The organism is Bacillus sp. ISL-57 (genome assembly GCF_018613135.1).
Classification (GTDB): Bacteria; Bacillota; Bacilli; order Bacillales; family DSM-1321; genus Peribacillus; species Peribacillus frigoritolerans.
On sequence record NZ_JAGGQV010000008.1, the window covers coordinates 1 to 115,343 of the forward strand.

102 protein-coding genes and 5 pseudogenes (1 of these 107 running past the window's edge) are annotated in these 115,343 nt (G+C 37.8%); 27 read left to right on the top strand and 80 right to left on the bottom strand.

Features of this window, described 5'->3' with window-relative positions; translation table 11 throughout:
- The 9 genes from J7I90_RS13145 to J7I90_RS13185 form a co-directional block, all read right to left on the bottom strand.
- The coding region (locus J7I90_RS13145; RefSeq protein ID WP_214772188.1) for a DUF669 domain-containing protein at positions 1-411 on the bottom strand (411 nt) is incomplete at its 3' end.
- A complete protein-coding gene (locus tag J7I90_RS13150; RefSeq protein WP_214772190.1) occupies positions 411-1,103 on the bottom strand; it encodes an AAA family ATPase in 693 nt (230 codons plus the stop codon). The genes J7I90_RS13145 and J7I90_RS13150, both read right to left, overlap by 1 nt.
- A 2-nt stretch (positions 1,104-1,105) precedes the next feature.
- Entirely contained in the window at positions 1,106-1,774 is a 669-nt protein-coding gene (locus tag J7I90_RS13155; RefSeq protein WP_214772192.1) for a hypothetical protein, read from the bottom strand.
- 1 nt (position 1,775) lies between these two features.
- Positions 1,776-2,327 (bottom strand): host-nuclease inhibitor Gam family protein, encoded by a 552-nt coding sequence (locus J7I90_RS13160; protein ID WP_214772194.1) that lies wholly within the window; start codon positions 2,325-2,327, stop codon positions 1,776-1,778.
- The gene (locus J7I90_RS13165; RefSeq protein ID WP_214772196.1) at positions 2,324-2,497 is read right to left on the bottom strand and encodes a hypothetical protein; all 174 of its coding nucleotides are present in this window, start codon (positions 2,495-2,497) and stop codon (positions 2,324-2,326) included. The genes J7I90_RS13160 and J7I90_RS13165 overlap by 4 nt, the downstream gene beginning before the upstream one ends.
- Before the next feature lie 99 nt (positions 2,498-2,596).
- Complete coding sequence (locus tag J7I90_RS13170) at positions 2,597-2,818, bottom strand: hypothetical protein (protein ID WP_214772198.1); 222 nt, start codon at positions 2,816-2,818, stop codon at positions 2,597-2,599.
- A gap of 68 nt (positions 2,819-2,886) precedes the next feature.
- Complete coding sequence (locus J7I90_RS13175) at positions 2,887-3,030, bottom strand: hypothetical protein (RefSeq protein ID WP_214772200.1); 144 nt, start codon at positions 3,028-3,030, stop codon at positions 2,887-2,889.
- A gap of 13 nt (positions 3,031-3,043) precedes the next feature.
- Entirely contained in the window at positions 3,044-3,295 is a 252-nt protein-coding gene (locus tag J7I90_RS13180) for a hypothetical protein (RefSeq protein WP_214772202.1), read from the bottom strand.
- A gap of 19 nt (positions 3,296-3,314) precedes the next feature.
- A complete protein-coding gene (locus J7I90_RS13185) occupies positions 3,315-3,548 on the bottom strand; it encodes a helix-turn-helix domain-containing protein (protein WP_214772204.1) in 234 nt (77 codons plus the stop codon).
- 208 nt (positions 3,549-3,756) lie between these two features.
- On the opposite strand from J7I90_RS13185, the gene J7I90_RS13190 reads away from it, so the two are divergent.
- Positions 3,757-4,416, top strand: coding sequence for a LexA family protein (locus tag J7I90_RS13190; RefSeq protein ID WP_214772206.1), 660 nt, complete (start codon positions 3,757-3,759; stop codon positions 4,414-4,416).
- Positions 4,417-4,433: 17 nt separating this feature from the next.
- Positions 4,434-5,786 carry a recombinase family protein gene (locus tag J7I90_RS13195; protein WP_214772208.1) on the top strand — a complete coding sequence of 451 codons (1,353 nt, stop codon included), beginning with the start codon at positions 4,434-4,436 and terminating at the stop codon, positions 5,784-5,786.
- A gap of 34 nt (positions 5,787-5,820) precedes the next feature.
- On the opposite strand, the gene J7I90_RS13200 is transcribed toward J7I90_RS13195, so the two are convergent.
- Complete coding sequence (locus J7I90_RS13200; RefSeq protein ID WP_214772210.1) at positions 5,821-6,270, bottom strand: hypothetical protein; 450 nt, start codon at positions 6,268-6,270, stop codon at positions 5,821-5,823.
- 137 nt (positions 6,271-6,407) lie between these two features.
- Between J7I90_RS13200 and J7I90_RS27385 the strand changes: the two genes are divergently transcribed.
- From J7I90_RS27385 to J7I90_RS13225, 5 genes are all read left to right on the top strand, one after another.
- Positions 6,408-6,599 (top strand): helix-turn-helix domain-containing protein, encoded by a 192-nt coding sequence (locus J7I90_RS27385; protein WP_251025271.1) that lies wholly within the window; start codon positions 6,408-6,410, stop codon positions 6,597-6,599.
- A gap of 729 nt (positions 6,600-7,328) precedes the next feature.
- Complete coding sequence (locus tag J7I90_RS13210) at positions 7,329-7,526, top strand: hypothetical protein (protein WP_214772212.1); 198 nt, start codon at positions 7,329-7,331, stop codon at positions 7,524-7,526.
- 152 nt (positions 7,527-7,678) lie between these two features.
- Positions 7,679-8,308 (top strand): hypothetical protein, encoded by a 630-nt coding sequence (locus tag J7I90_RS27390; RefSeq protein WP_251025272.1) that lies wholly within the window; start codon positions 7,679-7,681, stop codon positions 8,306-8,308.
- Between the two features lie 189 nt (positions 8,309-8,497).
- Positions 8,498-9,328, top strand: a complete 831-nt coding sequence (locus J7I90_RS13220) for a S8 family peptidase (RefSeq protein WP_396020436.1) — start codon at positions 8,498-8,500, stop codon at positions 9,326-9,328.
- 161 nt (positions 9,329-9,489) lie between these two features.
- Positions 9,490-9,843, top strand: coding sequence for a DUF4064 domain-containing protein (locus tag J7I90_RS13225; protein WP_214772214.1), 354 nt, complete (start codon positions 9,490-9,492; stop codon positions 9,841-9,843).
- Positions 9,844-10,050: 207 nt separating this feature from the next.
- Here the strand turns inward: J7I90_RS13225 and J7I90_RS27795 are convergent.
- From J7I90_RS27795 to J7I90_RS13285, 12 genes and pseudogenes are all read right to left on the bottom strand, one after another.
- Positions 10,051-10,164 (bottom strand): annotated as a pseudogene (locus tag J7I90_RS27795) (peptidoglycan-binding domain-containing protein); the annotation flags it as partial.
- 397 nt (positions 10,165-10,561) lie between these two features.
- Positions 10,562-10,918, bottom strand: a complete 357-nt coding sequence (locus J7I90_RS13235) for a hypothetical protein (RefSeq protein ID WP_214772216.1) — start codon at positions 10,916-10,918, stop codon at positions 10,562-10,564.
- 98 nt (positions 10,919-11,016) lie between these two features.
- Positions 11,017-11,808, bottom strand: coding sequence for a glycerophosphodiester phosphodiesterase family protein (locus tag J7I90_RS13240; RefSeq protein WP_214772218.1), 792 nt, complete (start codon positions 11,806-11,808; stop codon positions 11,017-11,019).
- Positions 11,809-11,820: 12 nt separating this feature from the next.
- Positions 11,821-12,498, bottom strand: coding sequence for a hypothetical protein (locus J7I90_RS13245; protein WP_214772220.1), 678 nt, complete (start codon positions 12,496-12,498; stop codon positions 11,821-11,823).
- A 125-nt stretch (positions 12,499-12,623) separates the two neighbouring features.
- Complete coding sequence (locus J7I90_RS13250; protein ID WP_214772222.1) at positions 12,624-13,058, bottom strand: hypothetical protein; 435 nt, start codon at positions 13,056-13,058, stop codon at positions 12,624-12,626.
- Positions 13,059-13,186: 128 nt separating this feature from the next.
- Positions 13,187-13,564, bottom strand: a pseudogene (locus J7I90_RS13255) (transposase); the annotation flags it as partial.
- Between the two features lie 204 nt (positions 13,565-13,768).
- A pseudogene (locus J7I90_RS13260) lies at positions 13,769-13,867 on the bottom strand (DegV family protein); the annotation flags it as partial.
- A 422-nt stretch (positions 13,868-14,289) separates the two neighbouring features.
- Positions 14,290-14,712, bottom strand: coding sequence for a DUF4944 domain-containing protein (locus J7I90_RS13265; RefSeq protein ID WP_214772225.1), 423 nt, complete (start codon positions 14,710-14,712; stop codon positions 14,290-14,292).
- A 15-nt stretch (positions 14,713-14,727) separates the two neighbouring features.
- Positions 14,728-16,887, bottom strand: coding sequence for an amidase domain-containing protein (locus J7I90_RS13270; RefSeq protein ID WP_214772226.1), 2,160 nt, complete (start codon positions 16,885-16,887; stop codon positions 14,728-14,730).
- A 1,243-nt stretch (positions 16,888-18,130) separates the two neighbouring features.
- Positions 18,131-18,973 carry a DegV family protein gene (locus tag J7I90_RS13275; protein WP_214772227.1) on the bottom strand — a complete coding sequence of 281 codons (843 nt, stop codon included), beginning with the start codon at positions 18,971-18,973 and terminating at the stop codon, positions 18,131-18,133.
- Positions 18,974-19,157: 184 nt separating this feature from the next.
- Positions 19,158-19,841 (bottom strand): response regulator, encoded by a 684-nt coding sequence (locus J7I90_RS13280; RefSeq protein ID WP_048687855.1) that lies wholly within the window; start codon positions 19,839-19,841, stop codon positions 19,158-19,160.
- 33 nt (positions 19,842-19,874) lie between these two features.
- On the bottom strand, positions 19,875-21,029 hold the full coding sequence (locus J7I90_RS13285; protein ID WP_214772229.1) for a sensor histidine kinase: 1,155 nt from the start codon (positions 21,027-21,029) through the stop codon (positions 19,875-19,877).
- Between the two features lie 616 nt (positions 21,030-21,645).
- Between J7I90_RS13285 and J7I90_RS13290 the strand changes: the two genes are divergently transcribed.
- Together J7I90_RS13290 and J7I90_RS13295 are read left to right on the top strand one after the other, a co-directional pair.
- The gene (locus tag J7I90_RS13290) at positions 21,646-22,281 is read left to right on the top strand and encodes a YigZ family protein (protein ID WP_214772231.1); all 636 of its coding nucleotides are present in this window, start codon (positions 21,646-21,648) and stop codon (positions 22,279-22,281) included.
- Between the two features lie 178 nt (positions 22,282-22,459).
- The gene (locus tag J7I90_RS13295) at positions 22,460-23,482 is read left to right on the top strand and encodes an LCP family protein (protein ID WP_214772233.1); all 1,023 of its coding nucleotides are present in this window, start codon (positions 22,460-22,462) and stop codon (positions 23,480-23,482) included.
- 170 nt (positions 23,483-23,652) lie between these two features.
- Here the strand turns inward: J7I90_RS13295 and J7I90_RS13300 are convergent, their stop codons facing one another.
- The 3 genes from J7I90_RS13300 to J7I90_RS13310 form a co-directional block, all read right to left on the bottom strand.
- Positions 23,653-24,702 (bottom strand): glycosyltransferase family 4 protein, encoded by a 1,050-nt coding sequence (locus tag J7I90_RS13300; protein WP_214772234.1) that lies wholly within the window; start codon positions 24,700-24,702, stop codon positions 23,653-23,655.
- Between the two features lie 76 nt (positions 24,703-24,778).
- A complete protein-coding gene (locus tag J7I90_RS13305; RefSeq protein WP_214772235.1) occupies positions 24,779-25,882 on the bottom strand; it encodes a glycosyltransferase family 4 protein in 1,104 nt (367 codons plus the stop codon).
- 18 nt (positions 25,883-25,900) lie between these two features.
- The gene (locus J7I90_RS13310) at positions 25,901-26,644 is read right to left on the bottom strand and encodes a WecB/TagA/CpsF family glycosyltransferase (protein ID WP_053536849.1); all 744 of its coding nucleotides are present in this window, start codon (positions 26,642-26,644) and stop codon (positions 25,901-25,903) included.
- A 111-nt stretch (positions 26,645-26,755) separates the two neighbouring features.
- Between J7I90_RS13310 and J7I90_RS13315 the strand changes: the two genes are divergently transcribed.
- The 3 genes from J7I90_RS13315 to J7I90_RS13325 are packed head-to-tail and all read left to right on the top strand — an operon-like array spanning position 26,756 to position 30,908.
- Positions 26,756-28,186, top strand: a complete 1,431-nt coding sequence (locus J7I90_RS13315; protein ID WP_214772236.1) for an O-antigen ligase family protein — start codon at positions 26,756-26,758, stop codon at positions 28,184-28,186.
- A 4-nt stretch (positions 28,187-28,190) separates the two neighbouring features.
- A complete protein-coding gene (gene murJ, locus J7I90_RS13320) occupies positions 28,191-29,717 on the top strand; it encodes a murein biosynthesis integral membrane protein MurJ (protein WP_214772237.1) in 1,527 nt (508 codons plus the stop codon).
- 24 nt (positions 29,718-29,741) lie between these two features.
- The gene (locus tag J7I90_RS13325) at positions 29,742-30,908 is read left to right on the top strand and encodes a glycosyltransferase family 4 protein (RefSeq protein WP_214772238.1); all 1,167 of its coding nucleotides are present in this window, start codon (positions 29,742-29,744) and stop codon (positions 30,906-30,908) included.
- A gap of 38 nt (positions 30,909-30,946) precedes the next feature.
- On the opposite strand, the gene tagH is transcribed toward J7I90_RS13325, so the two are convergent.
- The 4 genes and pseudogenes from tagH to J7I90_RS13345 all read right to left on the bottom strand — a co-directional run bounded on the left by tagH (position 30,947) and on the right by J7I90_RS13345 (position 35,965).
- Complete coding sequence (gene tagH, locus J7I90_RS13330; protein WP_214772239.1) at positions 30,947-31,744, bottom strand: teichoic acids export ABC transporter ATP-binding subunit TagH; 798 nt, start codon at positions 31,742-31,744, stop codon at positions 30,947-30,949.
- A 17-nt stretch (positions 31,745-31,761) separates the two neighbouring features.
- Positions 31,762-32,559, bottom strand: a complete 798-nt coding sequence (locus J7I90_RS13335) for an ABC transporter permease (protein ID WP_214772241.1) — start codon at positions 32,557-32,559, stop codon at positions 31,762-31,764.
- Between the two features lie 3 nt (positions 32,560-32,562).
- A pseudogene (locus J7I90_RS13340) lies at positions 32,563-33,771 on the bottom strand (CDP-glycerol glycerophosphotransferase family protein); the annotation flags it as partial.
- 52 nt (positions 33,772-33,823) lie between these two features.
- Complete coding sequence (locus J7I90_RS13345; RefSeq protein WP_214772245.1) at positions 33,824-35,965, bottom strand: CDP-glycerol glycerophosphotransferase family protein; 2,142 nt, start codon at positions 35,963-35,965, stop codon at positions 33,824-33,826.
- 550 nt (positions 35,966-36,515) lie between these two features.
- Here J7I90_RS13345 and tagD point away from each other — a divergent pair.
- Entirely contained in the window at positions 36,516-36,914 is a 399-nt protein-coding gene (gene tagD, locus J7I90_RS13350; RefSeq protein ID WP_214772247.1) for a glycerol-3-phosphate cytidylyltransferase, read from the top strand.
- Entirely contained in the window at positions 36,907-38,070 is a 1,164-nt protein-coding gene (locus J7I90_RS13355) for a CDP-glycerol glycerophosphotransferase family protein (RefSeq protein ID WP_214772249.1), read from the top strand. Before tagD ends, J7I90_RS13355 begins: the two co-directional genes overlap by 8 nt.
- 180 nt (positions 38,071-38,250) lie before the next feature.
- On the opposite strand, the gene J7I90_RS13360 is transcribed toward J7I90_RS13355, so the two are convergent.
- A complete protein-coding gene (locus tag J7I90_RS13360; RefSeq protein WP_214772251.1) occupies positions 38,251-39,816 on the bottom strand; it encodes a glycosyltransferase in 1,566 nt (521 codons plus the stop codon).
- A gap of 1,278 nt (positions 39,817-41,094) precedes the next feature.
- Here J7I90_RS13360 and J7I90_RS13365 point away from each other — a divergent pair.
- Together J7I90_RS13365 and J7I90_RS13370 are read left to right on the top strand one after the other, a co-directional pair.
- Entirely contained in the window at positions 41,095-42,135 is a 1,041-nt protein-coding gene (locus J7I90_RS13365; protein WP_214772253.1) for a C40 family peptidase, read from the top strand.
- A 277-nt stretch (positions 42,136-42,412) separates the two neighbouring features.
- Positions 42,413-43,339 carry an LCP family glycopolymer transferase gene (locus J7I90_RS13370; protein WP_214772255.1) on the top strand — a complete coding sequence of 309 codons (927 nt, stop codon included), beginning with the start codon at positions 42,413-42,415 and terminating at the stop codon, positions 43,337-43,339.
- Positions 43,340-43,359: 20 nt separating this feature from the next.
- On the opposite strand, the gene J7I90_RS13375 is transcribed toward J7I90_RS13370, so the two are convergent.
- The 4 genes from J7I90_RS13375 to secA form a co-directional block, all read right to left on the bottom strand.
- The gene (locus J7I90_RS13375) at positions 43,360-45,147 is read right to left on the bottom strand and encodes an LTA synthase family protein (RefSeq protein ID WP_214772257.1); all 1,788 of its coding nucleotides are present in this window, start codon (positions 45,145-45,147) and stop codon (positions 43,360-43,362) included.
- Between the two features lie 76 nt (positions 45,148-45,223).
- Entirely contained in the window at positions 45,224-45,406 is a 183-nt protein-coding gene (locus J7I90_RS13380) for a hypothetical protein (RefSeq protein ID WP_214772259.1), read from the bottom strand.
- A complete protein-coding gene (locus tag J7I90_RS13385) occupies positions 45,391-45,852 on the bottom strand; it encodes an SLAP domain-containing protein (RefSeq protein WP_214772261.1) in 462 nt (153 codons plus the stop codon). The genes J7I90_RS13380 and J7I90_RS13385 overlap by 16 nt, the downstream gene beginning before the upstream one ends.
- The gene (gene secA, locus J7I90_RS13390) at positions 45,849-48,227 is read right to left on the bottom strand and encodes a preprotein translocase subunit SecA (RefSeq protein ID WP_214772263.1); all 2,379 of its coding nucleotides are present in this window, start codon (positions 48,225-48,227) and stop codon (positions 45,849-45,851) included. Before secA ends, J7I90_RS13385 begins: the two co-directional genes overlap by 4 nt.
- 257 nt (positions 48,228-48,484) lie before the next feature.
- Here secA and J7I90_RS13395 point away from each other — a divergent pair, with 257 nt between their 5' ends.
- Positions 48,485-49,909, top strand: a complete 1,425-nt coding sequence (locus J7I90_RS13395; protein WP_214772265.1) for an alkaline phosphatase — start codon at positions 48,485-48,487, stop codon at positions 49,907-49,909.
- A 302-nt stretch (positions 49,910-50,211) separates the two neighbouring features.
- On the opposite strand, the gene J7I90_RS13400 is transcribed toward J7I90_RS13395, so the two are convergent.
- The 3 genes from J7I90_RS13400 to J7I90_RS13410 form a co-directional block, all read right to left on the bottom strand.
- On the bottom strand, positions 50,212-52,281 hold the full coding sequence (locus J7I90_RS13400; RefSeq protein WP_214772267.1) for a SpoIID/LytB domain-containing protein: 2,070 nt from the start codon (positions 52,279-52,281) through the stop codon (positions 50,212-50,214).
- Positions 52,282-52,597: 316 nt separating this feature from the next.
- The gene (locus J7I90_RS13405) at positions 52,598-54,604 is read right to left on the bottom strand and encodes a penicillin-binding transpeptidase domain-containing protein (RefSeq protein WP_214772269.1); all 2,007 of its coding nucleotides are present in this window, start codon (positions 54,602-54,604) and stop codon (positions 52,598-52,600) included.
- A 149-nt stretch (positions 54,605-54,753) separates the two neighbouring features.
- Complete coding sequence (locus tag J7I90_RS13410) at positions 54,754-56,190, bottom strand: hypothetical protein (RefSeq protein ID WP_214772271.1); 1,437 nt, start codon at positions 56,188-56,190, stop codon at positions 54,754-54,756.
- Between the two features lie 466 nt (positions 56,191-56,656).
- Between J7I90_RS13410 and J7I90_RS13415 the strand changes: the two genes are divergently transcribed.
- Complete coding sequence (locus J7I90_RS13415; RefSeq protein WP_214772273.1) at positions 56,657-56,800, top strand: hypothetical protein; 144 nt, start codon at positions 56,657-56,659, stop codon at positions 56,798-56,800.
- A 28-nt stretch (positions 56,801-56,828) separates the two neighbouring features.
- Here the strand turns inward: J7I90_RS13415 and J7I90_RS13420 are convergent, their stop codons facing one another.
- Positions 56,829-57,146 carry a hypothetical protein gene (locus tag J7I90_RS13420; protein WP_214772275.1) on the bottom strand — a complete coding sequence of 106 codons (318 nt, stop codon included), beginning with the start codon at positions 57,144-57,146 and terminating at the stop codon, positions 56,829-56,831.
- 548 nt (positions 57,147-57,694) lie between these two features.
- Here J7I90_RS13420 and J7I90_RS13425 point away from each other — a divergent pair.
- Complete coding sequence (locus J7I90_RS13425) at positions 57,695-58,588, top strand: helix-turn-helix domain-containing protein (protein WP_214772278.1); 894 nt, start codon at positions 57,695-57,697, stop codon at positions 58,586-58,588.
- Between the two features lie 241 nt (positions 58,589-58,829).
- Here the strand turns inward: J7I90_RS13425 and J7I90_RS13430 are convergent, their stop codons facing one another.
- Positions 58,830-58,970, bottom strand: a complete 141-nt coding sequence (locus J7I90_RS13430; RefSeq protein WP_214772280.1) for a hypothetical protein — start codon at positions 58,968-58,970, stop codon at positions 58,830-58,832.
- 108 nt (positions 58,971-59,078) lie between these two features.
- Between J7I90_RS13430 and J7I90_RS13435 the strand changes: the two genes are divergently transcribed.
- Positions 59,079-60,704 (top strand): hypothetical protein, encoded by a 1,626-nt coding sequence (locus J7I90_RS13435; RefSeq protein WP_214772282.1) that lies wholly within the window; start codon positions 59,079-59,081, stop codon positions 60,702-60,704.
- Positions 60,697-63,669, top strand: a complete 2,973-nt coding sequence (locus J7I90_RS27395; protein WP_251025275.1) for a DEAD/DEAH box helicase — start codon at positions 60,697-60,699, stop codon at positions 63,667-63,669. The genes J7I90_RS13435 and J7I90_RS27395 overlap by 8 nt, the downstream gene beginning before the upstream one ends.
- A 124-nt stretch (positions 63,670-63,793) precedes the next feature.
- Here J7I90_RS27395 and J7I90_RS13445 read toward each other — a convergent pair whose 3' ends face one another.
- Complete coding sequence (locus tag J7I90_RS13445) at positions 63,794-64,402, bottom strand: LysE/ArgO family amino acid transporter (protein WP_214772283.1); 609 nt, start codon at positions 64,400-64,402, stop codon at positions 63,794-63,796.
- Positions 64,403-64,433: 31 nt separating this feature from the next.
- Between J7I90_RS13445 and J7I90_RS13450 the strand changes: the two genes are divergently transcribed.
- Complete coding sequence (locus J7I90_RS13450) at positions 64,434-65,972, top strand: aminotransferase-like domain-containing protein (RefSeq protein ID WP_311381006.1); 1,539 nt, start codon at positions 64,434-64,436, stop codon at positions 65,970-65,972.
- 70 nt (positions 65,973-66,042) lie between these two features.
- On the opposite strand, the gene J7I90_RS13455 is transcribed toward J7I90_RS13450, so the two are convergent.
- The 9 genes from J7I90_RS13455 to ssb form a co-directional block, all read right to left on the bottom strand.
- Positions 66,043-66,459: a hypothetical protein gene (locus tag J7I90_RS13455; protein ID WP_214772285.1), complete on the bottom strand. Its 417-nt coding sequence runs from the start codon at positions 66,457-66,459 to the stop codon at positions 66,043-66,045.
- 312 nt (positions 66,460-66,771) lie between these two features.
- On the bottom strand, positions 66,772-66,927 hold the full coding sequence (locus tag J7I90_RS13460) for a hypothetical protein (RefSeq protein ID WP_214772287.1): 156 nt from the start codon (positions 66,925-66,927) through the stop codon (positions 66,772-66,774).
- Positions 66,928-67,021: 94 nt separating this feature from the next.
- Positions 67,022-70,759 carry a S8 family serine peptidase gene (locus J7I90_RS13465; protein ID WP_251025276.1) on the bottom strand — a complete coding sequence of 1,246 codons (3,738 nt, stop codon included), beginning with the start codon at positions 70,757-70,759 and terminating at the stop codon, positions 67,022-67,024.
- Positions 70,760-70,966: 207 nt separating this feature from the next.
- Positions 70,967-71,869 (bottom strand): ABC transporter permease, encoded by a 903-nt coding sequence (locus J7I90_RS13470; protein WP_057278168.1) that lies wholly within the window; start codon positions 71,867-71,869, stop codon positions 70,967-70,969.
- 12 nt (positions 71,870-71,881) lie between these two features.
- Positions 71,882-72,886, bottom strand: coding sequence for an ABC transporter permease (locus tag J7I90_RS13475; protein ID WP_214772289.1), 1,005 nt, complete (start codon positions 72,884-72,886; stop codon positions 71,882-71,884).
- Positions 72,887-73,001: 115 nt separating this feature from the next.
- Entirely contained in the window at positions 73,002-74,618 is a 1,617-nt protein-coding gene (locus J7I90_RS13480; RefSeq protein ID WP_214772292.1) for an ABC transporter substrate-binding protein, read from the bottom strand.
- Positions 74,619-74,660: 42 nt separating this feature from the next.
- The gene (locus J7I90_RS13485) at positions 74,661-75,629 is read right to left on the bottom strand and encodes an ABC transporter ATP-binding protein (RefSeq protein WP_214772293.1); all 969 of its coding nucleotides are present in this window, start codon (positions 75,627-75,629) and stop codon (positions 74,661-74,663) included.
- A complete protein-coding gene (locus J7I90_RS13490) occupies positions 75,610-76,614 on the bottom strand; it encodes an ABC transporter ATP-binding protein (RefSeq protein WP_214772294.1) in 1,005 nt (334 codons plus the stop codon). Before J7I90_RS13490 ends, J7I90_RS13485 begins: the two co-directional genes overlap by 20 nt.
- Before the next feature lie 444 nt (positions 76,615-77,058).
- Positions 77,059-77,376: a single-stranded DNA-binding protein gene (gene ssb / locus J7I90_RS13495; RefSeq protein ID WP_214772295.1), complete on the bottom strand. Its 318-nt coding sequence runs from the start codon at positions 77,374-77,376 to the stop codon at positions 77,059-77,061.
- Between the two features lie 226 nt (positions 77,377-77,602).
- Between ssb and J7I90_RS13500 the strand changes: the two genes are divergently transcribed.
- Positions 77,603-79,003 (top strand): TniQ family protein, encoded by a 1,401-nt coding sequence (locus tag J7I90_RS13500; RefSeq protein WP_214772296.1) that lies wholly within the window; start codon positions 77,603-77,605, stop codon positions 79,001-79,003.
- Between the two features lie 161 nt (positions 79,004-79,164).
- On the opposite strand, the gene J7I90_RS13505 is transcribed toward J7I90_RS13500, so the two are convergent.
- The 7 genes from J7I90_RS13505 to J7I90_RS13535 all read right to left on the bottom strand — a co-directional run bounded on the left by J7I90_RS13505 (position 79,165) and on the right by J7I90_RS13535 (position 87,387).
- Positions 79,165-81,234 (bottom strand): TniQ family protein, encoded by a 2,070-nt coding sequence (locus J7I90_RS13505; RefSeq protein WP_214772297.1) that lies wholly within the window; start codon positions 81,232-81,234, stop codon positions 79,165-79,167.
- Between the two features lie 19 nt (positions 81,235-81,253).
- Positions 81,254-82,189 (bottom strand): TniB family NTP-binding protein, encoded by a 936-nt coding sequence (locus J7I90_RS13510; RefSeq protein WP_214772298.1) that lies wholly within the window; start codon positions 82,187-82,189, stop codon positions 81,254-81,256.
- Positions 82,179-84,281, bottom strand: a complete 2,103-nt coding sequence (locus tag J7I90_RS13515) for a Mu transposase C-terminal domain-containing protein (RefSeq protein ID WP_214772300.1) — start codon at positions 84,279-84,281, stop codon at positions 82,179-82,181. Before J7I90_RS13515 ends, J7I90_RS13510 begins: the two co-directional genes overlap by 11 nt.
- Position 84,282: 1 nt before the next feature.
- The gene (locus tag J7I90_RS13520) at positions 84,283-85,026 is read right to left on the bottom strand and encodes a TnsA endonuclease N-terminal domain-containing protein (RefSeq protein WP_214772302.1); all 744 of its coding nucleotides are present in this window, start codon (positions 85,024-85,026) and stop codon (positions 84,283-84,285) included.
- 480 nt (positions 85,027-85,506) lie between these two features.
- Positions 85,507-86,322, bottom strand: a complete 816-nt coding sequence (locus tag J7I90_RS13525; protein WP_214772304.1) for a lipid II flippase Amj family protein — start codon at positions 86,320-86,322, stop codon at positions 85,507-85,509.
- Between the two features lie 162 nt (positions 86,323-86,484).
- Positions 86,485-86,892, bottom strand: a complete 408-nt coding sequence (locus J7I90_RS13530; RefSeq protein ID WP_214772306.1) for a GNAT family N-acetyltransferase — start codon at positions 86,890-86,892, stop codon at positions 86,485-86,487.
- 213 nt (positions 86,893-87,105) lie between these two features.
- Positions 87,106-87,387, bottom strand: coding sequence for a hypothetical protein (locus tag J7I90_RS13535; protein WP_214772308.1), 282 nt, complete (start codon positions 87,385-87,387; stop codon positions 87,106-87,108).
- Between the two features lie 202 nt (positions 87,388-87,589).
- Between J7I90_RS13535 and J7I90_RS13540 the strand changes: the two genes are divergently transcribed.
- On the top strand, positions 87,590-88,087 hold the full coding sequence (locus J7I90_RS13540) for a hypothetical protein (RefSeq protein ID WP_214772309.1): 498 nt from the start codon (positions 87,590-87,592) through the stop codon (positions 88,085-88,087).
- 86 nt (positions 88,088-88,173) lie between these two features.
- On the opposite strand, the gene J7I90_RS13545 is transcribed toward J7I90_RS13540, so the two are convergent.
- The 12 genes from J7I90_RS13545 to J7I90_RS13600 form a co-directional block, all read right to left on the bottom strand.
- On the bottom strand, positions 88,174-88,791 hold the full coding sequence (locus J7I90_RS13545; RefSeq protein WP_214772310.1) for an NUDIX hydrolase: 618 nt from the start codon (positions 88,789-88,791) through the stop codon (positions 88,174-88,176).
- 188 nt (positions 88,792-88,979) lie between these two features.
- A complete protein-coding gene (locus J7I90_RS13550; RefSeq protein ID WP_214772311.1) occupies positions 88,980-89,570 on the bottom strand; it encodes a hypothetical protein in 591 nt (196 codons plus the stop codon).
- Positions 89,571-89,707: 137 nt separating this feature from the next.
- Entirely contained in the window at positions 89,708-90,157 is a 450-nt protein-coding gene (locus J7I90_RS13555; protein ID WP_214772312.1) for a hypothetical protein, read from the bottom strand.
- A gap of 114 nt (positions 90,158-90,271) precedes the next feature.
- Positions 90,272-90,469: a hypothetical protein gene (locus tag J7I90_RS13560; protein WP_214772313.1), complete on the bottom strand. Its 198-nt coding sequence runs from the start codon at positions 90,467-90,469 to the stop codon at positions 90,272-90,274.
- Between the two features lie 205 nt (positions 90,470-90,674).
- Positions 90,675-91,214 carry a hypothetical protein gene (locus J7I90_RS13565; protein WP_214772314.1) on the bottom strand — a complete coding sequence of 180 codons (540 nt, stop codon included), beginning with the start codon at positions 91,212-91,214 and terminating at the stop codon, positions 90,675-90,677.
- 615 nt (positions 91,215-91,829) lie between these two features.
- A complete protein-coding gene (locus J7I90_RS13570) occupies positions 91,830-93,326 on the bottom strand; it encodes an ATP-binding protein (protein WP_214772316.1) in 1,497 nt (498 codons plus the stop codon).
- 548 nt (positions 93,327-93,874) lie between these two features.
- Positions 93,875-94,432: a hypothetical protein gene (locus J7I90_RS13575; RefSeq protein ID WP_214772318.1), complete on the bottom strand. Its 558-nt coding sequence runs from the start codon at positions 94,430-94,432 to the stop codon at positions 93,875-93,877.
- Positions 94,433-94,456: 24 nt separating this feature from the next.
- Positions 94,457-94,669, bottom strand: coding sequence for a hypothetical protein (locus tag J7I90_RS13580; RefSeq protein WP_214772320.1), 213 nt, complete (start codon positions 94,667-94,669; stop codon positions 94,457-94,459).
- A gap of 439 nt (positions 94,670-95,108) precedes the next feature.
- Entirely contained in the window at positions 95,109-98,450 is a 3,342-nt protein-coding gene (locus tag J7I90_RS13585; protein WP_311381009.1) for a DEAD/DEAH box helicase family protein, read from the bottom strand.
- A gap of 38 nt (positions 98,451-98,488) precedes the next feature.
- The gene (locus J7I90_RS13590) at positions 98,489-99,658 is read right to left on the bottom strand and encodes a restriction endonuclease subunit S (RefSeq protein ID WP_214772322.1); all 1,170 of its coding nucleotides are present in this window, start codon (positions 99,656-99,658) and stop codon (positions 98,489-98,491) included.
- The gene (locus J7I90_RS13595) at positions 99,648-101,141 is read right to left on the bottom strand and encodes a type I restriction-modification system subunit M (RefSeq protein ID WP_214772324.1); all 1,494 of its coding nucleotides are present in this window, start codon (positions 101,139-101,141) and stop codon (positions 99,648-99,650) included. The genes J7I90_RS13590 and J7I90_RS13595 overlap by 11 nt, the downstream gene beginning before the upstream one ends.
- Before the next feature lie 33 nt (positions 101,142-101,174).
- Positions 101,175-103,037 (bottom strand): N-6 DNA methylase, encoded by a 1,863-nt coding sequence (locus J7I90_RS13600; protein ID WP_214772326.1) that lies wholly within the window; start codon positions 103,035-103,037, stop codon positions 101,175-101,177.
- 662 nt (positions 103,038-103,699) lie between these two features.
- On the opposite strand from J7I90_RS13600, the gene J7I90_RS13605 reads away from it, so the two are divergent.
- A complete protein-coding gene (locus J7I90_RS13605) occupies positions 103,700-103,840 on the top strand; it encodes a hypothetical protein (protein WP_214772328.1) in 141 nt (46 codons plus the stop codon).
- Positions 103,841-104,634: 794 nt separating this feature from the next.
- Here the strand turns inward: J7I90_RS13605 and J7I90_RS13610 are convergent.
- Positions 104,635-104,706: pseudogene (locus J7I90_RS13610) on the bottom strand (single-stranded DNA-binding protein); the annotation flags it as partial.
- Positions 104,707-105,061: 355 nt separating this feature from the next.
- On the opposite strand from J7I90_RS13610, the gene J7I90_RS13615 reads away from it, so the two are divergent.
- A complete protein-coding gene (locus J7I90_RS13615) occupies positions 105,062-105,496 on the top strand; it encodes a YwpF family protein (RefSeq protein ID WP_034315749.1) in 435 nt (144 codons plus the stop codon).
- A 107-nt stretch (positions 105,497-105,603) separates the two neighbouring features.
- Here the strand turns inward: J7I90_RS13615 and J7I90_RS13620 are convergent, their stop codons facing one another.
- From J7I90_RS13620 to spoIIQ, 8 genes are all read right to left on the bottom strand, one after another.
- Positions 105,604-105,906: a hypothetical protein gene (locus J7I90_RS13620; RefSeq protein ID WP_214772330.1), complete on the bottom strand. Its 303-nt coding sequence runs from the start codon at positions 105,904-105,906 to the stop codon at positions 105,604-105,606.
- A 277-nt stretch (positions 105,907-106,183) separates the two neighbouring features.
- Positions 106,184-106,612 carry a 3-hydroxyacyl-ACP dehydratase FabZ gene (gene fabZ, locus J7I90_RS13625; RefSeq protein WP_034315755.1) on the bottom strand — a complete coding sequence of 143 codons (429 nt, stop codon included), beginning with the start codon at positions 106,610-106,612 and terminating at the stop codon, positions 106,184-106,186.
- A 128-nt stretch (positions 106,613-106,740) separates the two neighbouring features.
- Positions 106,741-106,995 carry a DNA-directed RNA polymerase subunit beta gene (locus tag J7I90_RS13630; protein WP_053087418.1) on the bottom strand — a complete coding sequence of 85 codons (255 nt, stop codon included), beginning with the start codon at positions 106,993-106,995 and terminating at the stop codon, positions 106,741-106,743.
- A 114-nt stretch (positions 106,996-107,109) separates the two neighbouring features.
- Positions 107,110-107,952, bottom strand: coding sequence for a flagellar hook-basal body protein (locus J7I90_RS13635; RefSeq protein WP_214772332.1), 843 nt, complete (start codon positions 107,950-107,952; stop codon positions 107,110-107,112).
- Positions 107,953-108,000: 48 nt separating this feature from the next.
- Positions 108,001-108,840: a flagellar hook-basal body protein gene (locus tag J7I90_RS13640; RefSeq protein ID WP_214772334.1), complete on the bottom strand. Its 840-nt coding sequence runs from the start codon at positions 108,838-108,840 to the stop codon at positions 108,001-108,003.
- Between the two features lie 277 nt (positions 108,841-109,117).
- The gene (gene mreB, locus J7I90_RS13645) at positions 109,118-110,119 is read right to left on the bottom strand and encodes a rod shape-determining protein (protein WP_034315765.1); all 1,002 of its coding nucleotides are present in this window, start codon (positions 110,117-110,119) and stop codon (positions 109,118-109,120) included.
- Between the two features lie 306 nt (positions 110,120-110,425).
- Entirely contained in the window at positions 110,426-110,698 is a 273-nt protein-coding gene (gene spoIIID / locus J7I90_RS13650) for a sporulation transcriptional regulator SpoIIID (RefSeq protein WP_034315767.1), read from the bottom strand.
- 434 nt (positions 110,699-111,132) lie between these two features.
- Positions 111,133-112,068 (bottom strand): stage II sporulation protein SpoIIQ, encoded by a 936-nt coding sequence (spoIIQ, locus tag J7I90_RS13655; protein ID WP_251025278.1) that lies wholly within the window; start codon positions 112,066-112,068, stop codon positions 111,133-111,135.
- A gap of 131 nt (positions 112,069-112,199) precedes the next feature.
- Between spoIIQ and J7I90_RS13660 the strand changes: the two genes are divergently transcribed.
- On the top strand, positions 112,200-112,625 hold the full coding sequence (locus tag J7I90_RS13660) for a VanZ family protein (protein ID WP_214772336.1): 426 nt from the start codon (positions 112,200-112,202) through the stop codon (positions 112,623-112,625).
- A 20-nt stretch (positions 112,626-112,645) separates the two neighbouring features.
- Here J7I90_RS13660 and spoIID read toward each other — a convergent pair whose 3' ends face one another.
- From spoIID to J7I90_RS13675, 3 genes are all read right to left on the bottom strand, one after another.
- Complete coding sequence (gene spoIID / locus J7I90_RS13665) at positions 112,646-113,683, bottom strand: stage II sporulation protein D (RefSeq protein ID WP_251025279.1); 1,038 nt, start codon at positions 113,681-113,683, stop codon at positions 112,646-112,648.
- 200 nt (positions 113,684-113,883) lie between these two features.
- Positions 113,884-115,185, bottom strand: coding sequence for a UDP-N-acetylglucosamine 1-carboxyvinyltransferase (murA, locus tag J7I90_RS13670; RefSeq protein WP_034315774.1), 1,302 nt, complete (start codon positions 115,183-115,185; stop codon positions 113,884-113,886).
- A gap of 32 nt (positions 115,186-115,217) precedes the next feature.
- On the bottom strand, positions 115,218-115,343 hold the final stretch of the coding sequence (locus J7I90_RS13675; RefSeq protein WP_214772338.1) for a YwmB family TATA-box binding protein. The gene runs 624 nt beyond the window's last position; the window shows 126 of its 750 coding nt (coding positions 625-750); its start codon lies off the right edge, out of view; its stop codon occupies positions 115,218-115,220.

A 115,343-nucleotide genomic window follows, 5' to 3' on the forward strand; every position in this document is an offset into this window, starting at 1 on the left:
TGCATCAAAGAATCTAGCTTTTGCATATTTTTTTGATTTATCTTTTTTATCTTCTTGATGCTTAACGGTAATAACCAAATTTTTATTAAAAAGCTGTTTTGCCATATCATCAGCATCTTTAAATATAAATCCATTTGGGAAGCCGCATGCTTTGATAAGACTGTTGATACGTTTAATATTGTTTTCTTTATATTCAGGATCATCATTGTGGAAATATAACGTGTTGTACAAAATTTTCGCACCCTGATGGGCTTGTGGAACATCTGAACGAACCTCAAAGTCTAGATTTAATGTTGGGTGGCCCTGGAAATCTTGTGCATTTGCATTAATAATAATTGCCTCGTATTTCCCTTCTGCTACTAACTCAAATCCTGTGCTTACGTTTTCCTCATCAAATTTAAAGAATGACATTATTTATTTCCCCCTGTTTTCTCATTTGTGGTTGATACTAATAATTCTTCTTGTACGCAGCCTTTACGATCATCTAAATGATTCTTGGCAAAGATGCTTTGATTACCTTCCAAAATAAATCCGCGGGCACCGTCTGCTTTTCTAATTAATCGAGCAACAACATGCACGATTCCCATAACGTGATTGACTATTTTATCGCGAATATCTGGAATGAATTGGTTATATTGTTGCCCATCATCATGGATAATGCTGCGTGTAGTTTCCCAGGCAGTGTAGATGACGTTTGCATCTAATCCATTGAAGGTTTCAATAACCTTCAGCAAGTGGTTGTCGAATAAAGCGTAATCTTTTAATTCCGGCATTCCACTTTTCGTTTTTTCTCCCTTACTCATCAACCAAAGCTTTTGATAATGGGTAAGATTGTCCACAAAAATGTTATCGTAATTAGCGATATTCGCTTTTGCATGCGCATAAAAGTCTAAAATGCTTTGGTGAGGATCGTTCGAATCGATCTTGGCGACATCCACATTTGAGTAACCTTGTAATACTTGGCTTGTACCATCAATATCGAGCACCAATGTTTTGCCTGGTAGCAATCCAGCAACTGTTGTTTTACCGTCACCAGGCTTAGAGTAGGTGATGACTTTTGCCTTTTCGCTTTTCTTAATTTCAGAGCCGTTTGTAGTTTCCACTTTTACACCTCATTACTATTTTTGTAATCACAGAACTTTTGAGCGATTTCCTTGGTTTCAAATAAAGTTTTGTATGCATACCCTATATCTTTAAATTGTTTTTCATCTGTGATTAGTTCATTGCCATGAATACTATCTTCATAGTAATTTAAGTATTCATCGTCATCGCCTCTGTACTTAACTGAATACCAGGCATGGCCCTCTCCGCGTCTAATGCTGAATGTACTTAATAGAATTGGAATTGGCTCAAATACGGGAATTGAATTAGAGCACTCACATGATTCATAAGTTTTTCTACCAGAAGGTGTTGTATAATAAAGCCTTCTGTTTTCATCACATTTATCACATTTCGGTTTATATTTGCTTCGTGAAGCTACCGTGTAATATTCAACTTCGAAATCATTCAACAGACTAGATAAACGCTCACGTCTTACTTTACGTTCCAAGTCTTGGCGCTCGTATTCTAATTTTCTTGATTTTTGATCATATTCTGATTTAATTGTTTTGAAATTAGTTTTGATTTCTTGCAGCTCAGCATTTTCTTTTTTAAGACGATCCATCTCAGAAACGAATTCTTCTTTAACGGCTTTTAATAAACTTTCCCTGAACTCATCAACTTGCATTTCGAATTCACTCGGTTCATTATAAAAATCCTCTTCGTAATAGCTCATCTTAAACCTCCACACTATAAGAAATAGATTCTGGCTTTACGACCACACCAGGAACAATCTGTCCGTTTTCATCCACAACTACTTTTTCACCACTGATTTCCACAATCTTTAATGACTTTTTCAAGTCCGCCCACTTCACACTGTTCTTAATGAATTCATCCATTTCGTTTTCGATAACGTATTGAAGAATTACCTCTTCATTGCCCTTTTCTGGAGCCTCTTTCGATGCTCGAGTTTTTGATTTCCCGTAAGGAGTAGACAACATTTTATTTTTCTTAGGATTTTCTTCAAATAATTGTTGGTGATATTTTTGGATATGTGCTTTGAAGAAACTTGCACTATTTTCAATTGTGGAAAGCTCACCTTTTTCCCATGTATCAATACGGTCACGCTCAACAGTTGCCGATTGTTTAATTTCTTTTTCTTTCAATTGCAAAGCATGCAATTTACGGAATGCCCAATTTAGGCTATTGATGTCCGTAATCTCAAAATTAGTTTCCTGTGATTGGATTTCTTCAACTTCCATAAGCTCGATTTGCTGTAAAGAATTCATTGTTTTTCCTCCTTCAATTCGTTTTCAAGAGATTCATATATTTCAATTAAGTCATCATAGGAATGACTTCCGCCAAGAGTAGACTCATGTTTTTCAAGCCAGTTATAAAGACTTTCTAACTGAGGATTAGCAGGACTAAAAACAGTACTTTTCTTTGTATCGAAATACATTTATTAATCCTCCTGTTGCATATTTGTTTTAAAAATGATTAGAATAGCTATAAGCGTTGTACAATTTTTAGGACTCCTGTCTGCAAACAGGGGTCTATTTTAATTGATTGAGGCTGAAGGATATTCATACTTCACACCAACAACAGGTAAACTAATTTCTGTGATAAGCTCGTCCTTGCGATTAAACAATTTGAAAACCCCATCATGTTCGATAATGTCATCCACAGCTTGTCCACCGAATTCCTTACCAACCTCAAAGGTATAAATAAAAGGATTAGTTGCTTCAGCGATTACCTCAAAAGACTTAATCGTTCTTTCCAATAGGTTCACCCCCTTATAATTTTTGGCTTCTGACATAAGCCCGATAAATTTCCATGTAACGGTCCGCCTCATTCATTGCTAACCATTCCCGGGTTTTGATTTTCAACTTTCTCACCTCCCTTCAATCGCCCTGCAGTCAATGAGCTACCACACAAACAGCCACCTAAAAACACCAGTAATGCGAAGAATCCTGAAACCATGATTTCGCCCAATGAGTTATCCCCCTTAAGAAACCTTCTTATTTTCTTCACTTTTTTCTAATGGCTTTTTATAGGTCAAATATGTTCGGAAATGCCCGTTTTCCTTAACAACTGTTCGATCATAATTTTCTAAGGGGTTTTCCTTTTGGGTTGAGCCAGGTGCTGTATACTTCCAAGCACCGGCTCTATTAAGTAGTTCAGACAGCCCTTTAGGAACAGGAACTTCAAATCCCCCTAGAGATATACTAGTTACAATTAAGTCCTCCTTAATCCTCATATAAGTACCTCCTTCTACTTTAAAAAGTAGAGCTTTTTTCGAATTCTCTACTTAAAGTAGAGTCGACATTAAAAAAAATAAAATCATAGCTTAAATCTAAAATTTCACATATTTTCTTAGCTTCCCTGATTGTTACTTCATCAGGCTGTTTCTCCATCTTACTGTACGTTTGAACATGAACACCAAGCTTTGTAGCTATATCGCGTTGTGTAAAACCTTTTAATAATCTGGCTTGTTTCAGTGTGAGAATCATGGTTATCACCTCGCTTTTTAACCTTCACAATCACATGTTATTCTACTTTTGGTAGAATGTCAACGATATTCTAGTAATTTTTATCTACTAAATCTACTTAATTATCACTTTGTATACTAAAAGTAGATTTTTTTCGTTATTATATTGAATTAATTCTACTTTTAGGGTAATATAAATCCTATACATAGACCGACCGGAGGGAATTAAATTGAGTATTGGTAAAAACATTAAAAAGTTGAGAGAAATACATAATCTTTCCCAAAAAGACTTAGCTGAAATTGCTGGAGTATCGGATAAAGCTGTATCTACTTGGGAGAACGGAATAAAAGACCCTCGAATGGGTGCTATTCAAAAAATAGCTGATCACTTTGGTATATTGAAAAGCGATATTATCGAAGATAAGGAAACAAAGGTTAATCCCATTAATCCTTCAATACAGCCTAAAGTTGAAGGCTTCTCAAAACCAATGCCATTATTAGGCTCGATAGCAGCTGGTGTTCCACTTGAAATGGTTCAAGTTCAAGAATGGGTTAATGTTCCCTCAGAAGTCGCTGATAAATATCCTCACGCATTCTTAGTAAAAGTAAATGGAGACAGCATGAATAAAATTGTTCCACCTGATGCTTTAGCATTAATTGATCCTACTTTAGAAGTGAACAATGGAGATGTTGCTGCTGTTGCTGTTAATGGTTATGACGCAACATTAAAAAGGTTTTTCAAATTTCAAAATGGAATTACCTTAGAGCCGGAAAGCTTCAATGAAAAACACCTAACACAATATTATGATCATAAAGAACAAGAATTTAATCCTATTCATATCAAGGGGAAGTTAGTTTGGTACATGGCCCCATTGAATATAAAATTTTAATTTGAAAGGTGATTATCATGACTAAGGCGGCCTTATATATTCGCGTTAGCACACGGGAGCAGGTCGAAAATTACAGTATTGAAGTTCAAAAAGAACGCTTAGAAGCATTCTGCAAAGCTAAAGGCTGGGATATTTACAATATTTATGTTGATGGTGGATTTTCAGGTTCAACATTAGACCGACCAGACTTGCAAAGAATGATAAAGGATTTAAAAAATATAGATGTTGTTCTCGTTTATAAATTAGACAGGTTATCTAGATCACAAAAGAACACACTTGAATTAATTGAGGAACATTTTTTAAAAAACAATGTGGATTTTGTATCAATTACAGAAACTCTTGATACCTCTACTCCTTTCGGAAAAGCCATGATTGGTATACTATCTGTATTTGCACAATTAGAACGTGAAACGATTGCTGAAAGAATGAGGATGGGACACATCAAGCGCGCTGAAAATGGATTGGGTTCAATGGGTGGAGATTATGACCCAGCAGGATACTCAAGGGAAAATGGGTTATTGATAATTAAGGATGAAGAGGCCAAGCATATTCAAAGAGCCTTTGATTTATATGAGCAGTATCATTCAATCACAAAGATACAACAAAGTTTGAAAGAGGAAGGTCATGCAGTATGGAGATTCAGAAGATATAGGGACATCTTAGCTAATCCTTTATACATAGGCATGGTTAGCTTCGCTGGTAAGCTTTATAAAGGACAACACCAACCTATTATTACTCCTGAACAATTCGAACGCGTGCAGATACTATTACAGCGTCACAAAGGGAACAACGCTCATAAGGCTAAAATGAGCTTATTATCCGGGCTATTACGTTGTCAATGTTGTAATGAATCTTTTGTATCGTATTCATCGAGCGTTTCGAAGAAAAACCCAAAAAGTTATTATTACTATATTTGCAAAGCAAGAAGATTTCCTTCCGAGTACGATGAGAAGTGTTACAACAAGATTTGGAATAAATCTAAGTTAGAATCTATAGTGATTAGTGAATTAAAAAATATTTCAATTAAAAAGTCAAAGGCTCAAAAGAAAGAAAAAACGATTAACTACGAAAAACTAATAAAAGATACAGATAAAAAAATGGAAAGATTAATCGAATTATACACAAATGAATTAATCAATAATGACTTACTGGAAAAACAAATGAGCAAGTTGAATGCTGAAAAAGAAAAATTAATTCAGAATCAAAGGTCTACTTTCGAGGATACACAAATAATCACTGATGAAATTTTAGAGAATATCCAAAGTGATTTTGAGGATTTAGAATTTAAGGATAAACAAGCAATAGTACAAACATATATAAAAGAAGTTCACATAGATGGTGACAACGTCATAATTGATTGGCGTTTTTAATTAGTCATTTTTTTATGTATTCATTCCCGGCTATTCATACAGCCCATACCAGGAATTCATCTTTTCCGTTTACGGCTTCAACGACAAAGTCGGACGCATTCTGTTGACCTGCCGATAAAGTGCCCGTCCACCTCATCACATTGTCAGGAATCGTATATTGAATGCCGGGGCCTGTCCACCTATAAAGCTTTGCACATTCACTGACCCGTCCCATCATGATGCATGACCGGCAGTAAGTGCAATCTTGATTGCAAATCTTGCAAGGGAAAGTATAAAACAAGGTTTGATCTTTGTTACCGCAGCGTACACAGTGATAACTGCCGTTCCCGGATTGCACGCCGCAAGTTTCCGAGACATACCCATTCTTGTGGTGCTCTGTGAGGATTTCTTGGGAGAAGGGAATTTCGAAGGCCAAAAGGTGTTTTCCGGTGAGATGGTTCTGAAGTTCAATGGAATAAGGCGGGGAAATGCTCATTTTTTTCAAACTGCAGCCTCCATTTCTTGATAAATTACACTCCCCCTTATCATTCGCTTTTAACTCCCGGATTCCTTTTTGTTCATAAAAAAACGCCTTTCACTTAGTGAAGGCGTCACAGCTGCAAGCAAATTGGTGTGAGCTACATGTGTAATAACACAATTGCATCCAAACTTGAGGTATCTTATAAATCAGTTCAACGTTTAATGAAGAAACTTGAAGACCTCGGCATGATCCGCCAGGTACCAATGAAGGGAAGACAAGATATGATGCAAACAGCCAACGCAATCATCATTCAGCCTGTAAAAGATGAAATGACCGCCCCCCCCCCCCTGTGAAAGAGTCCAAGCAGTGTCCGGCCATTAAAACAACTACTTCTTTCTTAAAACAAAATATTAAAAACAAGAAAAGTAAAGCCGTTCCTCAATTCTCTCAAGGGGATAATTCTCTAGAAAATTCTTTAAAACAAGCAAATTTTGTAGCCCATTGGGTGCCAGGCGTATTCAGGAGTTTTGGAAGGTAATTAAACAGTGTAATAGAGTGGTTGATTATTCTACTAACAAAAGAGCATTCACTAGGGACAAGAAATAGCGACCGGTACCAAAGCAGGAATTTGCTATGAAGGTTAAGAGTGGAGTTAACATGCATAAAGGTCCATTTGCTTACTTCAATGGGATTGTAAATAAACTAATGAATAAGCTTTTTTTTTGATGATGACTTTTTGACTTTATATACTTATAAAATTTGAAATTATAAAAAATAAAATAAAGCCTATCCTCAATAAATTAGTTAGGCTTTACTTTATAATGATTTCAATTTAATTCTAATTATTTTTTTTTACCATAATTGAGTAAATCCTTTTTGATGAAAAATACACAACATGAAGCAATAAATATAGAAGTAATAAAAAGGCAGAAACATAAATATAACCATTACCTTTTAATAGAATGTCATTAGATATACTAGAATATACAAGAACATATAAATAGAAAAATGCAAACATTAAAAGTGTTTCAGAAACGTAACTCAGAATTCCTTTTTTTAATATTAATATCTTTGAGAATAGAATGTCTACAATGCCAGTAACTACAACAGTTGTAATGAAAAATTTAAAAATAATTTTTATAGATGAAGTTGTGTTCTCAGAATTTATATATACATCTGATGTTAATGAAGCTATGTATATTACTAGGAAAAAGCATAAAAAAGGTACAGATAAAATTGCTGCACACATTAAAGTTACAGTTGAAATTGCAAAAATATGATCTCCACGTGAATAGCTTTTTGAATTTTTTTTACCCATAATTGGTATAGACTTCCCCTTTTGGATTTTTTTATAAAAAAACATACAAAAATATGTAATCCATGGTAATATAGTACTGGTTTAAAAATACTACATATTTTTGGAGGTTTCAAGATGAAAAGAAAAAACTTTATTAAAGGCGTAGCTTTAACCACCTCAATAGCAGTACTTGGTAGCACTTTTGCCCCATTGTCCACTGCTTTTGCCGAGGAAACTAATCATCCTATTGAAAACATAAGTAAGGACGTTCAAGTTACTGTAGAAACACCTGATTCTTTAATTGAGTATATCGAAGAAGAAAAGGAGCTTCAAGAAGAGGCTCTTGGAGAAGAACTTACAACTAAAGAGTTTTTAAGTGATGAAGTTTCTATGGAGGCCCAAGATACAAGAGACTTTATTCAATATGCAACGACTACAGATGAATTTAAAGCTTTTGTTGGAGAAGATGTAAGTTCAAGTCAAGTAGATACTGCTGAAGCATCTGGAATTGTCGGTGGGATTTTAAAAGGAATCAAGGCCTTTGGATGGATTTGCAGAGTAGGAGGCAAATCATTAAAATATGCTATTAAACCCCTTTCCCCTTCTAAGGCAAAATTAGTTGATCAATATGCTAGAAAGATAGCATATGCTACTGAAAAACTAGACAAAGGAACTAAAGGCGCTTTAACTGCGGCATTAAAAAAAGCTGGTGTTCCAGGTAAGTCAGCTGAATCTTTAACTGAAATTATTTTTTGGCTAATATAAATAACAAATAAGAAGAGAAAGATGACTTTGAGTAGACTATGCTTAAAGTCATCTTTTTCGAATTCGAGGTGAATTCCTATTTCTTCAAAGTTTAATAAATTTTTATTCTTTTTAATTCTAATATCATCTTTAATATTTATTTTTAATATAATTCCGAAAAATAATGCAAAAGAGAAAGCAAATAATCACATTAATTCAGATAATTCACTAGTAAGCAAAAAAGAGAATTGGGGATATAAGGATACAATAGTTAAACGAACTTTATCAAACAATAAAATTAAAATAGCTATTTTGGATAGTGGGATTAATAAAGAACATCCTGATTTAAAAGGACAAATTCACAAAGAGTTTAATGCTATTAGTCCTGAAGAACCAGTGAAAGATAAATTTAATCACGGTACACCGATAGCTGGCATCATTGCCGCAAAAGATGATTCTAATGGTATTAAAGGTATTTCCCCAAAATCAGAAATTTATTCTGTTAAAGTACTCAATGATAAAGGAGAAGGATCTGTAGATCATATTATTAAGGGTATAGAATGGGCCATTAATGAAAAAGTTGAAATTATAAATATTAGTTTTGGTTTTAAAAATCACAATAAAAAATTAAAAAAAATCGTTAATAAAGCTACTTCCAACGGAATAATTATAGTAGCTTCTAGTGGAAATAATTATATAAATGACGTTGATTATCCAGCTAAATATAATAATGTAATTTCTGTTGGCTCAATTGATCAAGAACATGAGCGAGTCAAATTTTCACCGAGAGGAAAAATCGATGTTGTAGGTCCAGGAAGAGACATTCTTTCTACTAATAACCTTAATGACTTTTCAATATTTGAAGGTACCTCATTTTCTACTGCTTATGTTACAGGTTTAATTTCTTTATATCTATCTGAAAAACCTACTATAAAATTTGACCAAAAAGCTATTATTAAGTTATTAAAGAATCAATCTCTAGACTTAGGTATAAAGGGTAAAGATAATACTTATGGATATGGACTATTACAATATAAATAAATTATTACTTAACAAGGGATATATTGTTAATCGTGATACCTTTATAAATACTTCACTATTAGATATGAAGGCCTATGATTTATATGATGAGGAAGAGGGATGAAGAGGTGACCTATATTTGGTCTACAGTATAATTAAATAAAAAAGGGGGATTCATTTTTATGAGTCGTTCAACAGAATTTACTTTGTCTCTTATTGCAACAATATTTTTAACCATTGGTTGGATTATCGTTGGCCTTATTACTATCTATGCTGGTTTTGCGCCTGTTGATGAAATGGATTATACCTTGTTTACATACCTAGTTATATACTCAGTTCTAACTATCCCTTTACTTGTATTAATTTGGGTAGGTACTTTTAAAATCAAAAGGGATAGTCGTGGGTGGGGTATATTCATTCTAGTAATGGGTGTCCTTTATACTTTCTCTGTTTATTTCATTCCTGGTACCCTGCTTCTTATTTCAGGTATCATGATGGTTGCTAAAAAAGATAAAAGCCAGAACATTGCAGTTTAAGTAATTTTGCAAGCACCGATATAGTTGTTGGTTTAATTAGAAGTGAATACATTACTGATAAATCAATTATAGATAAAATTAAAGTCCTTGTTGATAAAGATGAGGAAGAATTAAAAATCTATTATAAAATACTTATGGACTTTTTAAATGAACAATAACTTTCTGTTTCTTATACTAAAAAGCCCCTCTCACTAAGAGAAGGGCTTTTTAGTATAAGAACAATTTAGAAAATGTATCTCTTCCTGCAATTCCATCATCAGTCAAATGATTGGCCTCTTGGAATGCTTTCACAGCCTTTTCGGTGACAGTTCCAAAGATGCCAACAACGGTTAACTTAAAGTCAGGGTTTTCTGAATGGACCTGACAGTTGTATCGCCACTGTTTGAAGGTTTGGTATCCTCTTTTTTATCAGTACAATCACGACTTTAGCATTTCCAAAATTGATTTTCTGACCTATTTTTAATTTTGTTGGATTGATGCCAGGATTCGCTTTAATTAGATCCAGCAAATGCACCGGCCCATAACCTTAAAACAATATCCATATCTGTGAATGGAAAAGCAACTGAACCTACTCCTAGCCCGACTACCAAGCTTAAGATTGGTAGTAATGTTCGCCAAGGTAACTGTCTGTTTTACCACCTAAACCATTGCTGCCACGATCGGTGCCAATATAGTGGTAAATATTAATACCTGTTGCATGACTTCGTTATCCATATGATCAACCTCCGAATGATTTTGTAATTTCTCCCCAAAAAGCAATTATGGCAGTGAGGATACCTACAAATCCCCCACCACCAAGTAATCCTAATATGATTTCCTTACGTGAACTAGTTTTTAATTTAGAAACTTCTCCTTTAGTCTCTTCCTGCTTAACAGTAATCCCAAGGCTGTGCTCAATTAATTTATTTAGCAAGTCTTTCTGATCGCCTGAGGATTTAAGGACAACATTTTGAATTTCCAATTGACCCTTTTCCATGCTATTAATCTTATCGATAACCTCACCATAATTGGTTTCCAACTTCGATATTCGTTGCTCATGGTTCTCTAACCGTTGTGGCATGTCCACCTCCTCCAATGTCCATAACCCCCTTTAACATAAAATTCTATCTACCTCTGTATGTCTAGGTTGTTTTTACATAATAAAAAGCCGCCCTTTTGGGACGACTTGAATTTTTATTGGTACTTATTAGCATTGACTAAGTAATCTGTAAAGACTCCGTCAACACCATAAGAAACCACTTCTTCAATTTGCTTTTTCTCATTATTTTTATCGAAGAAGGTGTGTACTACTAAATTAGCCTCATGCACCCTTTCTACAAATGTCTCATCTACCAGTTTGCCATTTAAACCAATTCCTATAGCATATTTCCTAATTTCGTTCTCCTTTAAATAAGGAACTTCCGAATCTTTACATAGTTGAACAAGAGGAATATCCTTATTTAATTTATGAATTAATTTCAAGCTTTCTGATGAAAAAGACTGTATAACCACCTTATCTAATAGTTGACGATCCGAGAGTATTTTAAGTAATTTCTCCTCCATCACATTTAGATTATCGACAGTCTTTGTCTCGATATAATAATTTGTATCAGTCTTAAATCTATCCAATATTTCTTGCAAGGTAAGTATTTCTTCACCCTTGTATTCCTCATTAAACCAACTACCAGCATCCAAAGCCTTAAGTTCATCTAATGTGTAATCAGATACTTTGCCCAAGCCGTTTGTGGTTCGATCAACTGTCTCGTCATGCATGGCAATTAACTGATTATCCTTTGTCATCCTTAAATCAATTTCAATAAAGTCAGCTCTCGAGTTAATTGCTTTCTCATATGACGGCATAGTATGTTCTGGTGCTTCTGATGAGTCTCCTCGGTGGGCAATGATTAATAACTCATCTGTTTCTGATGCTTGAGCGGAACATCCGGTTAATAATAGTGTAATAATAATTATTAGTAGTTTTTTCATATGATAAATTTTTTATAGTATCAATTCTGTTTTTTCATCTTGAACTTTAAGGTCGATACCATTAGCTCCAGAATCATTAATTAGTTTTTGTTGGAAATCATTCAGTTTTTTAGACTCAGTTTTATTTTTCTTAAGTTCTTGATAAAAAAGAAGTGTATTTGTTTTGAAGCTTTCTTCACTTACGTGTTTTTTTGCTTTTTCATTCAAAGTCTTGTACAACTCACTAATTACCTTTCCATTTGATGAATAATCTTTAAGTAAAATTGCGGGCTGTAATTCATCTTTGATAAATTCACCTTTACTAATGTCTACCATTTTATCGAATTTGTATTCCTCGGCGAACAATTTATGTTTTTCATCAAGTTCCTTTTGGGAAAGTCCTACATATTTCACAAGTTCATTTTGAAGAATATATCTTCTTACGACTGATTCTTTATCGAATTTTTTGGATTCGCCAAGTTGAGACATATTTGTATCAGCAAATTCCTTCAATTCCTTTCCGTTAACATCTTTACCTTCGTAATTAAAAACCACTTCACTATCTTTTAATTGAATCACTTGATCTTTTATATCAACTTTAGCAGATTGAGTTTGAGTAGCCGGTTTAACACCTACCTCTTCCCCTGAACTACAAGCAGCCAAACCTAATACAGATAATAATAATGCAATGGCTAGTAAGATTTTTCTCATGGTAAAATTCTCCCCTTTTCTTCATACATTTTAATATTCTAACATAAAGAAAGGGAAATAGTACCTACTTATCCACAATAAACAAGGAGTATAATTAACTACAAAAAACTCATGTTCTTTATCTATTAGTCTATTTCCTTATTTCCCAGCATCTTCTCTATTTCTAGTGCATAATAAATATCCGCCTTTTCGTCGGTTGTCATACTTACACTTTCAGTGGATGGGAAAACCCCGTTCGGTGTAATCATCGTTAAAATCGGCGTATCTGGTGCAGTGGTTCCGGAATCAATAGTTACTAATTCTCCTTCAGTCCAATCCTCATATAAAATGACATTGGAAGGTACGGATCCGCCACCACTACCACCACTTTCAATAATGTTTGCAATTTCTGCTAACTTATTAATATCGATATCTTTGAGTAATTCACCAGTTTCCAGTGCTTTACTAAGCACTGGAAACTCATTTGTACTTTGTAATGATTCCCCACTTAAAATGCATGTTTGGGTGAAGTACTTAAACTTATTCGAATCTGTTACCTTATCACTTCCTGCATAAACCATTACTTCTACTTCATGACTACCTGATACAATATAAGCTTATGAATCTAGTATAAACGTACATTCACCAGTTAAAGCATCAGTAATTAAACCCTCTTGAAAAACGGTTTTCCGATCAGGCTTTTTAACAGCTAGCGAACCGAAGTTGCCTCAGTTAAATCAACAGGAATACCACCTTTATTAATAATAATTGACAATTTTAATGTGTTTAGATCATTTGCATTCACGGTAAATACTGGGTTTTTAACAGTCTCTAATGCATCAACAACAATTGAAAACTCTTTAAGCATCTTGCACTCTTTCATGGCAATAAAAAAAGCCCTGTTCGTCCCTTCATTTTCCCATGTCGTCTGGTAATCCTTTTTCGATGTGAAGCAAATTATTTGCCTTGATGTCGCTAGTACACACTCTACAGCCATCGTTTTAAAAGTTTTGTTACCTTGTGGGGTTTTACTCGTTTTTTTACCAGCACTTTCATAATTTCCAGGACTCACACCAGCCCAAGAGGCAGAATGTTTAGTTGATTAAATACGGACATATTGTTATCACCCATTATTGTCAAGGGTTTAATGGGTTATTGTTGAACCACCGCTTATAACAAGTTTTAGTACATACCCCTTTTTTACAGTTTTACTTTCAGGATACCGCTTTTAACTCCCGGATTCCTTTTTGTTCATAAAAAAACGCCTTTCACTTAGTGAAGGCATCACAGCTTAAATTTTATACCAGCCCATCCCCATCGAGCCTTCGCCCAGATGCGTTCTAATTACTGGACCGAATTAGCTGATGTCGAATTCGACATTCGGGAACCGATTCTTATAACCATTAATTTTTTTTCGATTAGGGTGGACAGTCTATAAATTAGACGACATCCTGTGAAATAATGGAAGACCTGCTCCATCACTTGAATGCTTGAAAAACAAGAGGAAGGGGATATTCTGCTTAAGGCGTTCACTTACCCCTCTGTAGATTGTTGGGGGAAATCTTTTTGGAAGAAATTCAATTTTTTAACCGTCAATTAAGTAGTGAAAGGCATCAACTTTATCAACGATGATGATTTTGAAAACGATCTCAGCTCGAGTTGTTGCCAAACAAACTATAAAGAATCATTAACAACCTATCTTCTTTCACGGAAATCATTAAAACATTTTTCGCTAGGCTTGAAAGTGAATGAAGGTCAATGAAAATAAAACTATAAAAAGAGCAGGAATTAGCCTGCTCTTTCTTTTTAAAACTAATCGAGAGTAAATGTATCCGTGTGTTGTTTGTTATTTTTTTCCCATGTTACGGAAATTTTATAGGTTAATCCTTTTTTAGGAGCATCTGCTTGGTAAAAGTCAGGATAGTCTAAAGGGTTAATCTTGCGGACTATACCATCCTCGCTTTTACCAGGAGCAAATTCGGTTACCTCAACTAAGACTTTATCATCTTCCTGGAAAATAATTTTTTTAACTACTGCATCTTTATTCTTGTTACTCTGCTTAATAGAAGCTACCCATCCATAACCTTCACTAGGATCTCTATTTTTCTTGTAGGTTGCTTTCCACATATTATTTTCAGACTTCCCCGATATTTTTCCTGAAGAACTATACCAATAAAGCCCTACCAATATCACAAAAAATAATAATACGACAATAAAGATAATTTTTTTCTTCAAACATTTCACCTCCTTTTAAAATTTTATAACGCGATACTTAATCCACTCAGGACTAATGTTTTTGAAGTTCCTTTTAAGATAATTATCTGTGTGGCCTGATAAATATAGGGTATTATTAGATTTTTCATAAACAAACATAGAATGAGAGTATCTTGTTTTATTCTTTTTCTTAAACTGAATTACATCCCCTACATCTGCATAACTAATTAGCGTAGATTTACTAGTACTACTTTTTGTAGACTGAGTTTTACTCCAGAAGGCATAAAAATCACTTACGTTAACCCATGAAGAAGATCTTTTAAAATAAGGAACTTTAGCACCATCGTACTTATAACTATACCAATATTTCGTAGTCCCGTATATTCCCCCTGGGATTGTTGATGGTTTCTTTTTGCTTTTTCCACCTGCGTATATAATTTGTGATACGAAGTTTGTACAATCATTACCTTCAGATTGATATGAGAAATTATTTCTAGAATTATACCATTTCTTAGCATAATCTTTTGCTTTGCTTACACTGTATGCAGATAATATTGTGGCACCCGTTTCGATTGTAGAATCTGCTTCTTCAGCAGAAATGCTCTTTTCAACCTCGCCAATCGTTTTAGATCTGAGCCTTTCCAATGTATTTATAAACTCCAAGTTAATTTCAGTTGAAGTGTTTTCTAAATCATCAGTTGATGAAGTGGTTTCATAGGCGTATTCATATTCAGAAAGATAGGCTGCTATCACTGAATATAGAGAATGCTGAAGTAAATCTTCGTCAGCTTGTCCATATTCTTGATCTAGTACATAATTAGTAAACTCGCTTGAACCAATTGGATAGTCTAGTTTTTTTTCATTTAAATAGGAAACAAAAAGATCTTCCGCTTCCTTAAAAGTGTAGTTTTCGCGTGCTTTTTCATTCATAGCTTGACGAACAAAATTAGAGTATTCAGTCTCACCATGTGAGTTATATGCTGTAACTTTAAAATAGTAATTTTTAGAATTACAATAATTCCCATTCGAATTACAATAAACTTTAGACGGGGAATTGGCTAATTCCACTCCCTTTTTATCGTGATGCAATTTATATATTCCTGCGTTTTCTTCTTGTGTTGTTGGCCAGATTTTTTGCTCTCTAGTTGTAAAGGTATTTACATTTCCAACATCAAAAGATTCATATGATTCACCGTTAAATATCCAAACATTATAACCGGTTGCATTTTCAATAGGTTCCCATTTTAAATCAGCAAAACCAGTTCCGTGTTCGTCTCCATTACTGTATAAGTTCCCATATAAATCAGGGATTTCTAAGTCAGGTATAGATGGCTTATACATACTTTTGGTAGAGGTGACTGTTTCCCCCAACTCGTTATAAGCACTAATTCTAAACCAGTAATTATTAGAACTAGCATATTGAGTCCCTGCATTTGAGTATACCTGAGAAGGATCGACTACTAATTCTTGACCCGATTTATCATATAAATGTAAGTTATATTTCCCACCATTGATTTCAGTGTCTGTTGGCCAAATATTTTTATTTTTTGAAGACCAAGTTGTTGCATTTCCTGCATCAAAAGATTCATATTCTTTTCCGTTGAATACCCAAACTTTGTAGCCAGCAGCCCCATCAACGCTATTCCAAGATAAGTTTACATAGCCACTGCTATCTCCATTACTAAATGCTTTTCCTGTAATATCAGGAATTTTTAAATTTGGAATGGTAGGTTTATAGATTGTAGAAAACTCGGTTTCAGTGCTGCCAATAACGGCAGAAATTTTAAACCAATAGTTCTTATTTGTAGTGTAATTACCTTTTGAATTTCTGTATACATCCGATGGATCTACGGATAATTCAGATCCTTTACTATCATGGTGAAGTGCATATCTCCCTGTGTTTATCTCTTCGACTGTAGGCCATAATTTTTTGTTTTTTGTAGACCAAGTTGTTGTATTTCCAACATCAAAAGTTTCATATTCTTTTCCATTATATAACCAAACCTTATAACTTGTTGCTCCTGGTACTTGTTCCCAAGATAAATCAACATACCCCGTCCCATCCCCATTACTAAATGTAGCACCTGTAGGCTTTAGTGGTACTGGTAAGGTTTCACCATTAACATTCTGGTGAGTGCTAAAAAAGAAAATACTACAAAATACAATTAATAAAGGGATAAATGGTTTAAGCTTCATACGATCTCTCCTTTTAAATTTTTCCAAAATAGTTCATATTGATTATAATTGGAAAAATCTAAGAAGCAATAGGTCCAAGGAACCACCCCTTTAGTTACTCCTGCTGGCATTGATTTTATTTTTGTGACTTATCCTATATTAATTATGGATATGGGATATAGGGATATTTTATTTTTAAGGCGTGAATCCTCTTAAAGTTTCAAGCCCTATTATATTTTTATATCCGATGGTATATCTTATGCCAAATTCCTTTATAACAACGAAGTTTACCAAAACGCTTCCTCAAACTTGAATAATAAAGACATACGAGTTTTTCACAGAAAAAATGTGACTTATGACATATTGGTTGTTCCAACCGCCATTACTTCACCAATATCTTTTCTAACCGCTTGTTACCATATATTATCCATATAATCCTCCTCTAAGTATGTCCATTCTCACTTTTAACCTAAGATTCCCTCTGTGTGTCTAGGTGTGGTTTCCATAATAAAAAGCCGCCCTTTTGGGACGACTTTGAATTATTTTGCTATTTAGTTTCAGCTACCCCATGTTGGACATAAGCAAGACACGCTATTCACTATATCGAGTGTAATATGAATCTGGCTGCCCTTCTGGATGCCACGGAACTTTATCCTGAAACCACGCATGAATAAATGAACCTGCCAGGTTCAAGCTTGAGATAATACCACTTTCTAATATATTAGAGTTAATAGAGGTAAACAAGTTGTTTCACCAAATATAGTGACCGCTTCCCGTTCGGGAGGGACTCTATACTTAATGATCCATTGAATATCCAAGTGTAACCTTCCCATTCGTAATTGGGGGACCGTAATAATACCGATTGTTTCTAACCCTTAGCATTTTCTATGCGAAAGAACTCCACAGTGATGTCCTGAAAGCAGCTATTTGCTCGTAATGTTGTCTCCAGAAGCCAATAGTAACTATAATTTTTTCTCTAATTCTTGTCTGTTGATCAGCGGCAAAAACGTGTATTAATATAAAATTAAAGTGGAGATGGAAAGGTCAACATCACCAGTTGGTCTAGGTAACGGAATCATCATTCGCTATACCGTAAAGTACATACCCTTTTTTACAGTTTTACTTCCAGGATATGCTTGTACACAATCCAAATTGAACCTCCATTTCTTGATGAATCACACTCCCCCTTATCATTCGCTTTTAACTCCCGGATTCCTTTTTGTTCATAAAAAAACGCCTTTCACTAAGTGAAAGGCGTCACAGCTTAAATTTTATACCAGCCCATCCCCATCGAGCCTTCGCCCAGATGCGTTCCGATTACTGGACCGAAGTAGCTGATGTCGAATTCGACATTCGGAAACCGGGCTTCAAGTTCCGCCTTCCAGTCTTTAGCTTCACTTTCCCGTTTCGCATGAATGATGACGGCTTTATATTTCTCGCCGCTCGCCGCGTCTGCTCCAAGTAAATCGGCAATCCGTTTCATCGCTTTTTTCCTTGTACGGATTTTTTCGAATGGGACGATGACTTTATCAACAAAGTGGAGCACCGGCTTCACTTGAAGCAGACTGCCAATCAAAGCTTGGGCACTGCTTAAGCGGCCGCCGCGCTGGAGATGGGATAGGTCATCTGCCATGAAGTATGCCTTGACCGATGGTTTCATTTCTTCAAGCCTGTCCATGATTTCTTCTGCACCTTTACCATCAAGTGCCATCTTTGCCGCCTCGATCACGTAAAACCCCTGTACCATGCAGCTGATTTCCGAATCAAAGGCATGAACCCTGATTCCCTCGACCATTTCACCTGCAGATACCGCTCCTTGATACGTTCCGCTGATGCCGCTCGATAAATGGATGGAAATAACATCATCATATTCTTTTTGCAGTTCCTCGAACTTCTCGACAAACTTCCCGATTGGAGGCTGTGAAGTGGTCGGCAATTTCTCCTGCCTCTTTACTTCCTCATAAAACTCATCCGCAGTAATATCAATTTCCTCCCGGTAAGCTTCATTGGAAAAAATGACATTAAGCGGCATCATATGTATATGTAAACGATCACGCATTTCCTTTGGTATATATGCAGTGCTATCTGTTACGACTGCGGTTTTCATAATAGTACCATCCTTATAAAAATTTACTTCGTATATATTCACCATTCTATCTGAAAATGCCTTTATTTGCATTAAACAGCTTTTTAATTGCCGAAAATTTGAATATAATCACATCCAATAAAAAAATCCAGCCCTTCAGCACGCATTGCGGAATCTGAAGAGCCGGACTTATCGAATGCTTTAATTACTTCACTTCTACCCAGCCGTTTTTAATGGCTAGGACAACCGCTTGTGTACGGTCATTCACATTCATCTTCTGAAGAATGTTACTCACATGGTTCTTGACTGTTTTTTCACTGATATATAGAGTTTCGCCGATGGCCCGGTTGCTTTTCCCGTCAGCTAAAAGCTGAAGCACTTCACATTCGCGTCGTGTCAATAGGTGAAGCGGCCTCCTGATTTCTATCGTATGTACGGAATCACGATCAGCACCCTCTTCAGCTGCTAAGCGGCGATATTCTTTAACTAAGTTATGGGTGACCTTCGGATGAAGGTATGAGCCGCCTTCAGCGACTACACGCACAGCATCGATCAACGCGTCTGCGTCCATTTCTTTCAGCAGATAACCTTGTGCTCCTGTTTTCAATGCGTGCTGCACGTAGTTTTCATCATCATGAATGGAAAGGATGATGACTTTTGTTTCAGGGTAACGGCTCACGAGCATTTTTGTAGCTTCGACCCCATTCATGTTCGGCATGTTGATATCCATGATAACAACATCAGGTTTATGTGTTTCAACGAGATCCATAGCTTCGCTTCCGTCATCACCCTCGGCAACAACATCAAAGGATGATTCAAAATCTAATATGCGCTTTACGCCTTCACGGAAAAGCTGATGGTCATCGATTATGACGATACTAGTCTTCAACGGCTTCTTCCTCCTAGTTTCTATTTAATATGTCTATTCTCCATTATCTAAATGGTAGGGAATTTGGATAAATACCAAAGTGCCTGCCCCCGGTTGTGAATCGATCGTCATTTCACCTTCCAGCAGCTCGACTCTTTCTCTCATTCCAACCAAGCCAAATGAACCTTCTTTTTGAATCGAAGAATCAAACCCCTTTCCATCATCTTTGACGACGACGGTCACCATCTCCTTGGAAATGGACAGTTTAACTTGAATCTGTTTTGGGTCAGCGTGCTTTAATGAATTCTGTACAGCCTCTTGAACCAGCCTGAATAATGCGACCTCCATATCGGAAGGGAGCCTTTTGACCTGCCCAAGGTTGACGAAATTCAGATTCACGCCATTATTATAGTCTTCGGTCGTTTGCAGGTACTTTCTGAGGGTAGGAACAAGTCCTAAATCATCAAGCGCCATAGGACGAAGGTCATAGATGATTCTTCGCACTTCATATAAAGCATTCCTTACCATGACCTTTAAACTGCGGATTTCCACTAACGCTTCATCAGGACCTCTCTCCCGCTGTACTCGTTCTATCAGGTCTGAGCGCATCATGACGTTTGCCAGCATTTGCGCCGGACCATCATGAATTTCTCGCGAGAGTTTTTTACGTTCCTGCTCCTGGGCTTCGATTATTTTCAAACCGAAGTCCTGTTTGCGTTTCGCTTCTTGAAGGGCTTCCCCCACAAATTTAAGATCTTGTGTCAAATAATTCTGCACTACCGATATTTGCGAGACGAGATGCACCGCTTTATCGATCGTCTGCTGCAAACCCCTTAACCTTAACTCAAGCTCATCCCGGCGATTACGGAGCTCTTTCTCCAATTGCCGGTTAATTTGTAAATCGACTTGCAGCTTATGTGCCCTTTCATAAGCATCGCGCACCTGTTCTTCAGAAAAATGGTTGAAGTGCATACTGACTTCTGAAAGCCTTTTTCGAGCAAACCTGGCTTTTGAATCCAGTGCATCGCTGTCGGTTATCACAATGGCAACCCTGATTTTCACATCATCAAGCTCTTTTGATAATGTCTCGAAATCCTTTCGGCATTGTTCGCCGATATCAAAGACTTCATCCTTACTTTCACTAACAGTGTTCACCATTGTTTCTAAGATCTTGTCCAATGCTTTAGCATCAACCTTTTTAATGGACATTAAGATCCCTCCACTTAAATCAAAAGACTTAAACAAATTTATTGTCTTATAGACTATGTATATGGAAAATAGTTCTTTCCCTTTTTCATGAATGGTTAAATTTCAGGAAACTTTTGTATGAAGTACCCTTCATGAACATATTGTACCAAAAAAAGATTAAAAATACGTTAATTTCCTTTTGCGCTTTCCATAAAATGTACATATTTACTATACATCTCATAATCCGGCATTAAGTCTGCCTATTAAAGGCAGAAAGCCATATCTATTATCCTAATACAAAATATCCTTTTCAATCAAATGGGATATTCCGCTTCATTGATTATCATATGAAACAGATGCATTTATTAAATGGCAAAATCCTTGAAATGAGAGGACACATTAAGGTAAAACCAAGATAATGGCACAGAACTCATGTTTTTCCTACAATGTTATTCTTTTACGCATATATGACCAGCTAATAACAATAACAGGCAATGAAATTAATTATAACACGTACAGCTTTATCTTATATTAAAGTTTCTTTACACATGCAATATGTAAATGAATCGTCATTGCCACTTTTTCCGCAAAGCCTTATAATAAATCAACTAATAGGAAGCACGAAGGTGGAATAATAATGCTCACTCAATATTTAACGGTGGCAGGTCGCGGCGACCATGAAATCGTCATTGAAAAATCCCGTTTTATTTCCCACATCGCCCGGGTCGAAACCGAAGATGCCGCACAGGCCTTTATCCAGGAAATCAAGAAAAAGCACAAAGATGCTACACATAATTGTTCAGCTTATATGATAGGGGAACAAAATCAAATCCAAAAAGCCCTCGACGACGGGGAACCGAGCGGAACGGCAGGCGTCCCTATCCTGGAAGTGCTTAAGAAAAAAGAACTGAAAGACACCGCTGTTGTGGTCACACGGTATTTTGGAGGCATCAAACTTGGTGCTGGCGGTCTCATTCGCGCTTACAGCAAAGCGACTTCAGAAGGGATAAATACCACCGGTGTCGTCATCAGGAAACTGATGCGGGTCATTTCGACAACCGTCGACTATACCTGGCTTGGAAAACTGGAAAACGAATTGCGCTCTTCCATTTATCAAATAAAGGAAATTCAATACCTTGATCAGGTCAATATCCTTGTATATGTGGAGGAAACACAAAAAGAGACATATACCGCTTGGATTACAGAGCTGACAAATGGTCAAGGCCGCATCACTGAGGAAGAAATGCTTTATTTGGAAGAGGAATTCTCCTGATGTACTCCTGCATATTTTTCCTTTTTTATGCTGTAATATAATTGAAAAGAAATATTTATTTTACGAAATTATTAAATCATTGTAAAATTAGGTGTAATATATGACGAAATATAAACTGCAGGATTCGAAAAATAGCGATATATGTCTGATGTTCGTTATTTAAAAGGAGAAGAAAAAGATGTCTACTACTAGGCGTGTTTATAAAATTAAAAAAACAAAGAAAAAAAGGCGAAAGAGGCTTTGGTTATTGCTTGTTCCCCTGCTGGTACTTGGTCTGGGGGCTTCTACGTATGCTGCAACCCTGTATATGAAAGCCCAGAATGTATTCAATGATTCCTATGACCCTGTCGAAGCTTCAGCAAAGCGAAATGCAGCAATCGACCCGCTCGAAGATAATTTCTCGATCCTTTTCATAGGAATCGATGATAGCAAGGACCGTGACTTAAAAGGAAATTCCCGGTCTGATGCTTTAATGCTGGCCACATTCAATAAAGATCAAAAGTCTATAAAACTATTAAGCATTCCGCGTGATTCATATGTGTACGTGCCAGCCAAAGGCGTAACAACGAAAATCAACGCGGCCCATGCAGCCGGCGGACCTAAAGCGACGATGGACACCGTCGAGGAGTTACTCGATGTCCCTGTCGATTATTATGTTCGCATGAACTTCAATGCTTTCATCGATGTCGTAGATTCATTGGATGGCATCGAAGTCGACGTCCCTTATGAAATGTATGAAATCGATTCACATGACAAAAAGAATGCCATCCACCTCGAAGAAGGATTACAGACCGTTGATGGTGAAGAAGCATTAGCATTTGCACGGACACGTAAAAAGGACAGTGATATCCAACGCGGCGAGCGTCAGCAGGAAGTCCTGAAAGCCATCATTGCCAAAGCAACCTCTGCTGGATCACTAACGAAATATACAGACGTAATGGAAGCTGTCGGCGATAATATGACAACGAACCTTAAATTCTCGCAAATGAGAGGTTTCATAAAATATGTGACTACCGATAAAGGAATCAATCTTGAAACCATCAAACTTGAAGGTCAGGATTCCACCATTAACGGAACCTATTATTATCAGCTGAACGATACATCATTAGCGAACACCAAGCTGTTGCTTCAATCCCACTTGAACTTGGGACCAGCTGAAGGCAATCAAACGGAAGCAGTACAATCACAAATACAAGAATAAAGCGAACCCCCCACTCGTCTTGAGCGGGGGGTTTTTGATGCATTATATGAAATCACAAAGAATAACCTAAAAAGATCAAGCCCGTATACAAAAAAGCCACCAACCGTTACTTCAAACGACTGGTGGCTTTCCGATAAAACTAGCGAATCTAGTAATCTATTCCAAAATGATCATGGCTTATTTTTAAAGTTGAGCATCTTGAGCAACGGCTGGTAGTTTGAATTGACCAAACCAATTTTCTCCACGAAAATCTCTATGATCAGCAGAAGTCCCGTTACAAGGATCAAAGCCCCCCACATCGTTGCAAATGAAAAGATTATGGCCGCTAAACCAAAGCAAGCAGCTAAAGCATAAATGAGCAAGACAGTCTGCTTATGGGTGAATCCCAAGTTTATCAAGCAGTGATGTAAATGTGATTTATCAGCAGCCGAAATCGGCTGTTTATTGACGACCCTGCGGATAATCGCGAAAAATGTATCCGAAATGGGAACACCCAAAATGATGATCGGTACGATCAATGAAATCATCGTTACGTTTTTAAACCCTAGCAGGGACAGAACGGCAATGATGTAACCTAAGAATAATGCGCCTGTATCTCCCATGAAAATCTTTGCCGGATGAAAGTTATATTTCAAAAAGCCAAGGGTGCTTCCAATCACGATCAATGCGACCATGGCAACAAATAGGTCCCCTTTAATGAGGGCCATGGTTGCAATTGTCACCAATGCGATCGTTGAGACACCGCCTGCAAGGCCATCCAGTCCATCTATCAGGTTGATTGCATTAATGATGCTGACAATCCACAAAATGGTGATCGGTATACTAAAAACACCAAATTCTAGTGTATCCGTAAAGAACGGCAAATTGATGAATTCCACTTCAAGACCGCCCCATAATACGATAATGAGGGCAGCCAAAACCTGGCCCAGGAATTTGGGTGCAGCTTTTAATTCAAAAATATCATCAGCCATCCCGATCAAAATGATGACAAGGGCTCCCACAAGAAGGGGCAGCTGCTCCCCAAAATCATCCATAAAAAGCAAGTAGGTAATGAAAAAACTCAAAAATATAGCTAAACCGCCCATGCGCGGCATAATTTTACTATGCACTTTTCGCTCATTCGGTTTATCGGTAGCTCCTAATTTAAAGGCCAGCTTTCCGACAAAAGGAGTCAAAAAAATGGATAATAAAAAGGCTACCAACAAGGCCCCTATTAACATCAAGAACCACCTCAATTCAACTAAAAATCTAATACCCGTTACGCTCTATAAGAAAACCTATATATAAATGCTTATTTTAATTTTTCATCCTCAAATAAACATTATATACGTTATTGGCTAAAGTTTCTATAGAAAAGTTGTTTTTTGCAAATTTTTGTAAATCCGACCCTATCTTTGTCAAGTCCCCTGACTTTTTTAATTCCAAAGCATTGCAGATGGCCAGTTTCAGCTGTTCGACATTGCCGATATCCGTTATCCAGCCCTTGCTCCGATCGGGAATCAATTCCTGTACACCTCCGACATCACTGGTGATTGCCGGAAGACCGGATCTTGCTCCTTCAAGTAAAACGAGTGGGAAACTTTCGCTTAAGGAAGTCAATAATGTGATGTCCCCCAACGGGTAGATTCGATCTAAATCTTCACGATACCCTAAAAAGTGCACGTTATCGGATAATCCCTTTTCCGAGACCATCTCCTCCAGAGCGGATCTCCTGCTCCCGTCCCCTGCAAGGATCAGCTTCACATGGGGGAATTCCGATACCACTTCACTTAGGGCCGCTAAAGCAAATTCATGACCCTTCACCGGTTCAAGCCTTGCAGGCATGATGATGATGAAATCATCTTTCCCGAACCCGAAATCTTCTCTATGAAACGGGAAAGGCAGTTCCTTTTCAAAGTCAATCCCGTTCAGGATCTTCGTTATTTTGGCCGAATGGATTCCTTGGTCAATCAAGTCCTGCTTAAAGCGGTCGGAAACCGCCAGTATATGATCGGCATATTGAAATGACCTTACATGAAGGCCCGTAAACAACTTTCCTTTTACGCCCTGCCCTAAAAAATCATGATGAGGCGAACTGTGAACAGTAAGGAGCCATGGGCATTTAATGAGGCGCTTTATAAAAGCACCATATATATTCGCCCGCGGACCATGTGTATGGATGATGTCTATATTATTTAGACGGATAAAATCCCTTAAAGGTTTCAAAATTGAAAGGTCATATTTGGAATGTTGCTTGAAAAGTTCAGTTTGTATCCCGGAGGACATGGCCCGCCGGTATAGTTCACCCTTTTCAAATACACCAAGCAAACACTCCTCTTTATTCAATTGGTTCAGTAAGGACATAATATGAAACATACCGCCGCCGGTTTCATTACCAGCGTTTAAGTGCAAGATCCTCATCCAGTCCACTCCTTATGTTCAGGAACGCTGCACCGTTTTCCTTAACCGCCGAACCTTTAATACGAATCTTGGCAGCGCAAGCATCCGTTTCCACCGTGAAGGTTGCTGGATCAGTCGGTACAACCATTCAAGACGCATTTTTTGCCAGAAAACCGGGGCGCGGTTCACCTTTCCCGCAAGGACATCAAAGCTTCCCCCTACCCCCATGAATAACCCTTTATTGAATAACGCATAGTGTCTGGAAACCCATTTCTCCTGCCTAGGGAACCCTAATGCAGTCAATATGATGTCAGGTTCAAGTTCAGCTATCGACTTCGGCAGGGTATCATCCTTGATATCAATGTAACCATGGTTGTATCCCACCAACTCGAGACCCGGATATAATTCTTTCACTTTCAGGGCCGCTGCCTCAATCACGCTTTCCTCCGCTCCAAGCAGATATACCTTCAACGCTTTTTCATCAGCGACCCGAAATAATTCATTCATCAAGTCGAATCCTGTAATCCGCTCTTGTAAAGGTTGATTTAGCCATTTAGAGGCCATAATAATACCAACGCCATCCGGTGTGATGTAATCAGCCGATATAATGATGTCTTTATAATCCTGATGTTCATTTGCATACTCGACTATTTCTGGATTTGCCGTAACGACAAACGTTTTTTCCTGATTCATCAATCTCGGATAAATCATTCCATTCATGAACTCATCCATATTGCTATCAATGAATGGAATGGTAAGTATCTCAACAAACTTCTCTGTCATTTCACTTCAGCCTTTCATATGTACTATACATCTAAAGGGTGGGGTATTATTCAAGAAATTTTTTCATACACATCATAGAACATGATTTTTGATTCAAAGGTGGTTAATCATTTGAAGTTTATAGAAAAACAATCGTTACCCATTCTATTTCTGTGCCTGCTCATCCCATCGGCAGTGCCTCACCCTATCGCCGGTTATATGGCTACGGCGTTGATGCTCGTTTTTATCGGTATAAATAAAAAAAACCTGTTACTAATTCTATTCATTTATTTCCCTGCCCGTCCCATATTGATGGAACTGAATAGCGGCTTAACTTATACAGGTGACCTGATCATCCTCACCTTATTCATTTCTTTGTTTATTGAAAAATCCAAAAAGAAAGAATGGCCATTTTCGAAATATCACTTTACTGCGCCATTTTGGTTGTTTTGTTTAATTGGTGCCGGTGCTGCACTCATAAACGGGGTGGCAATCCTCCCCATCTTGTTTGAACTCCGTGCATTGCTTATTACATTCTTGCTTCTTTACATTATCGGTGAATTAAATCTAGAAAGAAAGGATATCTTTCGCTTTTTGAAGGTAATCCTAATATTTACTATCTTACTTTGCCTGCATGGCATAGTGGAGAAAATCTTTTCACGTACGATCCTGCTTCCCCGCGCATGGGAATTGTGGAATCTTTCTCCAACAAACCGCATGAGGATTTATGGAGCACCAGCCAATCCTAATGTATTTGCTTTATTCTTAAGCATCCAGTTATTCCTTGGTTTCTTTTTATTTCAGTCGCTGAAAAAATACAAATGGATCGTCTTTCTGGCAGCCATCCTGATTTCCGGAACGTTATTGCTTACCTATTCGCGGGGCACGATGATTGCATTCGGGTTCGCTGCGCTTGTCTTTATAATCTGGACTAGAAATAAACCATTTCTCAAATATGCTGTAGGAGCATTTTGTCTTGGCCTGCTTCTTATTTATTACCCAGTTTTATTTGCATCAAGTAAAGTGGAGGTATCCGCATCGATTCCCATGGAAAATGTGGTAATCGGCAGCACCCCCTCTTCCGAACACGAACATGCCCTCTCCAATCGCTTTTCAGGAATGTTCTCTGATAAGACCCTGCACCAAAGTACGGAATGGGGCCGGTTATATGTCCTGATCAAGGGAATTGAAATTTTCAAAGATCACCCGATAATCGGTACCGGGCTGGCCACCTTCGGGGATTCTGCCACACTTTCCTTTTCCTCACCAATCTATAAGGAATACCAAATTGGTGAAAGGATGTATACCGATAATCAATATATCCAGATTCTGGTCCAAACTGGTGCGCTCGGCTTACTTGCGGTTCTTACATTCATCCTTTTCACCTGCCGGAAAATCCTGAAATCGGGAAAAGGCACATTTGCGGCGTTCACCATCTGCCTGATGTTGGCCGCACTATTAGCAGGACTTTTCTACAATATTCTCGAAGATAAAACGTTTACGCTGATATTTTATAGTTGTTTGGGATTCTGTTTACAGAAGGACAACATTTTAAAGGATTGAAAATATGCCTACTCTTTCAAATGTCATTAAATCGGTCGGGCTCGTCACCATTATTGCAGCCATTGGAAAAGTCCTCGGATTCGGGCGGGAATCGATCATAGCCGCCTATTTCGGGGCATCATCCATGGCGGATGTTTTTTTCGTGGCAAGCCTCATACCAACCATTCTATTTACGGCTCTCGGCAGCGGTCTTCAGGCCGGCGTTATTCCTATTTACTTGGAAAAGAAAGCGGATAACCCAAAGAAAGCTGATGAATTTATCAGTGTTTTAGGTTCTTTCTTCATGCTTGTTGCCGGAGTCCTGACCATTGCCTGCATGATTTTCATAAAGCCGCTCGTCATGATGACAGCTCCGGGTTTCTCCGATTCAGAGCTTGCCCTGACGGAATCACTGACCCGGATCATGCTGCCCAGTTTACTATTTTTCACGCTTTCATACATGGCAACGGGAGTCCTGAATGCGAATAAGCGCTTTATTCTGCCGTCACTCACTTCAACTGCACAAAACACGGTCATTATAGCAGCCACCGTATTGTTCGCTGCTCCCTTTGGGATTGAAGGACTGGCTTGGGGGTTTGTGTTCGGTGCAGCAAGCCAGTTCCTCATTCAATACCCATCATTGAAGAAATACGGAATCCGTCCCATCGTCTCTTTCTTGCCTCATAAAAGGCAGATCGCACAAACACTGTTCACCTTTTATCCAATCATTATCGCCGCTTTGGCGATCCAGTTGAATAGTGTCGTCGATCGGATTATTGCGACTTCGCTCGAAACCGGAAGCGTATCGGCCCTGAACTATGCGAATCGCCTGCTATGGCTGCCATTGAGCATTGTCCTCACGCCGCTGATTACCGTATTGTACCCTTCAATCGTCGAGCGCGCGCTTATAGGCTATCAATCTTTCCTTAATTTGACCTTAAAAGGGTTGAAATCACTGTTATTTTTAGCGATTCCGTTCATGGTCGTCATGTTAATCAGCGGAAACAGCTTAATCACTCTGGCTTTCCAACGCGGGGCTTTCGATGCTACAGCAACTGACATGACTTATAGGGCATTCTTGTTTTATTCAGCTTGCCTCCCGTTCTTTGCACTGAGGGATTATTTGATGAACGCCTTTTATGCCTTGAAGAAAACGAAAGTGGCCATGTATTCCTGCTTGATTGCCGTTATGCTTAACGTGCTGCTCAGCTGGGTTCTATCACGTTATCTCGGCGTCGGTGGAATTGCTTTAGCATCGGGGATTTCCATGCTCCTGCAATCTCTCTACCTTTTCGGCTACCTGTGGCTGAAGACAGGAAGAACGGACAAGACCGCTTTCAGGGATGTTTTTCAGGAAATCGGCAAGCTTACCATCATCGGAGCCATCATTTACGGAATCGCTCTCTGGATCCATCCGCTCACCCTTTCGTTACCCATCGTCATCGAATTGGTGATCATCTCGCTGCTGGTATTCGGATTATATCTCGCACTATCCATTCTTTTTAAAGTAAGCAGCCTGCAAGGGATGAAAAGGATCAGATCATCACAGTAATACATTAGAAGAAGGAGTGCCATTATGAACATTTTAATCACAACGATTTTCAACTACCCTCATGAAGGAGGGCTATCGAGCCATATCACTACGTTAAAAAAAGGTTTAATGTCACGGGGCCATATTGTGGACGTATTATCTTTCTCTCAGTTACCACCTTTCAAGAGGAAGATGCTCGCCCAGGCTCCAGGATTTTTATTAAATAAAGTAAAACAGGGGAGCGGCCAGCTTTTCAATGATCGGCAACGTCAAAAATTATTGGCTTCATCCATTAATGCCTTGAAAAAGAATTATGATGTCATCAATGCCCAAGACATTTTCGCAACGCTTGCCTCCATCGAATCCGGGATACCAACGGTGCAAACCGTCCATGGGTATTATTCATTCGAGGCAGTCAGCAGGGGCGCCCTTCTTCCGGACAGTGAAGAAGATTTGATCATTCGCGAGCTAGAAAGAAAAGCATATCAGTCCGCTGCAAAAGTTGTGACGGTCGATCAAAGGATCAAAGACTATATAAATCATTTGGCGCATATAGAGGCGGATACGATCAAGAACTTCATTGACGTGACTGCTTTTAAACCGGAGATGGCCAAGCGGGAGCAAACTCGCCGGGACTTTCAAATACCGCTACATAAAAAGATGCTTTTCGTTCCGAGAAGAATGACGGAAAAGAACGGTGTCATCTACCCGCTCCTCGCTTTGCCGGAGGTGCTGGAAAACCATCCTGAAACGGTTTTGGTCTATGCAGGTACAGGGGAACAGCGAAGCCGGCTTGAGGAAACCGCAGCCAGTCTCAATATATCCGCTTCCGTACTTTTCCTGGGTTCTGTGCCGTTCGAGAAAATGCATAACCTCTATGAAGCATCTGACATCGTACTCATCCCTAGCGTTCATTCCCACGGGGTGGAAGAAGCGACTTCCATTTCCGCTTTAGAAGCGATGAGTTGCCGCTCACCCGTCATTGCAAGCGCAATCGGAGGTTTAAAGGAGATTCTCATTGATGGCGAAGATGGCCTTTTAGTAGAGGAAAAAAATAAAGGAGCACTTGCACAAGCCATCTCCCTTTTGCTTAAAGACCCTGAATATGCAGCAAAGTTAGCTTCGAAAGCAAGGTATAAAATGGAAAGCGAATACTCCCACCTTTCAGCAGCTGAGCGGTTTGAGAAAGCTTATGTTGAAGTGCTTAACTAAAAAAAAGCAGACCCGGAGCCCGGGTCTGCTTTTCACTTTCATACCAGTGCGGAACTACGCCTTTTCATTTGCTCTTCACGGTATTTTTTCTGTTCTTGTTTAGACATGGCGTTATATTCTTTTAAGAATGCCTCGTATTGCGGCATTACTTCATTCATGGCACCGTATGCCTTTAGCTCTCCATATTCAAGCCATAAAGCCTTTTGGCAAAATTTCTTCATCTGTCCGATTGAATGGCTGACAAAGAACATCGTTTTGCCCTTTTCCTTAAATTCGTTCATTTTCTCTAAACACTTCTCGGCAAAGTTTTTATCCCCGACTGATAAGGCTTCATCAATAATCAGGATATCTGGATCGATATGCACGGAAATGGAAAAACCAAGCCTGGACTTCATGCCGCTTGAGTATGATTTCACCGGTTGGTCAATGAACTTACCCAGTTCAGAAAACTCAATGATTTCAGGTTCAAGTTCTTTGATGCGATTTTTATCGAATCCGAGCATCAGCATTTTCAGTTCGATGTTTTCCCTGCCCGTCAACTGATTATTCAGGCCCGAAGAAACGGCAATCAAGGCCGTTTTCCCATTAGTTTGGACATTTCCGTCCGTAGGCGGGACAATGCCTGCAATAATATTGGACAATGTGGATTTACCTGATCCATTGACCCCGACAAATCCTATTACATCGCCCTTTTCTGCTTCAAAACTAACATTCCTCAGTGCGAAGTACTCTTCACCATAGCTTTTAGGCAAAAGGAGATCCAATAATTTTTCCGAGTTTTTATTATATAATTTATATTTCTTCGTTATATCTTTGACTATTACCGATTTTTCCAAATTTTCTCACTTCCAGTTTACTTAAAGTCAACAAAGCGATCTCTGAACCTGACATGCAGCGTGGAACCTATCATAAACAAGATGATAACGACTGCCCAGAAATAAAGCGTATACTCCCAATGCACTATCAGATACCATGATTCCCCCAACAACGAAGCTCGATACCCTTCCACAATATAATATAGTGGATTCAGCTTCATGATGTTGACTATGGTAGGATGTTCCTTAGCATCCATCACCCAAAGGATTGGTGTTAAATAAAACATGACTTTCATTAAGGACACGATGATATTATGAACGTCACGAATGATGGTTGATAATGTTGAAGTGATTAAACCCAATGAAAATAACAGCAAGACCGTCGCTGCAACATAATACGGCAGTTGCAAGATGAAGAGTGTAGGGAGGTAACCTGTAAACCCTAATAGGATGATGATGACTCCCAGCAGCATGAGATGCTGATACAACTTAGCAAAGATGACATACGATGGAATCACACTCATCGGAAAGCTCATCTTGGACACCATATTCATTCGGGAATAGACGGATTTTGACGTTTGGGTTATGGCCGGGTTCACAAAGAACCAGACAACGATCCCCGCCATCAGCCATGGAAGGAAATCATCCCCGCGATTTAAGATGATAAATCCAAATACAAACCAATAAATCGCAATCTGTATCATCGGATTGATGATTTCCCATAGGACTCCCAGGTAGTTACTGCTGTTGGCACTTTTCACCTCATAAACAGATAAACGCCTTACCAAATAAAAATGTTTGATTTGTTCTTTTAAAACGGTCAAAGCTGAACTCATAAATTACACAGACCTTCCTAAAAACACTTTTTCTACGACACGGCGTGAAGCCTGGCCATCCTCGAGTGCACAAAACCGCTCGTGAAAATGATTGATATCAGTGGTATTTTCATATTTCATCGTCTTGATACTATCAATGACCGCATCAGATGTTTCGACTAACAAACCTGGTGCATTCTTTTCGAAATCAAAGTAAAATCCGCGAAGCTTGTCCCTGTAATTTTCAATATCATATACATAGAAAAGCATCGGACGCTGTAAATTTGCGTAATCAAAGAATACGGATGAATAATCGGTTATCAATAAATCCGAAATAAGATACAAATGACTAATATCTTCGTAACTGGATAAATCATAGGCGAATCCTTCACACGCCGATAAATCCAAGTTCTCAGAAACCAAATAATGAAGACGGAGCAAAATGACATACTCCTCCCCCAATTCCCGTTTCATTCGATCCAGATCCAGTTTTATTTCGAACTTATATTTTCCCTTGCTATAAAACTCATCATCCCTCCAAGTCGGGGCATATAAAACGATCTTTTTCTCTATTGGTATACCCAACTTCTGTTTCAATGAGTCGATTGTATCACGATTATTCCCGTTGTAAAGGATATCATTACGTGGATAACCGGTTTCCAGAATTTTAGAGGCATCGACATTGAAGGCCCAGGCAAAGATTTCACTTGAATAAGCGTTCGGTGAAATTAAGTAATCCCATTTACTTGATTCGGCATGGAAATTTTCTTTATATTTATCCGTCGTCGTCCCAGGCATATGAACCTCATTCATATCCGCCGCAAGTTTCTTTAGTGGAGTACCATGCCACGTTTGCAAATAGATCGTGTGCTTCGGCTTCGGAATCCAAAGCGGGAGCCTGCTGTTCGTCACCCAATAACGGGCCCTTGTCATTTTGAGCAGCCAACTTAATGAAAAACGATCGAGATATGGAATGCCTGCCTCTTTGAAAAGAGCTGCATATCTTTTATCCACGCTCCAATACATTTTATATTCAGGATGGTTACTCTGCAAGTATTCATAAATCGCCCTGGGATTACAGCTATACTGCTTGCCCAAAAAGCTTTCAAAAATGACAAGCTTTTGATCTGCAGGCAACACTTTACCTGCAACGGCGAAAGCCATTTTATAGGCGCTCGTTAACATAGCTTTCCCTTTCGTCACTATTGATGCCATATGCTCCCCTTTCAAAAAAAGAACCGACTGTTAAACAGCCGGTATATTCATGATCACATTGAAAGCCATTCTAAACAGTAGTATTGCTCTTCACAAACACTTGCTCTACAACGCGTTTAGAGGATTCCCCGCATTCTAAGTAGCAAAACTTTTGATAAAACTCCTCAAATCGTCCACTCAACTTGAAATTGCTTCTTTCGATATTCCTGACCTCTTCAATAAGTTCTTCTGTGGTCTTTGTCAAAAGACCAGGTGCTTTCTCTTCAAAGTCAAAATAGAAGCCCCTTAAGTTATCACGGTAATCTTCTATATCATACGTAAAGAAAATCATAGGTCTTCTTAAGTTCGCATAATCGAAGAAGACGGAGGAATAGTCCGTCACTAGTAAATCAGATATCAAATATAGTTCGCGAATGTCCTCTAAATGAGAGAAATCATAGGCGAAGCCTTCATATTCCGAAAGGTCCATGTTCTGGGCCACTAAATAATGCATACGCATAATGACAATATAGGAATCGCCAAGCTCTTCCTGCATCCGCGCTAAATCCAGCTCCAAATTAAACTTATATTTCCCTTTCCTGAAAAATTGATTATCTCTCCAGGTTGGGGCATATAAAATAAGTTTCTTATCAAGAGGAAGATTGAATTTTCTTTTAAGCTCATTAATCGTTTCTTCATTATTGGAGTTATGCAAGAAATCGTTACGTGGGTAACCTGATTCAATCATCTTCCGGTCGAACTGGAATGCCCTTTGGAAAATCTCTGTGGAATACGCGTTAGGAGAAACTAAGTAATCCCAGTTACTCGCTTCCCTCAGGAAGTTCGCTTTATATTTATCCGTATTGGTCCCAGGCATATGAACTTCATCCATATCCATCGCAAGACGCTTAAGGGGAGTTCCATGCCAAGTTTGAATATATATCGTGTGTTTAGGCTTTGGAATCCACAACGGGAACCGGACATTGTTAACCCAGTACTTTGCCCTCGTCATGATCAATAACCATCGGATGGAAAAACGTCTGACATACTCTACATCCTTTTGAGCAAAATACTTCATTGAAGCACGGTCGACGCTCCACACCAGTTTATAGTCTGGGTTATTCACTTTCATGTATTCATATATGGCCCTAGGACTGTCGCTATATTGCTTTCCATGATAGCTTTCGAATACCACTAATTTTTTATTGGCTGGAATAAGCAAGCTTACTACTGCAAAAGCTGATTTATACCATTTTCTAAGCCTCTTGCTTCTTCGGATTTTCACCCAGTTACTTTTTGCCTTTTTGAGGACCTGTGTTTTAAAGTTATATTTAGATGCAGATAAAGAAAGGTACTTGGATAATTTTGTAGCTTTTATTTTTATTTGTATTTTTTTATCCTGCAATTTAATAATTCGGTTTGCAGGCATATTCTTTAGATTGCTGCATTTCATGCGAACGCTTCTTAGCTCTTCCATTTCGCCATTCTTTTGATAGTGAAGAACTGTGTAAAACATGAAATACTTAGGTTGTTCACCATTGATTTCAGTTCTGAGGTCGACCTCACCTTGAAAACCGATATCTTCATGAAGCTTGACTCCAGGAAATTTTTCCGCGAGATCCATACGGTTGATACCAGTTAACGGTATTATGACTTCTTCTTCATTTAAATTATTCCTGACGAGCAATTCAACTTTTTCAAATTTCAAATCTTCAAATTGAAATAATGGTGGGTAATTAAAATGACCATTAAAATGAAGAGTTCCATCCTTTCGAAGCTCAATATCTTCAAAAAAGGAAAACATCTTATAATCGTTTGCAAAAAAAGAAAGATTTCCTTTTTTGGTCGCGAAAGGATAAAACATTTTCTTGCGATCTTCATCCAGCATGGAAAAGAAGTTCAACTGGCGATCATTACTTTTGATCCGTGTCATTACAGGTGCATCTTCCATTTGGCGAAGGATTTGCAAATCCCACATTTCACCATCAACAAGACGATCTTGCATCGCTTGATATGGCATCTTCACTTCGAATAAAAAATAATCATCAGTTTGATTTTTAGCGTGAAAATCCAAATGGATTATATCATCAATATTATATCTATTCGTTAATATAAAAGAGTGATTTTGTATTCTCTCAAGAAAACTCTTTTTTATAGCTATTTCTATATAATAAACTTCATCACTAAGACGGACATTCATTGTTTTTCTATTCTTATAAATATAGTTCTCCATTTTGAAGAAAATCCCCTCTCGACAGCATGCGTATCTTATGCTTCAAATAAGAATATTATAGGATTACAAACATCTAATTTCAAACTTACTTTTACCAAATATCATTTATTTTATAATAATGAAGCAATTTTTTTCTTTAATTTCCCAATAATCAAAATAATTTTCATTTTTAATATTAAGAAACCTAAGCAATTCTAGCAAAAAAATTGTATCCGGTCTATTACCTTGCCATTTTTAACATAAATGAAATATACCTTTCACTGATTTAGTTATGTGTTATACTAAAAATCTGATTATCATCATTTCAATATAACTTTAGTTATTATTCTTGATAAACAACCAATTAAATAATAGAATTGATTCCAAATTACGAATAACTTTATCTTTATAATCTAACAGGATTGTAAAATTTTTGTGGTTCAATTGTAAATTTTATTTGTTATAATTAGATAGACAAGACATCTAAGCTTTATCATTTATAAATAACGAAGTCTTTTTTTGCGACCATCAAGATTAAAAATATATATACATTTGTACAGGAGGAATAAAAATGAAAAAAGTAATCACTTACGGAACCTTTGATTTGCTTCATTGGGGTCATATCAATCTATTAAAACGCGCTAAAGATTTAGGGGATTACCTGATTGTTGCCATTTCTACGGATGAATTCAATGCTTTAAAAGATAAAAAAGCTTATCACAGCTTTGAAAACAGAAAAATGATCCTCGAATCAATTCGTTATGTGGATGAAGTCATACCTGAAGACAATTGGGAACAAAAGAAGGAAGACATCATTCGTGAAGGTGTGGATATCTTTGTAATGGGTGATGACTGGAAAGGCCAATTCGATGAATTATCCGAAGTTTGTGAAGTGGTCTACCTTCCAAGGACAATCGGCATTTCGACTTCCCAAATTAAAGATGACCTTCTACAAGTTACTAATGGCTAAAGAATTCGCGATAGGGATTTATCTTTTTTGTTTCAAAGTTTTATTCTCTATCTTTAAACTTTTCCCTTTACATGACAAAACGACCTTTGTCACATCATTCGGGGACAATTGCCAATATATCGCAGATGAAATGGACAAGCAGGACATTTACGTTCAAAAGGTATTTTTAATGAAATCAAGCAGTTCTATACAAGTTAAGGACGATGGGGAAACCATCGTCCTTCCGTTTGAGTCAAAAAATATCAGTGCCATGATCCGATCGATTTATCATCTGGCTACATCAAAATGGATCATCATCGATAATTATTTCGGCTTTCTTTCAGCCATTTCATTCAAAAAGCAAGTGACATGCGTGCAAGTGTGGCATGCGGCCGGTGCCGTAAAGCAATTCGGAGCAAAAGACCCTTCCATTAAAAACCGTTCAGCCGGTGCAAGGAAAAGATTTTTTGAGGTATATGATAAATTCGATTATGTTACGGCAGGTTCAGAGAGAATGGCCGAGATTTATCAAGAAAGTTTCCAACTGCCGGCATCCCATATCCTAAGGACCGGGATACCTCGGACGGATTTCTTTTTTAATGATGAATCAAAAAGGACTGCCCGTAATGCTTTGCTGGCCAAGTATCCAGAACTTGAGCATAAGAAAATCTTGTTATATGCCCCTACATTTCGTAATTACGGCTTGAACACCGGAGAGATTGCTCTTGATTTGGAATTGCTCTTCAAGGAACTTAAGGGCGAAAATTATGCGTTATTACTAAGGCTGCATCCAGCTGTAAAAGCAGAGCATGATTTACAAGATAAATTCCCAGGATTCATTTACCCTGTCAATAGTGAATTTCACGTTAATCAGCTGCTGATCAGTACGGATCTTTTAATAACCGATTACTCATCGATTCCATTTGAATTCTCTTTTTTGGGAAGACCCATGATATTCTTTGCATATGACTTAGAAAAGTATGTCCAGGAACGGGGATTCTGGGAGGATTACTCATCTTCCATGCCCGGACCCGTGGTATCCTCCACAGAAGAGCTCTTAAGGAAAATCCGTACCGCCGATCATTCATTAATGAAGATCGCTTCCTTTAACCAAAAATGGAATGAATACTCCACAGGAAATTCAAGCAGGAATTTAGTTGATTTCCTTTTTAAATAAAACCGGGGCTTAACGAAAGTCCAAATAGAGTTTGGTATCGTAGCCATCCCTGTAGCTGGCTATCTCCAGCTACTCACGATGAAGATTTATAAAAATAGAAAAACAGGTGACGAAAAACGAAATGTTTTTCGTCACCTGTTTTATTTCAGGAACTATAAGTCAGCTCTATTTAGTCATTTATTATGCGTAAATGCCAAGCTTAGCTTTTTTATTTTTCACCGCCGTTTCGATTGTGTCAACCCATTTATCTGTATATTGCTGCTCATTGAATCGTTCTTTCATATCCTTAACCGCATTCTTACCCATATTCAAAGCCGCTTTTTTGTTTTCAAACATCCAAATCATCTTCTCGGAGAGTTGATCGATATTGCCATTCTCTACTATAAATCCAGTTTCTTCATTAAGAATAAGATCCCGTGGACCATAGTTAATATCGTAACTAATAATGGGCGAACCATTTGACAAACTTTCCAGAATGCCTAATGAAAAGCCTTCACTTTTACTTGTTACTACAGAGAACAAAGCTTTTTGATAAAGCTTATCCGGATTATTCGTATATCCTTTAAGGAAGACATGGTTTTGTAAGTCCAGTTCCTTAATCAATTTTCTTAAATTCGGTTCTTCATCACCTAAGCCCCATATCTCCAGTTTAGCTTTGGGTATACGGTCGACTACTTTTTTGAAGGCTTTTATTGAATGGTCGATTCTTTTTAAAGTGGAGAATCGACTAATGATGACAGCTAAGTTATCAGCTTTCTTAAAAGTGCTGAACCACCCGGATTCAGCAAAATCTTTCATATAATGAGGAATTACCCGAATATTATCTTTTTTCCCAAAGCGTTTTTCCAAATCAACCTTTTGGGATTCCGTTAATAGCAAAGCTACATCCAGTTCATCGATGGCTTCCAAAGTAGGAGCGATTTTGACACCAATTTCACCGTCCACATCATATGGCGGTTTAACATGATTGCTATGGAGTCTCCATATTTTAATTGCTTTTTCCAGTTTGACATTCATCATGACTGGATCGGATGTTCTGGCATCACAAACTAAAACAGGGTAATCATAGTCTTTTATGATGCTCTCCACCCATTGGGTTTTTAAATCCAACTCATTCGTATGAACGGATAGGAGCACACCATTTGAGTTGAAGTGGTTTACTCGGTTGGCTATTCCATTCTTAGGGTTGGACCATACGGACAAGTAAGCTTGTCCTTTGTCATCAAAATAGATCATTTGCCTTGGTTTATTCAATTCAAAATCCATGTAGGCTACTTTCCTTAGATAGCCGAATTCATCATACTCCTCACGTTTTGTACGATAACGTTGTTCATTAAAGTAATCAAGGAAACTAACTCTGTTTTCTTTATCATAATTTATATAGGTTGTATATAAACCATTCTCATATGCTCTATAAGCATTAAAACCGGCACGTTTGTCCAATACTGCCTTACACTCTTCAATCCGTTTAATGGTTTCATTTTCCTTCTGCTGTAACGTACTTCTATTTGTACGGCTTAACGATTCATACATATTCAAAAGCTTGATACGTTTGTCGATCTTACCCTGTTTAATTAGTTGTTGAATGATCGTATTATAACGGGGATTGAAGTTAAAGGTAAGGATGTAAGTTTCATAACCTAATTCTGCAAATAAGTTTGCTTGCAGAAGTGCGGCCTTTGTCATTCCACCCCGATTAATGTCCAATGAGTTTAATACGCAAAACATCGTCGCGCGACTTTCCATTTTAAAACCTCCTGAATTAATAACTATAGAATCATTGTTTGAATTAAATATGTTACTAAGTTTAATTAATATAATTTTTTAGTGAAGTTTAGGAATAGGTCCCCCTATGTTCGAATTCACTTAAATTTATGATGGCCACTGCGATAACTAACCCCTAATACTAAAAGAGCAGAACATTAGACCTAGCTATCCAAACAATAACAGATAAGGAACAGAAAAACATTTATAGAGTTTGGTTTTCTCATCCTTAACTGACTTTTCTGCCTCATTAAGTTGGATGTCTTTTTTAACAAGGGGCCATGTACAAGGCCTGGGAACGTTATTAACCTCGCAAGCGAAATTAATGAACAAAAAAATCGCTCTTTTACTAAAATGATGTTACCAACAAACCATTACGAAAGGCCGAGTTTTTTACCAGCAATTAATAGATTGCTACAGGAAATTATAACATGGGAACAAACTTCATTACCACTCTCCAATCAAGAGGAAAGAAAAACCATGAATAAATAGTTTTGGCTTTAGCCCATGATTCCACATGTGTCCCCAAAAACAAAACGTCGTTGCCGCTGTCGGCTATGGCTGTGAGGAAAACCATTTCTCCCCCTTAGAAGAAGAGTTTGAATCTTTAATTCCTTATAATACATGTTTAATGGAACAATAGCGAAGATACAAAGTCATACAAGTAACTGGGCATATGATGAACATAAGGAACTCAATACAACAACCCAATAACCGCAAGGTTATAATTAGACTTTATATTATATCCACGAGAGAATAGTTCTAATTGTTCATTAAAATGGAAATGTAAAAACGAAAAATCGATGTATGGAGTGTCTTTGGTCATGTCATGGGCAATCGTTCTTTTCTTCGCTCTCCACTTCGACGCTTAAAAAATTCCAAACGGAGTTTGGTACCGTAACCACGGCCCATAATCTACTGAAGTTAGCTGGCTTTCGTCACACTGAAGAATTGGAAAAATAGAAAACCAAATTTTTTTCTTCACCTGTTTTAATTCAGGAGCTTTTAAAGACAATGAAACTTAAAATGCACATTCTAAAAACAAAGATGCTTTTACAGAAAATGACAAATTAAAACGCAAAACTACCCAATGTGAAAAAAGACTCACAATATAGAAAATATTGTAGATTACAATACTCGAACGCCACCAATATAAACCAGTAAAATACTACTATTTTCCCCTTGTAACAAAAATGTAATATGTTCACACCCATTTATTTTGTTAGAATAGGGAAAAAGACATATTCGAGGTGGAAAACCGTGAAAAAAAGTGTTGTCGCATTTTCGACATTAGCCATTTTATCTTCTACTTTTGTTTCTCCTGCCCTTGCCGGTACATATACAGTCAAAAGCGGTGATAACCTAAGTAAAATCGCCCAGAAGCATAATACGACGGTAAAAGACTTAAAACAGCTTAATAACTTAAAATCAGACTTCTTGAGAATCAATCAAAAATTAATTACACCCAACTCCCAAACAACATCAAATGCTTCTTCTGTTTCCGTGAAAACAACTAAGAAAACCACATATACCATTGTTTCAGGTGATACCTTAACCAGGATAGCAAACAAGCATAACCTTACACTTGCTGAATTGATGAAAATGAATAACTTAAAATCCGATAGAATTTATGCAGGCGCCAAACTTATCGTATCCAAATCAACCACCAATACTACCATTGATTTACCCGGCAGCTCCAAACCATCCAATGGTACACAGACCCCAGCCAATTCGTCTACATACATTGTGGTAAAAGGTGATACTCTTTCCAAGATTTCCAGAAAAACAAACTTGACTGTAGCCCAGCTTAAATCAATCAACTCATTAAAGTCCGATCTAATCAGAGTGGGTCAAAAACTGAAATTAAGTACATCGGCAAGCACTGCCCCTGCAGATAAAAAAGATGGTGGAAAAGTGGAAGCGCCAAGTTCAGGAAACAAAGTGGCCAAGCTCGTTTCCGAAGCAAAGAAATTGATTGGCACACCTTATTCGTGGGCAGGTTCCTCCCCATCAGGATTCGATTGCAGCGGATTCATCTACTATACGTTCAAGAAGGCTGGGTATGATGTTCCAAGGCTTTCATCGTCCACCTACTATGATATGGGCAAAAAAGTTACTTCACCGAAAAGCGGCGATCTTATCTTCTTTGCAACGGGTTCCAATAAATCAGTCATAAGCCATATGGGAATTTACTTGGGCGGCGGGGAATTCATTCACGCCTCATCAAGTAAGGGAGTAACAATCAGTACTACTTCAAACTCTTATTTCAAAAGTAAAATCATCGGTTATAAAAGTTTATAAGATTTACTTGCCAGACTTTCTCTAAAAGTCTGGCAAATTCATGTAAAAGAATCATAACTTCTTTAACTCCGCTATACAATTTTGGAAAAAAATGAATGCTGTGCAAACGAAGGAATTCAGAATCCTTCGTTTTTTTGAATGAAAAAAGGTAAATATGCACTCTAACTACAAAAAGAAACTATTCTATTTTTGACAAAAAAAAGGTATAGTTAAAAATACCGACTAGGTACTTTTTCACACCTTCCATTTTGTGGGATGGTTAAGGGAGGAATATTAAATGAGATCCGAACATAAAAAAAAGAAAAAGAAACGCAAAGCGTTTAAAATAATCGGCTTCACCCTTCTTATCCTTATCATTGGCGCAGGTGTTTATGGCGCTTCAGTTTATCAATCATTAGCTGGTGCGATCAGCACTATGCAGGGTACAGCCCATAAAACGGATAAACGTGAAGAGGACATCAAGTTCAAAAGCCAAGATCCATTTTCATTACTAATTCTTGGTGTGGATGAAAGAAAAAATGACTCAGGTCGATCAGATACGATGATTGTCATGACCGTTAATCCTAAAAAAGAATCGATTGAGTTATTGAGTTTACCGAGAGATACGCGTACAGAGATCGTCGGTAAAGGTATAAATGATAAAATGAACCATGCCTATGCATATGGCGGAGTCGCCATGTCGATAAATACAGTGGAATCCTATTTGGATATTCCGATTGACTATTACGTCAAAATGAATATGGAAGGCTTTCAGGATATTGTGAATGCCGTTGGTGGTGTCACGGTCGATAATGATATGGACCTTGCCTATAAAGGATATACCTTCAACAAAGGCACAATCGACTTAAATGGTAAAGAGGCCTTGATTTATTCCCGAATCCGTAAAGAAGATCCCCGAGGGGATTATGGACGGCAAATGCGACAACGCCAAGTTATCCAAGCTGTCATGAAAAAAGGGGCAAGCCTATCAACACTTACCAATTATGGCGATATATTCGAAGCTTTAGGTAAAAACGTGGAAACCAATTTAAGTTTCAATGAAATGTTGAGCATTCAAAATAACTACAAATCATCCCTCAAAAATATTGAACAATATACACTTGAAGGTGACAATCAACGGGTGGATGGCGTTTGGTACAACATCGTTCCAGAAGATACAAAGCTTGAAGCCCAAAATCGTGTTAAAACACATTTAGGATTATAATGGAAGGAGGATGACTTTTATCAGTCATCCTCTTTTTTTACCTCTTTCTCAATTTTTTTAAAGTAATCGGAACGTATCACCTGATCACTCAGATCAATCTCCTTTTGATCTTCTGGTGAAAATTCTTCGACCTTGCCATTCCCATTTATTTTCATTTGAGAACCATAATCCCCTTTTAATATCAAAGCATCACCCTCTTCGCCATCCAGCATGCTCTCTCCAAAGTATGAAGAACTCTTTATATTGAACAAATCATATAGAGTGGGCAGAATATCGATTTGGCCCGCCACCTTATCAATCGTTCTCCCTTCCATATCCTCCTGATAAATGATCACGGGAATGGGCATATATTTTTCAATCCACTCTTCATCGCTAATTTTACTACCGTAATACGCTTCAACCTCGTGTTTATCTTTTAAGAATAGCCCATCATGATCTCCGTAAATGACAATCACGCTGTCTTTCAATTTCCCGTCATCCTTCAACTTCTTCACGAAATCCCCGATAGCTGAATCTGTATAATGAATGGCTTCGAAATATTTAGTCAGGTAATTATTTTCTTTTCCAACTTCAGGCTTCATTGTTATCTGTTCCTTCGGCAGTGAAAAAGGTACATGGCTGGTCAAAGTAACGAAAAAAGCGTAATAGGGGTTTTGTTTATCTTTTAAGAAATCATAGCTTTGATTAAAGAAACTGCGGTCTCCCAAGCCCATCGAAATCAACTCATCCTGCTTCATATCCTCTATGGAAAGATAGTCATCAAAACCTAGCGAGGGATATGCATGCTGCCTGTTCCAAAAGTCTTCTTCATCTCCGTGGAAAGCAAAACTTTGATAATCCGACTTCTTTAATTCCTTGGCAAGACCAGGAAAATCATTATATGGGAACCGAAAAAAGGTCGCACCTTGCTTTAAAGGAAATAGTCCGGTATTCACGATAAGCTCTCCATCAGATGAATTTCCAAATACCGTCTGCGGATATACATGCGGGAAATACAATCCCCCTTTCGCCAGTTCATTCATGAATGGCGTGACCTCCTGCCCGGCACTGGTTTGAAAGAGCGGGAACGCCTGTAAAGATTCCACCTGGATGATAATGAGATTCTTCCCCTCCAAGGACCCTGAATGGGCATTTTCCTTTCTTTTCTTTTTATTGAAGTAATCAGAAACGTCCTTCTTTTCTTCCGATGACAATTCATCCCTTCCCGAGTCAGTAAAATAGGCATACGCATCCAATGCGTGATGGCCGATAGGTCCCCAGTTTCGTAAGAATGTATTTGCCTCATAACGCCGGGTTATATCCACTTTATCGATAAAGATATTCTTGACCGGTTTTAATCCTGCTATCATCAGGAATATTACGGCCGGCACGAGTGCCATATGCTTGAGGGGGTATTTTTTCTTCACAAAAGATTCAGCAATTGGAATGCCTGCTAGAAGAAAGATTGCATCCTTCATTTCCATCATACTGAAAATACTTTCACCAAGCCCATTCAGATTGCTTTTTTGCATCCACATATAGGATGTTATAGGTGTTGAATAATAACGATAAAACCAGATGTCCCCAAGGAAAAACAACATGATTGAAAGAAGGAAAACTGAAAAAATGATGCCCTTTACAATTCCATTTGATATCCATTCCTTCAAATAAACAATAAAACCGGCAGCACCGATGATTATCGTAATTATTCCAATAGAAAGATCGTTACCCATCCTATCATTCGTATAAATGAAAAGTATGGCCACGATTGAGAATGACAATAATTCCAATAGCCTCTCCTTCAATCGTTGATTACTGTTATTCTTCATGCTCCTGCCACTTTCCTCTTCATTATTTCCAAGCCTTAGTTAGGCCTGATTGCGGAAGATTACTTATAAATATTACTTAGCGTTGCCATTTATGAGAAATTGCACACGGAAAATGGCATAAATATTTGGTGCTACTGACTTCCCTTATAAACAAAAAACCTTCATCACTAAAAGGATGAGGGCTTTTCTTTGGCACTCCGGCAAAAAAGCTGCGATTGCCGCTAGACTCTTGCGGTTGTTTTTCTACTTTCTCTTCCATTCAAAAGCAATCTTCCAACCTTCATCAGGAATCGATTCCGCCAAAATATCGCCTTCCTCGAACAAGAAACGCCATGGCATGCTTGAAAGTGCCGGTATCTCACCAAGCTCTGTGAGATCGAATGTCTTTTTCGCAAGGAGTTTTCCATCTCCATCAACTAACAGTAAATCCACGATATCAAACCTGATGGCTTTATCTATTGAATTTCGTAGAAAAGCCACTATGATGACATCATCTTCCACCCTAGTCAGCTTGATGCCGGATATTGAAATTTGGTTCGGTTTTAATGCAGACAACCTTTGATGGTGGAATTTATATACATATTCCTCTTGCTTGGAAATATCCCACCCCTTATGAAAAATCAGGACAGTACGAACGGTGTCATCCTGACCTGCTAACTTATTTACATCTGAAGCTACATTATCCCGTTTTCCAAATAAACTCATCGTTCCTCCCCCTCCAAAGAAGCTGCATCTTGCTGGTTACTTTTCATATATTCCATAAAACGGATGCTTATCTCCGCCTCAATTTTACTTAATAGAAGGTTGAATTGACTGAGAGCTGCTTTTTCAAACATCGCATATGGGTCCTGTTGACCATATCCGCTTAAATCAATGCCTTCCTTCAAACTGTTCATTTCATCTAAATGGTTCATCCAATTTGTATCGATGTGCTGCAGCATGAAAGCGCGCAACTGGTTTCCCCATTCTGCATCGTCTTGAAAGATCACCAGTCTCGATTCCAATTCACCTAAAGCCTCCAACACCCTTCCTTCCATTTGGCCTTCTATATCCTTCAAATCACTTTCCTGCCAACCTAACGACAGCAAAACAAGGGATAGCTCTTCAATAAAGGCAGAGGAATCAGGCTCCGCTATATGTTCACGGTCATATTTCACTGTGAGCCGAGTAATGTATTTTACGATGTATTCAAGTAAAATGACCGACATCCGTCCAGGCTCCATATCAAGAATCCGATCTCTCATGGCATAGATGATTTTGCTCTGCTCATTTATTGCATGTTCCAACTTCAATAAATGGTATCGGCTTGATTGATGCATCTGCTCTACCGTTTCCTGAACCATTTTAACGAATTTATCGGGTGCAGGGCCCAGAACCAACCCATTTTCATCCGTTTTGATTTTCTTGATATAACGTCCCATTTCTTCTTCATCATAGTAATTAAACAAATCATCTTCCAAAGAAATGATGAATTGTGTTGAACCAGGATCACCCTGCCGTCCGGAACGTCCTCTTAACTGCATATCGATCCGTCGGCTTTCGTGTCGCTCCGTCCCGATAATATGAAGTCCGCCCAATTCCTTGACATCATTCCCAAGTAATATATCCGTTCCTCTCCCTGCCATGTTGGTAGCCAGCATCACTTGTTTTTTTTGCCCGGCATTCGCAATGATCTCCGCTTCATCCTCTTCCGTCTTCGCATTAAGGATTTGATGTTTAATTTTCCGATTATCCAGTTGAACCGAAATTTTTTCAGATTGCTCAATGGAGGTCGTCCCGATCAGGATAGGTCTGCCTCCATCATGGATCCGTTTTACTTCCGTGACGATTTTGTTGATTTTGCTGGTTTCATTTTTATAAAGCAAATCATCCTCATCCACTCGAATATTAGGCTCATTAGTTGGAATTTCAATGACGGGGAGCTGATATATTTCCTGGAATTCAGACTTTGATGGCATGGCACTCCCTGTCATCCCAGACATTGAATGATATAATCGAAAATAATTTTGGACGGAAATCATAGCCTGTGTTTCATTCTCTTCGGAAATCCCCAATCCCTCTTTTGCCTCGATGGCTTGATGCAGCCCGTCACTGAAGCTTCGCCCTTCCATCACCCTGCCTGTGAATTTATCGATGATTGCAATCTTTCCATCGATGACAATGTAGTCTACATCCAATTTCATGATTGCCCGCGCTTTCAGCGCCTGTGTTACATTATGTAATAACTCTTGATGTTCCATTCCATACAAATTGTCGATGCCAAAGGCCTCTTCAATCTTGGAAGCACCTTGATCCGTGAGGAAGGCGGACCTTGACTCGATGGAAATCTCGTAATCATCCTTTTCTATAAATGCCTTCATGATTTGCGCCGTGATCCGGTGTAGCTCGGTTCCGTCGTTTGCCCTGCCCGCAATGATTAATGGTGTCCTCGCTTCATCAATCAAGATGCTGTCAACCTCATCGATAATGGCAAATTGGTGACCTCTTTGAACCTTGTCTTCCCTTCGGTAAACCAGATTATCTCGCAAATAATCAAAACCGAACTCCGTTGCCGTCCCATACGTGATATCTGCCGCATATGCTTCACGCTTCGCCGAAGATCCCATTTGGGAAATGTTAAAACCAACCGTCAATCCTAGAAATTCAAGAATTTGTCCCATTAACTCTTTATCACGTTTGGCCAAATATTCGTTTGCCGTTATTATATGGACACCATTACCTAACAGTGCATGTAAATAGCTAGGCAATGTAGAGACAAGCGTCTTCCCCTCGCCCGTATTCATTTGGGCAATGCCCCCTTCACTCAGGACAAAACCGCCTGCAAGCTGAACATCATGGTGCCTAAGATTCAATACTCGCTTGGAAGCCTCCCTCACGACCGCAAAAGCTTCAGCTTGTATCTCCAAAATATTGTCACCAGCATCCAAAATGCTTTTAAATCTATCCTTCATTCCGCTTAATTCCAGATCTGAATATTTTTCATATTTACCCTCTAGCCGATTCACTTCTTCTACCAACTTATAAATTCTCTTCAAGTCTTTAGAACCATCTTTGAAGAACTTTTTCATACTGGATAGCATAGGGTTTTTCTCTCCTATTATTTCAATTGACCTTTAGTGAAATTATATCAGTTATGTATTTACTGTTTATAAATTATCGCCTTCATATTGTAATTATATAGAAATTCTTTATTTTTTTGAAAGACAAATTATACAAAAACCGACTTGATGCGGCTAACCAGGCTAAAAAGCTTAGTTTATATCCTGAATTTCAGGGAGGGGTTTTTTTATCGATTTAAACAAATAATAGGAAGACTTTCACCATTGGAGGATTACAGATGAATAAGACATCCGGATACAAACTCGTACAGCCGCATCGCTTTGGATTATTCGTTCTTATAATTATCTTTATTTGCATGAGCTCCCCCATTCAAGCAGAAACAAGAAACACCCCCAAGAATGTCATATTGCTGATTGGCGACGGCATGGGGCTAGGAGCTATAGAAATTGCCCGGCAATTGGAATACGGAAAGACAGGTGTACTACATTTGGAAAAACTGGAGCATGTCGCCCTGATGCGCACCTATTCCGCCAATAATTACGTCACTGACTCGGCAGCAGGAGGGTCGGCGATTGCCACTGGTATAAAAACCAACAATGAATCAATCGGTGTCGATGCCTATGGTTCCGAGGTGGATAGTGTTTTGGATGCCTTTCAGAACAAGGGCAAAAAAGTCGGGATCATCTCAACTAATATGGTAGTCGATGCCACACCCGCTGCCTTTGGTGCAAGTGTGCCTAACCGCTGGACAGGTGGCGCAAATATCGCAAGGCAGCTCTTTGATAACCGGATTGACGTCATTCTCGGCGGTGGTGCCAGCTATTTCAAGGCGGATAAGCAGAATGGCGAGGATTTAATCGCCAAGTTTAAACAAGCTGGCTATGGGATTACGACGACTAAAGAAGAACTTAGTTCCATTAATAATCCGGCAAAACTTTTAGGATTATTTCACCCTACTTATATGAATTTCAAACTGGATAAAGAAGTATTACATTCCCAAGAGCCATCCCTCCCCGAAATGACATCCAAAGCTTTGGATATTTTATCCCCGGGTGATAAGGGATTCTTCTTGATGGCCGAAGGTGCGCGTATTGACCATATGGAGCATGCAGCTGACATCACTGGAATATGGAAAGAAACGATCGAATTTGATCAAACCGTGAAAGAGGTTGTAGATTGGGCAAAAAATCGTAATGATACGTTGATCGTTGTACTTGCAGACCATGAAACAATGGGGACCTCCGCTTCTGAAACAATGGATATCACGGCATTGAAAAAAATCAGGGTTTCATCTGAATATATGTCCAAACAGCTTACATTCGATAAAAATAATGAAATCAATCCAGAAAGTGTCGTTTCCACATTCAAGAAGTATGCACATATATCCCTTACGGATCAGGAAGTCGATCAATTCATCGATAACGTTAAAAAGAATAAAACGCTTGTCTATCCTAAGCATCAAATCGATTGGGAAATCGGTAGCACCATCGCCAGGCACCATAAGGCGGGCGTAGCCGATCGAAGCATACGGGCGGCCAGTTCCACAGGAGGGCACACTGCCAATATGATTCCCGTTTTCGCCTCGGGTCCAGGCAGTGAAGCCTTTGATGGAGTCATTGAAAACACCGATATCTCAAAAATCATCACAAAAGCCGCCGGAATTCCGTTCACACCCGGTCAGCATAAAACAAAAGAGGAATGAATGCATTCATTCCTCTTTTATCATTTTCATTTTGATTGAGGTCCGTTAATTCACGTTATGGCGAAGTTCAGGGGCATTACTCACGATTTTAGTGCATTTACTTGTGAATTTATGCCTTTTACTCGTGATTTTAGTGCATTTACTCGTGAGTTCCCGCCTTTTACTCGTGAATTTGGTGCATTTACTCGTGAGTTTCCACCTTTACTCGTGAGTTCCCGCCTTTTACTCGTGAATTTGGTGAAGAGCCTTGATGCCATAAAAAATAGAGCAAAAATAGACGCCATGATTGACGTCCTGCTCATTCATTTTTTTATATGTTTTTTTAATACATACCCAATTTGGTTTCCCTTTTTCACTTTGTACCACTCATCTTGTTGAGCCAAAATCGTTACTGATTGGTCCCTATATAGATTCCCAACCGTTTCAGAAGATGCATTTCTTTTTTCTTTAATATATATTTCCCTTGCTGTCACTATTCCCGTCGTCTTCCTAATCGAGATTTTCGTTGAAATGGTTTTCTGATTGTCACTCTTATCCTTAGCTGAGATTGTCACCGTAAATATCCCGCTGGACATATTTTGGAAATCCCATGTTGCGGATTGCCTGCCTTTACTGAACGGCCTTTCAGAAAGGATACCAACAACCTTACCTTTACTGTTCTTAATTTTCACTGTTACATTAGCGTTTTCATTAATTATATATGTTATGTTCGCTTTCTCGGTACTATAGTCACCCGATGTTTTGACATCGGTGATTTTCGGTGCCGACGTATCTTTACTGATCTTAATCGACATTGATGCCAAACCTACATTCCCGTTGCGGTCCATTGCTGATATTTCTGCTTCATATGTACCGTCACTCACCGCTTTTGTGTTCCAGATTGCTGAATGGGTTCCCTTTTTCTTTGTTTGGTCACGGACTGGAGAAGCTATAGATTTTCCTTTACCATCTGTAATCGTAAGTGTTACCACAGTATCTTCTTTTAGGGAGTATGTGATTCCAACCTCATCATTGACATGATCCGTTTGTGCTTTCATGCTTACTGATTTCGGTTCTGACTTAGCGACAAGATCCGTTTTTGTTCCAGCGCCTGGTCCATATTCCCTTTCTATAGTTGTGTCAGGATAATAAAACCCCAAAATATCTAGATAGGATTGTCCTGCTTCCGCTCTGTTTTTCGCCCCAAATTGACTTAGCCCGACACCATGCCCATATCCTGATCCTTTAATAGAAATTTTGGAGTGATCGGAGGATGAATGGTCAACCAGATAGCTTTTCATCACCTCTTGCCCCACCATGCCCCTGATTTTGGAAGCTGCTACATTTGTAAGCTTAACCGTTTGCAGCAAAAGCTTTCCCCGGTCATCAACGAGGTCCCTTACAAAGAAATTCAATTGGATGGAGCCTTTCGTTACGCGGCCTCCCGTTTTCTCATCTGAAAATGTTAACAAGGGAATCTCCGTTATTTTAATATCTTTCTGCGCATATCCATTATTCTTCAGCCAGGCCTTAAGCTTCGGCACAACCGTTTTATCTTTTTCCTCTACACTTGTCCACCATTCTTCCGGTTTAGATAAGTCCATTTTTGAAAGGTCGATTTGCTGCTTGTCCAGCGTTATCTCCCAACTGGTTTTCGGATCATAGAAATCTTCTTTTATAGATAAATATGCAAGGGGGGTTCCACTTGACCAAACATTTGAATTCGATTCGGTCATTCCTCCATTGCTTGAAGAAAAGAACGCTTCGATTATTTCGCCATCATGCTTGATTACCATGCCCTTCGTCTGTTCAATGGCAGAATTAGTTCGATAGTGACCGGCAGCCCCGCCATATACTTGGTAAGAAACCGTATCATCAATTATTGTGGATTGATGGCGAAGTGCATAGGTCCGGGCGGCAATCGCCTGTGCTTTTAAGGCTTCGGCATGCCATAGTGCAGGCATCTCCAGCGGGACGACGCCCTTTAGGTAATCTTCCATATAAACAGTATTGATTGGCCGCATGTAACCATCCTCCGCTGTAAATGAAAATGAGCCTTGATACGGACGGCCGTTTATGGACAATGAAGAATCAGGTTTAACTGGTATTACCTTAAAAGTAGCATAAGATCCCTTTTTCTTAGAACCTTTGTATACGGCAAGTTTAGCCGACTCCACTTTCAAAGTCAGATTTTCCCCCGCCTTAATGAATACCTCTCCCCCTGATGTACGGTAGTCACCGGTTGCCGTTATTTCGGCGCTGGTTCTATTGCCCAAATAATTCTTCAGTTTCACTTCCATCGTCTTATTTTCTTCTGCTGCCGTCGCTTCATGAGAAGGAAATGCAAAAAAAGTGATAAAGAAAGCGATAAACAAATACTTTAATCTTTTCATTCCTTTTCATCCTCATTCCCATTCTATTCATCTTTCAAGGATTTTTGAATTAATCCTATTCATTCCATCGGCACGTCCTGAATGATGTCACTGCTGCAAAAATCATGATTTCAGGTCCACGGGGTCCCGGGTGTACTTGCAAGTTATTGAACTCCCTTTTTACATTCTGTATGCACGTCCCATTCTCCTTTAAATCCAGCTTCATTGCTGCCACAAATTAGAATCCACAACCAAAATAAAGCAGGACATGGAAGAAGCCAATGTCCTGCTTTTTAATGTTAAATGCTTGCCCAGTTCAGATGGGTGACTTTTTTCTTTACTTTAAATACTTCTTCAACACCGGTTTCATTTGGTCGACAACGACATGGCTGCCGCCTCGTCCTTTTACATCTTCCATCATCCATGCCATGAGAAGTTCCGGGTCTTCTGTGTCCATGGCAACAAACCAGCCGTTTTCTGTTCCGTCAGAGTTTTTGGATGCCTTGATTTCAGCAGTTCCCGTTTTGGCAGCGATTTTGATGCCAAGATCAGCTATTCCATGTCCGCTTCCCTTAGGATGCTCCACTACTTGTGTCAGCATCTTGGTGACCTGATTCGCTTGGTCTGCTGATATCGCATTTTCTTTCCATATTTTCTTTTCTATTTTATCTCCTGTTATCAAGAAAGGTGCAGGAATGTTTCCTTCATTCAAGAAGGCTGAATAGGTCATGGCGAGATGGAGCGTGCTCATTTGAACTTGCGCTTGACCATATCCGGCATCTGCCAATCTTCCCTCACTGTCGATCTTGCCAATGCTCGATGCTTTGATCGGGTAATCATAATTCAAAGACTCATCAAATCCGAAAGCCTTGAGTCCATTCGTGAATTTTTCCTTTCCAAGCCCGAGAGCTTTTTGGGCAAAGTAAATGTTGTCTGAATAAATTAATGCCTTTTCCATATCGATTGGAACTCCAGGGTCCGAAACCCTTGTAATGGAATGATCTTTCCATGTCGATTTGGCCCACGTTTTCCCTTGAATATTGATCGACTCTTTCGGATCCACACCATTTTTCAAGGCGATCGCTGCAGTGAGGGCCTTAATGGTTGAACCAGGTGCAAACGTCGAACTGAAGCGGTTCAGAAGTGGTTTTTTCGGGTCTTCTTCAAGCGCTTTTTGTTCCGCTTTCGTTATTCCGAAAATATATTTATTAGGATCGAATGACGGACTTGAAACAAGTGCAAGCGTTTCGCCTGTCTTCGGATCAATTGCCGATGCCGATCCAGCTTCGTTCTTATATTGCTCGAAGATATCCTTTTGAAGCTCGGCGTCGATTGTCAATGTAATTGTTTCTCCCTCTTCAGCAGGCTTTTCAGCAATCACTTTTTCTTCGCCATCTTCGGTTTTAATGAAGATTTTACCGCCAGGTTTGCCTTTAAGCCGCGCTTCCAACACTTCTTCAAGACCTCGCTTGCCAATCACATCACTTGCGGTATATCCTTTACCTTTCAATTTCTCCAGATCCTCGGCCGATGCCTCACCGACATATCCGATTAGATGGGCAGTGGCCTCTTTATACGGATATATGCGCTCTTCCGTATTATTGACAGATACACCGGCAATGCTCAATAGCTTTTCCAAAGTTGCGGTATTATCATTTGACATTTTCTTGATTGGCACGAAATAGCTTGGCTTTACCCATGTTTGTTTTAATTTCTGATTCACTTCGTCAGTGGACATGTTGAGGATCCCAGCGACCTTTTTAACCGTTTCGGATTCGTTGGCCATTTTCTCTGGCACGATTCCCACTTCTGCCACATTCCCATTCATGGCAAGACCGCGTTCATTTCGATCGACAATTTCCCCGCGAATGGCTGGATACGATTCGACCGATACCTTCTCACCAGCTTCCAATTGAGGGAATATGTAGCTTTCATCCCACTTGATGTACCAATTTTCTTCCTCGCCTTCCCCTTCCTTGACAAGTGTCGCTTTATGGTCAGAGCTGACATCACCCGCCATAGTGGACATATCAACGGTATATGCAAGGATTACCTTTTCTCCATCTTTATGATCTTTTTCTTCTTTTGGCTGTTTATAGTCCACCTTTAAATGGTCGGCTTCAATGCCCGTATAGATTTTTTCATAACGCTTCTCGAATTCATCCGCACTGATTTCTTTCCTTGTCTCAGGTGACAGATACTCGTACATCTTCGCAAAATCTTGTTTATTCCAAAGCTTCGTGTATGCCGCAAAGCGCTCTTCCGGACTTGGCTCATCCGAGCAACCGGCCAGGAACAATACGCTCATCAACAATAAGCTGGAAACTAAAGCTAGTTTCTTCATGATTTCCTCCTAATGAATAGTTAGAATGATATACCTATAGTTTAGCAAAATATTAGGGAAATGGGGGATTTCATATGCCGAATTTCTTCATTTTTCTATTTAACCATGTTTTTTCTAAAACAAAAGTCCTGTACATATTGTACAGGACTTTAAAGCATTCTTTTTTTTCGGCTTTTTTTCTCTTGCAGCCATTTTTTCAAGAAGAAAAAGCCCAGGATGCAAGAAATGACTAGGCCGCTTGTCGTCACAATGACAGCTACCCATTCGTATAAGGAGTAATTCATATAAGCTTTCCAAGGTAATTTCCCTTTCCAATCTTCAATATATAGATTCATTCCGAATATCCCGGAGATCACCGTATAAATCGTTAGTATTTGCAAGAGATAATTACTGCTTTTCCCAGACAGTTTATCCTGATTTTGATAAAGGTAGGAAAGAGTTTCCTTCACTTCTCTGTAGAGAGGGGCAATCCTGAAGGTTTCATCCGTTTTTTTGAATAGCTCTTTTCCGATTGCCGTACTATTCACTTCAGTGAATAAGTACTTTGCAGAAAACTCAGTGATCATGTAAATCAGCTGTTCCGTATCCGATTGATCTTTTTCCACATCTATCTGGGAATGTTCATGAGCCAATTTGAGCAGCACGATTTTATAATAAAAGAAAAGCAACACTGTATAAAAATGCTGGCCATACATTTCGCTCGCCAGTTCCTGTTCCAGTTTACCTGTCGCTTTCGTGACACACGCGAAATGATACATGCTAGTTACATAATAGGTTTCCTTGCCCCACCTGTCATATACCCTTTCTTGATAATACTTTTCTATATAATCAGGGTTTAATGCGCCTATATATGGCTCACCATCATTGTCATACCCGTTCAGCTCACTGATCCGGAATAAATCATTTTTAGAAATATCACGATTCTCAGGGAATGCCGTATAACTGATCACATACATTCTTTCATCGATGAAAAAGGGCAAACTCCCAAAATAGGTCGGATCCGCTTGTTCTTCATCCATATATTCCTCAATAGGCGGCAACAGTTCATTGAAGATGAAATCCTTCACCTGTTCATACTGACTTTCCCGGCAGCCAACTTTCGTTTTTTCTTCATCATCAGCAATCGGTTCGAGGATTCTAAATGTATCGCCAAAATAGAGCACATCATTATGTGAAAGCCCTTCAGGTAAAGTAACACGAAGATTCATCATGCCAATATGAAATGGGCATATGAAGATATCTATAGAGTTAATAATAAATGGGGTATTTAGATAGGGTGATTCGAAGGTACAATCAATATCCAGTTTTTTCGTGAAACGCCGCAAGCCTTCCTTCTGTTTTGCATGACCCGGAAATAAAATCGGCTCGATGTATGGCATGAAATACTTTTCCAATTTACGGTGTGAAACTTTATGGCCGCCGTAAAATTGATTTTGCTGTTCCATATCTTTCAAGTTCAAAAAAACGAAATTGTCCTCAAGCAATTTTTCCACAAACTTTTCAATCATTTTTCCCTCAAGCGTAAATGGAAAAATGAACTGCTGGAAAGTTCGCTTCGTGGGATCATTCTTCACTTTCACATCCATAAAATATATTCCTCCGATTAAACTGCGATGAACACAGGTTAATTCATCTTGTTTCTTATATTTACCCATGTATATACAAACAAAACGAAACATATTATAGAAATAAAGTGGACAAATTATCCAAAGAAAAAAAAATCCCCCAAGCAAGTGCTCGGGGGCCATCGAAAAGAGTTCTTCAACCCTCTTCACTTTAGGGTACTAGAAACTGATGTTTCTAATGAAAAATCCGATATTCGGACCATTTTAGCATTTATTTTAAGTATGATAAAACGCGAAATTCCTCCATATTTAGGCTTTACCACTTATTATCATCTAATTAATCCTTATATGCAGGGATTGACAGATGAAAATATAACTCTAGGAATAATCACATGATCTTTTTGATCATTATTCTTATCCCTTTATGAGCAAATCACGTTTTAATTAAAAAAATGTGGGTAAATAAAAAATGAAAAGGAGAGACATCATGAAATCCAATAGAAATAAACAACACTTTAAATTTTTTGAAAGAACAAATAACGCTAAACCAAGTGAAAGGAAACAATTGAGTGATTTCATCAAAAAGAAAATGAATGCTCAAAACTCTCATTTAAATGGTAAAAACTCATGACATATGGGATGTCATGAGTTTTTATCGTTTAAAACGCGACTTCATTTCCCTGAAGGTTGTGCTTCACACATTTTTTGATACCGATTACATTCAAAAAATGTTTAATCTTCTTCATTGAGGTTGCCTGATATTCATCCGCAATGGAAAACTCTTTAATATAGGCGACTTTTTCTTGTACATCTGTATCTATATAATCTTGGCTGTATTCTTTTTCATCTGATTTTTGGCATGTGTACACCACAGCTTCACCAATATTCCTTGTTGCCTTATCAAAATAAAAAGAAAACACAATGGCACATTCATCATCGTAAAAAGAGGGTTGAACTTTCATATTAATATCAATCATTAACCTTACACCTCTCTCCGTTTTGTTATTTACACTATAACAAAATCATTAAAAGGAAATAGGCGTAACAAACTAGCCTCACGTTTCTTCCACGCCTACCAAATGAACCTTACACTCCCCATTCATAGATAATTATAACTACAGGAATATGCGCAAAAGAATAATCATTCACAAAATGATAACAAAAAAACATCTTCAATTGAAGATGCTTGAATCAGTAATAGTAAGCTTCATTTACTTATTTATATAAACCTGGAAGTTCTGCGTAAAGGCCTGGTAATTCGCTTGGGACAATAACAAAAGCAGCGATGATAAGAAAAGATACGACTAATGCTTTAGTACTTTTTTTCATAGGTCATTCCTCCTTTTCTTTTAAAAAAATATTGGTTAAAATAGAAATAAATTCTATAGTTATATTTAACCACACTTCTTAAAACCATATATTTCGACTAAAGAATCTATTTAAACCGTTCAGGACCTGTACATACCGCTTTCACCGATTTTTCATAACAAAATATAACTCTAGGCATATTTTAAGGAGAATCAAAATGGATTTTTTTGCAGTTGGACAAAAGATCAAAGAGCTACGTAAACAAATCGGGCTTTCCCAGGAAGAGTTGGCAACCGGTATTTGTACACAAGCACAGATAAGTAAGATTGAAAAAGGCGATGTCTATCCATATGCATCCACTCTCTATTTAATTTCCCAACGTTTAGGCGTTGATGTAAACTATTTTTTCGATATTGGAATGACCCCTAGGCTGGATTACGTGGAAGAAGTGATTTATCAATTAAAAATAGCCAGAAGAACCCGAAATTATGAGGAAATGCAGCAAATTGTAAAGGCTGAGGAAAACAGTCCCCTCTTTCTTCAGAATAAAAAGAATCATCAATTGATTCTTTGGCACAAAGGAATATACGAATATGAAAAAAATAAAGATTTGGATAAAGCCATCGATTTCATTAATCAGGCCATAGCCATTACCCATACGACAGACAAAATTTATTCGGAACGGGAGCTTGAAATCTTAAGCAGCCTTGGTGTAATGTATGTTGCCGAAGAACAGTACGAAAATGCATTCACCTTGTTACGGAAAGCTTTAGATCACTTGAAAGCCCTGCCCTTTTTGACGGATAAAACGCTTAAGACACGTCTATCCTATAACTTTGGCAGAGTGTTAACACGCCTGGTCCGATACGAAGAGTCCATTGCCTGCTGCCAAGATGCCATAAAGTGGTGCCTCGAACATGACCAATTATATGCTTTAGCGGATTTACATTACCATTTAGGGTATAATTTTGAACTCGTAGGTAACTTTGAAGAAGCAAAAGAGTACTTGGAAAAGTCAGCGTTTCTATTCAATTTACAAAAAAATCATACCTTTGTTACATTCATCAACAAAAAGTTGGACAGTTGGAAGAATGAAATGAAAATTAACTAATTTCATATTTTAAAGCCATTCCCGCGGGAATGGCTCTTCCCATTAACCAAGAATATGTATAATCTCACACTCATCATCTTCAAAACCTCTATTCTACATTTTAAATTCCAAGCCAAAATGAAGTATAATAAAGAGATGCTTCAAAAAACGCATATTAAGAAAGGGTTCCGTCCCCTCATCACTTAGTTTTATGAAGCTAATGAGGATGAAGGATTCCAGGCATGTTTATCGTGAATGCCGGTTATTCCTGTTTATATCCGAACCGCTTATATTCAAGCGGATTTTTGACGATATTGACTTTTACAGGGTTTTTATGAATATAACGGCAAGAAGCAGTGATTAAATCGAATAGAACGTAAAGAGAACGGCCATCGTTCGGCATTCGATCATATATACACAAAGCCGAGACGGGATTACGAAAAGTTAAAGAACTGATGGTTCATGATCATACAAAATATATAACTAGGGCTGGTCCCTGAAGGAGGAGAGTATGGAGCGGGAGTTGTTGTTAGTTGGGGAGCGGCTGGCGGAATTTTTGGAGGCTGGGGATCCGGAAGATTCGGATGTGGTGAATCAAGGGCTCCAGTTATACCGTCAGGGGCTCGTTGATATTAAAGAAGAAGCGGTGGATACGATTGCGGCTGAAGTACAGGAAGAGACAAGATTTAAGGCCAGGCTGAATTTGCTCTCCCCACAGGATGGAAGCTGTACATGTGATTCAAGGTTCATTTGCAGGCATCAAATGGCTGTTTTCTTTTCTGCATATTCTGAACACGCTAGTGTTTCCGAATGGCTGGGCGATTGGAAAGCACCTAAAAACGCCTCAGACGCCCAAGCACTGCAGCAGGTGAAACCGGCAAGTGAATTACTTAAACAGGCGGCTGGGAGATCCATCACCTTAGATAAAAGCTATCCATCATGGAAGCAATTCGTGAATGATGCCTTTGCGGAGCATGTCGAGCCCCATATAGGCGAGGCTACTTACATGATTGAAAATCATATACAAACTTACTTTAAACGCCTTAGCTCAAAAGCTCCAATGGAAAGGGAATGGAAGTTGCTTTATCATTTCGTTACGCAATTTTGCACAATGCAGCAGACACTGAGAATGATTCAGCTGCATAAAAGTGAGACGCAAACGATCAGGGTCTTTTATGCACTTGCCGTCGACCTGGCAGAAGAGCTGCATGAAACGGTACAGCCGCTAAGCAGGCAAGCGCGGCCCTTCGCCTTTGATCCCTTCGTTTTCAGCATCAAGGAAGATGTAGCTAAACTGCTGGATGGAGGAGAAGGACTCGAATATGAAAAGATCGACCTCTACCGGGAGATATGGAGCTACTTATTCTCCAATTCCTCATGGCGTAAAGAGGAACTTGAACGAATCAATAAAGAACTTCCCGAGAAGTATATGGGCACCACCGAGAGGACGTCCTATACCCTCGCAGCCATTCACCTATCGCTTTTGGAAAACCATGATAAACAAGCGATCGAGCTTCTTCATGAATTGAAGAAGGATGCCTGTCCATACATTTTTTATTGGCTGAATCTCCTGGCTGAATCTGAAAACCGGGCACGGGCCATCCCATTCATTGAATTCATCAATAATAATGTCCAGGAATTCCTTGCCGGTCTATCCGATTATTATAAACGGGTAGATTTCGTCCGGACCTTTACGACTTTAATTAACAGTTGCTGTTATAAATTAAAGCGGACCGATTTGCTTGAGAAATTTTACAGGGCCACCCTTCCGCACAGCTATTGGAACTATGCAAATTTCCTTTTTGAACAAGGACAATACAAAAAATGGGTGGAGATGCATATTTACTCGGAAATCAGCATTGACTTAATCAGCAGTGAATCCATCAAAGAAGTGGTCTCAAAAGAACCGGAACTAATCCTGCCCCTTTATTATCATGCGGTCCAGGAAAAGGTTTCTTTGAAAAACCGGCCTGCTTATAAGCAAGCTGTCCGTTATTTGAAAAGGATGCGCACCATCTATAAAAAGAGCAAAAAGGAAGACGTATTCGAACGTTATATACTTTATGTAGCAGATTCGACCAAACGGCTTCGCGCTTTCCAAGAAGAACTAAAAAGGGGTAAGCTTATCGATGTTTAATCCAGGGAAATTAAAAATCAAAATAGCCGCTCTCGAAAACGGAACTTACGCCCTTGGTGTCGTCAATGAAGAGAATACCTTCCTTACCACGAATCATATACGCAGGCTGTTATTCAACTGGGATGACGCAAGCTTTTATGGAACTAAAATGACTACGGATATAGTGGATGGAAATCAAGTATTCATTCTAGACGCATGGGGACTTCTCAACTTTTTTGCGAGGGAAAGCTTTAACTCCTTCATAGAATGGGAATGGTCCGAAATATCCTCCCTTTGCCTGTCAGCAGCGCCGGTTCTTCATGAATCCATAGAAGCTGGAATCCCCGTACCGGATTTCACAAATCTTCAATTGGACTCCATCGGCTGGAAACTGCCGGAAGAAGTGGAAGAGGAATTCGTCCCGTCATTTTGGGAAGAAGAAATATCTTTGGATCTTCCTTCACCTGAACTGGAAACCAACCGTACTTTTATCGAAAAGTGGTATAACGGTGCCGCTAACATGTATTTAAAAAACTATTCACCCATGCAGCATAAATGGAGTGAAGCCGTCGGGGCGTTAAAAGATACACGACTTTCCCCCGAAGAATTACAGGCCTTTTTTGACAAAGACAGCTGGCAGGAATGGCTCGGTACCCTGCCCGACCCAAAACCATTCACTATAGGTCTCCGTTTAACTGAGCCTCCTGAGGGTAATGGGCCTTGGATACTCGATGTTACCCTTCGTTCCAAAAGGGATGAGAATATCATTGAAACATATACAGGAAAAAAACTGCCGCGCGGCTGGAACAAGTATGCAAGTGATGTGGTACGTGCCACGAAACGCTGGCAACTTGTCGTGCCATGGCTTGGGGAGAATGGCCGTCTGAAAAGGGAGATTTCGGAAACGGACGCATGGGAGTTCTTGACCGATGCCAGCGAAAAGCTCCTGTTTCTTGGCGTCGAAATTCTCCTTCCATCGTGGTGGCTTGCCTTGAAGGAATCCTCATTGAAGGTCAAGGCGAAAGTGAAGAGCCAATCGAATCGCGGCCCGTCTTATGTAGGGTTAAAAGCATTGATGGACTTTGATTGGCGATTCTCATTAAATGGCAAAGAGCTCACTGAGGCGGAGTTCGAGGAGCTCGTCAATGAAAAAAGGCGGCTTGTCTTCATCCGCGGCCAATGGGTCAAGCTTGACCCAGCTTTCATTAAACAAATTCAGGAGCTGATGGAAACAGCCAATGAAAAAGGCATCCAACTGACTGACTTGCTGCAGCAGGAACTGTTGAATGGTGTAAATGAAGATGGCGATGACGATTCTGAAAACGATGAAATGCTCCGGATTCAATTTGAATTGAACCAGGAGCTCCGTAAAATGGTGGGAAGGCTCAGGGAAACTAAGAACATATCCGTCCTTCCCGTCCCTAATGCACTTCAAGGAGATTTACGCCCCTATCAAAAACTGGGCATGAGCTGGCTCCTTTTTTTAAGGGAGCATGGTTTTGGTGCTTGTCTAGCCGACGATATGGGACTTGGAAAAACAGTCCAGATGATTGCCTACCTGCTTCATGTGAAAGGCAAAGAAGGAGCTGGTGAAGAGCTGCCCACTGCGACCGGGGACGAACAAAAGAGTGAACCGATCATCGTCGAAGAGGATAGCGGCACAGAGAGCAGTGATGAGGCTGAGGTCATTGCCGCTGCCCCCGAATCCGTCTCTGTTCAATCGGCGCTCATCGTCTGCCCGACATCGGTCCTTGGCAACTGGCAAAAGGAATTGGAAAAATTCGCACCTTCACTTAAAGTTCACCTTCACTATGGATCGAATCGTGCTAAAGGTGAAGCATTTACTAAACTGGCAGCCGATCATGATATTGTCTTAACATCATATGGGCTGACCCACCAAGATGCGGCTGAACTGACCTCGATCCATTGGAGCAGCGTTATCCTTGATGAAGCACAAAACATCAAGAATGCCCAAACGAAGCAATCCAAGGCGGTCCGAAAGCTAAATGGCAGACATCATATCGCCTTATCGGGTACGCCGATGGAAAACCGTTTAAGTGAGCTATGGGCGATTTTCGACTTCATCAACAAAGGTTATCTTGGAACGCTAGGTCAGTTCCAGGAAAAATATGTTGCGACCATTGAGCGTGATGAACAGAAGGATAAAATCAAGGAATTGCAGCGTTTGATACAGCCATTTTTGCTTCGCCGTACAAAACGCGATAAGGAAGTCGCTCTTAATCTTCCGGATAAGCAAGAACAAAAGGAATTCGTACCGCTTACCACCGAGCAAGCATCGTTGTATGAACAACTGATTAAAGATACATTCACTGATATCGAACAACTGTCTGCCTTTGAAAGAAAAGGCATCATCCTCCAGATGCTGAATAAGCTAAAGCAACTATGCAACCATCCAGCTCTTTACTTAAAAGAGACGGAAAAGGAAAACATCATGAAGGCACCTAACCGATCAGGCAAACTCGAGAAGCTGACCGAGCTTATCGATGCGGTCCGCGAACAGGATGAAAGCTGTCTCATTTTCACACAATATATCGGGATGGGCAATATGATTAAAGAATTGCTGGAAAAACGATATGGCTTTGAAGTTCCATTCCTGAACGGGAGTGCGAACAAGAAGCAGCGTGATGAAATGATCACCCGATTCCAAGATGGGGAATTCCCTATTTTCATACTCTCGTTGAAAGCAGGCGGCACGGGTCTCAATCTTACAGAAGCAAACCACGTGATTCACTATGATCGCTGGTGGAACCCAGCTGTTGAAAATCAAGCCACCGACCGTGCTTACCGAATTGGCCAACAGCGTTTCGTTCACGTTCATAAGCTAATCTGCACAGGGACCCTGGAAGAAAAAATCGACCAGATGCTTGATAAAAAGCAAGCCTTGAACGACGAAATCATCAGCAGTGACAACTGGATCACTGAACTTTCCACAGAGGAAATCAAGGACTTGGTCGCTCTTCAATAACCTGATATGAAGATGATTGAGGGCAAAAAAAGGGAGAATGCATCTATGATATGCATTCCCCTTTTTTTATACATGGACGTCCTGTTATACATGGCATCGTTTGGTTCGAAAACGTTTATCTGATTCAAAAAAGCGACTTCACCATATAGAGGGCTGTGATCCAAATGATGATTGCAGAAATTTTATTTAATATTCCAAGGAATTTTCCGGTTGTATCAACCTTTTTCAGCAATCGTCCCGCAAGACATAATCCGTGGAACCAGCACCATGACACAAAGATGCACGTCATGGTGAAAATCATTTTATCTTTTCCTGAATAAACAAGTGAGCTCGAACCGATTACACCTATCGTATCCAGGATTGCATGCGGATTCAGCAATGATACGGATAGAGCAAATACAATTTGTTTTTTTGCCGACATCTGCATGGATTGGACACCTGACTGTGAGTTTGATTTGGCAAACCAAATCTGAAAGCCCATATACAATAAAAATATAACGCCGATTATGATTAATGTAAGGCGCAACCAATCGTATTGCATGACAATCAACGAAACACCTAAAATAGCTAACAGAATGAGCACCGTATCACAAATTGCAGCCGTCATCGTTGCTGGCAATGCTTTTTTTATTGTAGGTTGGATTGCTCCTTGATTAAAAATGAAAACATTTTGCACTCCCAATGGAAGTATCAGCCCTAATGCCAATAATAATCCATGAAAAAACGGCCCCATATGAATACCCCCTTCCTTCATATTCAGTATAATGAATAAAACAAAGGAATTGACCATCCAATTGGTTGGTCTTCAAACCAACCAATTTATAATGAATATAGAACATGAAAGGAGTGGTTTCCGTATGTTTATCGAATGGGGACCAAACCGGTCTTCCGCGCAATCACTTCACCAACAAATAGTAGATTGGATCAAACAACAAATTACAAGGGGGGAATGGCCAGTTGGCACCAAGCTTCCATCACAGCGCTTATTGGCCGACTCATTTGGCGTAAACCGAAGTACCATCATCACAGCCATAGATGAGTTGATTGCAGACGGATTATTGGAAACTAAGCTTGGGTCTGGCACATTCGTTTCCAATAATACATGGAATGTCCTCGTCTCCAGCAAACAGCCCGACTGGAAAAACTATGTCCGGAATGGCCTTCATGAACCTAATTTAAAAACGATTCAGGATATTAATCAGTATGAAACGGACAATGCCAACATCAGATTAGGCACTGGTGAATTATCCCCAGCCCTATTGCCTACAAAGCAAATCGAAAAGACGTTGCGATCCACTTCCTTTGATGCGCACTCATTAGGATATTCCGAACCCAAGGGTGACAAGAGACTTCGCCAATGTATAAGTGTATATTTAGAAACAAAAGGGATCAACGTAAGTCCCGGCTCCCTCATGGTCGTTTCTGGCGGGCTCCAGGCACTCCAGTTGATTTCAGTTGGTTTACTTCAAAAGGGATCGATGATTTTACATGAGTCCCCTTCCTATTTAAATTCCGTCCACCCTTTTCAATCTGCGGGCATGCATTTAGTAGGTTTATCCAAACATGGACGTGAAAGTATCCCGACACAAATGAAGCGCATCAACGGAAGGAAGAAAGCATCACTGTTTTATACTGTCCCAACGTTTAACAATCCAACGAATACTACATGGTCAAAAGAAGAAAGAATGAACCTCCTATCACTATGCAAAAAAGAACAGATCCCGATTATTGAAGATGACGTATATAGTGATTTGTGGTTTGAAAAGGAACCGCCGCCGCCATTAAAATCCCTTGATGCAGATGGCCTTGTATTGCATATTGGCAGCATGTCCAAAACTTTAAGCCCAGGATTGCGCATCGGCTGGATTGCTGGCCCCATAACTGTGATTGAACGTTTAGCGGACATTAAAATGCAAATGGATTACGGTTCCAGCGCACTTTCCCAACACCTTGTGGCAGAATGGTTGGCAAATGGTCAATATTCAAAGCATTTAGAGTGGCTAAGGCAAGAGTTGATGGAACGCAGGGATTTTACATTAACTCTTCTCAATCAATATTTTAAAGGGCTGGCCGAATGGCAAATACCTCAAGGCGGATTTTATATATGGCTAAAATTATGTAAATCCATCGTGAATCCAAACCTTTTCAAGCAAGCGATAAAGGAAAACATACTTCTTAATCCAGGATACATATACGAACCAAATAACCATACACATATACGGCTTTCATATTCATACGCCTCGGAGGAACAATTAGCTTATGGCATCCAAACCCTTTCAAAGATCATTCGGCGGTTGGTTTGACATCTCCAAGGATAGGAAACGCTCATCATGGCGAAACATCCATGGAGCTGCCGTGGCAGCTCCATCCAAATCACTTATTAGCAACTTTCATTTTTACGTTCCGCTCTTTTTGCTGGATGATGAAAAAAGAATGGTGATTGCCATGATTGATCATGATATGATCGAGGATTGCAGCAAGCGCCTCCCCCTTATTCACCTGATAAGTCTCTGAACTTTCCTCAATGATGATTTTTTCTTGGTGGGGGTCATAATTAATAGATATTTTAGCACCTCTTTCAAAAAAAGAAAGGGTTACCTCCTGACAAAGAGGAAAATCCTGATAGGGTGAATCTGAGCGGGGATCCTTTTCAAAGGGAGAATGGACGTGCTGAAGTGCATCAAAGAAACTCGTTTTTGTAAGATATGACCTGTCGCTTCCTCCCCTTTCGAATTTCACTGTAATTGCAATACTAGTTACTTTATTGCTAGATTTCTTCTTATAATTCATAGATACCCTCCTTTTAATAAGACCTTTATACCTAATTCTTTTATCCTATTCGATATACCTGCCGGATAATGAAAAAACTTCCTCACTAAGAGATTTCCATATTAGCACTGTGAAATTGTAGCAAACTACTCCACCTTCACGAAAAATTCAAATCCGGAAATCTTATTACGCAAAAACAGCCCTCTTGGATAAGAGGGCTTAGACTATAGAACAACTCGATAATAATTAATTTTGCCTACAGTTTTTTTGAGGGTTTGTACAAAAGGAGCTTCGGAATGGATTAACCCGAACCATGAAGAAAGGAAGAGTTGTTTATCCTCCATGAATTTTTACCTTTTCATATGAAATGAAATTGAAGAAATCTGCGACACTCCTGCCGAATAACTGGCTAGCCGAGACCCCGCTAGATGCTTGCGGCAGGAGGCTTGGCAGACAGTCTGCGGAAAGGGAGCGGATTTCAGAAATCAACTGGAACTTATTAAGAAAAAACTGTAGGCAAACTCGCTTTCTTCTAATTTGTCCACAAAAAAACAGCCCTCTTGGGTAAGAGGGCTTCCTTTCGTTATTTTTTTGCTTTATTGATGTTAAAGGATTGCTTCGATTCATTTCCTGCAAGATCGGTCACCTTAAATTCAATCTTGTTGTTGCCAGTCTTAAGCGGCAGTTCCAAATCATCTATCTTTTTCTTATAGAAACGCATTTTGTATGGTTCCTTGAATTCATGATAGAATATTTCACTTCCGTTCAGGTAAAGGCGGATTTCATCGAAATTATCTTCTACCGTCACGTCCACTTTTGGATTCTTTCCTTTGAATCCCACAGTTTCCGGTACGCCTTTAACTTTTAAACCCGGCTTTGTTGCATCGACCATTATCGTCCTTTTAAAGGAAACCGTATTATCCCAATTATCGGTTGCTTTAACGGTGAAGCTTTGGACACCATCTTCGAATTTCTTTTCATATGAGAATTCATATTTTTTATTCGTTTTGTTATACGTTGCAGGTACCGTTTTATTGTCGATTTTAAATTCCTTTATTTCCGACGCTTCTTCAATTTCCCCTGTTATTTTGATTTTATTTTTATTGTTCACGCTCAAGGCTTCAGGACTTTTGATCTTTACAGCTGGTGCATGATTATCAATTGGAGCCGAATCACCGGCCAATTCGGTTTCAGCCGTTTTCTCATTACCTGCATAGTCGATTGCCACAACCTGAACCTTTTCCCCTTTTACATCAGGTAGGGTGAATTGTTTAGCATTCGCCGGGAGCGGCTCTTCCATGATGGATGCTCCATCGACTTGTACATCGTAATAAGCAAGCCCTGAACCATTCAAATTATCCTTACCTTGGATGGTTAATACATTGCCTTTTTTCGAAATCTTGACCGTCGGCTTTACCGTATCGATTTTGATTGGCATTTTAACCGTCTGCCATTTTGCACCCTTGTAATCTATCATCGCTTTGATTTCAAAATAATAGACCCCATCCTTAGCGAGTGCATTATTGATTTTACCGTCCCATTTACGGGCCGGATCCAGCGTGTATGCGGTCCCTAGTCCGCCATCATAATAGTCCTTGCGCACATTATTCTCCGTGCGAAGTTTCCGGACTGATTTGTTTTCACCATTCAATATATTATATTCTACCTTTTTCGCATTCCTTAAGAATGATAGGACAGGCACGAAGTCATCCTGTGCACCATCGCCATTCGGGGAAATCGCGATATTTTTGCCATTGAATGTTTTCCCCGCAGGGTCATAGCCAAGATACGTGAAGTCTTCACCTGCTGTCGATACTCCCCCTGCCATGCCATAGAAAGATTCTTTGTCATATTTGGTGCCATCCAGGATCGGGGCTTTGTCCCACTCCCCTTTAAAACCTACATACGGTACATTCAGTTCCGGATTCGTATCGGCTGGATCCTTCAATGAAATGAACCCTTCAACAAAATAGCCGTTTGGAAACACCTTGTCAATATCTACAAGAGTTTGAAGGTCATCTCCAAGTACCTTTGCATCGGATATGTCCACTTTCACTTCGAATGTAATCGATTTTTTTGCAGGAACGGTAATCTTATTTGTATTTTTATTATTGATTTTAATCGAAGCGTTCTTAATTTCCTGTGCTTCCAGCTCGTTAGCGGAATAGCCCAGTTGTCCCTGGATTGCATAGTCTGTTTGGATATTTCCCTTTACATCATACTTGACTGCTTTGTTGCTGAAGTTTTCAACCTTTAAAGTAAAGGCGAACTTATTGCCGACCTCCTTCATGGCAACCTTCGCTTCTTTCGTGAATGCCTCGGTCACGACAGCAGGTGTGGACAATGCGGATTGCAGCTGCATGATCCCGGCTCCCTGCCTGCGAGGCGAATAAGGGTTTTTCCAGTCAAGTGCCTTATTGACGACCCCCTGATCCGTTAATGGTTTTGATGTATTCATCATCAGGTTCTTCGCTAAATTAGCCCGGGCCGATCCTTCTATTTTAAAGTCTTTATCCACTCTTTCAAGAACCAGTGCCGAGCCGCCGGAAACATGCGGCGCCGCCATCGAAGTACCGCTCATCATTCCATATTCATCATTGTTCAGCGTTGAATAAATTTGTCCGCCCGGAGCGGTGATTTCCGGTTTGAAATCCAAGTTCGGTGCGACTCCCCATGAACTGAATGAGCTCATTTTCCCTGCTTCTGGATTTACAGCTTTTGTTTTATCACCATTAAAGGTAATCGTCACCTTTTCGCCAGCCGTTAAAGCCGCTTTCAGCTTTGCGCCATCCGATTTCAACATGAACAGCTGGGGAATGGTGATGCTTGGATCTGTAGCCATGGAAATATATCCGTCAGCATTATTGTAAATTATGACACCTGTCGCTCCTGCTGCCTGGGCATTTTGCGCCTTTTCTATAAAAGAAAGCGTGCCGCGCTCGATGAGGGCGAACTTGCCTTTAACATCCACTTTGGAAAGCTCCTCTGGTGTCCCAAGACCAGCAGCCACCAATTCATGTGTTTTATCCTTCAAGGCATTGGGATGTACGCTTGAAGCCGACATGAATGGAGCTTTTCCTGCTTGACCTCTTATTTCATAAGTCGCTGCATCCAAATCCATATAGTTATTCTCCACCGATGCCACTTGTACAGAATCGTAGGCAAGTCCTGGTGAACCTGAAACGCCAATGTCCGGGTTCGAGGCTGATGGGTTGGCAAATCCATTTCCAAAGTGTGCCGAGTTTCCTGCTGAAATCGACATGAGGATCCCATTATCAACAGCTCTGGATACCGCCTGCTGCTCCGGATCGTCTGCCGATACAAAGCCTGCAGTGGAGCCAAGGCTCATATTCAGCACATCCGCCCCAAGAATGATGGCATCGTCAATCGCCTTAATATATATATCGCCCCATGTTGTCTGCATGTCGGGATCATTTCCGAAGACCTTTAAAGCAAGCAGCTGGGCTTCAGGCGCAACCCCTTTAATGCCGCCATTCTCTTCATCTCCATTGGCTCCGGCCGTACCTGCCACATGCATTCCATGCATGGAAGCCTCTTCACCAAGGTCAAGGATTTCTTCATTTTCATCCATGTAATTGTATCCATAAGGAACCTTGGCCGTATAGTAATTGCCTGATAGATGGCTGGCTTCCTTCATCGCGCTGATTTCACTTTCAGTCAGTTCAGCCTTATTCTCATCGTTCAGGACCATATCACGGTGAGATGGGTCGATTCCAGTATCAATAATCCCGACGACCATCCCTTCCCCTTTATATCCATATTCCCGCCATGCTTCCTGAGCTTGGACAAGCTCTTTGCTATATAGCATGTCGGGTTTTTCCGCAGGACGTTCATATTCATTCGCTATATGTACTTCAGCAACTTCAGGCATGGCTTCCACCTTTTTGATCTCACCATACTGAATTTCACCGCTGAATCCATTGACGACTGTCGTAAAACTTTCAAGTTCCTTGAAAGCTATTTTTTTCTCTTTCACCTTTTTTTTCAATTTCTTCTGGGTAGCTAGCTTTTCGGACTTTAATTGTTGTTTTTTACTTTTCGATAACTGTTTAAAAAGCTTCCCTTCCTTCGAAGCCGTTTCTATTGCCGGGGCTTCCTTCATCTCTACGATGACCCTGACCTTCTCATTGCTTTTGTATTTCTTCCCCAAGTCATTTTTCTTCAGCTTTATAATACTTTCCTGATTCTTCTTACCTGCACCGCCCGAGCCTGTCGGGGGATCTGGGAGCTTGGCTGCGGAAACGCTTGCAGTAAATACTAATAGAAAGATTGCTAGAATGGACAAGCTACGTTTGATCAATGAACTTTCCTCCTCTAAAATAAGCAATTTTCGGAATATTCTTACTGAGTATAAAAGTATCACAACTTTTGGGGTGATTTTAAGGGGTAATAGTCACTATTTTCCTATTTAGAACTAGGATTTTTTTATTATTTTTCATATTTTGCTAGATTCTCAAGATAAACGGAAAAAAGATGGTGATGTTAAACTAACATCACCCTTTTACTTCTAGTTTTTCATTCTTGGATCCAAGGCATCACGCAGCCCATCCCCCATTAGGTTAAAGCCGAGTACCGTAAGCATGATCGCAAGCCCAGGGAAGAGAACCGTCCATGGCGCTTGAATGATGAACGCCCTGGAATCGGCGAGCATTTTCCCCCACTCTGGTGCTGGCGGCTGTGCACCGAGACCGAGAAAGCCGAGTGCTGCGCACTCAATGATGGCTGTTGCAATCGCCAAGGTACCTTGAACGATAATCGGTGCAAGGCTATTCGGAAGGACATGGTGAAGGAGAATGCGGCCATCCCCCATTCCAATTGCCTTTGCAGCCGTTACATATTCCTCTTCTTTCACCGTTAAGACCCGTGACCGTAAAAGCCGGCCGAATATCGGGACATTGACGATGGCGATGGCAATAAGTGCGTTGCGAAGGGAGGGCCCCAAAACGGCAACGACAGCAATGGCAAGCAAGATACTAGGAAAGGCCAGAATAATATCAAAGATCCTCGATATGATCGTATCTATCCACCTGCCGTAATAACCGGCAATGATCCCCAAAAAAGACCCAACCACAACAGATCCGGCAACAGATAAGAAGCCGACCCCTATTGAAATGCGCGACCCATAAATGACCCTGCTCAAAATATCCCGGCCAAATTCATCCGTTCCGAACCAATGCTCCGCAGACGGGGCCAAATGTTTATCACTTAGCTTTTGCCCCTCAAATGAATAAGGTGCTATAACGGGCGCGAAGATGGCGATTAAGATGAAAAATGAAACAATCCCCAGACCCACGATGGCTACTTTGTTTTTCCTAAAGCTTTTCCAGCCTTCCTTCCAGGGAGAGATGACTTTTTCCTCTGCCTCTTTTGGAGGAAGGATTGGCGGAGTATTCGTTGCTATTTCAGGCATGAGTTTCCCTCCCTATTTATACTTAATCCTCGGATCGATCGCTGCGTACAATAAGTCTACAACTAGATTAATCATGACAAACAAAAAGGCGATGACGAGAATCCCAGACTGTATCACCGGATAATCCCGAGATAGGATTGCATCATAAATATATGTACCGATACCTGGCCATCCAAAAATGTTTTCCGTTAATATGGCGCCGCCTAAAAGTAATCCTGTCTGCAGACCGATAACCGTCACCACTGGAATCAAGGCATTCTTAAAGGAATGCTTATAAACAACCCAAAACATTTTCATTCCTTTAGCACGAGCCGTACGAATGAAATCCGATCTCATGACTTCCAGCATGGACGAACGTGTCATCCTTGCAATAATCGCCATCGGAATGGTAGCAAGCGCCATCCCCGGCAAAATGAGATGCTTGATCACCTCGAAAAACTGATCAACCCTGCCAGCCATGAGTGTATCTATCAAATACAGGCCGGTTATGGCCTCAACGGGATCCCTGATGTTGTCCCGACCTGTCGTCGGAAGTAAATCCCATTGAATTGAAATGATGTATTGCTCCATTAATCCCAGCCAGAAAATAGGCATGGACAAACCAATCAACGCAATCACCATGGCGACATAATCAAACCATGAGTTTTGAAACCAAGCAGATATTATCCCTGCATTCACGCCTATGACCACGGCGATGATCATCGCGATCAAGGCCAGTTCTATCGTGGCCATTAAGTATGGTCCAATTTCTTCAGAAACCGGACTATTCGTTTTTAACGAAACACCCAGGTCCCCCTTTAACAGGCCTGATAAGTAATCCCAAAATTGAATGAACCAAGGTTTATCCAGGCCAAGTTCCTTTGTCATCGCAGCGACTGCCTCTTCCGTTGCTTGCTGCCCTAAAATCACCTGTGCCGGATTTCCAGGAATTGCCCGTATCATCATGAACACAATAAACGCCATTCCGAGTAACACCGGAATGAGAGATCCTAAACGTCGTACGGTATAGGAAAACAAAACAATCACCCGCCTTTTAAATAAGGGTCCTTCGAAGCGCCCTCGATCATTTTGAAATGCATTCCATAACAAAACCGGGAAGCATGCAAGACTCCATACTACCCGGTTCGTACGGTTAATTTTCTAGAGAAACATTAACAAGAGATTGTGAACCAGTTGGATGTGGAACAAACCCTTTGACCGTCTTAGATCCGGCTAACTGCGGTAAAGAGTGTACAAGCGGAACCCATGGAGCTTCATCATGGATGATTTCCTGGGCTTTTCCATACAACTCATTACGCTTGGCTTCATCTGCCGTGGACTGGGCTTCGATCAGCAGTTCATGGACTTCATCGTTTGCGTAACGGGCATAGTTGTTGGAGCCGATATTATCTTTATCCAATAATGTATAAAGGAAGTTATCCGCATCTCCATTATCTCCTGTCCAGCCCATCATGAAGGATTGGGCTTCACCAGCCTGCACTTTCTCTAAATATGCAGCCCATTCATACGAAACGATATTCGCTTCGATGCCGACTTGTTTTAGGCTCGCTTGTATGGCTTCAGCCACTTTTTGACCATCCGGCATATATGGGCGCGGTACCGGCATTGCCCATAGATCCATTTTAAATCCGTCTTCAAGTCCAGCTTTTTTCAGCAGTTCTTTCGCTTTTTCCACATCGTAATCATAGTCTTCGATTTTGTCATTGTAGCCAGAAACGGATGGAGGCATAGGATTCTTGGCAGGCTCTGCTGTGCCTTCATAAAAATTATCAATGATTTCCTTTTTGTTGATCAAATGCGAGATGGCTTGACGCACTTCTTTCTTGTCAAATGGTGCTTTCTCAACATTGAAAGCAAAGTACCCGACATTCATGGATGCACGTTCGAATATTTGCAGTTTGTCATCTCCTGTAACCTTACTGATATCACTTGGGTTCAACCCGTCCATCAAATCTATTTCACCCTTGATTGCAGCATTTAAACGTGCAGAGTTATCTTTAATGACCTTAAACGTGACTCCATCAAGTTTAGGCAGTCCATCTTGCCAATAGTCATCGTTTTTCACCACTTCAATCGTATCGCCAGGTTTCCATGATTTGAACTTGAAAGGACCTGTACCAGATGGGTTTTTAGTGAAGTCGTCACCCTCTTTTTCAATTCCAGCAGGACTGGCTATAGCAAATGTAGGCATCGCAAGGTTTTTCAGGAACGGCGCCTGCGGACGGTTCAAAGTGAATTCCACCGTGTTGGCATCGATCGCTTTTACTTCTTTGATTACATGACCTTCATCACCTTCAAATCCCCCGAACATGGAGGCATAGTACGCAAATTTCCCTTCATCCTTACTTTGTGCCCATCGTTGAAAGTTTTTCACGACCGCATCTGCATTGAAATCCGTACCATCATGGAACTTGATTCCGGTTTCCAACTTGAATGTGTATGTTTTCGCGTCATCGGACACTTCCCATGACTTTGCAAGACCCGGTTTGATTTCCGTATCATCTTCCCCATATTTCACAAGCGTTTCAAAAATCTGCTGAGTGACGATGAATGATTCCCCATCGGTTACGATAGCTGGGTCAAGACCGACAGCATCTCCGCCTTTACCGTATATCAATACGCCGCCCTTCGCTTCACTAGATCCCCCTTTACCATCATCTTTCTCTTTTGATGTAGACGAGGAGCATCCCGCAAGCGCTAGCGAAAGAGCCAGGATACCAGTCAGCAACAATGCCAATGTTTTCTTCATATTCTTCCCCCTTATTATTTGCGAATTTATGTATACGTCGTGTCAATTGTATAGATGACAAGCAACGTAGTGACCAGGTTTATGTTCAGTCAGAATTGGCTTGTCCGTATTGCATTCTGACATTGCCTTCGGACATCTCGTATGGAATGGACAGCCGCTGGGCGGGTTTGATGGGCTTGGAACATCTCCCTGCAGGATTACCCTGTCCCCCTTATATTCCACATCCGGAATGGGCACGGCCGATAATAAAGCCTGCGTATATGGATGAAGCGGATTTTCATAAAGTCCTTCACTTTCCGTCAATTCAACAATATGTCCAAGATACATGACACCGACACGGTCGGAGATATGCCTTACCACTCCAAGATCATGAGCAATGAACAAGTAGGTCAAATCAAAATCTTCCTGCAAATCCTGCAACAGATTCAAGACCTGGGCTTGAATCGACACATCCAGTGCAGATACCGGCTCATCTGCAATGATCAGTTTGGGGTTGACTGCAAGTGCCCTTGCGATGCCAATACGCTGCCGCTGGCCCCCGCTGAATTGATGCGGATACCTTTTAGCATGGTAACCGCTTAAGCCAACGACCTTAAGAAGTTCCTGTACACGGGCCTTTCGCGCCTTTTTGTCTTTAACCCCGTGGACGATGAGCGGCTCTTCCAAAATTTTTTCAATAGTATGCCTGGGATTGAGGGAGGCGAATGGGTCCTGGAAGACCATCTGCATTTTACGGCGCATCTTTCTCATTTCACTGGAAGATAAAGCTGTCAGGTCCTTTCCTTCGAAATAAACATTGCCCTCGCTCGGCTCAAGCAATCGAAGCAATAACCTTCCCGTCGTAGACTTCCCGCAACCGCTTTCACCGACAAGTCCCAAGGTTTCCCCTTTATAAATGGAAAAAGACAAACCATCAACTGCCTTAACCTCTCCAATGGTCTTTCCCAGGACCCCTCCTTTTATCGGAAAATGCTTCTTTAGGTTTTCAACCTTAACCAATGTTTGATTCATGCAAGGAAGCTCCTTTCCCATCTTCATACAGCCAGCAGCGAACATGCTGACCCTCATCGAATTCCAGTAGGGACGGGGTCTCATTTATACATTGCTCCATGGCATGGGAGCACCGGGGGGCAAACTGGCACCCGAGGTTGCTTGTCCCAGGTTTTGGCACATTACCAGGTATCGAGTAAAGGCGCTCTTTCTTTATTCGCATATCGGGAATAGACTGAAGTAAACCGACCGTATAAGGATGCTTAGGGTTTTGGAAAATCGTTTGCACATTTCCTTCCTCTATCACCTTGCCGGCATACATGACAATGACACGTTCACACATTTGCGCGACTACCCCAAGATCATGGGTAATCATCATGATTGCCGTGTCTGTTTCTTTATTTAAATTCTTCATTAACTCCAGGATTTGTGCCTGGATCGTCACATCCAAAGCCGTTGTCGGTTCATCGGCTATAAGGAGTTTCGGCTCACAAATCATGGCCATTGCTATCATGACCCTTTGTCTCATTCCGCCAGAAAGCTGATGCGGATACTCTTTGAGCAATTCCTCGGCACGGCCAAGCCCAACCAGCTTCAACATTTCCACCGCTCTATTTTGTGCATGCTTTTTACTCCATTTTTTATGTATCCGAAGCGTCTCGACCAACTGCTCGCCAATAGTGAAAACGGGATTCAAGCTTGTCATCGGTTCCTGAAATATCATCGCTATATCATTCCCGCGAATTTTTCTCATTCTCGCTTCAGAAGCATTTGCGATGTTTTCTCCTTTAAAAAGGATTTCCCCCTCCACCTTACCAGCCGGTGAAGAAACCAGACCCATGATGGACAGAGAAGTTACGCTTTTTCCGCATCCCGATTCTCCTACAATCCCTAAAACCTCACCAGGATTGACATGAAAATCGATTGAATTCACGACAGGGATCACCCCATCGTCCGTACGAAAACTGGTTCGAAGCCCATTAACCTTAATAATTGGTTCGTCCATCTAATCACTTCCTATATATAACTTATTTTCCATTATATTATTGGGTTTATTATTGCATCAAAATTAAAATATTACAATATATTTTCTAAAAATTCTAATTTAACAGAATTATTTTTTATTTTTTTCTATTTACACACATTTTGGCACAAAAAAAAGACTGCTTATTTGCAGTCATTACAAGGGGGAAATCAATATAACTCGATTTTTTTGAGGGTAAATCGGGGGTTCCAGCGGAGAAGAAGCTATATTAGCTTTGGGGAATGAATGGAGGAAAAATAATTCTATATACTACTGCCGGGTTTCCTAATAAATCCCTGTAATTTCATGCATTGGTTTTTCATTATGGTCATATAAATACTTTTTTGTGTTTCGAATTTAGATCTTACACTTTCTTAAAAACAATTCTTTGTTAAGCAAGCTAGCATGCCCAACCTTCACGTAGCACTATAAACCAATATGTTCAAAATCCTTGGGCTTTCCATCATTTTGTTTAGTTCCGATGAATTGAACCCTCTCGGCGACCACTTCAGTTACATATACATATTTACCCTCCTGATTTTCGTATCTCCTTGTTTGTATTCTGCCAGTAATGCCGATTATGGCTCCTTTTTTACAATATTGAGCAGTATTTTCAGCCGACCTTTTCCATATGATACACTGTACAAAGTCTGCCTCATAGTTACCGACAGTATTTCGGAAGTTCCGGTTGACTGCTAATGTGATATTGGAAACAGCCTTGCCATCTTTGAACTTTATTATCAAATGGCACTAAAACTAAGGATTTCACATCAATTTTTAACATAAAAATGGTCAAATCTGTACTTTATTTTGGCATTTTATCAGAAATATTTATTGTTAATTGGCATTTTCATTTCCCCCTAAAAACTAACAATTCAGTTTAAATAATATACCATTTTATTCCAACTAAAAGGTATAATAATTATCTAAATTATCCATAATAATAATTATTTGAAGGAGTACAAACCATATGAACAAGTTCACGATAAGACCAAAAATCCTTAAAGGTGAAAGCTTATCCAGTTATTTATTACGTTTGTGCAATTCAAATAGAATTGATATTAAAGATTTATTAAACGACCTCTACACTAATTACAAAACAATCGATCTTAGAAATGCTCATCAAATAGATATAAATCCAATAAAGACAATAGATGTCAACTTATTACCAAATATAACGAAAATAAATACCAATTACCTAAACGAAAACACCTTTTGTGGATTAATATGTAAATTCATATCAGTTGAAGATATAGTTTTCTTAAATAGCACATCAACTCTAATAAAAGAGCTATTTACAACTCGCACGAGGAAGTTCTGTTCAGTTTGCCTACAAAAAAGCTTAACATACAAACTTATTTGGCAAGTAAATGATATCCTAACTTGCTCGTTTCATAATAATCCCCTGTCCTCATTATGTACAAAATGTGGGAACGAGCAGCCATATATACATATGAATCTTGCCAAAGGCAAGTGTAAATATTGTGATAATAGCCTAACAACTTTCCAAAAGAATATTTTAAGTGATGATGCTATTTCGTATAGCAACTGGTTAAACAATCAATGGGAATATTTAAACTCGTTGGATTTACCTAAATTAAAGAATGACAAAGAAATTATAATAAGATTATTTTTTATTGCAGGAAGTAAATTGGAATACTTTAGCATTAACAATATTCAACAAATGAATAGGGACTATGCATATAAATTACTTGGGGTTTTATCAAATAGATCTTCTGAAAATTACGCTATAGGAATAAATATTTTATTTAGACTTCTATGGAAATTAAACTATACAATAAAGGAATTTTTTGCTCTTGATATACCGGAAACCTTCCAAAATTCAATTGATGCTTATTTAAATAAAAAGTCATTTATTAAATGTTCTACTCCGTGGTGCAATTATAATGGTTCAGGGGACAAATTAGTTAAAATAAAATCTTTAAGATCAAAGACTCACAATTGTTTATATTTATGTTTAGGTTGTTGTATAAAGTATGGAATCAATAAAGAATGTGGTCGATGGGAAGAATACGGAGACTTGGTAAATTTTGGTTATAAAATTATATTACCCTTAATTAATAGTGGAGAAACAAGGTTTCATATTTCAAAGTTAACTGGCCTGAGTAGGTATAAAATATACAAGATAACTTCTTATCTTGCTCGTTTTAATTTAATACAAAAGGTTCATATTTCTGATTTTATTCCTGAAAATAAAACCTTGGCTTCTAGTGATGATTTAATAAAATACGCTGATATAAATGAAACCAAAATGAGAATAAATGTACAAAATAATCTTAAAATCGGATTAAGTGATTTTTATTACTTTTATTATGACAATGTTATTCAAGAATACTTGTGTAATATTTAATCCAATTAAAAAAGTTATCTTTCAACCAAATATAAAAATAACTAGCTTAAAAAGAAAAGGTACCTAACATTGGGTACCACGACTTCACGACTCACTAACACTATTCAACTCTAAATATTTGCTGATTCTATATAAAGATAAAATCCGCCTTCATTCTCAGGCTAATTTACATTATTCTTAAATGTTCGTTGTAATTCTATGCAATATTCGTAAACCTCTCTGTAGTTTCGATAAAATTGTTTATTTAATCCTAGCTCGTTTATTATGCTACCTATTTTCGGGTATGTCCCGGAAATTCGCAATTCTTCATCAACAATTTGTTTTACTTTGGCTTTCAAATCTGTAATTGTCCGATGAAAACATTCAATTTTCCTTTGGTTACAAAGCTCGGATATTTTTTTATAAAGGACAGGGAAATATCTACACATATATCTATCTGAATAACCTATGTAATTACAGACTTCCTTTACCAAAATTACTCTTCCTTTATTTTGATTAATAAAAGCCTCGACATCTTCAAATAATTCCGTCTCCTTCTGAAAAATCAATTGTTTCTTTTGTTCCACTTTAGCCTTTTGAATGGTATGGTAAATACCAAATATTTTTAATTCTTCTAGTGTAACCTTGTATTTCTTACAAAATTGCTTAAATGTTATAATTTCCCCCGACTTCAGGCACTCCTTAATAAATAAGTGAGCTTGATCCAACAATAATTTCTTAACATTATTATCTTTTTTGAAGGCATATACTTTCTTTTGTACATCAGGAGTGAAGAAATTATAATAAAAGTTAATTGGATGTATACGATATTTTCTTATTATTTCTTTAGCCTTATTTCCTCTTCTTCTATCAATTTCGTTATAATTTACTTTTATATTTTCAAATGAAGTCACTTTCTTCATATATTTTTCTGTTTCCTTAGACCCTAATAAGGAATGTCTTAATAAAAAGCCTAATGCAGTGTAAACTTTATTAATAGTGTTGGATGTGATCTCTGTAATTTTATATGGAGATACTCCTTCGTTTAATAAGTTCCTAATTTCCATCATTAGTGAAATAATATTACTTATATCTTCCCAAGATTTTTTTTGTTTGTTATAGCCATACTGTATAAAACAGCCCATACAGATATGAAGAGAGTAATAATATCCATCTTTATTTTCAATTTTTTCTCTATCTTGCTTGTACATCATTCTCTCAGAATTGTAGCTCGAACAGAATTGAAATTTGCATTTCGGTTTTTCCTTTGGCACGGTAGTTAAATTTTCTACATATTCAAATATAGAATTTATATATTCTTTCGTTACTAAAATTCTAGAGAAATCTATAAAACTCATATTTATTAGTTTGAGATGTTTGGATAACATTGGGAAATTAATATTGAAATTATTATCATCTGTCCCACAAATAAATCTAATAATTTTATCTAAAGTGCCCCTATTCATAGTCTTACAAATAATACCCTTTTCAAATTTAATATCATTATTTTTTTTCTTATAACCAACAGTTTGAAGTGCATAAAGTAATGTTATTGCTATTGAGGTATTTTTGTAACTAGCACAACTCTCTGTAAAGGATTCAATATGTGGGCTTAAAAGAAAGTGAAAGTCATTCATAAACGTATTACATTTAGTTTGGACACTCCAATCTCTAACCAGAACAATTTCACCAGATAATGTTTTACTACAATTTGAGCAAAGTCCTTTGCCTAAGCCGGGATGTATATATTTTTGTGTAGCATTACAATGAAAACAATAATTCACTAATTTACAATTATGTTTTTCGCAAATATCGTTCCATAAAAATTGCCAATGTAATTTATATACACCAATATTATCCTTTATACATAAAGGACAAAAGCATCTATCTTTTGTGTTATAAAATTTTGAACACATTTTTACAAACTGAACGTCAAAATTGGCCTTTGGTTCAAATTTATTAAAAAGATTAAATAACGAATGGTGAAGTATTTCGGATTTACCTTTTTTTAATAAACCTGCGAGAATATCGATATTAAAATTTATTGTAGGTAATAAATCAATTCTGTATCCCCTGTCCTTGTATAAACTACTGGGAAATCGCTTATAAGTTTGGGAACTAACTTGTCTTATAATGTCCTCATAACTTTCATAATTCAAATCCGCTACCCTATGAAGATAACTACTCAATGTTTCATCTTCATTTAAATAAGGTCTTATCCCATAATATGTTTCTTTTACCAAAAGACTCATTCTATACTTCACCTCAATTCTACTTTGTGAGGAAATCTTCAATTTGTTGTTCTGAAAGTTCCCCTAAAACATTTTGTCTAGCTTTAAGTAGAACCGATCCATCAATTAAATTCAGCTTAGATAAATCACAAAAATCCTCATCAAGAACACCTACTATTTCAAATGCTTCAACCATAATAGGTTTAAGCCATCCAACCAATCCAGCACATAATTTATGTAAGAACTTGGGCATATTAGTATTAACATCAGAAAACCCCAATGGAATTGGTGAGTTTAAATCTTGTTCAATCTGCTCCAATAATTTAATAAATAATTCATCACAATTTTTAAACCAAGGTATGGTTGTTGGAGGAAACCGTCCAACAAACTGACCACTTAATTTTCTGAGGTTTTCAATAGCAGGTGTGCCAACACAAACTAATATTACACCCGCTTCATTTGTAATATCTTTAATCTCCTCCATAGCCTCTCTATTGGTTACATACTTTGACTGCATTATATAGTCCATTTCATCTAAAATTAGCATTTCAACCTTTTGCTCCTTCAATAAGTGAAATGCTCTACTTTTCACTTCACTTATTCTTGTACCTTCTCTCATCCTTGTGGCATTCAAACCCTTATCAATAATTTGATTATAAAGGCCAAAAAGAGTAAAGGGACTAGGCAATTTTACATATGCTACTGGAATAATATCAATTTCTGTCCCATCCGGCCGGGTTTCAGTGTAGTGACTTTTAGATTTAGCATATTTTTTCATCATTAATGATTTTCCAACACGGGATTTTCCCATTACAAAAAGATTGACTGGTGTTTCATCATTATCTTCCCCTTGACCTAACCTTCTTAATTTCCTTTTTGTATCAAGTAAATTCCATATCCGTTCAACTTCTGGATGTACTACATATAAGTTAATTATTCTTCTTTGTAAATTAGTATAATCTAATTTATTTTGCATTATCTTCATTCCTTTGTTTTCTTTCGAAACTTACCATTTCTGCTAATGACAATAAATCATCAGAAAGATCGTTCCGAATTCCCTCAGTTGGTTTATTGATATCAACAGATGTTGTTGTTAAGGTTAAACCCGCTTTTAATGCATTTTGTCTAGCCTTTTTGTTCCTTTTAATCATTTGATTATATATATCTTGTAGAAGCTTTTTACCTAGAGTAATATCTCTAGAACCTGGTATTTGTTGAAGATTTATTTTGCCCTTCTTCCTTAGTTCATTCACAATTAATTTGTATGTTTTTCTATTCATTCCTTTTACATCGTCAGATGGTGGATTTTGTGAATACACTTTTATGTATTCACCAGTTTCGGGATCCTGTATATAAATATAAGAAATATCATCAATATCATATTTAATATTATAAGAAGTCATAGGACTAGTTATAAATTTTGAAGTTTCTGAAGAGTAATAAATTACATTATCCTTTCGGATTCCATCTTTGGTATATTTTCTTTTATCCTGAGCTAATAATTTGATTTTATAAAATTCCTCTTCAACTTTCGGAATAAAATCAGGATATCCAAAAATATCTATTCCGTGATAAAACATCGCTGCCGGAGTAGGATATTCAAGTGGTAAACTCGCGTGAACGTTGTGATGGTACACATCGACAATATACCTTGTTATTAACTCCTTTATATCTTCAAGTGTAAAAATAGCTTCTTTTTCAGCATCGTATTCCCCCAAATCATTCGTATTACTTTTACGATTACCATTTAAATTATGAATAAAAGATTTATTGATGGTTCCTATAGCCCTTTCTATAACAGCACCATACTTGGGCTGTTTTACAGGTCTGTACATTACCTGAATATTTAATCCCTCATTAATCATCCTTTGGACATCTGAGCTTTTAAAATCCGGTCCATTGTCAACGTAAATTATTTGTGGAATACCGCATATTTCCCACTCACTTAACGTGTTGTACTTCTTTTTTATATCTTTAAAGAACAGCCCGTGCTCAATTGCTTTTCTAACTTTATTTGCTGATGGTGCATCAAAACTTATATGTAGGCACCAGATCTCTCTGCTAAAAACATCAATACCCATAGTTATCCAAGGTCTCCCAATGTTAAACGCACTATTTTCGTCAATTACATCCATATCTAAAAGAGTATGATCAATTTCGATCATATGTAGAGGGACTTTAGCATTTTTATAAAATCCTCTCTCATTTAATTCGTAATCCTCTAGTGCCTTATCACCGTTTCTTAAAACGTTTACAACTTTGGTATTTATCCGTTTGACAATTTGGTAAACTGTATCATACCCTAAAGGTTCTAAATTTTCTTTGAAACACATAACTTCTATAAGATCTTTTATGTTGGAAATATTAGGCTTCCTTTTGTTTAAGTAATGCCTTTCTATCGCCTCTTTTATTATTGGTGCATACGCCTTATCAATTCTTAAAGAAATAGTATCTAATATTAAATCTTTTTTCTTAGGATGAGCAATTTCAAGTAAAAATTCGTCATTTCTAACAATCTGCCCTAGACGTTTTTTCGAAACCAGACCGTCTTTTCCATTTGTTGGGCTTACAATTTCATATTGTTTATACGATGCTAAATATCTTTTTATGGTCCTTCCTGAAATCCTACCGTGTTTTTTGGCAACTTTTTCAATCAATTTATTTTTAGAAAAATCTAGTAATGATGTATTTTCCGGAATCAAATCAGAATAATTTTCATTGAATAAAACTGACGAAATAAAATCCCCTAATTTCGCTTTTTCAAATAGCAAAATTGGCTTTATGATTTCAAATCTTTTGACTACTATCACTTTGGTCTCCGCTGGAAGTTTGTCAAACAATGAAATTATTTTAGTCTCCCTTTTGATATTCTCCTTTTGTGCCCGTTTTTTCATATCCTCACCTAAAGAAAAATTACGATCAGAAAATATCGTAACTAATTCCATTGTTCTTATCTTTTTATCCCCATCCACTCTTTGAATAGAAATATATGGAGGGTCAATTGAGTGAACAATATATGGAACACCGTAATAAAAAAACTCATCATCAATACGTAAATTAAACGGCATATTATTTTTCCTCCTGAATGAATAATTTTAGGTCATCAGAAATATTACCTAGCTGAACAATGCTTTTATCATTTATATCTATGTTTATATTTACTTTTAACTTTCCTTTTGCAATCAAGTGATATATTAGCGGAAGTATTACTCTGTAATCCCCCTTACTAGAAAAACCTTTTGCTAACTCAATTACAGATATTTCTGTTCTATATAATAATTTCTGTAACAATTCCTGCTCCCATTTCACAAAGTAACTTCGTGGTCTCATATAGTTACTAAGAAAGAGGATATTAGATTTTATTACATCCGGTAATTGTTTCGGATAGATGGTGATATAACTCCAATCTCTTGCTGCTGCAAATTCGTTACAAGCCCTTTCAATATGTGGTAATTGTTTGACTTCTTTATCGGATCCTTTAATTTGAATTATCAACGGTTTATATCCCTGTCTAAAAACTAAGACATCAGGTACGTGGGTCCATACTTTTATTTCATTATTCTCATTAAGGGTTACAATTGGAACTTCAATAGGTTGTTCGTAATATCTTATAATTTGGGGATCTAACTCTAAATAATAGTAGAATAGACATTCTCCCCAGAACGACTCATATCCAATTTGACTACGGTTCATTTTGTAACTAGGCAAAAACCCACTTAAATGCTTAATAAAGTGACTTCTCTTGTTATTTACTTTCCGCTTAGGGGAGTAAAGTTTATCCTCATTTTCCCAGGTATAATTAGTCCAATCCATTAATCCACCTCGTTTAACACTCATTTTAACCCTCAATCCCATATATATTCACTTTTTATGCAACTTTTCTTCGAATCAATCATATTATTTACCTAAAAAATACAACATTAGTTATTATAAATCAAGGTTTTTATAACTATTTTGTTTAATTTTTTTATTCATATAATCGCATAATAATGCAATGCTTTGCAATGCAAAGCATTGCATTATTTCAACTTATCTGAGTACGATCATAAAACTCCCTCTTCTCGGCGAGTTTTTCAGTAAATATAGTTATGTCAATCATTTCAAATAACAGAAGTTTATCCTGTTTACTATATATTTTTTATTATTAGCTGATAATCAAAAAAGCAAATAAGATAAGTTCAGGCTAGAGAAATGTTGATTTTTGAACAAATAAAAGAGACCACTTATTATGGTCTTCCTTTATGCCCTATGGAACTTACGCACCCGGTAGTTGATTAAGAAATCAGATTTTTATTAGACAATAAATTTAGTAAACCACGCAATATATCCTGCCCCTGGAATAAAAAATACTTGGGCTAGAATCGTTCCTAATAAACGAGAAGTAACCATCATAAGAGATACACCCTTGAGATTAAGGTAACTTCCCTTTTGATTTATTACGTCATCAGCAAGAATAGATATTTTAGGGTCAATAAAAATTATAAGTAAAATTGTAGCTATTCCATTTATAAGACCCGATGCCATAATAGCAGTTGTTGCCCTTTCTGGAGCTATTAAAGCAGCATATAACGCAGATAACACTCCAATTGTATAGATTGCAGTTATTACCATATTAATTAAGAATAATCTTATCGGAAGATCTTTCAATCTAATATCCTTTAAGTAAGAAATCTTTGGTAAATGAATGTGTTTTATCCCACGCTTAATGTATTCGAAAGTTAACCCCTTTTTTATCAAAGATGGTATAGAACCTCTTTCTTCAGATAAATGAACAATAGCCCTTGAAAAAATTGCAATAAAAGTAGGAAGTAAAAGAATACCTATAATTGTTCCTAATGTTGATGAACCAATAATGACTCTATATTGGTTTTCAACAAACTCTAGTGTATTTCCTTTTGGAGCATTATCAATCAGGCTCCCTGTAAATGGTTGCTGCATCATATTCGCTAATCGAGAAATCATAACCATCAAGTTAAATAAGGATAGAGCTGAAGCTAACAATCTTACTCTTGCACCAGATAACCTGACTGCATATGCAAGTGTTTCAATAGAATGGATAATAAATATAAATAGAGATATAAGAATTAATTTTTCTGTTAAGAGTTCCAAAACAAATTACCTACTTTAATATATTTCTTCCCATATTACCCCATATATTCCCAATTTGTGTTATAGAACTAACCTGCCCCGATAGTTCCATAAAAAAAAAGGCTGCCGCAGCAACCTCCCTTATTGAAGTAAAGCACCCTTTAATTAGACAACAAATTAAACTTATCGATTTATATTCTTTGTCATACCAATGGTAAACTTCTCAAATCCAAAAGTTTCATAATATGATTCCAAACTTTCTACACACATAAGTTGAGGAATTACTCGATTTTGCTCACAATGTTCAATTATTCGATTCAACATCTCTTTGCCGATTCCTTTGGACTGGTAGTTCGGTAGTACACACACTCCACATACAACTCCAGTAATCACACCATCTGAAATAACACGTCCCATACCCACTAACTGTTGTTCATCAAAAGCATAAATTGCATACCAACTTTGAGTGCACATTTGTTTCAAATCATTAACTGTTAATTTAAGTGAATTCCATCCTAAAGATTCATATAAGGTTAGTAATTGCTTAAAATTTTCAGGGGGTTCTATTGTATAATGTATAGGTTTTTCCATATGAGCACCTCCCTGGATTTTTGTATCTTACAGCTTAATCTCAACACATAATTTGTATGATTTTCACATATTTTCTTCCGCAAACCTGCCCCTTTAGCTCCATAACCTGCTGAGGCAACTCTCTTATTGAAGTAAAGCACCCGTTAGTTTAAGAACACTCTTTCACAATCTTAGAAAAAAAATGCCGTCCTAAAAGACAGCTATTCAAAAATATTAGTTTGAAATAGTTGGTACGAGTTTTGAAAATTTGCGATAACAGAAAATAGTTAATGTTAATGGTACTAAACTCCATAGATAAAAATATGTTCCATACTGGTTCCATCTTGCGGTTGTTGTAATCCCGTCAGCGATTTTTATCCCCATAAAATTCAACTGTAAATTCCCTTGTATTTGACTATTTGATAATCCGTAACCTTGCCCTACCATCGCAATAAATAATAAGCCAAAGCACCCTGCAAGCCCTAAAAACAACCATCCTACTTTGTTTTTGTTCAAGTTACCCCTCCTAAAATTATTTGTAATCATAACATTCTACAAATTTTGGTAAAACCCTTGTTGATCTAACCTGCACCTTTAGTTCCGTAAGAAAAAAGGTTGCCGCATCAACCTTCCTTATTGAAATAAAGCACCTGTTAGTTCCAAACATATTCCATTCCATTTTGGGCAAAGTAACTATAACTAAAACAAGGAGGTAGTGATGGTTAAGAAAACGATACTTGCTATATGTACATTATTTCTTTTGAACATAGTCGCACCAACACTAGAGACAAAAGCTTTAACCTTTGATGAATTGCCAACCAAACAAACATCGAAACAATGGTCGGTTCAAGTAGACAAAGCCGATCAAGGTAAGGGGTTAGTAAAACCCGAAAAGGGAAAATTTCATACTTACTCTTTAGAGGTTGATAACATTGGTAAGGATATATTGTCTGCGGAAATTTATATGTTTAGAAATGAACCTAACTCTACAACGAAGTTTTCACTTTTTAGTTGTCCTGATGAAAAGGAATGCAATAAAGAACACTTTGAAAGAGCCATTTCTTTAGCAAAACAAATGAATGATGGGTATCCTTATAGATTTAGCAATTTCCTTTTGGCTGAAAAAGCTACGGAATTCGAAGTGGAAATTATTTGGACTCAAAAGGGGATGGAAGGCAGACCTTTAAAAGAAACATTTACATTCACTGCTGAATAACAAGAAAACAAAAAGACCGAAATAATCGGTCTTTTTGTTGAACTAACGCACCCGTTAGTTCTATAACTGGGGGCAAATTAAAAAAATCAATCAAAATAGACAGGTTCTTGCGGATTATGTAAATGTTTAAAAGCCATTTTAATTTGTGATTCTGTATTTCTAGCTATTGATAATGATGGTAGTTCATTTTCAGCAAAAAACTCAACTGCACTCGTTTCTATACCTTCTTTAGGTTGTCCACCAATTATTTCACATCGGATAAACATTTTATAAACGTGATAAAGTGAAGGAGGGTGTGGATGACACTTCTTATCAAGGACACCTAACAATTTAATTGCTTTAACATCAAACCCCGATTCTTCTTTTACTTCTTTAACTGCAACTTCACTTGGAGTTAATCCTATGTCGCCCCAACCTCCTGGTAAAGACCAATCTCCATCAGTGTTTTCTCTAACCATTAAAATCTTATTATCTCTAAAGACAATTGACCTAATATCTACCTTAGGAGTCGCATAACCAGTTTCATTGGCAAACAGATCTTTTATTACTGTCTTGTTCATATCTGTTTGATGCGACAATATTTCAACGCTTATATTTCTTACCAATTCAAATCTTTCCAAGTCATATACATCTTTCGAATAAGTTAATCCCGCCTGTGCAATGGATTGGAGTTGTTTCGCCCATTCAAGCCATTTAGGTTCCATTTATATCACCACCCATTCAATAATACCTAAATATTACCATAAACCCTTGGAGTTGATAATAACCTATTCAGCTAACCTGCCCCGATGTTTCCATAAGAAAAAGCTGCCTTAAAGACAGCTCTGATCCTCAGCTAACGCACCCGTTAGTTTAAGTACATTTCTTCACAAACTTTGTTTCTTAAATGACTCTAATCTGTTATAGCCTTAGTTTGAACAGAGTTACATAACGTAGGATCAGAAAGTAACTCTGTTAATTCGCTTAAATATAAATAATGTTTATCGCATTGTGAGGATTCAGGTATTCTTTCACCCTTATTAATCACTTCTAACATTGGAGAGGAAAGAAGAACTTCAACAATAAGTAAATCTGATTCTTCTAAGTTTATTTTGAAACCTGCAAATACATCTTGTTTTATGTCTTTAACTGTTTGAATTAGATTTTGTAACTTAGTACCACTAATTGTTATTTTTATTAAAGGAAAACATCTTACCGTAGGGTTTTTTACTATCTTTCTATTCCTATAATCATAAACGAAATAAAACTTATCCTGATATTGATTCAGTTTTTGTAATTCATTAGTTAGTAAGTAATATTGGTCAGTACGTCCAGTTGATAATTGAGACTCTTCTTCACCTACCAATAACGTCAGATTTTCTGGGGAAGAAATTGATATCGTAGTTATTGAGTTTTTTGATATTTTGGATGTATATTCCATTAATTCATTTAGCTGAGGATTCGATAACTCACCTTTATAGATTCCTATCAGGTATTGATTCATATTTTACACACTCCTTTTATACTTACTAAGTAAATACGATATGTAAAATAGAAAATCCTTCTTCAACAAACCTGCCCCGATAGTTCCATAAGAAAAGGAGCTGCTGATCAGCTCCTGGTAATGAAGTAAAGCACCCATTAATTTAATAAAATAAACTTACGAACTAATTTGTAATAAACATAATAAATTGAATAAGCAAATAAATAACTAACACCAGTCCAAATGATATTCCATTCATTCCTGTATACTATTTTCTCTAGACACACTAGTATATACTCTCCAAAAGTTGTAACGAAAGTAAAAACTAAAAATGTAATAAGAATAGTCATTTTTTTATAGTGAATAACACAAATAAATAAACAACCAAGTATAGGATAAAGACCTAAATCATACGGAATTCCAGTTAAAGATGATTCTTGAAACACTATATCCATCTTCCAAAAGTAGTTAAAACCAATTTCATTTACTAAAATACTTGTCGCTACACCAATTGGATAAAAAATTATAAATAGCTTCGTCTGATTTTTTACCAAATAAGCACCTAAAAGCCAAGGAAAAATAAACCCAACGATAATGTGAAAAAGCATATTTAACCTTCCTTTTTTAGAATCGCATTATATATCTATTCTGCCCCGATAGTTCCATAACAAAAAGTGCTGCGAAAGCAACTCTCTTATTGAAGTAAGGCACCTGTTAGGATATTATTGCCTGTCATCGAGCTCTTCCATATCACTCATTATTTTTTTGTTCTTACTAAAATGAATAGCTATATATAAAAGTAAACCAAAACCACCACCAATTAGTACCTTAAAACCTGAACCAACAGCTGCCCATTCCAAGGCGTAGAAAATTATCACACCGAGAAGAACATATGAAAAAACTGTATTAATCAATATCATTCAGCCTTCTTCCTTAATTGACGTACTATATAAATTCTATTTCAAATGCATTATTCCTTGTTGAACTAACCTGCCCCTTTAGTTCCATAAAAAAAGGAGCTTCTGATCAACTCCTTTTTGCCAATACACTTGTATCAGCCTAACAGGCACTCAAAATAACATAATAAAGAACTCGTCCAAATTTGACGAGTTTTTTACGTTATTGCTATTCATCACATCTTATCCAACGAACATCATCTATATCAAAGCCACGCGAACTTAATATAGAAAAGAAAAATTCTTCATCTAGGTATTTCCCCTCCTTGTTATAATACTCTTCTATAAAAGCACTAGAACGGTGTTTTAAATAAGCTGTTTTATAGTCTGTTTGATGACATAAAGGTATTCTTTTTACGTTTTTTAATGGAGTATATTCCTCTCCAGTAAGAGGGCATTTATTCAACCTTTCTAAGTGCCTTTCATCTATAGCCCTATCTACATTTTTGTATTTTATGTACCCCATCAAGAGTCCAGGTTCGGACCAACCGCCTTTTTGAAATACATAGCTGTGAGTGTAAAAAGTATATGCTGCCCCACGGATACTAAAGTTCATATATACTGTATCGATTTCTATTTCTTTTCTTGCTACACCATATAGCCTTTTTTTCAAGAGCACGGAATTTGGTATTTTCCATTTAAGTATATAAACATCCTCAATTGTAACTTCTTTTAGAAAATCATCTTTATTAATTAACAAATAATTCAATATCATCACCCCTTTCAAAGAATTATACTTAAATTTTTCTGTTTAGAAAAAAAAAGCAAAAAACCTTTAAGCTTGCTGGGAATACGGCTTTAAAAGTGATAAGAAGACCGACAGCCTAGTAAATCTATTTATAAACGAATAAGAAGATATAGACTTCAAAATCAACATTATAATACGCTGCACATTCTGATGTTGAGAATTCTTATTTTTGCATACTGCAATTGATAATACCTCTTCTTCTGGAGTTTTCATTTTTCATTTTTCATTCTCCTAATGATGAATAAGGGGGTTAGATTGCATAAAATAGAGGAAAACAATAGAACGAAATACTTCCAGTCTTTTTTGACAAGTATTTTCGAACATATTATTTTCCTCTCATATCATATGTTAATTATTATCAGCAGTTCTGCTGTGCTGTTTATTGTTTGTTAAGTAATTATTATTAGTTTCCACTATTTATTCAGTTGCTCAAACGAACTGACCTCAGCCTTTTCCATCGGCAACAGAAGCGTAGCAATAATAAAAATAGACCAAAAAAAGCAAACTATAGCTACCACTAAACTGTTACTCAAAGGGATAAATGAAAAAGACAGGTGTCTTTGTTTTAATTAAGAATTACTTCTTATTACAATTCAAAATATTAAGACATTCTTTGAGAATTGATTCATTATTAAAGATAATAATATGAAGTTTTTTCCTAGCTCTAGTTACCATTTGAAAAAGCATTTTTGTTGGATGGTAATAAGGATTAGCACCCCATCCCTGAGTAGATAGCTTTCTGTCTTGATCGTAGTAAAAATGTTGATCTAATACAGCAACTACCTTATCATATTCCTGGCCAATAACTGCGTGGGCACTGTCATCGTGGCCATTTTGAAAACTGTCATATGGAAATTTATCATATTTAGAAGGTGTATAATTTATTACTTTCCACCCCTGACTTTTAAGTACTTCCATTTCTTTTCTTACAGCAAGAGAAGACATAAAGTATTGGACATCAATATTAGGATACTCTTGATTTGGATTTCGTTTAGATAAATCAAACAAATTTTTTATAAATGATGCAATTTCTTTATTAGTTCTAATTTTCTCTGTTAACTTAAAATGTTTAGGAGAAACTTGCTCTTTAATATATTGAGGGATATTTCTATTGATTTCCCAGCTAGCGAGACATTGCTGAAAATCATACGAGAAAATATATTTTGTATTTGTTTCCTTCGCCTTTAATAACATTTGATTTATTTGTCCTTTTTCTATTCGTTGGGATTCATCTAAAATGATAAGATCGTAATCTCCAAAATTATATTTGGTATGGAATTTACTTTGTGCAATATTCCAAGAGTAATCATCTCTTAATCTAATATGCCCTTTATTTAAGGCACCGCAGTGAAAAATAAGAACTTTTTTTGAACTATTTTTATATTCCTTAGCAATATCATATGTTAAAAGGGTTTTCCCTGTGCCCGCGTTCCCTTCAAGCGTGATAAAACAGGGTCCGGTTTCCTTATGTAGCTTTAAAATCCCACTTTTTAGGACTTGTTGATGGTCAGTTAGAAAATACTTATTTTCAATAAATTCTTTTGTTGAATTAAAAGGAGAGACCAGGTAATTAGAAGGATCGAAAAGCTTATGTATATCTTCAATTTCAATTAACCTTTGATCCCTTAACTGAGATATTAAGAAGGTAAATTCAACTTCTTCCAGCTTTTCACTTTCATCTAAGTAAAACAACTTCTCCTCTTCTGCAATATAAGTGAAATTCAGTACCTTCCTATCCAAGAATCCAAGGTAGTATTTATTTTTTATAAGTTGCTTTTTGATCCGATCTTCTCCAGTATTTTCTTTTTTTAGTTCTATATTAATAATATTCTTTTCTCCAAATCTTAAAAGATCAAATTCTTTTCCTATCTGGTTAATTATATAACCTACATAAAATTTCTCTACAATATCCACTTCTCTAATCTTATTTAGAAGCTTTTTCACTAGTGATCTTAAATCCTCTAATTCGCCATCTTTAATCTTAATTTCAAAATGGCTAGTATACGAATTGAAGACTGTAGATGTTAAACTCTTATTTGCATTCAGTAATGATAATAAATTTATAGGTTTCATCTGGTTTTCCCCTTTCAAAGTGAATAATATACGAAAGAAACAAAGAGAATAAATTCTTTTTAGGATACGATAGACTCCTGACCAGCTATTATATCCTGAAACTCTAACCCCCTAGGATTTAAGGTTAAAATGAACTCTTGTTCTCTAATGGCAGAAGAATTATGGGAATTGTGTACCTTTTATTTTTGTTTATATGTATCCAAGATAAAGCGTATTTTACTTGGAGCCACTTTGGGAATGATTGTCTTGAAAGGCTGAAGCATTTGTTCTTTAGACTGCCAGGCCTATCCTCTCCCCTAAGTTAAGTCCGAAAACTGAGAAGAATTTAAAGTAGCTTCACACTCGTAAAAAGAGCCTAATCCATTAACGGATTAGGCTCAAATAAGGTGGATGCTTCACTGTCGTAAAAAGTTAAAATGTTAATCCACATATCTTTATTGGTTTACAAATAAGTATATTGGTTATAATTAACTAGAACAAAAAAAGTAGGGCCATCCCTATACTCTTCTTATAATTGTAAAATAAAAAAGATTTAATATGGTTCTTTTTTACAAAGGCAAAATTAAATGAATACATTTTTTTGAGAATCCATCGTAAGGCAAGTTGAGGTAATCAGAAAATTCAGAGAAATTATTCCCTAAATAGAAGTTGAGGGCCTTTTTCGTTGAGCGTAATACAATTGCTTGTATACCAATAAGCTCATCTGAATAATATTTTATATCTGCTATAATAGAGGCTAGTAGCATATCACTATATTTATAACTCTTGCCGTCTATAGATGATACAAACCCTTTACCAGACAAATCATTATTAATTGCAAAAAGTTTCAATTCAATTGATGGAATACCAACGAATTCATCTGATTCATCATCAGCATAAACAATAGATGTAGCAAACAGAGAGTAATACCCGTATAAATACTCCTCGTCTTCACTAACAAATAAGAATGTTAAACCTTTTCCATTATCTTTATCTTCTTTAGAATGGGTTATAACATAGTGATCCATATTCGAATTAGCTGAGGGGTATCTTTGTAATAAGTGTTCGTAAGAATCACTATATTGTACTTTCTTAATATCCAATCCCTTTAAACATAATCTCTCCAAATTCTCCAACCCTTTTACCGTATCTTATTTATTAATATGTGTAGAGTTATTTTTACATCTAGATATAAATTCTTCGTTTTCAGATTTTTTAGCTTTTAAAAATTCTAAAAACTCTTTAGTTTTATCTTCTTTAATGAAGTTTATTCTATTAGATGATCTAGCTACTGCTAACATATCATCATCCCCTTTGGATTTGTAAAATTTACCATTTCTGTTATTAAGATTATCCTTAGTCAAAGTTTACCACCTCGAATTCAATAAATCAATTATTAATAAAAAAGATCTAATACTTATATACGTCATTATTTCTAGAAAATTACCTATTTAATCAACAAGTTGATAATTTTTGTTTAATATAAAGTCAATAACCTTTTTTTAATTATGTTAAACTCAGCTAATCTGCCCAATCTTACAATAATTGAAGTTTCTTTAGAGGCAATAAAAAAAGCCCACCCCGTGGGTAGACTTTAAGATATATATTCACGAAAAGAAAGTATTCTCAATTACACGGCATTAGTGGCGATAGTTGTATAAGTTGAATTGATATGCAAACCAACATCGTGATTGTTCATCCTCTAACTCCTTATTTTCAACACCCCTAGATAAAAACCTTAAATATTAAAAATATTATATCTTTTAAAAAACTGGGCTATAAGACTATTTCCAGCTGAAATTATTAAGAAATGTCCTCTGCATTGCGGTTAATCATATCGATAATATCCAAAATCCCCTTAGCTTTTGGTAACTGATCTTTAAATACCACGGTAATGCCACCCAACGACGAAAATGGATCTTGCTGCAGAGCTTGGCGTTCAAGCGTTCCGTTTTTCACAACATAATCAATAATTAATTCAACAAATTTTGTTTGTTGTAAATTTAAGTTCTCTTGAGATAAAAACGTAGAAAACCCTACTACTGCAGCTTGGCGATCTAATCCAACGATTTTACGAACAAGCTTTGTTATTGGCGTATCTCCAAAGTCCTTTTCATACTGTTCTTTTGAACCTAATTCATTCCAAAGAATGTGTTCTAAATACTCTACATCTTGTTTCGTTAAAGGCTCATTGTTACGAAGCTTATAAATAGCCAGTGTATCCTCGTGCTGATGCTCTTTTAGGTAGTGCTCAACCTTCTTACGGTAGCTTTGAAGGTCATTCACATTTAAAATCGATGCGTTTTCTTTCACTTCAATTACTTCGTCTTTAAAGTCCGTATAATAGATTTTTTGTTGTGAGAGTTCAATGTAACGAATTAAATCACGTAGAGCTTCTCGAACCTTCTCCAAATCTGCAATCGTTGCTTCTTGCCAAAACTCACTTGTTCGCACTTCATCAATAATCTGTTTATGCACCATAACTTTTGGAATCGTGCCTAATTTCGAAAGGGCTTCAGCTGTATCAACAACACGGCGAATTGGTTTTGTTGCATTGTTTGACTGTAAGCTTGCCAATTCAATCGTCAGCATTAAAAAATCAAAACGTTTCGCTAATTCCTCATCATCAATCGGTGCAATTAACGGTGATATTTTTTCTTTTAATTCATTAGTTTGTACAACAGATAATGCTTGCCAGTTATCCACATTTTGATATTTATGCACATATTGTAAATATTGGCGTACTCGGAAATTCGCTTCGTTTAATGCACGTACATCAGCTATATTCTCTTTTAATAGCTGTTCACGGTATCCAGAATACGGTTCAACTTGGTACTGTACATCTTGGAGCTCACGCACAATGTCCACTTTTGAATTGAATAGCTTTTCTGTTAAGGTTTGCTGGATTTTTGCTTCTTCACCTTTTTCATTAGCACGGAAATATTCGAAGTTACGCAAATAATCAAAAATTAAGAAATACTCTTTGTCTATTCCTGGTCCAAACAAATCTTCACAAAGGCGTGTACCACGTCCAATCATTTGCCAGAACTTTGTCTTCGAACGTACCTTTTTAAAGAATACTAAATTCACCACTTCTGGTACATCGATGCCTGTATCTAGCATATCCACCGAGATTGCAATCTGAGGCATTTTATTTTTATCTGAGAAGTCATCAATTAGGGTTTGATAGTATTCCACGCTATAATCAATTACTTCCGTAAAGTTGCCACCATACTCAGAGAATTTCAAATCAAAGCGTTCTTTAATCGCTAACGCGTGTTTATGATTTTTTGCAAAGATAATCGTTTTTCCTAATTTGTCTCCACCTTCTACTTTTATGCCATTCTCCATTAAATCTTGCAACACGTGGTCAATTGTACTTTTATTAAAGACAAAGTTATTAATCGCAGAACTATCAATATCTTTTACAATTGGCTCGTCTTCGAAAATCTCATCAAATTCTTCTTGTTCCTCTTTTGATAAATCATCATAATGAATACCATCATCTAAGATCTTTAACGTTGTCTCACGTGTACGATAATCTACTAAATATTCGTCTTCTACTGCTTTCGAAAGTTCATATGCAAAAGTCGGCACACCATTTTCTAAATCAAAAATGGTATACGTATTTTTATCTAATTCATCTTTCGGTGTTGCAGTTAAACCAACTACCATCCCATCAAAGTAATCAAAGATACTCTTATACTTTTGATAAATGGAGCGATGCGATTCATCAATAATAATTAAATCGAAATGCCCGACTGTAAATAAACGATTTCCATCTTTACTTTTCACTTCATCAATAGCGTTCATCATCGTTGGATACGTCGAAAACACCATACGCGCTTCTTCAGGAATAGATTTTTTCTCTAACATATTGCAAAGGGATAAGTTCGGTAATAACGTGTTAAAATTACGGAATGCTTGTTTTACAAGAGACTTACGATCTGCTAAAAACAGCACGTTTTTAATCCAATGATGATTTGTTAATACATCGACTAATGAAATTGCAGTCCGTGTTTTACCGCTTCCGGTAGCCATCACAAGCAATGCTTTACGTTGTTTATGACTAAATGCGTCACTCACAGCTATAATCGCTTCCTTTTGATAGTAACGATTTGTAATATCTTCATTAATTTCAATATTGGTTAATGGCTTCTTCAACATTCGACGGTCAATAATTAGCTGCAACTCATCTTGTGTATAAAAACCAGATGTACGGCGTGCTGAATAATTATCGTGCCAAATATGTGTTTCAAAGCCATTTGTGTAGTAAATAACCGGACGAATTTGTTGTGCCTGCTCGATGCAATCTGCGTATAATTTTGCTTGTTGACGCCCAACTTTCGCATCTCGTGAAGTGCGTTTTGCTTCTACAACTGCTAACACTTTACCGTTTGTTCCAAGTAACACATAGTCAACAAAGCCTTCGCCTGCATTATTTGGCATCCCCCTTACCAGATACTCAGTAATGACATTTTTGCCAATTTCCCAGCCAGCTAATTTTAAATCTAGATCTATATATCGTTTACGTGTTTCAAACTCAGAAATTCCATCCACTTTATAGCTATATTCTTGTTGCTGCGCCTGACGATTAGTTGTTAGTTTCTGACGAAGTTCTTCATTTTGTTTACGTAAATCTTCTAATGATTTATCTTTAGCACTAAGCTTTTCATATAAATCGTGAAGTTCTTCAGGACGTTCTCGTTTGTACTCTACTGTATAGAGAAGTGATTCATCAAAGTCCGAAGCTGTAAATTCCTCTTCATAGCAATAATCAATCCACGAAATAAATTGATGTAAATTATATAAGGATAAAACAGCCTCATCTCCTGTAATCGCCACATTCGTATGTACAGCAGCATTTCCTAGCTTCACAATGTACTTCAACATCGGCAATAACTCTTCGTCAAGAATCCCTAAAAAATGACGATCGTGAATTAAGCTTGATAGATTATTTTGATAAGGAATCTTTACATCATTATCAAACTGATACACCCACTTAACGGCTAATTCTAGTGCACGGCGCGATAAAATTGCACACGTCGCCGGACTAACTTGCATCGCTCGCTCTGCCTCTATACAAGCATTTGCAAAGCTACAAAATAGCTCTTTATCCTGTAAAAATCCAAAGTTCGTCAATATTTCATCTCCTTTATGAGATACTGTAACTAAACTTATTCTTAAAATAACTCGCCATTAAAGGCTTTTTGTAAAATGGAATTATATAAAATATTAATTTCTTGGTTTGAATCTATCAATTTTTGCTTCATATTTTTTATTTGATTTACTCTTACACTAAAGACTTGTTGCCTTTCAATTGATGGTAAATAAATCTCAATCTGTTTAAACTTTTGCATCGAAATATTTAACATAGAACCACTTGTACCAGTAGCATTTTTAGAGAATTGATTTCGAATTCTTTTTGTGTTTATTACCGTATAAAAGTATTCAGGTGTAATTATTTCTTTATTTAAATTAATTTTCCAAAGTTTATCTGGCAGAATCAAATCCTCATAATCTTTTGGAACAATAGCAGAAGCTCCAACTAATTCTCTCGTATTTGCTCGACTGAATATAATATCACCTTTCTTTGGATATACAGCCTTTTTAATTTCAGTATTAGGGCTTAAAACTTTATATTCATCATCTTTGAAATATCCTTTTGTAACAGTACTAATTTTTAAAACGGCTATTTCACTTTTTTCTTTCTTTCGTTCTTCTCCTGAAACACTCCAACCTGCTTCAATAGAATCTACAACATCAGCTATTGTAACTTTTGTTAAGTTCTTATTTTCTCCAAACATCTTTATAAATACATTTTGAGTTAATTTATCTAATGCAGCAATTTGAGATTGGCGTTTTTGTATAATGGAGTTCGTTAAGTCCAGTAATTCAATAATTTTTTCTTGTTCTGTTAAAGTTGGCAGATAAAGATTTACATTCTTCAAATCTTCTTTATTAAATCCCGCTTGGGCTGCTCTACTTCCAACATTATGAATAAAATGTTGGAAAATGTTTGATTTAAGGAAATAATATAAATACTTTTTTAATAACTTACTTTCATCAGGAATAGCTTTAATTAAAGCAACATTATATGTTCCAGATAATCCACTAACAATTTTCCCTATAGAAGCACCATATCTTGCAATTAAAATATCTTCTTCTGAACAAAAGTTCATTTTCTTTTTAATTTTTACATATTCAAATTCTGCTCTTCCCTGCGTAAAGTCACGAATTTGAAGCATTCGAACATATCCTTCTTTTTCTTCTTTAATCCATTCACTCTTCGGTGGTTGACTTCCTCCTTTAAAATCACATACCGAAAGTAAAGACACAATATTATTTACCATTTAAAAGCACCTCTAATTTTTCTAAATCATTGATGACTTCATTTTCAAATAATTTTATTTGTTGGATAATTTCACCAGGCGATTGATATTCCACTTCTTTATACTCAACTTTTTTATACTTATTAATCGACAAGTCATAACCTTGCTCACGAATTTCATCAACTGGTACAAAGAATGATTGTTCTGTGCGTTTACGTTCTATTTCACCTTCTAAATTACCAAAACGAGCAATAATATCTGTAATATCATTTGCATCAATAAGCGTACGTTTATCATCTAATGAATAACCATCAGCTTTCATATCATAGAACCAGACGTTATCCGTACCACCTGTTCCTGTTTTTGTGAAGATCATAATTCCTGTCGATACACCAGCATACGGCTTGAATACACCGCTTGGCATTGAAATGATTGCTTCAAGTTTGTTATTCTCGATGATTTCTTTACGAATCGCTTTATGTGCGTTTGAGCTACCGAACAATACACCATCTGGTACGATTATAGCTGCACGTCCACCTGGTTTTAAAATGCGTAAGAATAATGATAAGAATAGTAATTCCGTTTTCTTCGTTTTTGCTACCTTTAATAAATCATTCGATACAGATTCATAGTCAAGTGAGCCTTTAAACGGAGGATTCGCTAATACTAACGTATATTTTCCGGCATCTTTATTGTCTTCGGATAAAGAGTCACGATAATCAATGTTTGGCGCATTTACACCGTGCAGCATCATATTCATTGCACCAATACGTAACATCGTTGTATCCATATCATTTCCGTAGAACATTTTGTTGTGGAAGTGTTCTTTTAACCCTTGTACAAGAAATAAATCTTGATTGTTTTTACGTAAATATTCACTTGCTGATACTAAGAAACCTGCTGAACCCATTGCTGGGTCAATGATTATATCCTCTGGTGTTGGCTTCATTAATTCAACCATCATATTAATGATATGGCGTGGTGTACGGAATTGACCATTCATCCCTGAAGTTTGTAACTTGGATAATAAATATTCGTAAACGTCTCCTTGTGTATCACGGTCTTCCATTGGAATGCTGTCAAGTGCCGTTACAACCCTTTGAAGTGTCGCTGGCTTATTAATAAGGAACGAAGCATCTTTCATATATTTTGAGAATGCGGAATCCTCTTTACCACCCAATGTTTTTATAAATAGGAAAATTGTACTTACCATTACTTGATGCATTTCTTCTGCCGGCAATTGCTTAAACTGAGTCCAACGTATCTTTGGCCAATGTTTTTTTTGAAGTTCATTAAAATCAGCTGGCATTTCAGAGAATATCCCATTGTATTCTAAGCCTAAAAAAGTCGCTTCCTTTTCTTTACGTAATTCAATTTCATCTAAACCTTTTATGAATATTAAGTATGTTAATTGTTCAATATTTGTTAATGGGTTTGTATTTCCTTCTGTCCAAAGGGTTGTCCAAATCCCGTCAATTTTATTTTTAATTTCACCTGTAATCATTTTATTTCCTCCTGATAGTTAAGTTCCTTAGCTTTACAAAATGGTGAAGGTCTTATTGATCCCCATTGCTTCGAACGCTTCAAGCTTTAATGCCTTTTGACGTGCTTCCAAACGTGCTAATTCTTCATCGATTTTCCGCTGTTCAGCACCAAAATTCCCAACAATTTTTCGTTGTTCATCTAATGATAGCAGCGGAATCGGTAGCTCTTTTAAATCCTTCATTGATAACGTCGTAATCGTTGTGCCTGTAGTATGTTTATCAAAGTAGAATTGTGCAATTGGTGATTCGAAATATAGAAGTAAAAATTGGGGGTCTAGTAATTCACCACAACGAATGCCAGCAAAGTTTTGAGATAACAATACATCATCACAATCACTCATAAATAATGCGGCTTTACGATTCACACCACGAACAGATAATAAAACATCTCCTTGTTGAATGAGATTATTATTGATTTTTGCATTGTTCTTAATAGAATAACGTGTTACACCTTCCAGATTAACTACGCCATCTTTAACATCTGAAATCTTTAAAACTGCGTATTCTCCGTTTTCATTTTCATCTTTAGTTGAGGCATTATATCCGCGGTAAAAATCAACTAACGCTGATAACGGCTTCGTTGGCACATTATTCAATGTGTCCATATTAATTGCCACAGTACCAAATTCACTAACTTGTGTTTCTGCTTTATAAATATAGTTGCTTGGCGTCAATTGTGCTAATTGAATTTCATCATTTGCAACAAATCGACTAATTTCTTCGATTTCTTTACCTTCAGAAATTATATTATTAATCAATTTTATTTTATCCTCAGTCAAAACAATATCGCGCTTATTAACTGATTCACCTAAATCTTCGGCATTTATCATTAAAATTTTACCTTTACGAGATTCAGATTTATTTTTGTTGCAAAGTAAAAGTGCCGTTTTAATATTTGTATAAGGTTGTAGCAATGACGGCAGAGCAACTATCGCTTCAATGACATCAAAGTCAATCAAACGTTGACGGATTTCTTTTTCAGGACCACCTCTAAATAAAACGCCCATCGATAATAAGAAAGCAGCTTTCCCATCTTCTTTTGTTGCGCTTAACCCACAGCTTAAAAATGTTAAGTCTCCTTGTGATCGTGGGGGAATACCATAAACAAATCGGTTTAATTGATCATACTTCATATCAATTTGTTGTTCTTCTGTTAAACGTAATCCAAACGGTGGAGCCATAAACACTCGATCAAATTGATCTAATTTATTGCCTTCTACATATGCGGGTTTTTTTATTAAATCATCTATTACAACAGTTGCTTCAATATCGTTTAAGAATAAACGTAAACGTAAAACTGTTGCAGCAATTGGATTGATTTCTTGTAAAGCTAACCGGCTATTTGTAACTTCTTTAACAAACATCATTGCTGTTTGACCATATCCTGCTGTTCCATCGTGGAAAGTAACTGATGCAGAAACCTGATCCAATAAATAGTTTGTAGAAATCTTATTAATACTTTGTGGTGTCAAGAATAAAGCTCGACTTTCCAGCCCTACAGATTCGACCAATTCATCAAAAACTTCGCCCATTGGTAAACTTTTTAAATTCTGTTCAACGCTTAAAAGAACCTTTACTAAAGCGTTTATGTACTTTGCTGAAAAAGTTTTTTTAAATTTTTCTAGCATTATCTTTTTAAAATGACCTTCAAGTTGTAAGTTACTAATCATCTTTTCTACTTTTTCCAAAACATCTTGGCTTTGAATTACTTTTGAAAGGTCCGAACCATTTTGTTTTGCTATCGCAAGAATTGTACCTGTTGTAAGTAAATCTGTTTCTGGATTACTAATACTACTTGTAAAACTTGTTGTTCTAATACTTTCATATACCTCTCTAGCACCATTTGTCTTTTCCATACTTATTCCCTCCTAAAAATCCGTCATTCAACTTTAATTTAAAAATACTACAAAAACTTAGTATAGTCAATACTAAGTTTTAATATCTATTGTATAAGATGATAATATTAAATATACATAAAAAATAATGATTTGACCAGTGTAATTGAGTGAGGGTACTTTAAAAACAAAGAAAAAAGGTACCTACTCATTAACGTACACTGCCAAGTGCGGTTAGGTTAGGGTACTGTTGAACCCTGATAGCTGATGTGGATTTGGTGCTCGTTGGATGCTAGGCTATTCATATAATGCAGGACACATACAAAAGCTTTACCTAGCTCTTCCATACTCTGAAATTTCAAGTTTTCTATCTCTGACCACTCAATGGTATCCAGAGCGTTTCGGATATCTTTTTCTTCGATAGGTATCATTGTACTCTTCTTTAGTAGCAATCCCGGATTGGCTTATGTGAACTAGTTTAGGCCCTTATGCATTTCCTAATTGTTCCTTATTGGGTTCTTTTTTTGTTTTAAAATATAAGAGGTTATCATAAAATAAAATAATAAACGAGTATACGGGGATATAAACAAAACGGGTAAGGCCATCGGTACATTCTTATAACTTCTATTTGTTCTTTTTTCCTTATATTTGGGGGACTAGTCATTTGGAAAGAAACTATTCCCTTGATCCAACCTACAGATGCAGATGGGTTAGGATTTGCTGTTGCTGGAATAGTGGCCGCTTTCCCTATTTCCATCGTTATTGGTATTATCGTAGCTGTTATTTTATCATTCCTTCAGAAAAATATTGTTGATAAGTGCTAAAAAACTAAACCCACTATACTGCTCCTCGTTAAAGCCAAACATCCTTAATTGTCTTATTAAATTCTTATGTCTTTTAGTTCAATAACAGCTTTAATATACCAATTAAAAAATAGGATTAGTCTTATCAACGACTTTTTATTCCCTACCTTATAAGTGGTTGTCTGCTTTCTATTCTTCGCTCTAGAGTCTATTCAGGCTATAGGGAACAACCAACAACATCAACCAAAACGGAATAGAGAGCCTGCCAGTGTGGCAGCTGATTTTTCAGATTGTACCTGTAAGTTGAAGACAAATTTTGCTAAGTTGACAAATAAAATAGCCACCCCAGCCTGGTAAGCTTATTGGAGTGACCATTACCGTTGGTGACATACCAATGGTTTTCCTAAGTCTACTTACAGTATATGTAAAGGAGGCAGTTATTATCAAATATTTGTATGTGGTAATTGTTGTTTTTAGTCCACAATTGGGATGGCTATGGATCTGTCCAAATAAAACTTAATAAGCTCTACAAATTAAGAATAATTATACCAAATAGATAATTTTATTGGTGAAGTTTATGCTACCGCTTATAAGGATTTTAAGGCTTTATTCATTTGAATAACATATATCCAAAAGTGACATTTTATCTTACAGCTTCCTTTATCGAGTTGTGGCTTTTTATTAAGTTCTGAATGGTATACTAATAACTCTTTAAAAGCTGAAAAGACCTGGATATATATCGTTTTAACCGGTGACATTATTGTTAAATTAAGTGACATTTTAAACTACGATTGATGCCATTTTAAATTAAATTTCACACCATCAGGTGTGTATCTTAATTCTGGATCCTTCGTAAGCCTGCCGACGAGGGTAACTTGGTTAATCATTGTTTCACTCCTTCCTCTTTAATTACTTTAATCATACGCTTTCTTCCATCGATTAAAAAATGGAGGAAATGATTTTATTACACCATTTTTCTTCATAAAAAAACGTTTGAATTGGTGCAAAAACATTTTTTAGTAATTAAAATCTGGTGAAAAACGAATAGTTAACAAAATTAAATTTTTTGCAAATTTTTATTCCATCCTTCATAATTTAGACAAATGTTGGGTTTTCATTTCATTAAGAGACTTTTTTTTAGTATGATATAATTACCTTTAAAAGGATTAATCGATATGTACCCTTTAAAAATTTACGTTTAAGGTAAATGCCGCTCTTTCTTGCAAGAAACGGAGGAATTAGATGAAATCATTCAAATTGATCTCGTTGCAAATTGTTACTGAAAATTTAAACTTGATTGATATTGCATTAACAGATGGATTGATCATAAATAAAGAAAATGATGCTAGATCATGGTTACTGGAAGCCTTTGTCGAAGAAAAACATTTTAAAGAGCTTGAACCCTCACTTCCCGATATAGACGGAGAGGTGTATATCCAGGCAGTCATTACCAAAAAGGACAATGAACCGGCTTTGTTTCAAACTGTTTTACGTACAATAAGAAAAGTGGGCAATCATTATAGCCTTTTATTCGTTGGTCACATCCAAAAAACACGGAGCAAATATGCAGAACTCCTTCTTGAAGATTTGGTCCAAAAAGGTCTCGTCGGCGATGAACTTATAAAAGAGTTCAAGCAAAAAATCCGCTCAAAGCCTAAATTAGCAACTAATAAATAAAAACCCTTCCCTTGATTTCCATCCCCTAATCGAATGCACATAAAAAAGACTGACTTAGAAGAATAAAGGATGATAATCCTCTTCCTACTAAGCCAGTCTTATGCTAATTACTTATTGTCGTCGTCTTTTTTATCATTGTCTTTAATCAAGTCATCGGCATCATCATCGACGTTATTATCGTCGTTATCAAGGATGTCATCATCGTTGTCGTTGTCGTTGTCGTTATCAAGCACGTCATCATCGTTATCGTTGTTGTTATCATTTACACCATTGTCATTGTTATCATCTTCTATGATGTTGTTATCATCTTCTGGTGCGGGATTATTATCATTATCATTATTTCCACATCCAGCAAGGAACATGATAGATAATAAAGATCCCCCAAGTAGTGCAAAAATTTTCTTCATCATTTTTGGCAACCTCCCTTCTTTCTTTATCATTAGGTATTTTGCCCGAATGTGAAAATAACTTGCGTCCTATTTTAAATTTAAAAAGAAAATCTGCTATTTGGAATTAAACATTAAAAAATGCCGGACATAAAAATGTCCGGCATTCAAAGGGAGAATAGAAAGATCTAAAAACCGCTTTTGCTTTAAAAAAGCAATGCAGTGCTTTTTATATACACCGCTTCACGATTCCTTAAACCACTTTTTGAAATATATAGTTAAAAGATATGGAAAAAGAATCTTATTTGTCACCAAAAGCAAACATGATATCGGCTTCACATGCTGTTTCTCCATCAACCGTTGCCACTGCTTTCCCTTTACCCATTGACCCTCTCATACGCACTATTTCCACTTCCAGACGCAGCTGATCACCTGGTTTAACTTGCTTTTTAAAACGGCAATTGTCAATCCCAGCGAAAAATGCAAGCCGGCCTTTATATTCTTCTTGTTTCAAGACCGCTACAGCGCCAACCTGCGCTAAGGCCTCTACAATTAAAACTCCAGGCATAACTGGATAATCGGGGAAATGGCCATTAAAGAATTCTTCATTTGCCGAGACATTCTTCAACCCAACCGCTCTTTTCCCTTCATCAATTTCTATGATCCGGTCGACTAATAAGAATGGGTAACGATGCGGAATGATTTCCTTTATTTGTGTGATATCTAGCATACTTGTTCCTCCTATGACTTAAATATTTCAAACATAACGTAAACTCGCCCCTGTCATCTAGACAGAGGCGTAGTTGCCATGAAATATAAATCCGTTAACGACAGCAACTACTTCAAAAAAACATGGAACTACGCGCCCTTGTTCACTATATCAAAAATATGGGTCCATGTGGATTTTTGGAAAACATCCATTGCATGTCCTCCGCCAATCACACTATATCCTAATAGTGCCCCTGATAATACAGCAATGAAAATCAATCCGATAACAATGAGTAAACGAAGCCAAATTGGCAAAAGACGTACCTTAATCCTTCGATTAGGTTTCGCCTCAACTTCCTTTATCTCTTCTTCAATTTGTTGTCTCATTACACGATTTTGTTCCATATAGAATGTGAAAGCTCCTTTTAAGAAAACTCGCCGAATGATTTCTCTTGTTATGAATTCATTATAACCGATTTGCCCTAATTCCGCAGGGAGACATTTTATTTTCCAGGTACCTTAACGGATTCCATTGATTAATCCGCTCATTTGATCAGCCATCGTAACCGCCCGGGATTGAAATTGGTAAGACCGCTGAACATTGATTAGATCCGTCATTTCTTTGGAAAGATCGACATTCGAGGACTCCAGAGTACCTTGACGGACTGCTGCCTGGTTGCGGGAATCCCCTCTTAATGCAGTCATGATATCGTCTTCCGTAACACCCAAGGCATTGAAGTTTTTGGGCAGGCCAAGTAAATTCCCGCCTAGCCGGTCAAGAAATTGCGGTTTCTTTACCGAGACTATTCCGAGCCCAAAACTCTTTTCGCCATATTCTTCCGTATCCACTATCAATAAGCCATTTTCCGAAATCTTAATGTCCTTAATATTTCCCTCTATGAGGATCGGTTCACCATTTTCATCAAGTACTTTATGTCCAGCAGAGGTAACGAGCATCATTTGGTCATTAGCATTAGGGGATAAATAAAAGGCACCATCCCTTGTAAGCCTTGTATTGACCCCATTATCGTCCTGAACGCTTACGGTGAAGAATTGGTCATCCCTGGTGAATGCGGCATCAAGGTTGCGATCCGTCGTCTTTAAGGCACCCTGTGAAAGGATCAATTGAGATTGGCTTATCATAGCACCTGTTCCCTGCCGGATGCCAGGTGCGGTCAACCTTCCTTTTTCCTTGGTCTCACTAGGTTGATTATTGAAACTCTGTGTCAAAAAGTCATTGAAACTCGTTTGGGTCTTTTTGTAGGCCGTCGTGTCCACATTCGCGATATTATTACTTATTTGATCGATTTTACTTTGAAGTTGGTTCAGCGTATTCGTCGCCGTCATCATCGTCCGGTTCATGGTTTTTCCCCTTACAGTTAAAATTTCCGAATTTCACCTACCGCTTAATTAGAGCCTGCCAACTTCATTGACCGCTTTATCCAAACTTTTATCATAGGCTTGAAGCACCTTCTGACTCGCTTCAAAAGAGCGGTATGCCGACATCATTTCTGTCATCGTTCTCGATTGGTCAACATTGGAGCCTTCAAGAAAGCCCTGCTTAGTGGAAAAACCGACATCCGCAGCAGCGTATGCGCTAGGTAAAGCCCCATCATTCAAAGCCTTATATAGGCCTTCTCCATCTTTCATGAGCTGTAATGACGGATCATCCGAATAACCGATCCCCAAACGTGCGGTTTGAACATTTCCTTCTGAGATAACACCGTTTTCCGCTACTGTGAATCGATCGCTATCAAGCTGGATCTTTTCATTATTTTCGTTCAATACATAATGACCGGACGGCGTGATCAGATAACCTTGCCCATCCAGGGTGAAACTGCCGTTACGCGTATAACGGATAGCACCATCGCCATCCTGGACAGTAAAAAACACCGAGCCTTGCCGACCCGTTTCCTCATTGATCGGCAGGTTTTCATCAACAAGGGAAATATCCGTATCAAGCTGGGTTTCCTCCAATGTGCCCTGGGTAAATAAAGGATTCGCCTCCTGTACGTAAACACCCGTACTGAGCCCCCCAACCTGGGAAAAGTTAGACATGCTCAATTTGCTCTCCGTGGGAACCGTTTCACTACTCATGCTGCTTATGAGCATTTCCGGAAAAGACCTTACACTCAATTGATCCGCTTTATATCCTGTTGTATTCGCATTGGACATATTGTTTGTGAGTAATTCCGTGCGCCTTTGCTGTGCAAGCATCCCGGAAGCAGCCGTATAAAAACCTCTTAACATCTTCTTCACTCCCCAATCCACATAAATTATCCGTTCAATATCTCATATCTATCTTATCGGTCATGAACATCATTATCTTAAGGAAAAGGAGAAGCATTAGGCAGAAGAATTTGTCATATCGCAGGCTAGGTCAAATTTAAAGGAATGGTGTTAAATTCTCGACTAAAAGAAGAGGGCCTATTGCTCATCAGTACTAGAACTGCACGCACTTTCACTATGCCTCACGTTTGTCTGAACCTTAGACCCCTATCTTATGATGCGGATTTCCACCCGCTTTTTAGTTGAATTTGTGCCGTGGCAATTTATCCATATTATCAAGCATGATACCAGTTCCGATTGCTACACAATCCATTGGCTGCTCGGCAACGAGTACTGGGACCTTAAGTTCTTCAGCAAGAAGTAAATCAATCCCGTGAAGCAAGGCTCCCCCGCCTGTTAAAATGACGCCGCGGTCGATGATATCAGCAGAAAGTTCTGGCGGCGTCCGTTCAAGTACGCTTTTTGCAGCTTGTACAATGATGGAAACCTGCTCGCGAAGTGCCTCCTCAATTTCTTCAGAATTGACCGAAATGGTTCTAGGCAATCCCGATACCATATCACGCCCACGGATATCGATGACTTCATTACGAGATCCAGGGAAGACGGTTGCAACCTGGATTTTAATGTTCTCCGCTGTACGTTCACCAATCAGGAGCTTATACTTCCGCTTGATATAATTTAATATTTCATTATCGAATTTGTCACCGGCCATTTTAATGGATGAAGATGTAACGATATCCCCCATTGAAAGAACGGCAATATCCGTTGTACCCCCGCCAATATCTACGACCATATTTCCGCTTGGTTGAAAAATATCCATACCGGCACCGATTGCAGCCACTTTCGGCTCTTCTTCAAGGTATACTTTCTTCCCGCCGCTTTTTTCGGCAGCTTCCTTAATCGCCTTTTGTTCGACACTTGTTATGTTGGTCGGGCAGCAAATTAAAATTCTAGGCTTTGAAAGAAAGCCTTTCACATTCAATGTATTGATAAAATGCTTAAGCATCGATTCTGTTACATCGAAATCTGCAATTACACCGTCTTTTAAAGGACGGATTGCAATGATGTTTCCTGGAGTACGGCCTACCATTTTTCGAGCTTCTTCCCCGACGGCAAGAACACGGTTTGTATTCTTATCAATCGCCACCACCGAAGGCTCATTTAACACAATTCCTTTACCTTTGACATGTATAAGAACATTGGCTGTTCCAAGATCTATCCCAATATCTCTAGCAAACATTTCTTAAATCCTCCTTGAATATCCTCACATATAACCTACTTCTGTCCTAATTGTTTATTTTACCATATTGCATTGACACAAGTAAGTATGAATTATAAATAAACACTAATACAGACTATTATTTCCTATTTTGCCAAAATGTAAAAAAAATCAATGCCTTATGTACTAACCTACCGTATTTTCCCATAAAAAAACCCCGGCATGGAACCGCAATCAAGGTTAAGAAAAGGCAAACACCACTTTCATGTCCCCTTACTCATTCCCCGATAGCCCGATTCACTTCCAATTGCCGGAATGATTCAAGTATCATTTAACGATTTCTTCTTCTCTTTCAGAACGTTTGTATTTTAATTTTGTCGCTTCTCCACCTCTAAGGTGACGAATGGATTTATGATAATCCAATATATCCTTCACTTCGTTAGCCAAATCAGGATTAATTTCTGGCAGCCTCTCAGTTAAGTCTTTATGCACTGTACTTTTAGAGACTCCGAACTCTTTTGCAATGACGCGGACTGTTTTTCTAGTTTCCACGATATACTTTCCTATCTTGATAGTTCTTTCTTTGATGTAATCGTGCACACCACTCGACCTCCCCAAATTGGATGTGAGAAGTGTGAAATGAGATTCGTATTTTTCGAATCGAATACCGCTGCCCTATAAACAATGAAAGATAGAATTATTCACCTATTAGATAATTTGTAATAAACGATTCCTCACCTCAAACACTCTCTTTGCATGGTTTATAACATCTTATTAGCTTGGTTAAGAATATATGCCTAATGGGACAGGAGGTTTGGATTTATTTCTGATTTTCATCTGTTTATTTTCATTAAACGTAAATTATTTCCCGAGAAATTTGTCAGAAATTCAAAGGTTTCAGCATATTGGCCAATATTTCCTCGAAAGAAAAAAAGAAGCCGTTCAAAGTGAACGGCTTCCTTTTACCAAATTTTCAGTTGTTGTCATTCGTAACGCTCTAGGTTTTTGTTTTGATTTTATTAAAAATCTTAATCTTAATTAGATTGATTTAACGAATCTTTTAAGGAATCGCTTTCTTCAGTTGTATCTTCACCAGGGACAGAGCCTTCCTCATCAGTGCCACTATCTAAATCAGTGCTCTCGTCAGTTTCGTCAACTGCAGGCGTTTCTTCTTTGTCAGCTTCAGACCCTTCGACTGCAGGTGTTTCTTTGTCAGCTTCTGATCCTTCGACTGCAGGTGTTTCTTCTTTATCAGCTTCGGCATCAGCTGCAGATTGAATCGCAGAAGCTTGTTTATCAACAAAATCAAGTGGGTTTAACGCAATGTTATCTTTTCTGATTTCGAAGTGGACATGTACGCCAGCCTCTTCATTAATTTGGCTTTTTCCAGCTGTAGCAATTGCTTGTCCTTGTTTTACTTTGTCACCGACTGCAACCTTAATGTCTTTAACAGATTGATAACGAGTAACAACGCCATCTTCATGCTCTACTTCAACTAAATTTCCAAGTAACGCATCGTCTTGAACTTTTGTTACATTTCCACTTAAGGAAGCTTTTACATCGAAAGACTTACCATCTTCCATTGCAATGTCTATACCTTTGTTTTGCTCATATCTATTGTTGTAGAAAACTAATGCTTCTTCTTGTGCCTTTTCATCCGCATTCACATCATAAAACTGTTTCTTGATAACCGATTTGTCTGCATCGGCTACAGGCATCTTGATTGTCTCAAGATTGCTATTAACCTCTACAGAAGGCTCACCATAGTTTTTTCCTGTTTCAGCCGATTCCTCTTTGCCATCGTTAGCTGAATCATCAAAACTATTTTGTAATAAGAAGGCCGCGGCTAAGATTATGGCTGCACTTGCGATATAGATTGCTGATAATGCCCAACGTTGTTTTAGTATACGTCGGATTGTGGAAGTTGGTTTCTTTTCTTCCTCTCTCATATTAATCACCTCAGCAATCATTCTGAACATTTTGTTAAAATTATATACATTCAGGAAAAATTTTTTTTGGATTTATTTTGTGGAAATGAAACCGATTTTATTCGTAGAATGGTAAAATGTTTGGTATCTTACTGTTGAAGGATGTTTAAATCATGAAAAAAGCTTTTAAAATTGTGTTAACGTTATTGCCTTTTCTATATATGATTGCCATTTGGATAATGTCGAGCAACCCCGATGATATGATTCTTGATCTTCCCTCATCCTCATCTGACCGATTTATCAAAGAGGCTCTTCATCTGGTCGAATTTGCCCTTTTGTATATATTATTTGTTTCGGCACTTGCTGCACACCAAAAACTGAGATCTGGTTTAAGCCTGTTGTCTGCCCTTGTAGCTTGCCTTTATGGAGTGATGGATGAATACCATCAATCTTTCGTCCCGTACCGCTCCTCTAGCTTAATAGATGTCATTAAAGACATCATTGGAGTAGCTGCAGTTTATTTTCATGTCCAATATCATTATTTCAAGCGTGAACGGGGCTTTTTGACCTTTATAGAAAAATTAAACGAAAAGAAATGAGAGATGGGAAATCCCACCTCTCATTTTTTTGCCGTCATCGTATTCAGCCACTTACTTGAAGACTGAACTTTGACGCCTTTATAATAATATTTCACGATGTCTTCATAGGTTTTCCCTTCCCTGGCCATGCCGTTAGCACCGTATTGGCTCATTCCAACTCCGTGTCCAGATCCTTTTGTCGTGATCACAATCCGGTTGCCTTGACGCTCCCAGTCAAAATCGGAAGATGTCAGCCCGAGCTTCTCACGAATCTGTTTTCCTGTCATTTTCTTTCCTCCGATATCCACTACACCTACGCGATTACCTGATGTTCTTTCAATAACAGTTCCTATGGATGATCCCGAAGAAAGACTTACACCCAATTTTTTTTCAAAATCTGCAGTATCGACTACTACTTTATTATAAAACTTTGGTGATTCTTCTTTATCCCATGGACTGGATACACTTTTTAAATAGGGAAATTCAGCTTGCCAATAGTCCTCGGAATTCTCCGTATAGCCATTGCTTGTCGAAAAAAAAGTGGCAGTAATCGGTTTTCCTTCATAGGTTAATATTTGACCCGCCGTTTCTTTTATGGCCTTGTTAATTTTTTGCATCTTCCATTTATAATCAGAGCCCCACTGTTTTTTCAGCTCATCATTATTCTTATAAACTTGGTGCATGACCGTATCGCTTACATCGGCACCATCCGGCAATCCTAATCGACTTTCGCTTATGAGCTGATTGACAATATAGGTTCTCGCCGTCAACGCTTGTGCTTTCAGCGCTTCTTCTTCAAAATCTGCTGGCATTTCAGCTGCAACCACACCGCTCAAGTACGATTCAATCGGCAGTTTTTCAATCTTTTTTGCAGATGTGCGGTAAACGGCAACTTCTACGGAACTCATTTCATTTGCCGCTACCTCTTTGCCCTCACTCTTCCCTTTCTTTTCTAATTGCTCGGTCAACTGCCCACTTGTCTTATCATTTGAAAATGGAAGCACAAGCACTGCTGGAATCATGATAATTACGAATGCTACTGCTATGAATAGTACGACCATCGGTTTGATTGCTTTCAAATTCCTGAGCCTCCCTACACTTGTTTTCTCTGCCGTATAATCGTATCCAGCAGGTATCTTTACATAACAAATGTATGTCGAAGGACAAGCATTTATGAATAGAAAAACGACAACTATTTAACTGTCGGCCAAGAATCCGGAACACGAAAAAAAACCACTCACGGTTCGGAGACTCGAACGTGAATGGTTTTATAAGCTACTTATGCGTTTAAATCTGCAATTTTTTTTGTTTCAGCAGGCACATCTTCGTTAATACGTTCCACATCAGCACCTAGAGATGCCAATTTTCCATGGAAATTCACGTATCCTCTGTCAAGATGCTTCAATTCTGTAACACGTGTAATGCCATCTGCAACCAATCCAGTCAGGATGAGCGCTGCCGCGGCACGTAAATCTGTTGCAGCTACTTCAGCACCTTGAATGTTAGTTGGACCATTAACGATAACGGAACGGCCTTCTATTTTAATATTGGCATTCATGCGACGGAATTCTTCAACATGCATGAAACGGTTTTCGAAAACGGTCTCCGTAATCATACTTGTTCCTTCAGCACGCAGTAATAATGCCATCATTTGCGATTGCATATCAGTCGGGAAACCAGGATGCGGCATTGTTTTGATGTCAATGGCCTTCAAGGTTTTTGGACCGATAACGCGTAATCCATCTTCTTCTTCAAGAATTTTAACGCCCATTTCCTCCATTTTAGCAATAAGGGAAGTAAGGTGTTCAGGTACAGCTCCTTGAACAAGAACATTGCCGCCAGTAAGAGCGGCCGCTGTCATGAATGTACCAGCTTCGATACGGTCAGGTATAATCGTATGTTCAGTGCCATATAATTTATCGACACCTTCGATTCTCATCGTACCGGTACCGGCACCTCTGACTTTGGCACCCATTTTATTAAGGAGATTCGCAAGATCTACAATTTCAGGCTCTTTGGCCACATTTTCAAGAATCGTAATACCTTCAGCAAGCGTAGCAGCCATCATGATGTTTTCGGTGGCACCAACACTTGGGAAGTCAAGATACACTCTTGCACCCTTAAGTCTGCCTTCTACCTCGGCATCAATGAAACCATTGCCGACCTTCACTTTTGCTCCCATCGCTTCAAATCCCTTTAAATGCTGGTCGATAGGACGTGATCCGATGGCACAGCCACCAGGAAGAGCAACGCGGGCCCGGCCATTCCTTGCTAGTAATGAGCCCATCACTAAAACGGAAGCTCTCATTTTACGTACATATTCAAATGGTGCTTCTTCTAATAACTCTCTTGATGCATCTACAGTTACTTGATTGTCATGAAAGGCAACATCTGCATTTAAGTTGCGCAATACTTCATTGATTGTATATACATCGGAGAGCGTAGGAACATCTTTAATGATACTTTTCCCATCACTTGCTAATAATGTTGCAGCGATAACTGGCAAAACGGCGTTTTTAGCACCTTCTACTTTAACTGTCCCGCTAAGCCTTTTTCCGCCGCGGACGATGATTTTTTCCAAAAGTATTCCCCTCCGCGTCCATTTTCTCTATATTAATATTCAAACGTTATGATTGGTGTGCCAACTACAAAGTTCGTTCGGTCACCCAATCCTTCTGTCCGTAGCCCAAACTGCAAATTTAATTTTTCTTTTGTCAAAGGTTGTTTAAACAATGTTGA

Excerpts from the sequence above, each read along its gene's own strand:
- J7I90_RS13305 (WP_214772235.1), bottom strand. The coding sequence starts at position 25,882 with ATGAGGATCTTGCACTTAAACGCTGGTAATGAAACCGGCGGCGGTATG.
- J7I90_RS13570 (WP_214772316.1), bottom strand. The coding sequence starts at position 93,326 with ATGAAACCTATAAATTTATTATCATTACTGAATGCAAATAAGAGTTTA.
- J7I90_RS13180 (WP_214772202.1), bottom strand. The coding sequence starts at position 3,295 with ATGAGGATTAAGGAGGACTTAATTGTAACTAGTATATCTCTAGGGGGA.
- J7I90_RS13415 (WP_214772273.1), top strand. The coding sequence starts at position 56,657 with ATGAAATCCAATAGAAATAAACAACACTTTAAATTTTTTGAAAGAACA.
- J7I90_RS13600 (WP_214772326.1), bottom strand. The coding sequence starts at position 103,037 with ATGGAAAAGACAAATGGTGCTAGAGAGGTATATGAAAGTATTAGAACA.
- J7I90_RS13370 (WP_214772255.1), top strand. The coding sequence starts at position 42,413 with ATGAGATCCGAACATAAAAAAAAGAAAAAGAAACGCAAAGCGTTTAAA.
- secA (WP_214772263.1), bottom strand. The coding sequence starts at position 48,227 with ATGCTATCCAGTATGAAAAAGTTCTTCAAAGATGGTTCTAAAGACTTG.
- J7I90_RS13545 (WP_214772310.1), bottom strand. The coding sequence starts at position 88,791 with ATGGAACCTAAATGGCTTGAATGGGCGAAACAACTCCAATCCATTGCA.
- J7I90_RS13510 (WP_214772298.1), bottom strand. The coding sequence starts at position 82,189 with ATGCAAAATAAATTAGATTATACTAATTTACAAAGAAGAATAATTAAC.
- J7I90_RS13620 (WP_214772330.1), bottom strand. The coding sequence starts at position 105,906 with ATGATGAAGAAAATTTTTGCACTACTTGGGGGATCTTTATTATCTATC.
- mreB (WP_034315765.1), bottom strand. The coding sequence starts at position 110,119 with ATGTTTGCTAGAGATATTGGGATAGATCTTGGAACAGCCAATGTTCTT.
- J7I90_RS13640 (WP_214772334.1), bottom strand. The coding sequence starts at position 108,840 with ATGTTAAGAGGTTTTTATACGGCTGCTTCCGGGATGCTTGCACAGCAA.
- J7I90_RS13345 (WP_214772245.1), bottom strand. The coding sequence starts at position 35,965 with ATGGAGAACTATATTTATAAGAATAGAAAAACAATGAATGTCCGTCTT.
- J7I90_RS13160 (WP_214772194.1), bottom strand. The coding sequence starts at position 2,327 with ATGAATTCTTTACAGCAAATCGAGCTTATGGAAGTTGAAGAAATCCAA.
- J7I90_RS13530 (WP_214772306.1), bottom strand. The coding sequence starts at position 86,892 with ATGGAAAAACCTATACATTATACAATAGAACCCCCTGAAAATTTTAAG.
- J7I90_RS13490 (WP_214772294.1), bottom strand. The coding sequence starts at position 76,614 with ATGGACGAACCAATTATTAAGGTTAATGGGCTTCGAACCAGTTTTCGT.
- J7I90_RS13155 (WP_214772192.1), bottom strand. The coding sequence starts at position 1,774 with ATGAGCTATTACGAAGAGGATTTTTATAATGAACCGAGTGAATTCGAA.
- J7I90_RS13515 (WP_214772300.1), bottom strand. The coding sequence starts at position 84,281 with ATGCCGTTTAATTTACGTATTGATGATGAGTTTTTTTATTACGGTGTT.
- J7I90_RS13550 (WP_214772311.1), bottom strand. The coding sequence starts at position 89,570 with ATGAATCAATACCTGATAGGAATCTATAAAGGTGAGTTATCGAATCCT.
- J7I90_RS13485 (WP_214772293.1), bottom strand. The coding sequence starts at position 75,629 with ATGAATCAAACATTGGTTAAGGTTGAAAACCTAAAGAAGCATTTTCCG.
- J7I90_RS13635 (WP_214772332.1), bottom strand. The coding sequence starts at position 107,952 with ATGAACCGGACGATGATGACGGCGACGAATACGCTGAACCAACTTCAA.
- tagD (WP_214772247.1), top strand. The coding sequence starts at position 36,516 with ATGAAAAAAGTAATCACTTACGGAACCTTTGATTTGCTTCATTGGGGT.
- J7I90_RS13450 (WP_311381006.1), top strand. The coding sequence starts at position 64,434 with ATGAATAAAACAAAGGAATTGACCATCCAATTGGTTGGTCTTCAAACC.
- J7I90_RS13455 (WP_214772285.1), bottom strand. The coding sequence starts at position 66,459 with ATGAATTATAAGAAGAAATCTAGCAATAAAGTAACTAGTATTGCAATT.
- murJ (WP_214772237.1), top strand. The coding sequence starts at position 28,191 with ATGCCTACTCTTTCAAATGTCATTAAATCGGTCGGGCTCGTCACCATT.
- J7I90_RS27385 (WP_251025271.1), top strand. The coding sequence starts at position 6,408 with ATGTGTAATAACACAATTGCATCCAAACTTGAGGTATCTTATAAATCA.
- J7I90_RS13630 (WP_053087418.1), bottom strand. The coding sequence starts at position 106,995 with ATGGAACAAAATCGTGTAATGAGACAACAAATTGAAGAAGAGATAAAG.
- J7I90_RS27395 (WP_251025275.1), top strand. The coding sequence starts at position 60,697 with ATGTTTAATCCAGGGAAATTAAAAATCAAAATAGCCGCTCTCGAAAAC.
- J7I90_RS13285 (WP_214772229.1), bottom strand. The coding sequence starts at position 21,029 with ATGTCCATTAAAAAGGTTGATGCTAAAGCATTGGACAAGATCTTAGAA.
- J7I90_RS13165 (WP_214772196.1), bottom strand. The coding sequence starts at position 2,497 with ATGTATTTCGATACAAAGAAAAGTACTGTTTTTAGTCCTGCTAATCCT.
- J7I90_RS13310 (WP_053536849.1), bottom strand. The coding sequence starts at position 26,644 with ATGACAGAGAAGTTTGTTGAGATACTTACCATTCCATTCATTGATAGC.
- J7I90_RS13560 (WP_214772313.1), bottom strand. The coding sequence starts at position 90,469 with ATGATATTGATTAATACAGTTTTTTCATATGTTCTTCTCGGTGTGATA.
- J7I90_RS13395 (WP_214772265.1), top strand. The coding sequence starts at position 48,485 with ATGAATAAGACATCCGGATACAAACTCGTACAGCCGCATCGCTTTGGA.
- J7I90_RS13520 (WP_214772302.1), bottom strand. The coding sequence starts at position 85,026 with ATGGATTGGACTAATTATACCTGGGAAAATGAGGATAAACTTTACTCC.
- J7I90_RS13410 (WP_214772271.1), bottom strand. The coding sequence starts at position 56,190 with ATGGATGTGAAAGTGAAGAATGATCCCACGAAGCGAACTTTCCAGCAG.
- J7I90_RS13375 (WP_214772257.1), bottom strand. The coding sequence starts at position 45,147 with ATGAAGAATAACAGTAATCAACGATTGAAGGAGAGGCTATTGGAATTA.
- J7I90_RS13225 (WP_214772214.1), top strand. The coding sequence starts at position 9,490 with ATGAGTCGTTCAACAGAATTTACTTTGTCTCTTATTGCAACAATATTT.
- J7I90_RS13435 (WP_214772282.1), top strand. The coding sequence starts at position 59,079 with ATGGAGCGGGAGTTGTTGTTAGTTGGGGAGCGGCTGGCGGAATTTTTG.
- J7I90_RS13210 (WP_214772212.1), top strand. The coding sequence starts at position 7,329 with ATGTCTACAATGCCAGTAACTACAACAGTTGTAATGAAAAATTTAAAA.
- J7I90_RS13480 (WP_214772292.1), bottom strand. The coding sequence starts at position 74,618 with ATGAAGAAAACATTGGCATTGTTGCTGACTGGTATCCTGGCTCTTTCG.
- J7I90_RS13380 (WP_214772259.1), bottom strand. The coding sequence starts at position 45,406 with ATGGAAGAGAAAGTAGAAAAACAACCGCAAGAGTCTAGCGGCAATCGC.
- J7I90_RS13275 (WP_214772227.1), bottom strand. The coding sequence starts at position 18,973 with ATGAAAACCGCAGTCGTAACAGATAGCACTGCATATATACCAAAGGAA.
- J7I90_RS13270 (WP_214772226.1), bottom strand. The coding sequence starts at position 16,887 with ATGAAGCTTAAACCATTTATCCCTTTATTAATTGTATTTTGTAGTATT.
- J7I90_RS13660 (WP_214772336.1), top strand. The coding sequence starts at position 112,200 with ATGAAAAAAGCTTTTAAAATTGTGTTAACGTTATTGCCTTTTCTATAT.
- J7I90_RS13290 (WP_214772231.1), top strand. The coding sequence starts at position 21,646 with ATGCTCACTCAATATTTAACGGTGGCAGGTCGCGGCGACCATGAAATC.
- J7I90_RS13385 (WP_214772261.1), bottom strand. The coding sequence starts at position 45,852 with ATGAGTTTATTTGGAAAACGGGATAATGTAGCTTCAGATGTAAATAAG.
- J7I90_RS13355 (WP_214772249.1), top strand. The coding sequence starts at position 36,907 with ATGGCTAAAGAATTCGCGATAGGGATTTATCTTTTTTGTTTCAAAGTT.
- fabZ (WP_034315755.1), bottom strand. The coding sequence starts at position 106,612 with ATGCTAGATATCACACAAATAAAGGAAATCATTCCGCATCGTTACCCA.
- J7I90_RS13425 (WP_214772278.1), top strand. The coding sequence starts at position 57,695 with ATGGATTTTTTTGCAGTTGGACAAAAGATCAAAGAGCTACGTAAACAA.
- J7I90_RS13360 (WP_214772251.1), bottom strand. The coding sequence starts at position 39,816 with ATGGAAAGTCGCGCGACGATGTTTTGCGTATTAAACTCATTGGACATT.
- J7I90_RS13420 (WP_214772275.1), bottom strand. The coding sequence starts at position 57,146 with ATGATTGATATTAATATGAAAGTTCAACCCTCTTTTTACGATGATGAA.
- J7I90_RS13245 (WP_214772220.1), bottom strand. The coding sequence starts at position 12,498 with ATGAGAAAAATCTTACTAGCCATTGCATTATTATTATCTGTATTAGGT.
- J7I90_RS27390 (WP_251025272.1), top strand. The coding sequence starts at position 7,679 with ATGAAAAGAAAAAACTTTATTAAAGGCGTAGCTTTAACCACCTCAATA.
- J7I90_RS13185 (WP_214772204.1), bottom strand. The coding sequence starts at position 3,548 with ATGATTCTCACACTGAAACAAGCCAGATTATTAAAAGGTTTTACACAA.
- J7I90_RS13540 (WP_214772309.1), top strand. The coding sequence starts at position 87,590 with ATGGTTAAGAAAACGATACTTGCTATATGTACATTATTTCTTTTGAAC.
- J7I90_RS13400 (WP_214772267.1), bottom strand. The coding sequence starts at position 52,281 with ATGAAAAGATTAAAGTATTTGTTTATCGCTTTCTTTATCACTTTTTTT.
- J7I90_RS13195 (WP_214772208.1), top strand. The coding sequence starts at position 4,434 with ATGACTAAGGCGGCCTTATATATTCGCGTTAGCACACGGGAGCAGGTC.
- J7I90_RS13615 (WP_034315749.1), top strand. The coding sequence starts at position 105,062 with ATGAAATCATTCAAATTGATCTCGTTGCAAATTGTTACTGAAAATTTA.
- J7I90_RS13250 (WP_214772222.1), bottom strand. The coding sequence starts at position 13,058 with ATGGTTTATGCAGGAAGTGATAAGGTAACAGATTCGAATAAGTTTAAG.
- J7I90_RS13325 (WP_214772238.1), top strand. The coding sequence starts at position 29,742 with ATGAACATTTTAATCACAACGATTTTCAACTACCCTCATGAAGGAGGG.
- J7I90_RS13405 (WP_214772269.1), bottom strand. The coding sequence starts at position 54,604 with ATGAAGAAACTAGCTTTAGTTTCCAGCTTATTGTTGATGAGCGTATTG.
- J7I90_RS13470 (WP_057278168.1), bottom strand. The coding sequence starts at position 71,869 with ATGCCTGAAATAGCAACGAATACTCCGCCAATCCTTCCTCCAAAAGAG.
- J7I90_RS13505 (WP_214772297.1), bottom strand. The coding sequence starts at position 81,234 with ATGAGTCTTTTGGTAAAAGAAACATATTATGGGATAAGACCTTATTTA.
- J7I90_RS13555 (WP_214772312.1), bottom strand. The coding sequence starts at position 90,157 with ATGCTTTTTCACATTATCGTTGGGTTTATTTTTCCTTGGCTTTTAGGT.
- J7I90_RS13590 (WP_214772322.1), bottom strand. The coding sequence starts at position 99,658 with ATGGTAAATAATATTGTGTCTTTACTTTCGGTATGTGATTTTAAAGGA.
- J7I90_RS13335 (WP_214772241.1), bottom strand. The coding sequence starts at position 32,559 with ATGAGTTCAGCTTTGACCGTTTTAAAAGAACAAATCAAACATTTTTAT.
- J7I90_RS13445 (WP_214772283.1), bottom strand. The coding sequence starts at position 64,402 with ATGGGGCCGTTTTTTCATGGATTATTATTGGCATTAGGGCTGATACTT.
- J7I90_RS13500 (WP_214772296.1), top strand. The coding sequence starts at position 77,603 with ATGAACAAGTTCACGATAAGACCAAAAATCCTTAAAGGTGAAAGCTTA.
- J7I90_RS13240 (WP_214772218.1), bottom strand. The coding sequence starts at position 11,808 with ATGAAAAAACTACTAATAATTATTATTACACTATTATTAACCGGATGT.
- J7I90_RS13595 (WP_214772324.1), bottom strand. The coding sequence starts at position 101,141 with ATGATTACAGGTGAAATTAAAAATAAAATTGACGGGATTTGGACAACC.
- spoIIQ (WP_251025278.1), bottom strand. The coding sequence starts at position 112,068 with ATGATTGCTGAGGTGATTAATATGAGAGAGGAAGAAAAGAAACCAACT.
- J7I90_RS13430 (WP_214772280.1), bottom strand. The coding sequence starts at position 58,970 with ATGCCGAACGATGGCCGTTCTCTTTACGTTCTATTCGATTTAATCACT.
- J7I90_RS13295 (WP_214772233.1), top strand. The coding sequence starts at position 22,460 with ATGTCTACTACTAGGCGTGTTTATAAAATTAAAAAAACAAAGAAAAAA.
- J7I90_RS13300 (WP_214772234.1), bottom strand. The coding sequence starts at position 24,702 with ATGTTAATAGGGGCCTTGTTGGTAGCCTTTTTATTATCCATTTTTTTG.